The sequence below is a fragment of the Nocardioides sp. Soil796 genome, assembly GCF_001429525.1.
Classification (GTDB): domain Bacteria; phylum Actinomycetota; class Actinomycetes; order Propionibacteriales; family Nocardioidaceae; genus Nocardioides.
Map to the genome: position 1 here is coordinate 509,338 of NZ_LMSQ01000019.1, position 113,600 is coordinate 622,937.

Here is a 113,600-nt window from a genome sequence, read left to right on the forward strand (position 1 = left end):
GGTGGCCCGGCCAGGCGCGGTCGATCGTGGGTTGGCTTCGAGACAGGCGCTGGCGCGCCTTCCTCAACCAACGAAGCGGCAGCGCGGGCACCGCACACCACGAGAGCGCACCGCAGACCACGAGAGCGCAGCACGCCTTCCTCAGCCAACGATGAGCCTGGCGCGATCAGCTTGCGTCGAGGGCCAGCCGAGTCACGAGACGACAGCCGTGGCTTCACGCTGAAGCGAACCGACCGCGACGGCCGCGAACAGCACGAACCCGGCAGCGACGGCAGCCAGCGGTACGGCATCGTCGACGCCGGCCAACGAACTGGCCATGCCGGCCAGCGCGATCGCGATCAGCACCAGGCCCAGCCTCGCGAAGAGCGGAAGCCTGAACGCCTGGGCGAACGGCACGAAGTGCGTGCCGACCACGAGCACCACCCAGGCCGGTACGAGCTCGGCGTGGCCGAGCTGACGCAGCACGGCGGCTCCGGCCGGGATGGCCACCAGCTCGCCCAGCACGCAGGTCCAGTAGATGCGCAGTGCCGCGGGTGTGGGTGTCGGCGGCGCGGCCGGCGTACGCACCACCAGCCAGGCGACCAGCACCACGAAACAGGCCACTCCCACGACGCGCAGCGCCGTCGCGCCCGGCAGCTCTCCCGCGTTGGCGAGCACGAAGACCAGTCCCCCGCCGGCGCCGATGAGGCCGCCGATCTGTCGTCCGTTCATGCCGGCCAGTCAACAGGAGAGCAGCAGGGCGTCAGCCGGCGGTCAACGGCACGCGATCTCGGGAGGCGCTGAGACCGCGGTCGAGGTCCTCCATCAGGTCCTCGACGTCCTCGAGGCCGACCGAGATCCGCACGAGGTTCGCCGAGGGGCGGGCCTCCGGCGCGACCGGGCGGTGGGTCAGGGCAGCGGGGTGCTGCACCAACGAGTCGACCCCGCCGAGGGAGACCGCGTGGGTGAAGAGGCGCGTGCGCGTGGTCAGCGCCTCCGCCGCCGCGAACCCGTCGCGCAGGGTGAGGCCGACCATCGCACCCGGCCCCCACATCTGGGTCTGCAACAGGTCGCGCGAGTCTCCGTCGATCCCCGGGTAGTGGACGGTGTCCACGGCAGGGTGCTCGCCGAGCCACTGGGCGATGCGGGTCGCGCTGGCCTGCTGCGCCCGCATGCGGATCGGCAACGTGGTCAGGCCACGGTGCAGCAGATAGGCGCCGAGGGGATGCAGCAGACCGCCGGTCACGGCCCGCACCCGACGCAGCGCCGAAGCGGTCTCCTGGCCGCACGCGATCACACCGGCGGTGACGTCGCCGTGTCCGCCGAGGTACTTCGTCGCAGAGTGCAGTGACATCGCCGCACCCAGCGTGATCGGGTTCTGCAGGATCGGCGTGGCGAAGGTGTTGTCGACCAGCACCGGCACGACACCGGCCTGTGCCACGACGTGGCGAATGTCCACGAGATCCAGCGTCGGGTTCGCCGGGGTCTCCAGGATCACCAGCGCCGTGTCCGCACGGATCGCGGCCTCGACGCCCTCTTCGGTGCAGAAGTCCACCTCCACGCCGAGCAGCCCGGAGTCGAGCAGGTGGTCCGTGCCGCCGTACAAGGGTCGTACGGCGACCACGTGTCGCCGCTCGCCGAACGCCGTGGCCGACAGGATCGCGGCGGTCATCGCGGCCATGCCCGAGGCGAACGCCACCGACTCCTCCGCGTGCTCGAGCTGGGCCAGGGCCTTCTCGAAGCGACCGACCGTCGGGTTCCACAGCCGGGAGTACACATGGCCGCCCTCGGCCAGCGGGTGGCCGCCGGTGGCCATCGACTCGTAGGCCGCGCCCCCGGACTCGATGTCCGGCAACGGGTAGGTGGAGGAGAGATCGAGAGGCAGGGCGTGCACACCGAGGTCGGTGAGATCGTCACGACCGCAGTGGACAGCGAGGGAGTCAGGGCGCAGGGACATGCCCCCACGATGGTGGATTCAGCAGCCAGCCTCCATTGATTCTGTCGAATCAGCGAACTGAGCGCCTAGATTGGCCAGAAGGCTCAATCCACCCGCATCGGAGGGCAGCAGACTTGCCGAAAGCCCAAGGCGTCGGACTCGACGACACCGACCTCGAGATCCTGCGCGCGCTCTCCATCGATGCCCGCCTGACCAACAAGGCACTGGCGTCCCGGCTCGGGATCGCCGAGTCAACCTGCGCCTACCGGGTGCGCGCGCTGCGCGAGCGCGGCGTGATCCGCGGGACCAGCATCCAGCTCGACCTCGCCGCACTGGGCCGCCCGATCCAGGCGGTGATCAAGGTGCGCCTGGGCAGCCACAACCAGGCCCACGTGACCAAGCTGTACGCCGCACTCACCCGCGCGCCCGGCGTACTCCAGGCCTTTCACGTGGCCGGCGAGGACGACTTCCACCTGCACGTCGCCGTCGAGAGCGCCCAGGCATTGCGCGACCTGGTGCTCGAGCACGTGACCGTGCACCGGGTCGTCCGCCAGACGGAGACCCAGCTGGTCTTCGAGCTGCGCGAGGGCGCCGGCGTGCTGGGCTGATCAGCCCAGGCGCCCCAATCAGCCCAGCACCCCGATCAGCCCAGGCGCTCCAACTCGTCGGTGAGCAGGGCGACCAAGGCCTCGAGCTGCACGTCGGACGAGTCGGCGATCTCCTCGTCGGACCCGTCGAGCGCACGCGCAGCCAGTCCTGCCTTGCTGTCGATCAGCTCGGCGATCTTGGTGTCGAGGGTCTGCGAGGCGATGATCCGCCACGCGGTGACCGGCTCGGCCTGGCCGATGCGGTGGATCCGGTCGATCGCCTGGGTCTGCTCGGCGTCGGTCCACGACAGCTCGGCCAGCACCATGTTGGAGGCGACCTGGAGGTTCAACCCGACACCGGCCGCAGTCAGCGAGCACACCACGATCGCGACGTCGGGATCGTTGATGAACGCGTCGATGTTCTTCTGCCGCTCACGCGGAGTCTGGTCGCCACGGATCGAGGCGTAGCGGATGTCGCGCTTGGCGAAGGTCTCCTGCGCCACGTCCATCACGTCGATGTGCTTGGCGAAGAAGACCACCTTGCCGACGTTGCGGGCAAGCTGGGCGGCGTAGTCGGCGGCGAGACCAGCCTTGGCCTGGCCGATCCGGCGCATCATCGTGAAGACGTTCTCGCCCGAGCTGTTGTCGCTGTTGTCCTCGCGCTCCCACGTCGCGACGCGGCGTACGAGCTCGTGGTCGATGCCCTCGACGGTGACGCCGGACGTGCGGGTCTCGAGCGCGGTCTGGTAGCGCTTGAGCAGGCGCTTGGCCAGCTTGCGCTCGGAGTCGCGGATCGAGCGACCGAGGGCGTCGTCGAGCTCGACGGGCAGGTCGGCGACGCGGCGGGCCGGAATGTCGGAGGCGACGTCGACCTTGCGGCGACGCACGATGCCCTGGTCGATCACCGCCGCGCGGGCCGCGGCATAGAAGCCGGAGTCGACCGGCGAGAGACCGGTCTCCTCGAGGGCGGCCATCAGGCCGGGCCGCGGCTTCTTGTCGTCGATCCAGCCGAGGAACTGCCAGATCGCGCGGAAGTCCTCGATGTCGTTGATCAGCGGCGTGCCGGTCAGCGCCATCATCAGCGGTCGCGGCGTACGGGCCCGGATGCGGTCGGCAATCTCGAGCGCGTGCTGCGAGCGCTGTGACGACTTGTTCTTGATGAAGTGCGCCTCGTCGATGACCATGCCGCGGAAGCCGAAGTCACCGAGCCAGCCGACGTGCCGGTCGAGCACCTCGTAGTTCACGATCACGATGTCGGCGAAACCGTCGATCGTGTCGCCGTCACCGTGGATCACGGTGGTGGGGCGCTTCGGCGTCCAGATCTCGGCCTCGCGGGCCCAGTTGGTCTTCACGACCGACGGCACGACGACCAGCAGCGGATAGGCCTCGGCGGCCTGCGCGGCGAGCAACGCCTGCGCGGTCTTGCCCAGGCCCGGCTCGTCGGCGAGCAGGAAGGTGCGGTGGCCCTCGGCGGCAGCGGCGACGACCTCACCCTGGTGGTGCATGAGCTCCATGCCGCTGGCGGTCTTGAGCGTGCTCGGCTCCGGCAGGTCCATGCAGGACGAGGCGCCGCCGTACTCGAAGGACCGGAAGAGCGGGCCGAGCAGCTCCCACGACGCCAGGCGGTGCGTCTTCGGCGTCACGGGCGCCGGGGTGGAGAAGTCGGGAACGAGGAACGGGTTGGACAGTTGACGCGAGATCACGGACTGCGGCACGACACGGCGCTCTGTGTGCGCGCCGTTGGCCAGGGCCGGTTCCGGGGCCGCCACTTCCTCAGGGGGTACGTCGAGCCCGGCGGCCTCGAGCATCTCGCGCTTGAGGGCACGCGCCGCATCGGAGACCGAGGCCTCTTCGGTGAGCAGCTCGAGCAGTGAGGTGTCACGGGCCGTGGTCTTGGCGAGGATCGTGGCGATGCCGTCGAGGCGCTTGAGCTCGTCGGCTCGCTTGGCCTCGGTGGTCTCGGTGTCGGCCTTGATGCGGGCCCGCTCCTCACGCACCAGAAGCGCGACGACCTGGAACTTGGTGCGGTCAGGGCGCTGGACCGACCCCTTCTGCACCGCGATCTCGACCTCACGCACGGCGCGGGCGAGCACGGGGATGATCCCGTCGTTGTCGAGCGGTCGGTTGCGACGCTGGTTGTTGCGCTGGCCGCCGCGCTGGTTGCTGCGCTGTGCGGTCCGCGTGTCACCGGTCTGGCGGCGCTGGCCTCGTCTTGCCAAGAATTCTCTCCTCTGGAGGGCCCGGGTCAGGGCGTGGAGGCCGGCTGTCGAGCAGCGCTCGGACGGCGAACAGGCCGGGGCCTGACGATCAGGCCGAGACCACCCGAGTCGATCCCGGCGATCTGCAGCCGGGGCAGTCGTTCCTGCGGCGCGTGATTCGGCGGCGCTTGATTCGAACCAGCAGAACCGAGGGGTTGGAAAACCTGACCTCTACGGCGCCCATTCTACGCACCGATCAGCAGGAACGGTGCATCCGGTGTCGGCTGCTCGCTGCGCGGCGTCACCGATCCACCATTGATCAGTCGCTCATTCCATTATTTTCGAATATCTCTTGAATCTTCGCACGACGAATGTCATGCTCTGTGACAGGCATCACCGCCCCGCCCACCCACTTGATCGCCCGAGGAGAACCGCCATGACAGAGCTCAACGCCATCGAGACCGACGTACTGGTCATCGGGGCCGGGCCCGCCGGTCTGGCCATGGCCGGCCTGCTCGCCGAGCTCGGGATCGACACCGTCACCGTCACGAAGTACGGCGGCACCGCGCACTCGCCCCGCGCGCACATCACCAACCAGCGCACGATGGAGGTCTTCCGCGACCTCGGCATCGAGGACGACGTGCGCGAGGTCGCCACCCCCAACGAGCTGATGGGCAACAACGTCTGGTCGACCAGCTTCACCGACCCCGAGATCGCCCGGCTCCTGACCTGGGGCAGCGGCCCCGAACGACGCAGCGACTACGACCTGGCCAGCCCGAGCCAGATGTGCAACATCCCGCAGCACATCCTTGAGCCGGTCATGCTGCGCGGCGCGACCGGGCACGGCGCCGACGTCCGCTTCGACACCGAGCTCGTCGACCTGACCCAGGACGCGGACGGCGTGACCGCGACCGTGAAGGATCGTGGCACCGGCGAGCAGCAGACCATCCGGGCGAAGTACGCCGTGGGCGCCGATGGTGGCCGCTCGACCGTGGCCGAGCTGCTCGACTTCTCCATGGACGGCACGACCGGGCTCGGCGCCGCCGTGAACGTCTGGCTCGAGGCCGACCTGACGGCGTACACCGCGCACCGGCCCGGCACGCTCTACTGGATGTGCCAGCCGGGCAACGACTACTGGGTCGGCTCGGGCACCTGGATCTGCGTGAAGCCGTGGACCGAGTGGGTCATGCTCTACATGTACGACCCCGCCCAGGGCGAGCCGGACCTCTCCGAGGAAGCCGTGATCGCGCGGGCCCGCACCACCATCGGCGACCCGGACGTCGACATCAAGGTGAAGGCGATCAGCCAGTGGCAGATCAACCACGTCGTCGCCGAGACCTACCAGCAGGGTCGGGTCTTCCTCGCCGGTGACGCCGCACACCGACACCCGCCGGCGAACGGGCTGGGCACCAACACCTCGATCCAGGACTCCTTCAACCTCGCCTGGAAGCTGGCCTACGTGCTGCGCGGGCTGGCCGGCCCGGCACTGCTCGACACGTACGACGCGGAGCGCCAGCCGGTCGGCCGTCAGGTTGTCGACCGGGCGATGAAGAGCGTCGGCGACATGCTCCCGATCTCGCAGGCGCTCGGCTTCGCGCCCGGTCAGAGCAGCGACGACGGCTGGAAGGCACTGGACGACCTGTTCCTCCCCGGGCCCGACGGCGAGGTCCGCCGCAAGGCCCTCGACGAGGCGGTCGCCTTGCAGAACTACCAGTTCAACTGCCACGGCGTGGAGCTCGACCAGCACTACGAGTCCTCGGCCGTCGCCGACGACGACACTCCCTGGCCCACTCCGGACCGCGACCCCGAACTCTTCCACCACCCGACCACACACCCCGGCGCGCGACTGCCGCACGCCTGGCTCGAGCACGAGGGGCGCCAGGTCTCCACGCTCGACCTCGTGGGCCACGGCGCCTTCACCCTGCTCACCGGCATCGGCGGAGAGGCGTGGGCGGACGCCGCCGCAAAGGCAGCCACCGAGCTCGGCGTACCCCTCAATGTGCGCACGCTCGGCCACCACAGTGAGTACGACGACGTGCTGGGTCGCTGGGCCGAGCTGCGCGAGGTCGAGGACACCGGCTGCCTCCTGGTCCGCCCCGACCACCACGTCGCCTGGCGCTCCACGCGGCTGACCGACGACCCGCAGGGCGACCTCGTCGCCGTACTCCGTCGGACGCTCGCGTCCGACGCCTGAGCGACCGGCGCCCCGGCGCGAAGGAGTCCGGAGGTTCTCCGAATGCCGTGGGACGGCGCCGCGGCCGGTAGATTCGCGGCGTGTCAGACAAGCGCCCCCGCCGTACCTTCGCCGTCATCAGCCACCCCGACGCCGGCAAGTCCACGCTCACCGAAGCCCTCGCCCTGCATGCGCGGGTGATCACCGAGGCCGGCGCCGTCCACGGCAAGGGCGGTCGCCGCGCCACGGTCTCGGACTGGATGGACATGGAGAAGGCCCGCGGCATCTCGATCACGTCCGCGGCCCTCCAGTTCGTCTACCGCGACCACGTCATCAACCTCGTCGACACCCCCGGCCACAGCGACTTCTCCGAGGACACCTACCGGGTGCTCTCCGCGGTCGACTCGGCAGTGATGCTGGTCGACGCCGGAAAGGGCCTCGAGCCGCAGACCCTCAAGCTGTTCAAGGTGTGCGCGTTGCGCGGCATCCCGGTGATCACGGTCATCAACAAATGGGACCGTCCCGGGCTCTCCGCCCTCGAGCTGATGGACCTCATCGAGCAGCAGATCAAGCTGCGGCCCACGCCCCTGACCTGGCCGGTCGGCGAGGCGGGCGACTTCCGCGGCGTCCTGGACCGGCGTACGGGCGAGTTCGTGAAGTACACCCGTACGGCGGGTGGCGCCACGCGTGCCCCCGAGCGCCGGATGCCGCCGTCCGAGGTCGACGCGACGGACGCCGACGTCTGGACCGACGCCGTGGAGGAGCACGAGCTGCTCGCCGCGGACGACGCCGACCACGACCAGGACCGCTTCCTGGCCGGGGAGACCACACCGGTCATGTTCGCCTCCGCGCTGCAGAACTTCGGGGTGGCCCAGCTGCTCGACCTGCTGCTCGACCTCGCCCCCGCACCGCACGTCACCGCCGGGGTCGACGGCTCGTTGCGACAGGTCGACGACGACTTCAGTGCCTTCGTGTTCAAGGTGCAGTCGGGCATGAACGCCGCCCACCGCGACCGGCTCGCCTACGCGCGCATCGTGTCCGGCGCCTTCGACCGCGGCATGGTCGTGACGCATGCGACCACGGGCAAGCCGTTCGCGACGAAATACGCCCAGGCGGTCTTCGGGCGCGAGGTGTCGTCCATCGAGCACGCCTACCCGGGCGACATCGTCGGGTTCGTCAACGCCCAGTCGCTGCGCGTCGGCGACACGGTGTACGTCGGCGACCCGATCGAGTACCCGCCGGTGCCGACGTTCGCCCCCGAGCACTTCATGACCGCGACCGCCAAGGACATCGGCCGCTACAAGCAGTTCCGCCGGGGCATCGAGCAGCTGGACCAGGAAGGCGTCGTCCAGGTGCTGCGCTCGGACCTGCGCGGCGACCAGAGCCCGGTGCTCGCCGCGGTCGGCCCCATGCAGTTCGAGGTCGTGCAGGAACGCATGACCAACGAGTTCAACTCACCGATCCGGTTGTCGCGACTCGACTACCAGGTGGCTCGGCGCACCGACGCCGAGGGCGCGAAGGCCCTGGCCGGGGCACGGGGCTGCGAGGTGCTCCAGCGTTCCGACGGCACCTACCTGGCGATCTTCACCGACCAGTGGCGGGCCACCGCGACCGCCCGCGACAAGCCCGACGTCATGCTCGAGGCCTTGCCCGCCGGCGGAAGCTGACGCTCGGGCGCCGGGCCCGCAGCGAGTCGAGGGCCGGCCCGTACTGCTCGCGGGCTCGCTCGGCGCGGACCTGTTCGTGCACGAGCAGGCGCAGGAGGGCCAGTTCGGCGTCTCCGGCCAGCGTGGTCTCCGAGGCGAACTCCCGGAGGAGCTGCTGGCACCGCGCGCTGTCCTGGTGCTCACCCAGCGTCTTCTGCAGCCGCTTGGCCGCCGCCGCCAGATGGTCAGCCGGTGACCCGAAGACAGGTACGACGACCTCGGCCGCGTGGCGCAGCCGCTTGGTGGCCTTGCGCACCTCGTGCAGCAGCAGGTCGCGATCGGCGTCGGTGCGTGCACGACCCGCGGCCTTGGCGCGACGGGCGAGCCGCTTCCAGTCGCGGCGAACCCCCACTCCTAGGACGTCGTGGGCCGCGGCCTGCGCCTCCGGGGCCCACGGTGGCTCCTCGACCAAGGCGTCCAGGGCATCGAAGAGGTGGAGGCACGGCGGTGAGTCGAGCGCCTGTCTGACGTGTGCAATGCCTTCGTCGTGGCGCAGATCCAGGCGTGCCGCCAACTCCTGGGGTCCCAGCCCGGCCAACCGGTCACGCAACACCTCGGCGTCGCGCGCTTCGCCCAGCACTCCCGCAAGCCACTTCAGCTCGTCGCGCAGTGCCCGGGATGAGTCAGCCGTGAGCATCGGTCGGAACGTCGCGAGGGCACTGCGCAGACGCCTGGTGGTCACCCGCATCCTGTGCACGGCGTCCGGCTCGTCGGCCCGCACCGGGCCCCGGAGCTCACGAAGTTGCTGGACCTGTGTGCGGAGGTGGGGGTGCAGCACCTCGGCGGCCGAGAAGTGCCTCATGTCCGGAGGCTACTCGCGCCAGGTGTCCGGGAAGCCGTTCGATCCATGCACTGTCATCATGGGTGGATGGAGCTGGACACGATTCGCGCATTCCTGGCCGTGGCTGACGGCAGCACCGTGACCGAGACCGCCGAGCAGCTCCATCGCACGCAACCCGCGGTGTCCCGGGCGCTGGCCCGGCTCGAGCGCGAGGTGGGCACCCCGCTGCTGCAACGCGTCGGGCGCGGCCTGACGCTGACGCCGGCCGGCCGTGAGCTGGCCGGGCACGCCCGGGACACCCTCGACGCCTACGAGCGGGGCATGCGATCGGTGCAGGACATCACCGCACCGGACGGCGGCTTCGTCCCCCTCGCCTTCCTGCACACCCTGGGGACCTGGCTCGTCCCCGAGCTGATCCGTGGCTTCCGCGCCGAACGCCCGAACGTGCGGTTCGACCTGCGCCAGCACGGGGACGCGGGCCTGATCGACGACCTGCTCAACGGTGTCGTCGACCTCGCCATCACCGGTGATCGACCGCAGCTGAAGCAGCTCGAGAGCCGCCAGCTGTTCCAGGAGCCCCTGCGCCTCGTGGTGCCACCCGACCACCGACTCGCCTCTCGACGTACGGCGCGGCTCGGCGACGTCGCGCACGAGGAGTTCATCGTGCTGAAACGGGGATTCAGCCTGCGCTCGGTCACCGAGGACCTGTGCGCGCAGGTCGGGTTCACGCCACAGATCGGCTTCGAGGGCGAGGAGGTCGAGACCCTCCGGGGGCTGGTCTCGGCGGGCCTCGGAGTCGCCCTGCTGCCCGAGTCGCGCAGCGGCGCCGCGCCCATCGCGCCCTCCCTGCGCATCACCGACGTGCGCGCCTCACGAGAGATCGGTCTTGCCTGGGTCCGCGACCGCCACCTGCCGCCGGCGTCCGCGCAGTTCCGGGACCACGCGCTCCGCACCAGCTCGAAGATCCATGTGTCTGACGCATGAATTGATGTCCAACTAGGCATTAGACGCATTCCAGAACTGCCTTGAGGATGGTGGTGCACATCTCCATCGACCTGAGGACACGGGATGACAGACATCGACCCCGCCGAGACACAGGAATGGCGCGACGCACTCGCCGCCGTCCTGGAGTTCGAGGGCGAGGCGCGCAGCGAGTTCCTCCTGGACCAGGTCCTGGAGGAGGCGCAGCGCCTCGGCTCACGGGTGCCGTTCGTGGCCACGACGCCGTACGTCAACACCGTCGCGGCGAGTGACGAGCCGACCCACCCGGGCGACCGCGAGATCGAGCACAGCATCCGGTCCGTGATCCGCTGGAACGCGCTCGCGATGGTGCTCCGCGCCAACAAGGAGTCGACCGAGCTCGGCGGCCACCTCTCCAGCTTCCAGTCCGCCGCAACCCTCTACGACGTGGGCTTCCAGCACTTCTGGCACGCCGCGTCCGACGACCACGGCGGCGACCTGGTCTACGTCCAGGGCCACCTCTCCCCCGGCATCTACGCCCGTGCGTTCCTGGAGGGCCGGCTCACGGAGGCCCAGCTCGACAACTTCCGCCAGGAGACCGGCGGCGCCGGGCTCTCGTCGTACCCCCACCCGTGGCTGATGCCCGACTTCTGGCAGTTCCCCACCGTCTCCATGGGGCTGGGCCCGCTGATGGCGATCTACCAGGCACGCTTCCTGAAGTACCTGCACGCCCGCGGCCTGGCCGACACCGCCGACCGCAAGGTCTGGGCCTTCCTCGGGGACGGCGAGACCGACGAGCCCGAGTCGCTCGGCGCGATCTCCATGGCCGCCCGGGAGAAGCTCGACAACCTGGTCTTCGTGGTCAACTGCAACCTGCAGCGGCTCGACGGCCCGGTCCGCGGCAACGGCAAGATCATCCAGGAGCTCGAAGGCGTCTTCCGCGGCGCCGGGTGGAACGTCGTCAAGGTCATCTGGGGCTCGGGCTGGGACCAGCTCCTCGCCAAGGACACCACCGGTGCCCTCAAGCGACGGATGATGGAGTGCGTCGACGGCGAGTACCAGACGTTCAAGTCCAAGGACGGCGCCTACGTCCGCGAGCACTTCTTCGGTGCCGACCCCGAGCTCGCCCGGATGGTCGCGGACTGGACCGACGACGAGATCTGGCGCCTGACCCGCGGCGGGCACGACCCGCAGAAGGTGTACGCCGCCTACGCCGCCGCCAACGCCCACACCGGCTCTCCGACCGTGGTGCTGGCCAAGACGGTGAAGGGCTACGGCCTCGGCTCCGCCGGTGAGGGTCAGAACATCACGCACCAGGCGAAGAAGGTCGCCGAGCCCGCACTGCGCGCCTTCCGCGACCGCTTCTCGATCCCCGTCCCGGACGAGCAGCTCCCCGACCTCCCCTACGTCTCCTTCGAGGAAGGCTCCGTCGAGCACAAGTACCTGCACGCGCGCCGGCAGGAGCTCGGCGGCTATCTCCCCGAGCGGCGCCGCACCTCGACACCTCTGGAGGTCCCGGGTGTCGAGGCGTTCGCCGCCCAGACCGCCGGTTCGAAGGGCCGCGCGATCTCGACCACCATGGCCTTCGTCCAGGTGCTCACCAAGCTGCTGCGCGACAAGAACGTCGGCAACCGGGTCGTCCCGATCGTCCCCGACGAGGCACGCACCTTCGGCATGGAAGGCCTGTTCCGCCAGGTCGGGATCTTCTCGCAGGCCGGCCAGCTCTACACACCCGAGGACGCCGAGCAGCTGATGTTCTACAAGGAGGACATCAGCGGCCAGATCCTCCAGGAGGGCATCAACGAGGCCGGCGCCATGTCGTCGTGGATCGCCGCAGCGACGTCGTACTCCAGCAACGACACCCCGATGATCCCGTTCTACATCTACTACTCGATGTTCGGGTTCCAGCGCATCGGCGACCTCGCGTGGGCGGCCGGCGACATGCGCGCCCGCGGCTTCCTGCTCGGCGGGACCGCCGGGCGCACGACGCTCAACGGCGAGGGCCTGCAGCACGAGGACGGCCACAGCCACCTTCAGGCCGCGATGATCCCGAACTGCGTGGCCTACGACCCGACGTACGCGTTCGAGCTGGCGGTCATCGTCGCCGACGGGCTGCGGCGGATGTACGCCGAGCAGGAGGACGTCTTCTACTACCTCACGCTGATGAACGAGAACTACGAGCACCCGGCGATGCCCGAGGGTGTCACCGACGGGATCCTCAAGGGCCTCTACCGCCTGCAGCCCGGCAAGGGCCGCGGTGCCGCGAAGGTGAACCTCCTCGGTTCGGGCACCATCCTGCGCGAGGTGCTCGCCGCCGCCGACCTGCTGGCAGTCGACTTCAAGATCAAGGCCGACGTGTGGAGCGCACCCAGCTTCACCGAGCTGCGTCGCGACGGCCTGGCCACCGAGCGGTGGAACACCCTCCACCCGCTCGAGGAGCCGCGCATGTCGTACGTCGAGCAGTGCCTGGGAGACCGCAAGACCCCCGTGGTGGCGGCGACCGACTACATGAAGTCCTTCGCCGACCAGATCGCGCGCTTCGTCCCCGGCAGCTACACCGCACTGGGCACCGACGGGTTCGGCCGGTCCGACTACCGCCGCAACCTGCGCAGCCACTTCGAGGTGGACCGCCACCACATCACCGTCGCCGCACTCAGCAGCCTGGCAGCCGAAGGCATCGTCAGCAGGGACCTCGTCGCCCAGGCGATCGAGAAGTACGGCATCGACCCCAACCGGCCCGACCCGGCCCACGCGTGAGGACAGCAACGATGGAGATCAAGGTTCCCGACATCGGTGACTTCACCGACGTACCCGTCATCGAGCTCCTGGTCAGCCCCGGAGACGTCGTCCAGGCCGAGGACCCGCTCGTCACCCTGGAGACCGACAAGGCCACGATGGAGATCCCTTCCCCGGTCGCCGGCACGATCGTGTCGCTGTCGGTCAAGGTCGACGACCTGGTCAGCCGGGGCAGCGTGATCGCGATCGCCGAGACCGCCGAGGCCGGCCCGGAGACGGTCGAGACCCCCGAGACCCCCGAGGCCCCCGAGGCCGTCGAGACTCCCGAGCCCGTCGAGGTCCCCGAGACACCCACTCCGGCTGCCGTGCCCGCGCCGGTGGAACCCGCGCCGGCCGCGGACTCCGAGACCAGCGGCACCCTCCGTGCCACTCCCCTCGTACGCCGACTCGCCCGTGAGCTCACGGTCGACCTCGCGACTGTCACCGGCAGTGGCCCCGGACGCCGCGTGACGAAGCAGGACCTGCTCACCCACTACGAGCGCTCACTCGCGCCCTCGGCGGCGGGCTCGAGCGGCATCCCCGCCGTTCCGGAGGTCGACTTCTCGAAGTTCGGCCCGATCCGCACCGTGCCGCTCTCGCGGATCAAGAAGCTCTCGGGGCCCCACCTGCACCGCTCCTGGCTCAACGTCCCGCACGTCACCCACTCGGACGAGGCCGACATCACCGACCTCGACGCCTACCGCCGCGAGCTCGACGACACCGCGCGTGCCGAGGGATACCGCGTCACGCTCCTCAGCTTCCTGCTCAAGGCGGTGGCCGCGAGCCTGCGGAAGTTCCCGGAGGTCAACAGCTCGCTGGCCGGCGACGAGCTCGTGCTGAAGGACTACGTCCACATCGGTGTCGCGGTCGACACCCCTGACGGCCTCGTGGTGCCCGTCGTACGCGACGTGGACCGCAAGGGGGCGCTGGAGCTCAGCCGCGAGCTCGGGGACCTGTCCGCCCGGGCCCGGGAGGGCAAGCTCACCGCCGCCGACATGCAGGGCGCGACCTTCACGATCAGCAGCCTCGGTGGCATCGGCGGCACCGCCTTCACGCCCATCGTCAACGCCCCCGAGGTCGCCATCCTCGGCGTCGTGCGCTCGAAGATGGCGCCGGTCTGGGACGGCGAGGCCTTCGTGCCCCGACTGATGCTGCCACTGTGCCTGTCCTACGACCACCGTGTCATCGACGGCGCCCTGGCGGCCCGCTTCACCGCCCACCTCACGCAGCTCACTGCCGACGTGCGCCGCCTCGCGCTGTGAGTGGCTGCGCTCAACGGTCCCGGGCCTCGAGGAACCGGCGCCGACCCTCGGCCAGGTCGACGATCGGCTCCGGGTAGTCCAGCCGCGACCGGACCTCGTCGGGCAGCCTCCACGGCCGATGGACCGCACCGCCCTCGACGTCGGCGAGCTCCGGAACGTAGTGGCGCACGTAGTCGCCGTCCGGGTCGTGGCGGTCGGCCTGGGTCAGCGGGTTGAGCACCCGGTTGGGACGGCTGTCTGTTCCGGTGCCGGCCACCCACTGCCAGTTCAGCTGGTTGTTGGAGACCTCACCGTCCACGAGGTGGTGCAGGAAGTGCCGGGCACCTTCTCGCCAGTCGAGGTAGAGCGTCTTGGTCAGGAAGCTGCCCACGAGCAGTCGGGCCCGGTTGTGCATCCAGCCCTCTTCGCGCAGCTGCCGCATCGCCGCGTCGATGATGGGGAATCCGGTGCGCCCTTCCTGCCAGGCGCGCAGGTCGTCGGCGTCCTGGCGCCATCGGTCGCCGCGGTCGCGGTAGTCCGTGTGAGCGGCGTCGGGGCGGGCCGCCAGGACCTGCAGGTGGAAGTCGCGCCACGCCAGCTGGCGCACGAAAGCCTGCGCTCCCTGCGACCGTCCGGCGTTCGCCACCAGCTCGACCGGCGACACACAGCCGAAGTGCAGGTACGGCGACAGACGCGAGGTGGCATCGCCGGGAAGGTCGTCGTGCCGGTCCTCGTAGTCGGTGACCGACGAGTCCAGCCACGCACTCATCCGCCGACGCCCCGCCGTCTCACCGCCCACGGGCAGGTGACGGGCCAGCGAGTCGCCGGGGGAGAGCGTGTCGGCGGTCGGAATCCGTCCCCGCCGTACTCGTGGCGAGACGAGTCGGGGGCCCTGGCCCAGCACCGGACGAAGGGGCCGATCCGACCAGCGGCGGTGGTACGGCGTGAACACCGCGAAGTGATCGCTCTTGTCGGGGGTGACGACGCCGGGCGGTGACACCGTCAGGGTCTCGTCGTGCACGACCACGTCCACGGCGCTGCCGTCGACCGCGTTCCTCAGGCGCTCCAGGCGACGCTGTGCGTGCCGGCTCCAGTCGCCCGAGAGATGGACGCTGCTCGCACCGACCTCCCGCGCGAGCGCGGCGACTTCGTCGGCGGGGTCTCCGCGCCGTACGACCAGGCCGTCGGAACCACACCCCCGCAGCGACTCGTCCAGGTCGGACAGGGAGTCGGTCAGGAACGCCGCGCGGTTGGGAGCGAGGTACGTCGACCCGGCGATCGCATCGTCGAACACGAACAGCGGAAGCACGTGGTCGGCCTGGTCCGCGGCGGCCTGCAGTGTCGGGTTGTCGTGCACCCTCAGGTCGCGGGTGAAGAGCACGATGGCCGTTCGTGTCGTCATGGTCTCTCCTCATGGGTCTGTCGGGCCGACGACTGCACCAGGGACAACAACCAGGTGAGCGCCCGCTCGCGGGTCGGGTCGAATCGGGATGCGGACCGCCAGGCCGCGGCGTAGGCACCGAGCAGGAGGCTCTCGGCGCGTTCGACGTCCCCGGCCAGGCACCGGGCGAGCAGGTACGCCGGCGTGCACGTGGCGTCGTAGAACTCCGCGAAGGCGGCCCGGTCCGCGGAGCCCGCGCGGACGAGCAGGTCGCAGGTGGGCGTCATGACCGAGGCGCTCCTCCGGCCCGGCGGAACAGCGGCGGAAGGAACCGCACCATCAGGGCCGACCAGGCGACATGGGTCAGCGCGGATGCCTGCAGCCCGCCGGTGGCCCGGCGTTGCAGGCCGAACAGGGCGCCCATCACGCCCGCGGCCAGCACCAGCGCAGGGTTGCGGGTGCTGGCGGTCACGACGGAGTAGACCGCGGTGGACACGATGACCGGGTGGCTGTTGCTGGCCGAGTAGAGCGCACCGCGGAAGAAGACCTCTTCGGCGAGCCCGTTGGCCAGCGTGGTCGCCAGCACCAGCCCCTCCTGCCCTTCTTCGGCGAAGAGCAGCACCCGGGACACCGCACGGTCGAGCAAGGGGATGCGCCGGCTCACCAGGGTGGCGGCGTAGAAAAGGCAGAATGCGCCCGCGCCGGTCGCCACCGGAGTGACCAGCGGACGCCGGAGCCGGGTGTCCTGGCCCTCTATCCAGCCGAGGTGCAGGGGGCCGGAGAGGAGCCCGCCCGCGGTCCAGACCCCGGCCAGGCTGAGCGTCTCGACGTAGAACTCACGCGAGCCGGGCTTCGTCGAGAGTGAGCGTCCGAGCAGGGCACTCCCCACGACGAGGGTGCCGCCGACCACCCGTCTCCGTCGACGGCGCATCGCCGGGGTCTCTTCGTGGGTCTTCGGTACGACGTACGCGAGGTTCCGGGGCAGGCGGCCACGCAGTCGCTGCCATCGACTCATCGAGCGTCCCTCCGCTCGGCCAGGGCCCGCCGCACCGCCTGGTCGTACCCCAGCAGGTCACGCGGCACGAGCTCACGGATGCGGTGGTCCTGCACCACGACCTCGTTGGTCATCGAGTCGATCAGGTTGCGCCCGGCGGTGGTGTCCACATCGGTGACCAGCGTCAACCACAACGCGGAGAGTGCGGGGCTGAGCAGCGGGACGGGCAGGATCACCAGCGGCCGACCACGGATCGTCGCCACCCGACGCATCATGTCGGCGTAGCGGAGCACCTCCGGGCCCCCGATCTCGTAGGTCTCCCCGGCTGTCTCGGGGAGCTCCAGCACACCGACGAGATACCCGACCACGTCATCGACGGCAATCGGTTGGGTGCGCGTGGACACCCAACGTGGGGTGACCATCAGCGGCAGGTGGTCGACCAGCTGCCTGGTCATCTCCCACGAGAGGCCGCCGTGTCCGACCACGATGCCGGCCCGCAGGACCGTGACGGGAACCCCCGACTCACCGAGCAGGGACTCGACCTGGCGGCGACTGCGGAGATGCGCCGACAGGTCGTCGCCGTCGCTCCCCAGGCCGCCGAGGTAGACGATGCGACCGACACCGGCATCGGCACACGCCTTGCCGAACGCCCGCGCGGCCTCCGCGTCGAGTCGTTCGAAGTCGTCGGAGCCGAGGGAGTGCACCAGGTAGTAGGCGGCTGAGCAGCCGGCCAGGGCGTCGTGGAGGGAGGGCGCGTCGTGCACGTCGCCGGCGACCGGCTCACCCGCACCGTCGTACGCGTCCGGGCGGCGCGTCATCGCCCGGACCTCCACTCCCGTGGCGACCAGCGCGTCGACGAGCCGGCGTCCGACGAAGCCGGTCGCCCCGGCGACGAGGACCGGCTCAGTCATCGGGTCCCCTGTTGAGGACGTGGCGCGGCGGCTGGGGTCGCTGGTGCCCGAGCTCACCGCCGATGCGGCCGCCGTAGGGCCGGCCGTGGTCGGCGTACTCCTCGCGGGTGAAGACCAGCGTCCAGGCGCCGACCTGCAGGCGAGAGCCGGTCCGCAGGCGCTGGCGCTGCACGCGTGCGCCGTTGACCCGTACGTCGTCGGCGTGGGCGACGACGACGAACTCGTCCTCGTCGTCGTGCAGGACCTCGGCATGCAACGCGTGCAGCCCGTCGAGCCGGATGTCGCACTCGTCGCTGCCGCCGATGCTCGTGAGGGGCCCCCGGAGCCGGTGGTTCCGGCGCCTGCCCAAGGGGGCCCGGTCGTCGTTGCTGACCAGCACCAGACGGGGCTGCCCGCCCTTGGCCGGGTCGTGCGTGATCGTGACGCGCCGACGCGGCGGCCTCATGAACGTGGGGGCGATGGGCAGCAGGGTCCGGGGCGGCACGAGATCGCGGACGGGGAGCACGCCCTCTCCGTCGCCGGCAGCGAGCCGCGCCCGCCCGGGTGCGACCAGGCCCCGAACACTCCCGATGCGGATGTGCCGGGAACCGGTGAGGCGACGGTGCCACCACGGGACCCGCACCGCACCGAGGCTCAGCAGGATCCTGCTGCCCCGGGTCACGTCGATGACCAGGCCGCGCTTCGCCAGTCCGGCGGCGAGCGAGGCGAGCCCGACGGCGTCCGCCCGGGTGGCGAACGCCTCGGGATGATCGACCTCGAGACGGAGCCTGCTGCCCTCTCCGTGCAGTCGACCGTGCACCGTGCGCCCACCGGGCCGTTCGATCGTGAAGCCGAGGTCTGCCGCGATCTTCAGCCGGGTGGGCATGTCACGCCGATCGGAGGGACGCGTTGTCGTCGGTGGTCACCCGAAGCGTGCCGTTGAGCCGCCAGGTCGCCCGCGGGGCGTTGCTGCCGGTGTCGCGCGGGATCTCGACCAGCATGTCCTGGAACTCGTAGTTGATCGCGGCCTCGCGACCGGTGAGGAACGACCACATCCTCATGCCGAGGTCGGTCCAGTCGACCTCCTGGTCAGTGTTCTCGTCAGACCGTTGGGGGCGTTCGCTGGAGCTCATGATTACCTTCCCCATTCCTACACAGGTTCCTAAACACGTTGTTTAGGTTTATGCTCCAATGGTGCGCACAGGGAATGAGGAATTGCAAGACCTGCCGACCGGCTCCCTCACCATCGGGGAGCTGGCCCGACAGACGGGCCTCAGCCCCGCAACCCTGCGCATGTGGGAGGTCCGACACGGCTTCCCCACCGCCCGGAGACTGGCCAGCGGGCACCGGCGCTACGACCCCGGAACGGTCGAACGCGTGCGGGCGGTGCTGAACCGCCAGTCGGCCGGGGTCCGGCTCGAGGCCGCGATCGCCGACGTCGGAGAGCTGCCGAGAACCCCGTCGGTGCACGCCACCCTGCGGGCCTCACATCCGCAGCTGACGACGCAGGTCCTGCGCAAGTCCACCCTGGTGGCGCTCTCCCACGCGATCGAGGACGAGCAGCTCGCCCGCGCCGACCATCCCGTGCTCTTCGGCTCCTTCCAGCGCGAGGCGCACCTGCGCAGCTCCCTGGCACGGTGGGAGGACCTGGCCCGGACGGCCCGGGCGACGTTCGCCTTCGCGGCGGGTCCGATCAGCGACCTCGACGGGGGTCGGATCGCCCACGTCCCCCTCACCGAAGACGCGCCGATGTGTCGCGAGTGGGCGCTGATCTGTGACGGCACCGCCCTGCCGGTGGCACTCTCCGCCTGGGAGCTCCCCGGCCAGGATGAGGTCGACGAGGGGAGCCGCAGGTTCGAGGCGATGTGGACGCTCGACCCCGTCGCAGTGCGCACCGCGGCACGCACCTGCGCCCGCCTCGCCGCAGACGCGGGAGTTCAGCCGGCCACGACGCTGGTCGACGAGCTGGCCGCTCCACCCCGCACCGACCACGGGGACCTGTCGGCCGCCAGCCGACTCTTCTCACGCATCGTGGCCTACATCGAGCAGGCCGCCCACCACTGAGGCTCCGGTCAGGCGAGACCGCGCCGCTGGCGCTCGGGGAAGTACCACCGCATCACCTGGCGCAGGTTGTCAGAGTCTGGCCGGGCCCAGTTGCGCATCAGCTCCGAGCCGAACGAGATCGCCGTCACCGGGTGCGCGCCGGCCGAGATCATCCGGTCGAACGCACGCTCGTGCGAGACGCGACTGACACCGCCCACCGCATCGGCGACCGGGTACACGTCGTAGCCCTCGGCCAGCATGTCGAGGGTCGGGAAGGTCAGGCACACCTCCGTCCAGAGCCCTGCGATCACCACCTTGCGGCGACCGGTGACCTCGATCGCCGCACGGAAGTCGGGATCCTCCCAGGCGTTCACACCGGTCCGGTCGAGCTCACTCACCCCCGGCAGCTCGTCGAGGATCACCTGACTGGTGCCCTGGTTCACGCCGAGGTCGACGCCGACGGTCGAGAGCACGACCGGGACGTCGTACAGCCGGGCCAGGCGAGCAAGTGCGACCACGTTGAGGTCGATCTCGTCCTTGGTCGTGGAGGTGATCGTGGAGTACTGCTCGGGCTGGTAGTCGATCAACACCACCACACAGTTCTGCGGCGTGAGCAGGTGGTCGGCACCAGGGTCCCGGATCGGTTCGGCTTCGGTCTTCGTCATGCGCCCCAAAGTAACACGCTCGCATATTCCCTTATTTTCGAATATTTCTTGTTTGTGCGCACATCGAGTGCTACAACTGTGACCACGTTCACAGCCCAGCCCCCCTCCACCTCACGAAGGACAGACCATGCCCGAGACCACCAGCACGCCGATGACCCGCGACGACCGCAAGGCCGTGGCGGTGAGCTACTTCAAGCTCATGGACGCCGGGGAGTCGTTCCTCCACCTGTTCGACGAGAGCGCCTACGTCTACTTCCCCAAGCACGCAGCGGCCCGCGGGATCAAGGAGGTCGAGCAGCTCTTCGCCGACCTGTGGCCGATGTTCGCAGCCATCGTGCACGACAACGCCTACTTCAACTACGTCATCGAGAACGACATGGTCGTCGCCGAGGGCATGACGCACGGCGAGCTGGCCGACGGCAGCACCTGGCGCGGGGGTGTGGGCCTCGGGGGTCGCTTCTGCAACGTCTTCGAGATCCGCGACGGCAAGATCCAGCGACTGCACATCCACCTCGATCCCGACTACGTCGACGCCGACACCGCCCGCTACCCGTGGCTCGCCGCAGCCCAGGCCTGAGGGAGGCGTCGTGACGACCACGCAGACACCGAACCCGATCCCGCGCGAGTCCGCCCGCCCCACCGACCGCCTGGACTTCGACACGGTCACCGACGTGGTGGTCGTGGGTGGCGGGGGCGCGGGCCTGCCCACCGCCCTGTTCACCCGATGGGGCGGCGCCGAGGTGATCGTCCTCGAGAAGGCCGAGCAGGTCGGCGGCACCGCGCTCAAGGCGGCCTACTGGTACTGGGTGCCCGACAACGAGCCGATGCGCGCCGCTGGGCTGCACGACGACGAGACCGACTATCTGCGGTTCGTCGCCCGGCTCTCCTACCCCGCACGCTACGACGCCGGCAGCCCGACCTTCGGCCTGACCGACCTGGAGCTCCGCGGCCTGCGCGCCATCCACGAGAGCGCCTCTCCGGCGGCCGAACTGCTCAACGAACGCGGCGCCCTGCCCTACCGGCACGTGCCCGACGTCCCCGACTACCACTCCGAGCTGCCCGAGGACGTCGCCAACCGGGGACGCGTCCTGATCCACCGTGATGCCGCCGAGACCATGCACGACGGCGGCCGGGTCACCACGCGGAGCCTGGCCGAGGCCGCGGAGCGCGACGGTGTCGACATCCGCCTCCGTCATCGCGTCCAGCGTGCCGTCGTGCACGAGGGTCGCGTGGTCGGCGTCGAGGCCACGACCGCTGACGGCACGCCGGTCCGCATCGGCGCCCGCAAGGCGGTCGTCTTCACGAGCGGCGGCTTCACCCACGACGACGAGCTGCGTCGCAACCACCTGGCCCATCCGGTCTTCCCGGGGTGCGCCGCTCCGACGAACGAGGGCGACTTCCTCCGCATCGCCATGCCTCTGGGAGCACAGCCGCGCAACATGAATGCGGCGTGGATGTGCCCGCTGCCCCTGGAGAAGACCGTGGCCCGGCGTCCCGACCTCTCCGGGACGTTCACCATGGTCGGCGACTCGATGGTCATCGTGAACAAGGAGGGACGGCGCTTCGTCAACGAGAAGCTGCAGTACCACGAGATCGCTCAGAGCTTCTTCCGCTGGGACGGCGAGGCCGCGGAGTACCCGAACCTCGTCTCGGTGTGCGTGTGGGACCAGCGCACCGCCGAGACCGCCGGCAACGATCGGTTCGGAAGTGTCATCCCCGCGCCGGGATCGGAGGACACCGCCCACGTGATCGTGGGCGAGACGCTGGCGGACCTGGCCGAGCAGATCCGGCTCCGCTTCGAGAAGTACGCCGCCCACACCGGTGGCGCCCGCGTGGCCGACGACTTCCTGCCCACCCTGCGCAACACCCTCGAGACGTTCAACGCCGCTGCACACGCGGGCGAGGACGCCGAGTTCCACCGTGGCGAGCGCCCCATCCAGCACGTCTTCAACGGCGCGGTGCCCGACGACGACCACGGCGCGAACCCCACCATGTTCCCGATCAGCGACACCGGGCCCTACTACGCGACCCTGCTGACCGGCGGCACGCTCGACACCAAGGGCGGCCCTCAGGTGGACGAGGACGCGCGGGTCCTCGACGACTCCGGGGAGCCGATCCCCGGCCTGTACGGCGTCGGCAACTGCGTCGCGTCGTTCTCGGGCGGCTCCTACTGGGCCGGGGGCGCGACGCTCGGCCCGATCATCGCGTTCAGCTACCGTGCCGCCGCGTCGATCACCGGCTCGGTCGCCGACTCGGTCACTGGCGAGGCTGCGGCCAGTCGGTGATGTCGTCGTACTCCGGGTGGCGCTTGATCCACCCGGCGACGTACGGGCAGTGGGGGATGATCCGCTTGCCACGGGTCCGTACGTCGGCCAGGGCCGCAGAGACCAGCCGCGAGGCCAGGCCCTGGCCGCTGAACGCGTCGTCGATCTCGGTGTGCACGAAGTCGACATGCCCTTCGTCGGGCAGGCGGTACTGGGCGAACCCCGCGCGCACCTCCCCGACGTGGATCTCGTAGCGGTGCTTCTCGGGTGCGTCGTGGACGGTGATGTCCTGGTCGGTCGTCTCGGTCATCTCGGCCTCTCGTAGTCGGAGCTCAATCCTTGCCTCCATCCTCGTGGCTGTCACGCACCGAGGTCGAGGCGGCCGCCGAACCATCCAGGGCTAGGCCGAGAAGGCTGCGCGTCCCTGCACGGCCGACGTACCCAGATTGCTCTTGGGCAGGGGCGCACCGCTCTCGACGGCGGCGAGCCAGGCGTCGGTGGTGGCGACCGCGGCGAAATTGGAGTGCAGCAGGGTCAGCAGGGTCTCGTGGAGCCGCCGGGCCTCGACCTTGCCCTGCTCGTTGGCCAGGTGGATCGCACCCGTGGCGTCGGACAGCAGCTCCACCGAGAGACCCAGCTCCTCGGCCGCCACCGCGGTGGCGACGTCGCAGTTGTTGGTCATGAAGCCCACGACGGTGATGCTGTCCACGCCCTGCTCGGCCAGCCAGGATGCGACGTCGGTGCCGGCGAAGACGCTGGCGCAGCTCTTCGTCACCCGCTTCCACGACGCGGTGGCGCGCTTCTCGATCTCCGGGTGCAGCTGCCAGCTCGGGGAGCCCACGGCGAAGACGGGAGCACCCTCGGGGAGCTGGTGCTGGACCGCGACCACGGGCAGGCCCTGCTGCTCCGCGGCATCGATCGCGCGCACGATGTTGGCCAGCGACTCCTCACGCGGCGGGTACTGGATCTGCAGGATCCCCTCGAAGTACTCCTGCTGGACGTCGACGAGGATCAGCGCTCTGCGTGGTGCGGTCATCTCAACCTTCTCCTGGTTCCTCGGGTGCGTGAGCAGACGGCTCTGCTCGTGCACCCATCGTGTGTCTCGATGGTGCGCTACCGTGAGTGGCACAACTGACACACTTCGATGAGATTGGGCCAACCATGCGGATCGCCGTTCACGCCTTCGAAGGCATCACCATGTTTCACCTCGCCGCACCACTGCTCGTGTTCGGCGAGGTCACCCGCGCCGGCCTCGCCGACGACTGGACCACGACCGTGTGGACCGAGGACGGGACGGCGATCCGCACCGCCGAGGGGATCCTGATCGACGACGTCGCCGGGCCCTCCGCGATCGATGCCGACCTCCTCGTCTTCCCGTCGTGGCCGACCGACCTTCCCCCTGCCGACGAGCACCTCACCGACCGCATCCGAGCGGCGCATCGACACGGTGCCCGCGTCGCCGGCCTGTGCCTGGGCGCCTTCCCCGTGGCCGAGAGTGGCATCCTCGACGGCCGAGGTGCCTCGACCCACTGGAGCGCCGCCGCCAAGCTGGCCCGGCGGTTCCCCGCGATCGAGGTCAACGCCTCAGCGCTCTACCTCGACCACGGCGACGTCCTCACCTCCGCCGGCACCGCGTCGGCCATCGACGCCTGCCTGCACATCGTGCGCACCCACCTCGGCTCCACTGCCGCCGCCACCGTCGCCCGACACCTCGTCGTCGCACCCCACCGCGAGGGCGGTCAGGCCCAGTACGTCGAGCGACCGATCCCCGAGCCCGGAGGGGTGGGCCACCTGAGCCCCACCCTCGACTGGGCCCTGGCCCACCTCGACCAGGACCTCACCGTCGACACCCTGGCTGCCCACGCCCGGATGAGCCGGCGCAACTTCACCCGTCGCTTCAGCGAAGTCACCGGCACCACCCCCGCCACCTGGGTCCTGGCCCGACGCCTCGACGAGTCCCGACGACTCCTCGAGAGCACCACGTGGCCCATCGACCGCATCGCCCGCACCAGCGGGTTCCGCAGCGTCGTGACCTTCCGCCAGAACTTCACCGCGGCGTACTCCACCACACCGACGTCCTACCGTCAGCGGTTCGCGGATCCGCTCGGCCCGACGAAGGAGGTGCTGACGTAGGTCGCCACCGGGCTGCTTTCGGTGGCACGTGGTCGGCCACGGGAAAGACGAAAACCGCTCCTCCCGGCATCTCTGCAGGCGAGGAGCGGTTCTCAATCTGTGGAGCTGAGGGGATTCGAACCCCTGACCTTCTCATTGCGAACGAGACGCGCTACCAACTGCGCCACAGCCCCATCGCGTCGACGTACTCACGCGAGGAAAAAAGATATCACCAGCGTCCGGACGGTTCCGAATTGGGGATCAGGAGTTGACGGCCACCTTGCCGTCGCCCTGGTCGCGGTCGTCCCGCTCGGCCTTGTCCGCGGCGTCGGCCTCGCGGGCGATCGCAGCGTCCTCGTCGGTGCGACCCGAGGTCCAGGCCCCGGGCTCGCTCAGATTGATGGTGCGGACCGTGCGGCGTACGGCGGCGGGCTTGTTGACGTACGTCGGCAGGGTGACGGGCACCGGGTCCCAGAGCTCGGGGTCGATCGCGTTGATCGTGGCGGTCTCGGCCGAGGGTGCGACCTCGTCGAAGCCCTGGTCGTTGCGGTCCACGTCGTAGTCGGCCGGAAGGTCGTCGGCGTCGTCCTCGAGTGCCGCGTCCTCGACGGGCGCGTGCCCGAGGAGTACGGCGTCGGCAGCGATCTCGGACCGCACCATCAGGCGGCACAGCACGAGCCAGACCACCATCAGGCCGGCCGGTGCGGACTGCCACACCCAGCCGACCACACCGGCGGTGGCGACCGCGGCAACCGCGACGTTGAGGAAGAGCAGGATGCTGAACACGCGGCGACGGCGCGCGGTGGCCACCCGGGTGGCCTCGCGACGGGCGCGGATCTGGGCGGGCGTGGCACCCGGAGTCGACGCCGCCGCACCCTTGACCGTCACCTCGGTGGCGTTGTCGGAGCGGCCGGGCTGGACGACCAGGCGTGCGCTGGAGCCGGTGACCGGCTCGCGGCGGGCCAGCACCCGCATCGTGTTCGAGAATCGCTCGACCGAGCGACTTCGCGACACCTCGTCGTGGTGTCGCAGGGCCTTGGGCAGCAGGTAGGCCGCCCAGGCAACGGCGAGGGCGACGAAGATGATTCCGGACAGTTCCACGCCTCAGAGGTTATGAGCCTTAGCGAACTGTGAGGCGGATGTCCATAGGTGTGTCGCAAAACAACTGGTGTGACGTGTGTGATTGGCCGGCGGGGAGACGCTCAGGACTCGAGCCGGCGGACCAGGCCACCGGGGCACTCCTCGGCGGTGATCGCGAACTGCCGGTGGTCGCGCCAGGCCCCGTCGATGTGCAGGAACCGCGGCGCATAGCCGACCTGCTGGATGCCGAGCTTCTCCACGACCCGCAGGGAGTTGGTGTTCTCCGGACGGATCGAGATCTCGATGCGGTGCAGCCCGGCCACCAGGAAGCAGTAGTCGATCGCCATCGCCACGGCCAGCGGGATCGCGCCGCGTCCGGCGAACCGCTGGTCGATCCAGTAGCCGATCGAAGCGAACTGCCCCGAGCCCCGGACGATGTTGCTGACGGTCACCTGGCCGGCGAACTCGCCGTCGACCTCGACGACGAACGGCATCGCCTCGTCGTCGCGGGCCAGCCTGGTGAGCCGCTTGACCATTCCCCGGAACGTGGCCGGTCGGGCCCGGGCGCCCGGCGGGACCGTCGCATCCCACGGCTTGAGCCACACGGCGTTGCGGTTGCGCGCATCGCGCCAGTCACGAGCATCGGACTGTTCGATCGGCCGCAGCGTCACCTCGCCGTGTTCCAAGGTGACGGGCCAATGGCTCATGTGTGGTCGCTTCCGATGATCTGCTCGACGGCGTGCCGCAGCAGGGGTTCGAGCACGGCCAGACCATCCTTCACGCCGCCACGCGATCCGGGAAGGTTCACCACCAGGCAATTTCCCGAGACCCCGGCCAGGCCCCTTGAGAGGGCCGCGGTCGGCACGCCCTTGCCGACACCGTGCGCACGGATCGCCTCGGCGATGCCCGGCACCTCGCGGTCGAGGAGCGGGCGGGTCGCCTCGGGCGTGCGGTCGGTGGGCGTCAGTCCGGTGCCGCCGGTGGTCAGGACCACTCGCGCCCCGGCCTCCACTGCCGATCTGATGGCCTCGGCGACCGGATCACCGTCGGGTACGACGGACGGCTCGGAAACCGAGAATCCCCAACCCTGCAAGGCAGAAACGATCAGCGGGCCGGTCTCGTCGGCGTACACCCCGGCGGCGGCGCGGTTGGAGGCAACCACCACGGCGGCCCGCAGTGGCGGCGCCGGCGGAATGGTCAACGGGTCCACTCCCCCGACTTGCCACCGGACTTGGCCTCGATGCGCACGTCGGTGATCACCGCGCCCTTGTCGACGGCCTTGACCATGTCGATCACGGTCAGGGCAGCCACCGAGACCGCGGTCAGTGCCTCCATCTCGACGCCGGTGCGGTCGGTGGTGCGCACGGTGGCCCTGATGTCGACCGACGCGTCGCCGACGACCAGGTCGACCGTCACGCCCGAGATCGCCAGCGGGTGGCACAACGGGATCAGCGACGGGGTCTGCTTGGCGCCCATGATGCCGGCCAGCCGGGCCACGCCGAGCGCGTCGCCCTTCGGCACGCCGTCGCCGCGCAACAGCGCCACGACGGCCGTCGAGACGAGCACCCGGCCCGAGGCGGTCGCCTCGCGCGCGGTGACCGCCTTCCCGGACACGTCGACCATGCGGGCCGCGCCGCTCTCGTCGACGTGGGTGAGCCGGTCGCCCATCAGAAGGCCTCGTCGAGCAAGAGCACCTCGACCGAGTCGCCGGGCTTGAGCGAGGTGACGTCGGCCGGCACGTTGATCAGGGCGTTGGACGCGGCCAGGTCGCCGAGCAGGTGCGAGCCGTGGCCGCCGACCGGCGTCACGACTCGGGCGTCGTAGTCGGCGCGCACGAACTGCTCGCGTCCCTCCGGCGAGGAGAGGCCATGGGTCAGCCGGGCGGTGCGCGTGGGCCGTTCGTACGGCGTACGCCCCTGCAGCTTGCGCAGTGCCGGCAGCACGAACACCTGGAACGAGATGTACGCCGACACCGGGTTGCCCGGCAACGTGAAGATCGGCACCTCGTCATCTCCGACGAGGCCGAAGCCCTGGGGCTTGCCGGGCTGCATCGCGACCTTGCCGAACCACATCGAACCCGTGTCGCGCAGGGCCTCCTTGACCACGTCGTAGTCGCCCTCGCTGACCCCACCGCTGGTGATCACCATGTCGGCGCGCACGAGCTGGTCCTGCAAGGCCTCGGTGAACCCGGCCGCGTCGTCGGGGACCGCACCGACGCGGAACGGGATGCCGCCGGCCTCGCGGACGGCCGCGGCCAGCATGAACGAGTTGGAGTCGTAGATCGAGTCGGGCGCCAGCGTCGCACCGGGGTCGCGCAGCTCGGTGCCGGTCGACATCACCACCACGCGGGGGCGTGGGCGGGCCTGCACCTCGGCACGACCGGCGGCGGCGAGCAGGCCGATGTGGCGCGGACCGAGCACGGTGCCCTCGGAGACCAGCACCTCGCCGGTCTCGACGTCCTCGCCGGCCCGCCGGATGTGCTCGCCCTCGCGCGGCGCCCGGGTGATCTGCACCTGGGCGACGCCCCGGTCGGTCCACTCGTAGGGCACCACGGCGTCGGCACCGTGCGGCACCGGCGCACCGGTCATGATCTTCACTGCCGTGCCGGGCGACAGGGCGACCAGCCGGGCCTGGCCGGCACCGATCTCGCCCACCACCGGCAGGTGGATGTGGTGGTCCTCGGCGGCGTCGGCGACGTCGTGGAACGCCACCGCGTAGCCGTCCATCGCGGAGTTGTCGAAGGGCGGCAGCTGCATCGGCGACGTGACGTCCTCGGCGATCGGCAGTCCGCCGGCGTCGAGCAGGGTCTGGCCGTAGACGCCCAGGGGCTCGATCGTGTCGAGGATGCGGGCAACGTGCTCACGCACGGGGATCGGCTGAGTCGAGAGGGGCTCAGCCATCGAGCACCGTCCCCGAGGCCACGCGCTGGGCACCCTTCTCCGCCGGCAGCTCCACCTCACCGGTCACCTTCACGTTGGACTCGAAGGTCCAGTCGCCGTCGATCTTCAACGACCCGGCGCCTCGCAGCGACGGCGCGCCCTGGGGGAACCGCTTGTCGAACTCGCCGACCAGTCGGTAGAACGACGGGTCGAGGGTGATCAGCGGGATGCGCTCACCGGCCTGCTCGAGCACGAAGTCGGAGCCGAGGTCGTAGACGTCGGAGCGCAGCACCAGCAGGTCGTCGGTGGTCTTCACCGGCACGAAGCGCTCGCGGCCCACCTCGATGGTGCGGGCCCCCTCGAACACCTCGATCGCGGCGCCCATCGCGGTCTCGACCTGGATCACCTCCGGCGACGTCTTGTCACCGGGGTCGACGTGCTTGATGTTGCGGATCAACGGCAGCCCCAGCACGCCGTGGCGCTCGGCCAGGGTCCGCTTCATCGCGGCCAGGTCGAACCACAGGTTGTTCGTGCTGGCGTAACGGTGCCGGTCGAGGTCGGCCAGCGCCGGTCGGTCGGACTCCAGGGTCTGCGCGGTCTCGCGGAGGATGATGCGTCCGTCTGCCTTGCGCCGGGCGAAGTGGCCACCCTTGCGGTCGGCGGCGGTGCGACGTACGGCCTCGATGGCGAAGGGGGCGCCGGACTCGGCGAACCAGCCGGCCACCCGCGCGTCGGGCACCGCGCCGAGGTTGTCGGAGTTGGAGACGAAGACCCGCTCGTAGCCGGCCTCGATCAGCTGGTCGAGCAGCCCGCTGCCGACCAGCGCGGTGTAGATGTCGCCGTGGCCGGGTGGGCACCACTCGAGGTCGGGGTTCTTCGGCCAGACCACCGGGGAGAGGTCCTTGGTCAGGAGCTTGGGCTCCTTGTTCTGCAGGAACTCCAGCGGCAGCCCCGGCACCGGGAGGTCCTCGTAGCGACCCAGCGCCGCCATGGTGTCCTCGGAGGTGCGGAAGCTGTTCATGAAGATCAGCGGCAGCGGCGCGCCGTACTCCTTGCGCAGCGAGAGGATCTGCCGACTGATGATGTCGAGGAACGACAGTCCGCGCCGCACGCACAGCAGCGACTTCGCACGGTCCATGCCCATCGAGGTGCCGAGGCCGCCGTTCAGCTTGATCACCGCCGTCGTGGCGATCGCCGCGGAGGCCGCGTCGTCGGCGACGCTCACGTCGGCCAGCGACTCCATCTCCAGCGGCTCGATGGCGTCTTCAGGGATCATCCCCGTCTCACCCACCTCGAGCAGGCGGAAGTAGTGCGCGAAGACCTCACGAGCACCGGGCTCGATGTCTGCGTCGGCCATCTTGTCGAGTGCACGTCTCAGTGCGGAACTGCCCATGCCTTCGATCGTAGGCCGACCAGCGCCCGGGACAACAACCACGCCCTAACCTATGGGACATGACCGTCGCCAAGACCGCCCTGCGGGACCAGGTGGTCACCGCCCGCAACCGGCTCTCCCTGGCCGACGTGTCGGCCGGTGGAGTCGCCCTCGCGGAGCATCTCCTGGCCGCTCCGGAGGTACGCCGGGCGGCCAGTGTCGCGGCGTACGTCTCGATCGGCACCGAGCCGGGAACCGGACTGCTGCTCGACGGACTCGTCTCCGCCGGGAAGCGCGTGATCCTGCCGGTGCTGGCCCCCGACGACGACCTCGACTGGGCGGCGTACGACGGCTCGCTGGAACAGGCCCGACGCGGGCTGCTCGAGCCGACCGGACCAAGACTGGGCCTGGATGCGATTGCCACGCCGGAGGTCGTGCTGGTGCCCGGACTGGCCGTGGGCCGCGACGGGATGCGCATGGGCCGGGGCGGCGGGTCCTACGACCGGGCACTGGCGCGGGTGCCGGTCGGTACGTTCGTCTGCGTGCTGCTCTACGACGACGAGCTGCGTGACCAGGTGCCCGTCGAGCCGCACGACCGACCCGTGACCGCGGCCGCCACACCCTCGGGCATCCGACGGTTCTGACGCGTCACGGCGGGGTGAGGGTGAGCGTGTGTTCCTCGGCCTCGTCGACGGCGTCCGGGCTGAACGCCCACGGCAGCGTGCGCCCCTCGACGTACAGCTCGGTCTGGTCGGTGTAGTTGGGGTGGAAGGCGTGGCCGGAGTTGCCGGTCAGGTTGATCCAGCGCGAGTCGTCGAAGTCGGCCAGCGAGACCACCATGCGCATCGACGGCGCGGAGGTGACCTCGTAGCCCTCCGCCGCGTCCCAGGACGTCGCGTTGACCAGCGAGCTGCCGCCGCCGACGCGGTAGTCGCGGTTGAACAGTGTCTCGACCGGGTCGATGCCGGAGGTGCCGAGGGTCTGGTTGCGCAGCTCGAGGCGGTGCAGCCGACCCCACTCCCAGTCGTGCGGGTCGCGCGCCATCAGCCGGATGATCTCGTCGCTGGCCTGCAGCAACGCCTGCCGCAGGATCTCGTCGCGGTCCTCGACGGCCCGGGTGCCGCGGTCGTCCCACCACGGGTTCGCCGGGTCCTCGAGCAGGTTCGAGACCACCGAGAACCAACGACTGTCGCCGTCGGGGTACAGGGACTCGCGCATCTCGTCGTGGAACGTCGCCTCGAGCAGGTTGCGCCACACCACGTTGAAGTAGGCCGCGCCGGCGGACGTCGCACCCTGCTCGTGGTTCCACCGGGCGAGCACCTTCTGCCCGTCGCGTCGGTAGCCGCCGGGCAACCTGATGTCGAGCAGGTAGGGCACCAACACGTCGGCCAGCGCACTGCGGTCGTCGAGCTGGAGAGCGGTCATGTCATCGATCGAGAGCTCGCCCTCGGCCTCGATCACGTCGCGGATCCGCTGCGACCGGTAGCCGCGGTCCCAGTCGTCGGTGAGGTACATCGGGTAGGAGTCGTCGACGACGGCCTGGTTCGCGGTCACCACGAACCCGTCTTTCGGGTCGTAGAGCGTGGGCAGCGCGTCGAACGGGATCGTCAGGCTGCTCCAGTCGTTCTCCCGCAGCCACCCGGCCACCGGCACGGAGCCGTCGTTGCCGGACTTGCGGATCGGGATGCGCCCCGGCGCCTGGTAGCCGATGTGCCCCTCGCGGTCGGCGTAGACGAGGTTCTGCGCCGGTACGGCGAAGTCGGCTGCGGCGGCGCGGAACTCGTTCCAGTCCGAGGCCCGGTTCAGCTCGAGGATCGCGTCAGCCGTGGGCGCGGGATCGAGTGCGGTCCAGCGCAGCGCCACCGCGTAGCCGTTGCCACGGTCCTGGCCCTTCGGCGCCTCGGCGTTCGCCCCGACGGTGCTGAGCTCCTTCGACACGTCGGAGAGCAGTGGCCCGTGGTCGGTCTCCCGCACGGTCAGCTCGAAGTCCTCGCCGTCGTGCACCTTGATCGTCTCGGTGTGCGTCTTCAGCGGTCGGTAGCGGCCGTCGTACAACCAGGTGTTGCCGTCCAGCTTCTCGAGGTAGAGGTCGGTGACGTCGGGGCCCAGGTTCGTGAAGCCCCAGGCGATGTCGGCGTTGTGGCCGATCACCACGCCGGGCACGCCGGAGAAGCTGAAGCCGGACACCTCGAACGGGCAGTCCTCGGAAACGGTGCGGCAGTGCAGCCCGACCTGGTACCAGATTCCGGGGATGCTCGTGCCCAGGTGCGGGTCGTTGGCCAGCAACGGCTTGCCGGTGCTCGAGTGCTCGCCGTCGACCACCCAGCTGTTGCTGCCGATCCCCTCACCCTTCCCGAGCAGCGCGGGCACGGCGTCCATGCCGCGTTGCGCACTCGCCACCGCGCGCACCTGTGCGGCGGTGTACGCCGGGCGGGCCGGGTTGCGGCTGCCCGGACGCGTGGCCTCCGGCTCGTAGCGCCCGCCGACGAGGGCGCCCTGCCCGACGATCGGCGCGTGCTTCTCGAAGTCGTACGGCGGGTAGAGCTCGTCGACCTGTTCGGGGGTGTGGTTGACCGAGAGGAGCACGCGCGAGATCTCGTCGTCCATGTTGCCGCGCAGGTCCCAGGCCATCGCCTTGAGCCAGGCCAGCGAGTCGACCGGGCTCCACTCCTCGAGGTGGTAGTCGAGCCCACCGGCGCGCAGGAGCGTGTATTCGAGGGAGATCTCCGACAGCGAGTGGTCCTCGAGGTAGGCGTTCACCCCGTCGGCGTACGCCTCGAGCGCGGCCCGGGTGTCGGGCTGCAACATTGCCAGCTCACGTTCGGCAACCCGGCGCCAGCCCATCGTGCGGATCGCCTTGTCCGTCTCGAGGGTGGTCTCGCCGAACATCTCCGAGAGGCGGCCGGCCGTGATGTGGCGGCGTACGTCCATCTCGTAGAAGCGGTCCTGGGCGTGCACGTAGCCCTGTGCCCGCATCAGGTCGGCCGTGGTGTCGGCGTAGATCTGCGGGATGCCGTGCTCGTCGCGGACGACCGTGACGTCACCCTCGAGGCCGGGCAGGGCGATCTCGCCGTCCATCTGGGGGAACGACTTGCGCACCAGCACGACGCCGGTGACCAGGCTGGCGACCAGTGCCAGCACGAGGCCAGCTGCGACGTACGACGCCCAGCGCGCGGCCCACGGCCACTGTCGGAAGGTCGTCCAGCCCTGCCTGAGGTTCACGCTCGGCCCACTCCCACCACGGCCCATTCCCACAGTGGCATTGTCCCCGCGGGGGTGCTCAGGAGCTGGAGGACGCGCTGGAGGTGGTACTGCTGGACGAGCTGCTCGAACTGCTGGAGCTGCCCGAGTCCTTGGCGGACGAGCTGCCGGAGTCGCTGCTGCTGCTCGAGCTGCCCGACTCCTTGCTGCCAGAGTCCTTGCCGCCCGACTCCTTGCCGCCCGAGGACGGCAGCGACGAGCTCGACCCGCTTCGCGAGTCGGTGCGGTAGAAGCCGGAGCCCTTGAAGACCACGCCCACTGCGTTGAACACCTTGCGCAGGCGGCCTTCGCAGACCGGGCAGACGGTGAGCGCGTCGTCGCTGAACTTCTGGACCTGCTCGAAGGCGTGGTCGCACTCGGTGCAGGCGTACTGATAGGTGGGCACGGGCTGGAAATCCTCCGGGAGAGCAGTGTGATCGGCTGGCACGCGGGCTGGCACTCGGCCGGGCCGACTGCCAATGGTACGACACCTGTGGAGAACCGATCCACGCTCGTCCGCGGCGACCTAGCCTCGCTGCCATGGCCAGCACACGCTCAGCTCCGTCCAGCCCCGACCTCCGCCGCCGCCTCGGCGACCTGCGCCACGGCATGCGCCGGGCCGTCCTGGCCCGACGCCGCCTGCTCTGTGCCGTCTGTGTGGCCGGGGCGGTGTTCGCCGGTGTCCGCACGATGGCGCCGAGTCCCCCACCCACGGTCACGGTCACCGTCGCTGCGCGCGACCTGCCGGCCGGTGCCACCCTGTCCGCGGCCGACCTCACCACCGTCGACCTCCCTGCCGACTCCGCGCCCGACCGGGTCGCCAGCGCGTCGTACGCCGTGGGGCGCACGACCGCCGGTCCGGTGCGTCGCGGGGAGCCGGTCACCGACGTGCGCCTGGTCGGCGCCGGCCTGCTCGACGGCTACCCCGGCATGGTCGCCGTGCCGGTGCGGGTGCCCGACGACGGGGCGGTCGCGCTGCTGCGTGTCGGTGACCGCATCGACCTGCTGGCCACCGACCAACGCACGGGTGACACCGAGCGCGTCGGTGACGACGTGGCGGTGATCGCGCTGCCCGAGGAGGGTGTGCGGAGTGCCCGGATCGGCACATCCGGTCGCCTGGTGGTCGTCGCCACGTCGACCAGCATGTCCGAAATTGTCGCTTCTGCTGCGGCGACGCGTTATCTCTCCGCCACGATTTCACGCTAGCGTGTTGCGCTGTCTAGTCCCCATATTGGGATTCCGGCGCCCTCGGGAGTCCGGATCAAGAAGGAGAAATATCAATGGATGGGTTCAAGAACTTCCTACTCCGCGGGAACCTCGTCGAGATCGCCACCGGTCTGATCATGGCCCTGGCGTTCGCTGACGTCGTCAGCACGTTCACCAACTGGCTGACCAGCCTCCTCCCGGAGAGCGCCGAGGACGTCTTCAGCAACGAGCTGAACTCGTTCGGCGCCTTCCTCAACGCCGTCATCGCCTTCATCATCATGGGTGCCGTCGTCTACTTCTTCGTCGTGGTGCCCTACACGAAGGCCAAGGAGCGCTTCTTCCCGGGCGAGGCCGCAGGCCCCTCCGAGGTCGACCTGCTCACGCAGATCCGCGACCAGCTCGCCACCAAGGCCTGAGTTCCCTTCACGCCTGAGCCAACGAGGCCCGACCCCTGGGAGGGGGTCGGGCCTCGTTGCCATTTCACGTCCCTCGAGATCGAACGCGGTCAGCCGTGGTGGGGAGGCACCTGGCTGCGGTACCAGTCGTCGGGCTTGCCGGACGAGTCCGCCCCGCGCTCGTCGCCGGTGGTCTCGGGCAGCACGTCACCGAAGATCGCGGCCAGGCGCTTGCGGCGCTGCCAGGCGGTCTCCGGTTCGGGAGTCTCCTCCTCGGGTGGGTCCTGGGTCGCCATGATCAGGCGCAGAGGCCGTTGGCCTCGGCGGCCTCGGCCGCGTCGGTCTCCGCCTCGGTGGGCTCGGTCGCCTCGTCGGAGGGATCCGCGGACGGCGACTCGCTGGAGTCGGGGTCGGGCGTCGCGGTGGAGCCCGGGCGCCGCGCGGCGGTGATCACGTCGGAGCTGAGCCGCTTGCTCAGCGGCTCGTCGAACTTCATCTTCTTCCAGAGCAGGTTCGCGTCCTCGGCCCAGACCAGGCGGTTCGGGTCGGGCTCGTAGAAGTCCCACGGCACGGTGATGAACTTGATGTTGTCGGTGCCGATGTTCTGGAACTGCTCGGCCAGGTTCTTGATCTTCACGACCGAACCGAGCCGCTGGTCGAGGGTGAGCGACTTGGTGGCCGCGTCGAGGAAGCTGAACAGGCGGTCAGGCCGGCCGAGGACGCCCTTGGAGCTGACCTTGTTCACCATCGCCGCGATGAAGGCCTGCTGGCGCTTCATCCGGCCGATGTCGCCGTTGTTGGAGATGTTGTGGCGGACGCGCACGTAGTTGAGCGCCTCCTGGCCCTCCAGCTCGCGGGTTCCGGCCTTGAGGTGGATGTTGCCGACGTCGTCGTCGACGTCCTCGGGAATGCAGACCTCGACGCCGTCGATGGCATCGACCATGTCCTTGAAGCCGTTGAAGTCGACGACGACGAAGTGGTCGATGCGCACTCCGGAGAGCTGCTCGAACTGGCGGATCGCACACGCCGGGCCGCCGTACGCGAACGCGGCGTTCCACATGTCGAAGCCCCCGGGGATCTCCTCCATGTCGTCGTCGTAGCAGGTCGGTCGCTCGACCATGGCGTCGCGCGGGAGGCTCACGCCGTACGCGAACTTCCGGTCGGCGGAGAGGTGCAGCACCATCGTGGTGTCCGAGCGCTGGCCACCACCGGTGAGGCCGTCGATGTTGTTGCCCGAGCCTTCACGGGAGTCGGACCCCATGACCATGATGTTCAAAGGCTTGCCGGACTTCTGCAGGTCAGCCTGGTCGGGTCGATCGTCGCCGAGCTGCTTGTCGACGTTGAGCACGTTGAGGTTCTCGTTGAGGTGCCGGTAGGTGTAGACCGCGAAGAGCCCGAACCCGAGGGTGAGGACGAGGATCCCGTATCCGAGCACGCTCAGCAGGCGATGCTTGTGCTCGGATTCGCCGCGGTGGCGGCCGGTCGGGTCGTCGTTGCTCACTCGAACTTCTCACTCGATGAATGGGGTGTCGTGCGCGGGCTGCGCCCGTTGAACGGTAATGCAGCCTCCCAAATTGTGCGGTTCAACCCTGAATCCGCCAAAACAACGACAATGGGGGCATGGCAGGATGTCTGCCGCCCGCCCCAGTAGCTCAGTGGATAGAGCAGCCGCCTCCTAAGCGAAAGGTCGCAAGTTCGACTCTTGCCTGGGGCACGTACGACGAGGGCCCGGCACCGGAATCGACTCCGGTGCCGGGCCCTCGTGCATCGCCTCAGGCCGGTACGGCGTCCCGGGCCACGGCAGCCTCTTCGTCGGGCGTGACCGCGGTCGACGTACGACCTCCGGCGACGCCCCGCACGCAGAGCGTGACCACCGCGCCGACGACACTGACCGCGGCGAACAGCTGGAACGCGGTGCTGCCGCCGACTCCGGCGCCGACCAGGATGCCGCCGATCACCGGGCCCACGATCCCGCCGAGGCGGCCGAACCCGGCACACCAGGCGACGCCCGCGGCACGGGCCGAGGTGGGGTAGTAGTTGGACACGAGTCCGTAGATCAGCACCTGGGTGCCGATGGACCCGACGCCGGCGACCGCAACGGCGGCCAGCAGCACGGTGAACGGCAGGTCGAACGGCATCAGGAGCAGCGCCACGGCGGCCAGCAGGAAGGTGGTCGCGACCACGCGCCGGGCGCCCTTGCGGTCGGCCACCCACGAGGCGATCAGCCCACCGACGATGGCGCCGAGGTTGAGCAGCAGCAGGAAGGCGAGCGCGTAGTCCTTGCCGTAGCCCTTGCCCTCCATGATCTGCGGGAGCCACGTGTTGAGGCCGTAGGTCAGCAGCAGGCCCGAGAAGCTCATCAGGCCGAGCAGGATGGTCGGCACCAGGTAGGGACGCGAGGCGAGCGCCGCGTAGCCGACCTTGTCGGCCTTGGTCGCCTGAGTGGCGGGAACGGTGCCGGCAGCCGGCAGGGCGACGCCGGTACGACGCGACACCGCGGCCGCCCGCTCGGTCTCACCGCGAGAGAGCAGCCAGAGCGGCGACTCCGGCAGCTTGGCCCAGGCCAACGGCAGCAGGAGGAGCACCGGCAGGGCACCGATCCAGAACAGGCCGCGCCAGCCGGCCACGTCGTCGAGCACGATGGCGGCCAGGGCGGCACAGACGCCGCCGGCCGGGATGCCGCTGTAGACGATCGCGTTGTAGCGGTTGCGCCGGTCGGCCGGAGCGAACTCCGCGACCAGGGCACCCACCGTGGCCACGAGCGCCCCGACTCCGATGCCGGTCAGGAAGCGACCGGCGCCGAAGGTGAAGATGCTGGTGGTCGTCGCGGTCAGCGCCATGCCGACCGAGAACCAGGCGATGTTCACGAGCATGATCCGGCGGCGGCCGACCAGGTCGCCGATGGCGCCCGCGGTCAGCGCACCCACGAGCACGCCGATCAGCGCCCAACTACCGAGCGTGCCGGCCTGCTCGGGGGTGAGCGCACCGATCTGGCTCTTGTCGGCCAGCAGGGTGGGGACCACGGTGCCGTAGACGACCAGGTCGTAACCGTCGAAGAGCAGGGCCGCGAACGAGAGCCCGACCACCCAGTGGAGGGTACGGCTGCGGCGGGCTTCCGCAGAGGCTGAGGTGCTGGTCATGAGGGGACTCCGATTCAGGTCTTTTTCGGACATTCCCGTCACCCTGACAGCCCGTGGCGTGCGTCACACCGGGGCAATGCCTAGGGTTGACCACGGGCGCCTTTCAGCGCCCGCAGGTCTCAATCACCCCTGTTCGGGTCCTGGTCCCCACCCAGTGATCCGAGCCGTCACTTGATCGTGGTCTTGATCTCTCCCTCGGACTTCAGGTCGTGCTGGAGCTCGCCCTCGGCGTCGACCGGCGTGATGGTCACGTCGAAGGTGATGGGCGAGTTCTTCTGGTAGGCGAAGTTCTCGCCGAACGAGTAGGTCTCGCCGGTGCCGAACGTGTAGATGCCGCGCTCGTTGTAGCCGTCGGGGCCCAGGTCGTCCTGGTTGACACCCTGCGACTCGAAGACCGAGTCGTCGGTGTCGCTGTCCATCCCCTGCATCCACTTCCAGTCGTCGTAGCGCGCGCTGATCGAGACGCGGCTCGAGCCGAGGTCGATCGGGTCACCGTTGTTGGTGATCACGTAGTTGACGAAGATCAGGTCGTCACCCTTCTTCAGGATGGGCTTGTTCGTGTCGGGGTCGACGAAGTTGCCGTCGTCGGTCGCCTTCTCGTGGCCCACCTGGTAGACCGCGACGGTCACGTCGCCGACCTCGGCAGTGGTCAGCAGGTCGCCCGGCTTGGTGACCGGCAGCGCCCACGAGGGCAGGGAACCGGTCGAGCCGGCTTCCTCGGTGGTCGCCTCGGAGGGCTCCTCGGACGGCGTCTCCGAGGGAGAGACGCTGGTCTCGTCGGTGGGCTCGTCGCTGCTCGGCTGCGCGGGTGAGTCGCTGGTCGAGGACTTGTCGTCGTCCTTGTCGTCGGACCCACAGGCGCTCAGTCCCAGCAGGGGGACGAGCACGGCGGCGACGACGGTGGTTCCGGCACGGAGGCGGCGGTTGCGCATGGGGGTAGTTCCTTCTCTGCGGGCCCTGGGTCAGGGTCTGGTGCCGACACCCTCCCCCACCGTCCCCGGGCGCAAACCGAGCCTCAACCAGTGATGGTCTCGAACCCCATTCCTGCGCTGCGCAGGCGGTCGAGCAGGCGGTCGCCCATGGCCACCGCCGGGGTCACCTGGCCCGCGGTCTCGGGGTTCTCGTCGAAGGCCAGGCACAGCGCCGACTCGGCGAGCATCTTCGAGGTCTCGGTGTAGCCGGGGTCGCCCCCGGAGACCCGCGTGTGCACGACCTCGCCGCCGGCCTCGCCGACGAAGTCGACGGTGAACCACGACTTGCGGCGTCGTCCTTCGGAGGGACCCTCCCCCTGCTTGACCTTGCCCTTCAGGAAGTTGCGCACCGGCCCGACCTGCGCGGCCGCCGCCAGCGCGGTGACCCCGACGGCCCCGCCCGCGGCGTAGCGCAGCGTCTTCGTGCCGGCGTAGTGCGAGTAGATGAACTTCGGGCCGTACGACGCCAGGGCCGCACCGCTGCGCTGCACCACCTGCGGGTCGATCGTCGGCAGCGGGAGGAGCCAGTAGCCGAGGAGCCTGTCGCGGTGCGGCTTGCCGGCCACGGCACGGCTCGACCGGCCTTCAGAGCGCCGTTCCTTGCGCCGACGCTCGGCGAAGGCGGCCTTCATCTGCCGGGCCCGCTCCATCGCACCGAGCGCGGAGTGGAAGGTGCCGCCGGAGAACGTCGCATTGCTGCGTACGACGCCCCGCACGTTCGCCGGCACGTCCGGCGGCAGGTGCCGCATCGTGTAGAAGACGCCGAGGTCGTGCGGGATCGAGTCGAAGCCGCAGCAGTGCACCAGGCGCGCACCCGAGGCGACCGCAGTGTCGTGGTGGGCCAGCCACATCCGGTCGACGAACTCGGGCTCGCCGGTGAGGTCCACGTAGTCGGTGCCCTTCTCTGCACACGCGGCGACCAGCGGCTCGCCGTACGCCAGGTAGGGGCCGACGGTGCTGATCACGACGCGGGCCCGGGCCGCCACCTCGCCCAGGGCGGCCGCATCGGCGGCGTCGGCGACGAGCAGCTCCATGACCTCGAGCCGCGGGTCGATCGCGACGAGGCGATCACGCACCGCCTCGAGCTTCGCCTTGCTGCGGCCGGCCAGGGCCCAGCGCAGGCGGGCCGGAGCGTGCCGCGCCAGATACTCGGCGGTGAGGCCTCCGGTGAACCCGGTGGCACCGAACAGGACGATGTCGAACTCGCGATCAGCCATGTCCACATCGTGCCCTAGAGCCGCAGCCTGGTTTCGAGTCGGTCGCAGAACGACCTCCTCAACCAGCGTGGGTCCGGCGTACCTTTGTGGGCATGTGCCGCAACATCCGACCCCTCAACAACTTCGAGCCGCCCGCCACTCCGGACGAGGTGACCGCCGCCGCGCTGCAGTACGTCCGCAAGGTCAGCGGGACCACCAAGCCGGCCCAGGCGAACCAGGCCGCCTTCGACGAGGCCGTGCACGAGATCGCCCACATCACCGCGCACCTGCTGGAGAAGCTGGTCACCAACGTCCCGCCGAAGAACCGCGAGGTGGAGGCCGAGAAGCGCAAGGCCCGTGCCGAGCTGAGATACGCCCGTTGACAGAGGCACCCGCGACGGAGGCGCTCGCGACGGAGGCCCTCGCCTTCCTCGCCGCGCGACCGCTCGTCGTCCTCACCGGGGCCGGGGTCTCCACGGACTCCGGCGTGCCCGACTACCGCGGCCCCGACTCCGTGGCGCGGACGCCGATGACCTACGGCGAGTTCGTCTCCGGCCCGCCGGCCCGACAGCGCTACTGGGCGCGCAGCCACGTCGGCTGGGGCCGCATGCACCACGCGCTGCCCAACGCCGGCCATCGCGCACTGGCCCTGCTCGAGGCCCGCGGCCGTGTCGACCTGCTGGTCACCCAGAACGTCGACGGCCTCCACGAGGCCGCCGGCAGCAACCCGATCGCCCTGCACGGCCGCATCTCCGACGTGATCTGCCTGTCCTGCCGCACGGTCAGCAGCCGGTCGGCGCTCCACGAACGGCTCGACCTGCTCAATCCCGGGTACGCCGACGCGCACGCCGACGTCGCGTCACGACCCGACGGGGACGTCGACCTCGACGACACGGCCGGCTTCGTCGTACCCGACTGCGAGGCGTGCGGCGGGGTGCTCAAGCCCGACGTGGTCTTCTTCGGCGAGAACGTGCCGGCCGCGCGGGTGCAGCGCTGCTACGACGCGGTCGAGGCCCTGGCAGAGCGCGACGGGGCGCTACTGGTGGCCGGCTCGTCCCTGACCGTGATGTCGGGCCTGCGGTTCGTCAAGCGGTCCGCGAAGCTCGGTGTGCCCGTGGTGATCGTGAACCGCGGGACGACCCGCGGCGACGACCTTGCGACGTACACGCTGCACGCCGGGACCAGTGAGTTCCTCGGTGCGCTCAGCGCTCGAAGCAGATCGGAGCTCAGAGACGCTTGACGAAGATGTGGTCGGCCGCCTCGGGGATGATCTCGGCGGTCTCGCCGCCCGAGCCGATCAGCACGCCGTCTTCGGTGGCGATCACCACGACGGTCTTGTCGGGCACGGCACCGACCCGGCGCAGCGCGCCCATCAGGTCTTCGTCCTTCTGCATCTCCTCGGAGATGCGGCGGATGTGCACCCGCGACTCGTCCGATCCGGCGACCGCTGAGAGCGACTCGACGCCCTCCATGAAGTCTTCGCCGACGCCGCTCTGGCCCAGCTCGTCGAGGCCCGGGATCGGGTTGCCGTACGGCGACTCGGTCGGGTGGCCCAACAGCTCGATCAGGCGGCGCTCGACGGTCTCGCTCATCACGTGCTCCCACCGGCAGGCCTCGGCGTGCACGAACTCCCAGTCGAGGCCGATCACGTCAGTGAGCAGCCGCTCGGCCAGGCGGTGCTTGCGCATCACGCGGGTGGCCAGGCGCAGGCCGTCGTCGGTGAGCTCGAGGTGGCGGTCGCCCTCGACGGTCAGCAGGCCGTCACGCTCCATGCGGGCCACGGTCTGGCTCACGGTGGGGCCGCTCTGGTGCAGGCGCTCGGCAATCCGCGCCCGCAACGGCACGATTCCCTCCTCCACGAGCTCGTAGATCGTGCGGAGGTACATCTCGGTGGTGTCGATCAGGTCGCTCACGTGCCCCATTGTTGCCTACCGGTGGGTGTTGCGTGAGCCCGGCACTACTGACTTGGCCCGGATCAGGCTACGTTCGACGTCGAGCAGCCACGACTGACGCACGAACACGCTTGGAGCGATCGACAAGATGTTGCACTTCCCCGCCACGGAGCTGACCATTCCCTCCCGGTTCTGCGGCCCGCCGAAGTCCGGGAACGGCGGTTGGAGCGCAGGCGCCCTCGCGGCGCTGGTCCAGCACGACTGCCCGGACAACCGGGCCGACCGGTGGCCGGTGATCGAGGTGACGCTGCGCCAGCCCCCTCCGCTCGACGCCGCGATGACCGTGGCCGGTGACGACGACGGCACGCTGGTGGCCTCCTTCGGTGGCCTGCCCGTGCTCTCCGCGCGGGTGCTCCCCGACGACACCCTCACCCCGGTCGAGCAGGTCTCCCCCGACGAGGCGCGCGCGGCCGAGGCGTCGTACGCCGGACTGCGCCAGCACCCGTTCCCGACCTGCTTCGCCTGCGGCACCGACCGCGCGGAGGGCGACGGCCTGCGCGTCTTCCCCGGCCCGGTCGGCGAGATCGACGGCCAGAGCCGGGTGGCCTCGACGTGGACCCCGCACCCCAGTGTTCAGGAGGACTACCACGAGTACGTCGACGAGCACGGCCGCGCCTCGCTCGGAGCCACCTGGGCCGCCCTGGACTGCATCGGTGCCTGGGCCGGAGACTTCGAGGATCGGGCCCTGGTGCTGGGCCGGATGACTGCCGCCGTCGACGCGCTGCCCGCGATCGGCGAGGAGCACGTCGTGGTCGGCCAGGCCCGGGGCACCGAGGGCCGCAAGACGTTCACCGCCAGCACGCTCTACGACGCCGACCGCCGCGTGGTGGCCCGCGCCGAGCACACCTGGATCGCGATCGACCCGGCCGACTTCTCGTGACCGACGAGGCCTGGTGGCGCCACGCCGTCTGCTACCAGGTCTACGTGCGCAGCTTCGCCGACAGCGACGGTGACGGCATCGGCGACCTGCCCGGCATCACCTCGCGGCTGCCCTACCTCGCCGAGCTGGGCGTCGACGCCGTGTGGATCACGCCGTTCTACACCTCGCCGCAGCACGACCACGGGTACGACGTGGCCGACTACCGCGACGTCGACCCGCTCTTCGGGAAGCTGGCCGACCTCGACACGCTGCTCGAGCAGGCGCATGCCCACGGCATCCGGGTGATCGTCGACCTGGTGCCGAACCACACCTCCGAGGACCACGAGTGGTTCCGTGCGGCGCTGGCCGCCGGGCCGGGGAGTCCCGAGCGCGGCCGCTACCTGTTCCGCGACGGGCCGGACACTGTGCCGGCCGACGCTGTGCCGCCGAACACTGTGCCGCCGAACAACTGGGAGTCCGTCTTCGGCGGGTCGGCCTGGGCGCGGGTGCCGGACGGCCAGTGGTACCTCCACCTCTTCGACGCGACCCAGCCCGACCTCGACTGGCGCAACCCCGAGGTCCCCGCGATGTTCGAGGACGTGCTGCGCTTCTGGCTCGACCGCGGCGTCGACGGGTTCCGCATCGACGTGGCGCACGGCCTGTTCAAGGAGCCCGGGCTGCCCGACCAGCGGCTGACCGATGCCGAGCGCGAGGCCAACCTGGCCGCCGACCTGCTCGGGCCGCAGCACCCCGAGCACGAGCCGATGTGGGACCAGCCCGAGGTGCACGACGTCTACCGCGCGTGGCGGCGCATCCTCGACTCCTACCCCGACGACCGGATGGCCGTGGGCGAGGCGTGGACCCGGGACGCGGCCTCGTTGGCGCGCTACGTGCGGCCCGACGAGCTGCACCAGTCGTTCAACTTCCACTGGCTCTCGGCGGACTGGTCGGCACCGCAGTTCGCTGCCGTCATCACCGAGACCCTGGCCGCCGTCGCCCTCGTCGGCGGCTCGCCCACCTGGGTGCTGAGCAACCACGACGTGATCCGGCACGTCACCCGGTACGGCGGCGGCACCGTCGGCCTGGCCAGGGCGCGAGCCGCCACGATGACGATGCTGGCACTGCCCGGGTCGTCGTACATCTACCAGGGCGAGGAGCTCGGTCTCGAAGAGGTCGACGTCGACCGGGCGCACTGGCAGGACCCGCAGGCCCTGACCACCGGCAAGCCCGGTCGGGACGGGTGCCGGGTGCCGCTGCCGTGGTCGGGCGACGCCCCGCCGTTCGGCTTCGGACCCGGCTGCGACCAGCCGTGGATCCCGCAACCGGCCGGGTGGTCGTCGCTGACCGCCGAGGCCCAGGCCGAGGACGCGGAGTCGACGCTGGCGTTCTACCGGCGGGCCCTGAGCGCGCGGCGTACGTTCGCGACGACGGCCGGCGACCAGGTCGAGTTGCTCGACCTCGGCGCAAAGGTGCTCACGTTCCGTCGCGGTCCGGTCACCGCCGTCCTCAACTGCGGTACGACGACCGTCGCGATGCCCGACGGAACGGTGCTGCTGGCCAGTGGTCCCGTCGACGACGGGTTGCCGCCGGACACCGCCGCCTGGCTCGTGTGAAGAGGTTTTGCCGGACCCTCGAAAACCCCTTGTGAGGGCGGCCCCACAGTCGTACCTTTGCAGGACACGTGAAAGGAGGTGGTCCAGAAGATGCATTCTTACCGGACTTGTGAGGTGGCTGCCCGCTAGCAGCTTCCCTGCCGACAGGATTCACTGCGCAGCGTTGCAAGCGGCCAGCGAATTCAAGGCAGTCACCCGACCCGCAGGCGCTTCCGGACTTTTTGGTCCGCCGGAAGACGACGAGAAGGTCCCCTCGGGGAAACCGTTCGTCAACGCCTGCGGGTCGTTCCCATTTCCGGGCATTGCTGTGTGCCCGACCCTCGCCGCGGTGAACAACTGCGGCAGTTCACGTTTTGATTTTGCCGTCTCGCGCTCCGCAGCTCAGGCGCTCTGCCTGAACTGCCGCAGTTCTTCACACATGGCCACGAGGTCCGCGAGGATTTCGCGCACGACGTCTTGGCGAAACATCACGTCGGACCAGGTGAACCGGGCCACCACCCAACCGTCGCGAACCAGCCGGGTGTAGCGATTGACGTCGGCCTCGAAGGCCCATTTGCCACCGTGGTAGCTCCACGACTCGGCCTCCACCACCAAGCGGAGTTCTTCGCTGCCGAGATCAACCTGGATGTACGGCAGGCAGGTGAGCTGCGGCGCCAGGCGCAGGCCCATCTCGATCGTGATCGCGCGGAGCACCGACTCGAACGGGTTGGCGGCGCGCGCGTCGGCGAAGCGCGCCACCTTCAGCGCGGCCGGACGACCGCTGCGTGGCGCTGCCTCGGCCGCGGCGATCAGCTGGTCGTGGCTGATCCGGCCCGAACGCAGGGCAGAGTCGGCCACGGCCAGGGCGGCGTCGAACGGCAGGACCCGCGCGCAGTCGATCACCGTGCGCAACGGACTGGTGACACCGTTGCGCACCTCGCCGGGTGTGAGGTCGGCGTAGTGGACAGCGAGGTTGTGTCGGCGCGGGAGCGTGAGGTTGCGCCCTCGTGGCACGGTGACCATCGGCTTCTCGGGCGGCAGCTTCACCGGCCATCCCCAGTGCAGCGCAGCACTCAGGTGCGACACGACCCCGTTGACCCGAGCGGCACCGGCTGCAGCGGCCGGCACGGTGGGCAACGCGAAGCGTCCGCGGGTGAGCCTGACGATTGCCCCGGCCTCGACCGCTGCTGTGATCTGCCGATCGGTGAGCGCCCCGCGCAGCTGAGCAGAGCTGGCCAGACCGCCCCATTCGGTGAGCAGCTCGGCTGCCTTCGAGTCCGGTGCCGTCATGGGCCAAGCCTCGGATGCGTGGTCCAGCGGCGCAAACGGTTCTCCACAGGGCCGCCGCACGCTCGGCGTACGGCGGCCGCGCTGCGCTCGCCGCCCGCCGGACGCCAGGTCGGCGTCGACAACTGCGGCAGTCCGCGCGCTGCAGCCCCGGTCCACGCCTGACCCGCCGTGGCGACCGCACCAACTGCCGCAGTTGTTCACGGCAGCCCGTCTGCCACCCACCCGGATGCCTGCCTCAGGCGACTGGCGCCGCGAACTGCGACTGGTAGAGCGTGGCGTAGGCGCCGTCGGCCTCGAGCAGCTCGTGGTGCGTGCCCTGCTCGACGATCGCGCCGTCCTCCATCACCAGGATCAGGTCGGCGTCGCGGATCGTGGAGAGCCGGTGGGCGATCACGAACGACGTACGGTCACTGCGCAGGGCCGCCATCGCCTGCTGGAGCAACAGCTCGGTGCGGGTGTCGACCGAGCTGGTGGCCTCGTCGAGGATCAGCAGCGCCGGGTCGGAGACGAACGCGCGAGCGATGGTGATCAGCTGGCGCTCACCGGCACTGATGTTGCCGCCGTCCTCGTCGATGACCGTGTCGTAGCCGTCGGGCAGCGAGTGCACGAAGCGGTCGACGAACGTGGCCCGGGCTGCCTCGAGGATCTCCTCCTCGGTCGCGTCGGGGCGGCCGTAGGCGATGTTGTCGCGGATCGTGCCCTCGAAGAGCCACGCGTCCTGCAGCACCATGCCGATCTGGTCGCGCAGCTCGGCGCGCGGCATCGCGGAGACGTCGACGCCGTCGAGCGTGATGCGCCCGCCGGTCACCTCGTAGAACCGCATCACCAGGTTGACCAGGGTGGTCTTCCCGGCGCCGGTCGGGCCGACGATCGCGACCGTCTGACCGGGCTGGGCGACCAGAGAGAGGTCCTCGATGAGCGGCTTGTCCTCGTCGTAGCGGAACGAGACACGGTCGAAGACGACCTCGCCGTGACGCTCGCCGGGGGCCGCCGGAGCGACCTGGCCGTCGGGGCGCTGCTCGTCTGCGTCGAGCAGCTCGAAGACCCGCTCGGCCGACGCGACACCCGACTGGAGAAGGTTCATCATCGACGCGACCGCGGTCAGCGGCTGGGTGAACTGGCGGGTGTACTGGATGAACGCCTGCACCTCACCCAGGCTCAGCGATCCGCTGGCCACCCGGAGACCACCGACGACCGCGATCACCACGTAGTTGAGGTTCCCGATGAACATCATCAGCGGCATGATCAGCCCGCTGACGAACTGGGCCTTGAACGAGGCCTCGTAGAGCCGCTCGTTCTCCTCCTCGAAGCGCTGCTCGACCTCCTTCTGGCGGCCGAAGACCTTGACCAGGGCGTGGCCGGAGAAGGTCTCCTCGATGTGCGCGTTCAGCGTGCCGGTCAGCCGCCACTGGGCGATGAACTGGCTCTGCGAGCGCTTCATGATGAGCGAGGTGGCGTACATCGAGATCGGCACCGAGACCAGCGCGATCAGCGCCAGCAGTGGTGAGATCCAGAACATCATCGAGATCACCGCGACGACCGTGAGCAACGAGGTGAGCAGCTGGCTCAGGGTCTGCTGCAGGGTCTGGCTGATGTTGTCGATGTCGTTGGTGACCCGGCTGAGCAGCTCGCCGCGGGGCTGGCGGTCGAAGTACTCCAACGGGAGCGCGTTGACCTTGTCCTCCACGTCGGAACGCATGTCCATGACCGTGCCCTGTACGACGTCGTTGAGCAGGAAGCCCTGGATGAACGACAGGATCGATGCGCCGGCGTACAGCCCGAGCACGATGAGCAGCACCGCACCGACGGCGCCGAAGTCGACCCCCTGGCCGGGCACGAAGTCCATCGACGCCATCATGTCGGCGAGCCTGTTGTCGCCGCGGTCGCGCGCCGCCTGCACGACCTGCTCCTGGGTCAGGCCGGCGTCGAACTGGTTGCCGAAGAGCCCGTCGAAGATGAGGTCGGTCGCGTGGCCGAGGATGCGCGGGCCCAGCGCGGTCAGCACGACACTGCCGATCGCCAGCACCACCAGGGCGATCGCCTTGACGCGGTACGGCGCGATGCGGCCGATCAGGCGCTTGGCGGAGGGCACGAAGGTCATCGCCTTCTGGCCGACCATGCCGCCGCCCATCGGGCCGCGCCCGGGGCCGGGGCCGGCCGTGATGCGCTCGGTCTCCTTGAGGGTGCCGCCCTTGTCGGTCTTCTCCGTCGTGCTCATGCTGCCTCCTCCGCCGTCAGCTGCGACTCGACGATCTCCTGGTACGTCGGGCAGTCGGCGAGCAACTCGTCATGGGTGCCGCGGCCGACGACGATGCCGTCCTCGAGCACGAGGATCAGGTCGGCGTCGCGGATCGTGGAGACCCGCTGGGCGACCAGGACCACCGTCGCGTTGCGGGTGACCGGCCTCAGTGCGGCGCGGAGCCGGGCGTCGGTGGCCAGGTCGAGGGCCGAGAAGGAGTCGTCGAAGAGGTAGATCTCCGGCTCCCGGATCAGCGCCCGGGCGATGGCCAGGCGTTGTCGCTGGCCGCCCGAGACGTTGGTGCCGCCCTGCGTGATCGGCGACTCGAGCCCCTCGGACATGGCTTCGACGAAGTCACGGCCCTGGGCGATCTCGAGCGCACGCCACAGCTCGTCGTCGGTGGCGTCGGGCTTGCCGTGGCGCAGGTTGCTGGCCACCGTGCCGGAGAACAGGAACGCCTGCTGCGGGACGAGCCCGATGCGGTGCCACAGCGACTCCGGGTCGAGGTCGCGCACGTCGACGCCGTCGACCTGCACGCTGCCGGTGGTGGCGTCGAAGAGCCGCGGCACCAGGTCGACCAGAGTCGACTTGCCGGAGCCGGTCGAGCCGATGACCGCGACGGTCTCGCCGGGCCGGGCCTCGAAGCTGACGTCCTGCAGGACCGGCTGCTCGGCGCCGGGATAGGTGAACCCGACTCCGTCGAGGACCAGGTGGCCGGACTGCTGCACCGAGGTGACCGGCCGCGCGGGCGGCACGACGCTGGTGTCGGTGTCGAGCACCTCCGTGATCCGGTCGGCGCAGACCGCCGCGCGCGGGATCATCATCAGCATGAAGGTGCCCATCATCACCGACATCAGGATCTGCATCAGGTAGGACAGGAACGCGGTCAGCGCACCGACCTCCATCTGACCGCTGTCGACGCGGTGTCCGCCGAACCAGAGCACCGCGACGCTCGAGACGTTCACGATCAGCATCACCAGCGGGAACATCGTGGCCATCCACCGGCCGGCCTTGACCGAGACGTCCGTCAGGTCGTCGTTGGCCTTCTGGAAGCGGCGGGTCTCATGGGGCTCACGGACGAACGCGCGCACCACGCGGATGCCGGTGATCTGCTCGCGCAGCACCCGGTTGACGCCGTCGATGCGCTCCTGGACCAGCCGGAAGTTGGGCACCATGCGCGAGACCACCACGCCGACGGCCAGGAAGAGCGCGGGTACGACGATCGCGAGCAGCCACGACAGACCGAGGTCCTCGCGCATCGCCATCAGCACGCCACCGACCATCATGATCGGCACGGCGACGGCCATGGTGCACGTCATCAGGGCCAGCATCTGCACCTGCTGCACGTCGTTGGTGTTGCGGGTGATCAGCGAGGGCGCACCGAACTGCCCGACCTCGCGGCCGGAGAAGGTGCCGACGCGGTGGAAGACGGCTGCGCGCAGGTCGCGGCCGAACGCCATCGCCGTACGCGCGGAGAACCAGACGGCGACCACGGAGCAGACGATCTGCACGAGCGAGACGCCGAGCATGATGCCGCCCACGCGCACGATGTAGCCGGTGTCTCCTTCGGCCACGCCCTGGTCGATGATGTCGGCGTTGAGGCTCGGCAGGAACAGCATCGCCACGGTCGAGATGAACTGGAGCGTGACCACGACCGCGATCCAACCCTTGTACGGCGCGAGATAGGTGCGCATGAGACGGAGCAACATCAGGCTTCCTCCCCGGGGAGCATGACTCCGCCGACGATGATGTCGGCGATCTGGTCGGACGTGAGATCGGCGTCGAGCTCCATGCCGGGATGGCGGGACCCGAAGACCAGGGAACGGAGGACGACCGCGGCGGTCGCGGGTGGCACACGCATCTTGTCGGCGTACGGCGCGAAGAGCGTGGCCAGCATCTCGAGCAGGTCGCGGTTGGCGCGGACCAGGAACTCGGGTGGACGCGGCGGGTCATCGGGATCGGGGCGCGGGCCGTGCTTCATCAAGTAGGAGCGGACCGCGAACATCACCGTCAACGACCGCCGCATCTGGACGGCCAGGGACTCCGCGGCCCGGCGGACGCGCTCGTGGAGGTCGTCGGTGTCGGCCAGCATCGCGTCGAACTCCTCGCGCCCGTGGGAGGGGTTGATCGTCTCTTCGGCGACCGCCCACATCAGCTCGGTCTTGTCGGCGAAGACCCGGAAGATGGTGCCCTCGGCGACCCCGGCCGCCTCGGCGATCAGCCGGGTGCTCAGGTCTCCGCCGTGCTCGATGACCAGCGGCACGACGGCGTCGAGGATCGCCTGGCGTCGGTCCGCGGGCGACAGGGGTTTGGCGCGAGGAGTCACGCCGGAAAGAGTAAATGAGTGAGCACTCACTCACAAGTGTTTTTACGTCGACCCGTCGTGAGTCCGACAGAACTCACGACGGGTCGATCAGGGGGCTAGGCGCTCACGGCGCCAGTGGTCCCCCGAACGGCGGTAGCGCCACCGGTCGTGCATGCGGTTCTCGCGTCCCTGCCAGAACTCGATCGACTCCGGCGCGACGACGTACCCGCCCCAGTGCTCGGGCACCTCGATCTCCCCCGGCATGCGCGCGGCCGCGTCGTCGTACCGCTCATGGAGGCCGGCCTCGGTGACCACCTGCGACTGCGGCGAGGCCCACGCGCCGAGCTGGGCTCCGCGCGGCCGGGTCGCGAAGTACGCCGCCACCTCGTCGCGTGGCAACAGCACCGCCGCGCCCTCGACACGGACCTGCCTCTGGAGCGCGTGCCATGGGAACAGGAGCGCGCACCGCGGGTTCGCTGCGAGGTCAGATCCCTTGTGGGACTGGAGATTGGTGAAGAAGCAGAAGCCTCGGGGGTCGAGCCCCTTCAAGAGGACGGTGCGCGCCGAGGGCTGCCCGTCGGCGGAGACGGTGGCCACCACCATCGCGTTCGGCTCGGGCAGGGTGCCTGCGTCGCCGTACCAGGAACGGAAGAGCTTGAGCGGGTCTTCGGGCAGGGCGCTCTCGACGATGCCGATGCGGGAGTACTCCTGGCGCTGCGTCGCCCACGGTGCTGATTCCACACCGCGAGCCTACGGGCGCACCGGCGGCCGCGGACCACAGGTCGAGACCCCGTTCTGTCGCTGCTTCGAGGCTGGGGGCAGAATGCAAAGGTCCGACACTGCAGCACGGCAAAGGAGCCACCCGTTATGACCGAGGTTCACCACGGCCTTGAGGGCGTCATCGCATTCGAGTCCGAGATCGCCGAACCCGACAAGGAAGGCTCCGCGCTCCGTTACCGCGGTGTCGACATCGAGGACATCGTCGGACGGGTCCCGTTCGAGAACGTCTGGGGCCTGCTGATCGACGGTTCCTACACCCCCGGCCTGCCGGCCGCCGAGCCCTACAACCTGCCGATCCACACCGGCGACGTGCGCGTCGACGTCCAGGCGGCCGTGGCGATGCTGGCGCCGGCCTTCGGCTTCGGCCAGACCTACGACATCTCCGACGAGCAGGCCCGCGAGGACCTCGCCCGCGTCGCGGTCATGGTGCTGTCGTACGCCGCCCAGTCGGCCCGCGGCCTGAACCAGCCCGTCGTGCCCCAGAAGCTCGTCGACGAGGGCAGGACCCTCGCCGAGAAGTTCCTGATCCGCTGGAAGGGCGAGGCCGACCCCAAGCACGTCAAGGCGATCGACGCCTACTGGAGCTCGGCTGCCGAGCACGGCATGAACGCCTCCACCTTCACCGCCCGCGTGATCACCTCCACCGGCGCCGACGTGGCCGCCGCGTTCTCGGGCGCGATCGGCGCGATGAGCGGCCCGCTGCACGGCGGCGCCCCCTCCCGCGTGCTCGGCATGATCGCGGACGTCGAGGAGTCGGGCGACGCCACGGCGTACGTCAAGGGACTGCTCGACCGCGGCGAGCGACTGATGGGCTTCGGCCACCGCGTCTACCGCGCCGAGGACCCCCGCGCCCGCGTGCTGCGCCGCACGGCGAAGGAGCTCGACGCACCCCGCTACGCCGTCGCCGAGGCACTGGAGAAGGCCGCTCTGGCCGAGCTCCGCGAGCGTCGTCCCGACCGCGTGCTCGAGACGAACGTCGAGTTCTGGGCCGCCATCGTCCTCGACTTCGCCGAGGTCCCGGCGCCGATGTTCACCTCGATGTTCACCTGCGCCCGCACCGGCGGCTGGTCGGCGCACATCCTCGAGCAGAAGCGCACCGGGCGCCTGATCCGCCCGTCCGCGATCTACACCGGCCCCGACCCGCGCCCGGCCGACTCGGTCGAGGGCTGGAACACCGACTGGGCCAAGTAACACCCGCCGACAGTCGCTCAGAGGGACTCGACCGCGTCCTTGGCCTCCTTGAGGCCGAGGCCGGTCTCCTCGCGATGCACCTTGATCGCCTGGATCTTCTTGCCCTCGATCGCCAACTGCCGGACGCGAGCCGAGATCGGTGTCCCCGTGGCATGCGGTGTGGAGACGGTGGACACCGTCGGGCCCATGACCTGGCTGATCTCGTGCTCCGAGATGCCCTGGTGGCGGGCGAGCAGCTCGACCAGCGCCTCGAGCCGGCCGATGCGGGCGCGCAGCGCCTCGACGTCCCGGGCGGATGCCGCGTTGAAGATTCCCATGACCTGCAGGCTAACCGCCGTCACGGGTCGTGGTGTGCCGTCCGACAGGCAAGTGGCCTCGATCGTGATCGTCGGCACGCTCAGCAGGGCGTGCGAGCACCCTGGTTGCCTGTCCTACGGGCCGCTCGCCCGTGGACAGCCGCGCGGGTCGCGCGTCGGTCAGCGGGTGCTGACCAGCAGGTAGCGCTCGTCGGTGATCTCCTTGCCCCACAGCACCGGGTCGGTCAGCGGGGTGATCTTGGCGCGCAGCCGGTGCACCCGCACGGCCTGCGAGGCCTCGTCGGCGGTCAGGCCCGCGCCGGTGGACCAGGACCCCTCGACCAGCACGAGGATGCCGCCCGGGCGGAGCAGGTCGCACCACCGCGCGACCGTCTCGACCGGGTCCTTCATCGCCCACAGCACGTGCCGGCTGAGCACGACGTCGTACGCCCGTCGCGCCAACGTCGGCGCACTCGCGTCGTCGACCGTGAACCTGGCGCTGACGCCGCGCTCACGGCCCTTGGCCTGCGCGCGGGCCACCATCGACGACGAGAAGTCGATGCCGTCGACCTGGTGGCCGCTCTCGGCGAGGAGCACCGACAGCGTGCCGGTGCCGCAACCGAGGTCGGCGATCTTCGACGGTTCGTCCGGCAGTACGCCGAGCAACAGCCGGCGCCACGCCTCCCGAGTGGCCGGGTCCCGAAGCCCGTGATCGGCCTCGTCGTCGAAGGTGTCTGCTTCCGCATCCCAGAGTGCTGGGGTCTGTCCCGAGATCATGCGACGAATCTAACGGCTGGGTGGGGACTCCGGTGGTTCGAGGCCCGACTGGATCGCGAAGACGACGAGCTGGGCCCGGTCGCGCGCGTGCAGCTTCACCATCGCGCGGGACACGTGCGTGCGCACGGTGTCGGGGCTGACCACCAGCTCTTCGGCGATCTCCTGGTTGGACCTGCCGGTGGCCACCCATGCCACCATCTCGCGTTCCCGCTCGGTGAGCTGGCCCAGCTGCGGGTGCGGCGTACGGCGGGTCTGCGCGCCGGTGCCGAAGTGCTCGATCACCCGTCGCGTGACCGAGGGTGCGAGCAGGGAGCCGCCCTGCGCCACGACGCGGATCGCGTCGAGGAGGGCGGTCGGCTCGGCGTCCTTGAGCAGGAATCCGGAGGCGCCCAGGCGCAATGCCTCGAAGACGTACTCGTCGAGCTCGAACGTGGTCAGCATGACCATGCGCACGTCGGCCAGGTCGGCGTCCTGGCCGACGGAACGCAGCAGCTCGAGGCCGTCCATCACCGGCATCCGGATGTCGCAGAGCACCACGTCGGGCCGTTCGCGGCGGATCATCATCAGCGCGCCGCGACCGTCCTCGGCCTCGCCGACCAGCTCGAGGTCGTCCTCGCCGGCGACCAGGGTGCGCAGGCCGACCCGCACCAGTGCCTGGTCGTCGACCAGCGCGACGCGGATCATGCGCCCACCGGCAGCACGGCATGCACCCGGAAGCCCTGGTCGGTCGGGCCCGCCTCGAAGGTCCCGCCCAGGGCGGTCACCCGCTCGCGCATGCCCCGAAGACCCATGCCCTCATCGTGCACCACTCCCCCACGCCCGTCGTCGGAGATCGAGACCTCCAGCGCGTCGCCGGACCGCTCGAGGGCGACGCTCACGGTCGACGCGTCGGCGTGGCGCAGCACGTTGGTCAACGACTCCTGCACGAGGGCGTAGGCCGCGGCGTCGACGTCGTCGGGCAGGTCGCCCGCGGTGTCGTTGACCCGCACGGCCGGGCCGGCCGCCTGCACCCGCTCGACCAGCGTCGACAGCTCCGCGAGCCCTCGACGCGGTGCGCGGGGCGCGGCGTCGCCGGTCAGCTGCGAGAGCTCGCTGCGCAGGGCGTCGAGCGACTCGCGGCTGGTGTCGCGGATCGCCTCGAGGGCCTCGCGTACGGCGGCCGGGTCCTTCTCGAGCACGTGCAACGCGACGCCGGCCTGCATCGCGATCACGGCCAGTCCGTGACCGACGCCGTCGTGCAGGTCCTGGGCCATCCGGAGCTGCTCCTCGGTGGCCGCGCGCTGCCTGTCGATGACCCGGGCCTCGTCGCGGGTGCGCACCGCGGTGGCGATCGACGCGGCGGCGGAGACCAGGGCCCCCACTCCGATCGACTGCCACATGCCGACGTCGAACTCGTCCCACCGGAGTCCACGGACCAGGAGCCCCGCCCACACCAGCACACCCGAGCCGAGCACCAGCGGCCACCACGCGCGGAAGCGGCGCCGCGTCGCGACCAGGAAGGCCGCCGCCACGACGGTGAAGAAGATCGGCCCGTTGTTGCCACCCACCGCGAAGTACACGCCGACCAGGAGCCCGTTGGCGACCACGGCCGACGGCCAGCGGTCGATCAGGAACAGCACGGCGGCCGAGAGCACGGCGAGCACGACGGCGGCAATGCCCCCCGCCAGCTCCGAGCCGGGGTGGAAGTCGCCACGCTCACCGAGGTTCACCGCGCCGGAGCCGCCGGCGACGATCACCAGGACAGGGACGAGCCACCACCGGCGCCAGAGCACGGACAACGTCGAGTTCATGCCCACGACGCTAGGGCAGTCGGGCGCGTTCGTCGTACGACCCGACGCGGTGGCGGCGTACGCAATCGCGCGTAGGCCGCCCTGCCGTCACTCTGCGAGCTCGGCACGGATGCGAGCCACCTCGCTGACCAGCCGGTCGTCCGACCCCTCGCACAGCGCAGCGGCCCGGTCCACCTCGACCAGTGCGCCGGCGCGATCGCCGCGACGGTCCAGGTGCCGTGCCAGGTCGAGCCGCACGGTGACCTCGACGCGGGTCAGCCCGTTGGTGGATGCGTAGTCGACGGCCTCACGGCAGTAGGCAAGCCCGCCCGCCGGGTCCTCGCCGGACACCGCGCGCGCAAAGCCACGCAGGCACACGGCGACCGTCAGCACGTGTCCGGACATGTGGGCACCACGTAGGGCCGTGCGAAAGATCTCCTGCGCCTCGCGGAAGTCTCCCCGGGCATGCGCGATGTCGCCGAGGGTGGCCTGGGCATCCGCTTCGATCTCGTGGAACCCGTGGTCCGACGCAACCTCCGAGGCCTCCACTGCCAACGCGGTGGCGGCGTCGAGGTCGCCGGCCTCGTAGCGCAGGTCGGCCAGACTGTTCAGCCCCGTCGACAACTCCGCCCACAGCCCATCGGCGCGCGCTATCGACACCGACTCCGCGACCAGCTCACCCGGCCGGACCGTCTCGCCCTGTGCCTTCAGGATCGAGGCCAGGTTCGTGGCCTGAAGCGCAGTGCGCCTGCGCTCGCCGGCGGCCTCGAAGGCCGACCTCGAGCTCTCGGCAAGCCGGGCGGCCTCTCCCAGGTCACCACGCACGTAGGCCAACGCACCCAGGTTGCCCTCGAGCGCGGCTCGTCCGACGGGGTCGTGCGTGCGGTGCTCGTGGATGGCCAAGGAGCGCAGGAAGTGTTCCCTGGCGGAGCCCGGATCACCGCTGCGGGCCCGGTTGACCCCCAGGGACGACTCGGCCAGCGCCTCACTGCGTGGATCGCCGTGATCGCGCGCGATGTCTCGAGCGCGCCGATGCAACCGGTCGCCCTCCTCGATGTGCCCGTGGCTGCTGAGCAGATCGGAGAACGACTGGGCCAGCTCGACCACGCGATGGGCGTCGCTGGGTCCGACGTCATCGACGGCGGCCAGCACGTTCGGCAGCTCCCGCGCCATCCACGCCAGTGCCTCGGATCTCCCGGCGAACTCCGGGACCACAGGGTGCGGCTCACGGATCCGGGCCTTGCTGAACGTCTCGGCCGGCCGCAGCAGGTCGTCGGCCAAGGCAGCCCGGCGCGAGTAGTGGCCGAGCAACCTCGACCGCGCAGCCCGTCGGGCGTCGTCGGACTCGAGAAGGCGCGCTCCCTCACCGGCGTACGCGCGCAACAGGTCGTGTTGGAAGTAGCGCCTGGCCGGCGACTCGGTGATGAGGTGGGCGCGGAGCAGGACCGCAAGACTGCGGCGTACGTCGTTCGCGTCGCGATCGCTCAACGCGGCCAGGGCGTGGAGCCCCGCGTCCTTTCCCGGCAACATGCCGAAGTGGCGGAAGAGTCGCGCTGCCTCGGCGGGAAGCGACTCGTAGGACCACGAGAAGACCGCGCGTACGTCGGTCGCCGGGCCGTCGCCGGCATCGAGCAGATCCAGGCGGTCGTGTTCTCCTGAGAGTTCGGCGACAAGGGCGGCAACCTTGCGGTCGGGATGTGCGCGGACCTGCTCGGCGGCAATCCGCAGCGCCAGCGGAAGGCGCGCACACAGACGCACGAGCTCGGCGGCGGGCGCGGACTCTTCGCGCACTCGGTCGTCGGTCAGCTCAACGAGGAGATCCAGGGAGTCCTGGTCGTTGAGTGGCGGCAGGTCCACGGTCTGCGCACCCTCGCGAACGGCGAGACCGGTCAGGCTCTCACGACTCGTCACCAGCACACAGCAGCCCTGCGTCGCGGGCAGCAACGGGCGCACCTGATCAGCCGACCGCGCGTTGTCGAGCACGATCAGCAGGCGGCGACCGTCGACCATGCTCCGGAACAGGGCGGCTCGCTCGTCCTCGTCCTCGGAGAGGCCGGCCGTGTCGAAACCAAGGCCGCGCAGGAACACGCCCAGCACGTCGGCCGGCGCGGCAGGGTTGTCGGCGCTGAATCCGCGCAGGTCGTAGAACAGCTGGCCGTCGGGGTAGTCGGCGCGATGCTGGCGCGCCCACTGCACGGCGAAGGCGGTCTTGCCGACACCTGCGGTTCCGGTGATCACCCAAACACCAGCCTCATCGGTCTCACCCCACTGCTTGTCGAGCCGGGCGAGGTCCTGGTCACGCCCGAAGAGACGGGAGGCGCCAGCGGGCAGCTGCGCCGGCGTCGGCCGTGGCTTGGCCGGTGGCTCGGCCTCGTCGCCGGCGAGGATCCGGGCCTGCAGGTCGCGGAGGGCGGCACCCGGTTCGAGGCCGAGCTCCTCACCCAGGCTCGCGTGCGCAGCGGCGTACGCCCCGAGCGCGTCGGCCGGGCGCCCGGCAAGGTGCAGCGCCCGCATGAGCAAGAGCTGGAGGCCTTCGTCCAAGGGGTGTTCCCGAGCCGCCAGCTCCAGCTCGGGCAGCACCGCGCCGTGGTTTCCGAGGGCCAGGTCGGCCTCGGCCAGGGACTCCAGCACCATCAGGCGGCGAGCGCTCCAGCGCTGCAGCTCAGGTGCCAACGCCAGCTCCTCGACATCGGCCATCGGCGCCCCCCGCCACAGGTCGAGCGCCTCACGGGCATGTCTCGACACCGCCGCCGGATCTCCCTCGAGGGCCAGCACCCGGGCAGCCAGGTCGTCGAACCCCGCCACGTCGTACTCGTCACGCTCGACGCGCAGCCGGTATCCGAAGGTTTCGCGCGAGAGTCGCACGGGATCGTCGAGCATCGCCCGCAGCCGGTGGGTCAGCACCTGCAGCCGGGCTGGGGTGCGGGCAGCGACATCGCCAGGCCAGAGCGCCTCGATCAGGAGGTCGTCGCGCACGGTCTGGTTCGCTCGGAGGAGCAACCAACCCAGCATGATCCGCTGCAGCCTTCCGGCAGGCGTCACGTCCTGGCCGTCGTCGAGAACTCGCAGAGGTCCGAGTGCCTCGAAGCGCATCTGCATCACTCCCGAGTTCGAATCGAGACTCAGCCTAGACCCGTGGGCCGCGGGTGCTGTACGCGTTTTTGCGTAGCGGGGCGCCTCTTCCGGGCTGACGCCGAACGGCGGGATCCACGGAAACCTCGAGGGCATGAACGAAAACGTGGTGGAGACACACGGGTTGACCAAGAAGTACGGCGACCGCCTGGCCGTCGACAGGGTCGACATGACCGTGAAGACAGGCGAGGTCTACGGCTTCCTCGGGCCCAACGGCGCGGGCAAGACGACGACCTTGCGCATGATGCTCGGCCTGATCCGGCCCACGGCCGGCTCGGCGAGTGTCCTGGGGCAGCCCGCCGGGCGTCCCGACGTGACCGCACGCATCGGCGCGCTGATCGAGGGGCCGGGCTTCTACCCCTACCTCTCCGGCCTCGACAACCTCCGGGTGATGGCCCGCTACCGCGGCCTTCCGGAGTCGGCGGCCGCCGCGGCCCTGGCCCGGGTCGACCTGGCCGACCGGGGTAGCGACAAGTTCAAGTCCTACTCCCTCGGCATGAAGCAGCGTCTCGGCGTTGCCTCGGCACTGATGGGCGACCCCGAGCTGATCATGCTCGACGAGCCGACCAACGGGCTCGACCCGGCGGGCATGGCCGACATGCGGTCGTTGATCGTCGAGCTGGCCCGCGGTGGGCAGACCGTGCTGCTCTCCAGCCACCTGCTGGACGAGGTGCAGGAGATCTGCGACCGGGTCGGCGTGATCAACAAGGGCCGGCTGCTGCGGGAGTCGACCGTGGCCGACCTGCGCGGCGGTGCCTCGCTCGTCGTACGCGGGTTCCCCGTCGACGCCACGCTCGCGGTGGCGATGGAGGTCGCCGGCGAGGACGCCGTCCACCTCGACGGGGAGGACGTGCTGCTCGATGTCGCACCCGATCGGGCCCCTGGTCTCACCCGGGCACTCGTGTCGAGCGGGGTCGACGTACACCGGATCGGGTCCACCGAACGGACCCTCGAGTCGGTCTTCTTCGAGATGACGGCCGACTCGCAACCCGACGAGAACGACATGGAGGCAGTGTCATGAACGCCCTGATCGCAAGCACCCGCGCAGAGGTCCTGCGCCTGCGGAAGTGGCCGGCGGTGTGGGTCACCATCGGCGCCTGGATGGCGCTGAGCCTGATGTTCGGCTACCTGTTCAACTACCTGTCCTACACGAGCGGGGACAGCAGCTTCAGCAACGAAGGGACGACGAAGGCGGCACTGCTCGCGGAGATGATGCCGGCCAACGTGCCCGACGTCTTCGTGCAGGGAATGCCGATGTTCGGCGGGGCGCTGATGATGGTGCTCGGCGCGATCGTGGCCGGCAACGGCTACGGCTGGGGCACGTGGAAGACGGTCTTCACCCAGGGCCCGTCACGCACCTCGGTGATCGCCGGGTCGCTGGTCTCGGTGACCGTCGCCGTGCTCGGCGTGATGGTCGCGTCCCTGCTCCTCGACCTCGGCTGCTCGCTGGTGATCGCCGGCACCGAGGGACAGTCCGTCGTGTGGCCCTCTCCCGGCGCCATGGCGGAGTCCTTCGGGGCCGGGTTCCTGGTCCTCGAGATGTGGGCGCTGGCGGGCTTCGTGCTCGGCACCGTGGCTCGCGGACCGGCGCTGTCGGTCGGCCTTGGCCTGGTCTGGGCGCTGGTCATCGAGAACCTGCTGCGCGGCGTCGGGCAGCTGCTCTCGCCGGTCGACGCGTTCACCCAGGTGCTGCCCGGCACCGCGGCGGGCTCCCTGATCGGTTCGATCGTGGGCGTCGAGCGCGGAGGCGACGGCACGCCGGGTGTGCTGGACGTGCTCTCCGGGACGCAGGCGACATGGACCGTGCTGGCCTACGTGGTGGTGCTCCCGATGCTCGCCCTGTGGCTGGTACGGCGACGCGACGTCGTCTGAGGATCCGCTCCCCGGCGAATCGTCAGACCTGCTTGGCGAAACACCGTGAGATCGGCGAGTCCCGGTAGTAGCCGAAACCGTCGATGGGCGTGTAGCCCGAGGTCTCGTACAACGCGATGGCCTCGGGCTGACGCTCACCGGTCTCCAGGATCAGCACCTCGGCCCCGGCCTGCGCCGCCGTGGTCTCCAGATGGGCCAGCATCACCCGCGCCAGGCCGCGATGGCGAGCCCGCGGCACGACGTACATCCGCTTGATCTCGGCGGTGGTGCGCGACCCGAGCGCGAGTACGTCGTCCCGCCTGCGCCACGCACCCGAGGCCACCGGCTCGTCGTCCACGTAGCCCACGAAGAAGCTGCCGCCCGGCGGTTCGAACATGGCGGGGTCGAGTGGGGTGTCGTCGCGGCCGCCGTACCTCTCGACGTACTCGAGCTGCACGTCCTCGATCAGCCGCAGGGCGTCGCTGTGGCCGAAGCCGACCCGTGCGATGCGCAGGTCAGCGGATGCCGTCACCGTGTGGACTCCATTCGTCAGTGGCTTGAGCCGGATGACACAATAGGGCTTCGCTGACAGCGTGGTCAGGTAACTCACCCCTGAACGAAGATGAGGTTGTCCGATCGTGACCGACATCCAGATCCCCGCTGACCTGCTCCCCGCCGACGGACGCTTCGGCGCCGGGCCCTCCAAGATCCAGACCTCGCACCTCGACGCGCTCGCCGCCACCGGCGACAAGCTGCTCGGCACGTCGCACCGCCAGGCCCCGGTCAAGAACACCGTCGGCCGGGTGCGCGAGGGTCTCGCCGCACTGTTCGACATGCCCGAGGGCCACGAGGTCGTGCTCGGCAACGGTGGCGCCACCGCCTTCTGGGACATCGCCACCTTCGGCCTGATCCGCGAGAAGAGCCAGCACCTCACCTTCGGTGAGTTCTCCTCCAAGTTCGCCAAGGCCGCCAAGCAGGCGCCGTGGCTGGCCGACCCGTCGGTGATCGAGGCCCCCACCGGTTCGCGTCCCGACGCGGTCGCCCAGGACGGCGTCGACGTCTATGCCTGGGCCCACAACGAGACCTCGACCGCGGTGATGGCTCCCGTCGTCCGCCCCGCGGGTGCCGCCGACGACGCGCTGGTGCTGGTCGACGCGACCTCCGGCGCCGGCGGCCTGCCGGTCGACCTCAACGAGGTCGACGCCTACTACTTCGCGCCGCAGAAGTGCTTCGCCTCCGACGGCGGCCTGTGGATCTCGATCATGTCGCCGGCCGCTCTCGAGCGGGCCGCGTCCATCGCGGCCAGCGGTCGCCACATCCCGGCGTTCTTCGACCTGCCCACCGCGATCGACAACTCCGCGAAGAACCAGACCTACAACACGCCGTCGGTCGCCACGTTGTTCCTGATGGCCGAGCAGCTGGACTGGATGAACGCCAACGGCGGTCTCAAGGGCATGGTCGAGCGCACCACCGCCTCGTCCGACGCGCTCTACGGCTGGGCCGAGAAGACGGCCTACACCACGCCGTACGTCGAGAACCCCGACCACCGCTCACTGGTGATCGGCACCATCGACTTCGACGACGCGATCGACGCCGCGGCGATCGCTGCGACCCTGCGGGCCAACGGCATCGTCGACACCGAGCCCTACCGCAAGCTGGGCCGCAACCAGCTCCGCATCGCGATGTACCCCGCGGTCGACCCGTCGGACGTCGAGAAGCTCACCGCCTGCATCGACCACGTCGTCGGCCAGCTCTGACCTCTCGATAGTCCCTGACGTTTCGGTCCTCGCATCTCGATAGTCCCTGACGTTTCGGTCCCTCCAAGGGCCGAAACGTCAGGGACTATCCCGGTTGTGGGGCCGAAACGTCAGGGACTATCTCGGTTTGAGGGAGCGGAGGAGTACGACGACCGCGGCGAGACCGAAGAGTCCGCCGACGGCCCAGGGCCAGACGTCGCGTTGGGAGTCCTCGTCGGAGTTGGCTGACGTCGTGTCGCCGTCCGACGCGCTGGCGTCCGGGGACGCGGTGCCCGACGCGCCGGCGTCCGGGGACGCGGCGCCCGAGGGGCTGGAGCCGGCGTCCATGGCCTCACGGATCGGCCGCGGCACGTCGACCCGCAGCACTTTGGCGTGGACGCCCTCCGAGCTCAGGTAGATGCGGTCGTCGGGGCCGACCGCGAGCCCTTCGCCCTGCTGTTGCGAGGGCAGCTCGAAGTCGCCGATCTCGCTCATCGTCGCGGTGTCGTAGACGTAGGCCTTGCCGTAGTTGCGCAGCACGAAGTGCAAGCCGTCGGGGAAGAACGCCCCGTCGGTGATCAGTCCCGAGGTCTCCCCCACGGGCTTGAAGACATTGCGGCCGGGCCCGAGAGTGGCCGGGGCCTCGAGGACCTGGCCGCCGAGGACTCCCTTGGTCACGGCGTAGAGCCGCCCGGTGACGGGGTGCACCATGAGCGTCTCGGCGTCCTCGGGACCGCCCTGCCAGGAGACTTCGTGGCGATCCGTCGAGGAGCCGTCGAACGGCACCCGCACGACGGCAAGGTCGTGCCGGCTGGCCCGGTTGTCGCCGATGTCGGCCACCCAGACCGCCTGCTCGCCGTCCGCGGCCGGGGCGATCGCCTCGACGTCCTTCGCGATGCCGGGGTAGTCACGTTGGGACGTGGTGGAGCAGTCGTCCGGATCGATGAAGAAGACCCTGGCCGTGTCGCCCGAGTCGTTCATCGTGATCATCGTGTCGGGGCGCACGACCAGCCCGCTGGACTCGTTGATCGCCGGGTCCTTGAACGAGCAGACCACGTCGGGCCTGGGCCCGGTGTCCGCGGCGGCGACACCCATGGCGAAGGGCGCGACGATGACCGCCGCCGCGAACCATCCCCGCATCAGACCTCCACCAGGTCGGCCAGCTTCGGGCGCACTCCCCAGGTCTCGGTCAGGTCGTCGTACTCCTTGCGCACGCTGCCGCCCTTGACCCGGCCGCCGGCACGCACCGCCCGCAGCAGCGTGTTGCGCGGTGTGTGCTGGCTCTCGACGAACTCGACGACGTCGACCTTGTAGCCGAGCACCCGCAGGATCGAGGCGCGCAACGCGTCGGTGAGGGTGTCGGCGAACCGCTCACGGAGGATGCCGTGCCGGGTCAGCATGGAGTACGGCGCGGGCGTGGGGTTGCGCCGCAGCTGGGCGGAGATGTCGTGGTGGCAGCACGGCGCGGCCAGCACCAGCGCGGCCTCCCAGTCGAGAGCCCTCGCCAGGGCCTCGTCGGTCGCGGTGTCACACGCATGCAGGGCGAGTACGACGTCGGGCCGTCGCTCCAGTGACGCACCCGCGATGGAGCCGACCACGAAGTCGGTCTCGTCAGAGATGCCCAGGCCCTCCGCGACGCCGCTGTTGTGGGTGGCCGACTGCTGCTTCACGTCGACGCCGGTGAGGTGCACCGGCAGCCCGCGGACGTGGCTGAGGTAGCGGTGTGCGGCGAAGGTCAGGTAGGCGTTGCCGCAGCCGAGGTCGACGATGCGCAACGGCTCGTCGGCGGTCGCCTTGCGCAGGGCGCCCTTGGCCACTGCGTCGGTGATCGAGGCGTCGAGCAGTCGCAGGAACTCCTCCACCTGTCGGTACTTGGCCTGACGGGTCGGCTTGATCCGGCCCTGGGCGTCGGAGATGCCGAGGGCCACCAGGACCGGGTCGTCCTCGGGGAGAAGCCGCTGCTTGGGCTTGTCGTGACCGCGCTCGGCCTCGACCTCGGCCTCACGTGCACTGGTGTGCACCATCGCCTCGAGCTTCTTGGTCACCCGGATCTGGTGCTGCTCGGTGGTGGTCTCGACGTGCCAGTTCGCGAACGGCTGGTCCAACAGGTCGTCGACCGCATCCCTCGCGGCGTCACCGGCGTGGTTGGAGGTGTGCGCCTGCGTGTCGTCGTACGCCGTGACCTGCAGGTGGCGGCCGGCCTTGAGGTCGACGTAGCGCAGCTCGACGCGCTTGAACTTCGTCTCCTGGCCGCGCTGGCGACCAGAGGCGACGGCCCGCACCAGGACGGTGTCGTCGAGCATCAGCCCGCGCATCCGCGCCAGGGCCCGCAGCAGGGGTTCGGCGGCCATCACTTCACCAGCGCGGCGACGACGACGACGAGCAGCAGCCCCACCAGCGCCACAGGGATGACAAGACGGCGGTAGCGGGGATTCATGCCCAGATCCTACGTCCGCGCCCCCGCGAGCAGCTCGGCCAGGTGCAGGGCGCGCACGCCGGCCAGGTCGTCGAGCTGCACCCGGCACGACATGCCGTCGGCCAGGACCACCGCCTCCGGACCCGCAGCGCGTACGGCGGGCAGCAGCGTGTGCTCGGCCACGGCCACCGACACCTCGTAGTGACCGCGTTCCACGCCGAAGTTGCCGGCCAGGCCACAACAGCCGCCCAACCTCGTGACGGTGGCGCCCGCCCGGCGCAACAGGGCCTCGTCGGCCTCCCATCCGAGCACGGACGCGTGGTGGCAGTGCGGTTGGGCGACGACCTCGACGCCGGTCAGGTCGGGCGGCGTCCAGTCGATCGAGGTGAGGAACTCGGCCAGGGTCCGCACGCCACCTGCCACCGCGGTCGTGCGCTCACCGGGCACCAGCTCGGTCGCGTCGCTGCGCAAGGAGGCCAGGCAGGACGGCTCGAGCCCGATCACCGGAACCCCTGACGCGACGTAGGGGTGCAGCGTCGAGACGGCGCGCGCCACGATCGTGCGGGCCGCGTCGAGCTGGCCGGTGGTGATCCAGGTCAGGCCGCAGCAGGCGGTCTCGTCGATGACCCGTACCCGCAGGCCGGCGGCGCTCAGCACACGCATCGCGGCCAGCCCGGATTCGGGTGAGAAGTGGTCGGTGAACGAGTCGGCCCAGAGCCACACGTCGGGGGCAGCGGCCTCCTTCGCCCGGGTCAGGCGACGCAGCGACGACCGGGCGAAGGTCGGGAGGCCGCGCCGTTGGTCCATGCCGGCGACGGCGCGGGCCAGGTTGGCCAGCGGCTTGACCCGCAGCGACGCGTTGAGCGCCGGCGCGGCCCGCGACGCGAGTCGCGCCCACCGTGGAAGGCGACCCAGCGTGTAGTGGCTGCGCGGCCGGCGCTTCCCCTTGAACTGCTGGTGGAGGACCTCCGACTTGTAGGTCGCCATGTCGACACCAGTCGGGCAGTCGCGGGCACATCCCTTGCAGGACAGGCAGAGGTCCAGCGCCTCGGAGACCGCCGGGTCCGCCAGCCCGTCCACCAGCGACCCGTCGAGCGCCTCCTGCAGCACCCGGGCGCGGCCCCTGGTCGAGTCCTTCTCGTCCCTCGTCGCCGTGTACGACGGGCACATCACGCCGCCCGGTCCGGTGTTGTCGGCCAGGCACTTGCCGACGCCGGTGCACCGGTGCACCGCGTTGCCCAGGGACCCGCCGTCGTGCGCCAGCGCGAGCAGCGGACGCACCGGGGCGACCGGGCGACCCGGCCGGAGATCGGCGTCGACAGGTGCCGGGTCGACCAGCACTCCGGGGTTGAGCAGGTTGTCGGGATCGCAGATTCGCTTCGCCGCGATGAAGAGTGCGATCGAGTGCTCGTCGTACATCATCGGCAGCAGCTCGGAGCGGGCCCGCCCGTCGCCGTGCTCACCGCTGAGCGAGCCACCGTAACGGCGCAGCGCCGTCGCGCAGTCGGTGAGGAACGACCGGAAGCGCGCTCCCCCGTCGTCGAACTCGAAGTCGATCCGCACGTGCACGCAGCCGTCGCCGAAGTGGCCGTAGGGCACGCCGTCGAGCCCGTGCGCGCGCAGCAGCTCCTCGAAGTCGCGCAACCAGGCGCCCAGGTGCTCGGGCGGCACGGCGGCGTCCTCCCATCCCGAGTACGCCGGCCGGCCGAGGCTGCGCGCAGCCAGGCCGGCGCCGTCCTCGCGGATCCGCCACAGGGCGGCCTGTTCCGGCGGCGCGGTGACGACGCGGTGGTCGAGGGCGTCGGCGGCGCGAATCACCAACCCGGCAAGGGATTCGGCCTCACCTGACGACGCGGCACTGACCTCGACGAACAACCAGCCGGCTCCCCGCGGCAGGTCGGGGACCGGACGTCCCGACGCCCTCACCACGTCGACGATGCGCGCGTCGAGGCCCTCGCAGGCGACCAGCGACCGGCCACCGGCGGCGAGGATCGCCGGCACGACGTCGGCGGCCTCGACCATCGAGGGATAGCCCAGTGCCACCAGGACCGTGCTCGCCGGCTCGGGCACCAGCTCGACGGTGGCCGAGGCGATCAGCGCGAGGGTGCCCTCCGAGCCGACCAGGAAGCGATCGAGTCGGCGCCCCTTCTCGGGCAGCAGGTGCTCGAGCGAGTAGCCACTGACCTGGCGTCCGAACCTGCCGAACTCCGTGCGCACGTGGGCCATCGACGCGTCCACCAACGCGAAGAGGTCTGCTCCGACGGCACTGGCACGCACGGTGTTGGAGGGCGCAGTCGTGACTGCCTCGCCGGTGCCGAAGACCACGTCGAGGCCGGCCACGTTGTCCGACGTACGCCCGAAGCCCAGTGCCCGGGAGCCGCAGGCGTTGTTGCCGAGCATGCCGCCGATCGTGCAGCGGGTGTGGGTCGACGGGTCGGGGCCGTAGCGCAGCCCGAGAGGCGCCAACCGGCGCTGCAGCTGGGCGTGCACGACGCCCGGCTGCACGTGGGCCGTACGGGCCTCCGCATCGACGGTGATGATCCGGTTGAGGTGGCGCGACGTGTCGACGACGATGCCCGGCCCCACGGCGTTGCCGGCGATCGACGTACCGGCCCCACGCATGGTCACCGAAGTGCCGGCCTCGCGCGCGACCTCGAGGACGGCGGCCAGCTCGTCAGGGTGGCGGGGTCGTACGACGGCCTGCGGGACCACCCGGTAGAGCGAGGCGTCGGAGGAGTAGAGAGCGCGGTCCAGGGTCGAGTCGGACACGTCGGTCACGCCCCGCCGGCGGAGACCGGCCAGCACGTCGTTCATCCGGTCTCCCTCAAGGCCGCGGCGGCCGGTAGCGCCTGGTGTACATCAGGATGATGTGGCCGCCGACGGCGACGAGGAACACGACAAGGGCAATGACCCCCACGGTGCCCAGGGACGGCTGCGGGTCGTCGGCGACCTTGACCGTGATCAGCAGCATCACGGTCATCAACGTCATCACACAGCCACCGATCCAGGCCAGGTCGTTGCGGAGCATCCGGCGCAACGTGTCGGTGTTCTGCGGCTGCAACCAGAAGGACTTGTGCGGCACGTTGATGTGCTTCAGGGAGGCGCGGGGGAAGTGGTGCAGGCACAGCCCGAGTAGACCGGTGAGGACCAGACCGATCACGGCCATCGACAGCACGGCGATCCCGCGGCCCTGGAAGGCGTCTGCGTTGCCGTTCACGTCGAAGTGCACGGGAACCTCGTCGGGATACCTCACGGCGGCGAGTGCCACCGAGGCGAAGTAGGCCAGCACGCTCAGTCTGAAGAACCAGATCACCAGTGCTCCATGGAGTTCCGGAAGACGCCGGCGAGGTCGTCCCCGGTGACCTCACGGGGAGCCGTGGCCAGGAGTCGCTGCTGCTTGAGGGCGCCCGCGACGAGATCGTCGACGTCGCCGTCGGCGTACCCGACCTCCGCGAGGCCGCTGGGCAGGCCGATGTCGCGCATCAGCGCGGTGAGCACGTCGGGCAGCAGGGCCGGCGAGTCCGCGGCGGACGACGCCGGGTCGAGCAGTCGCGCGGCGTGCAGGTGGCGCTCGGGTGCGGCGTCGAAGGTGAACCGGAACGCCTCGGGAGCAGTGAGCGAGACCGCCATGCCGTGCGGCACCATCGCCTCGTCCTGCGGGTAGCCCGCCGGGCGGTAGTCGCGCACCCGGCCGGCGATCGGATAGGCGTTGGCGTGCGGGATGTGCACCCCGGCGTTGCCGAAGCCCATGCCGGCGAACGTCGCAGCCAGGGCCATCTGCTCACGCGCGGGGGCGTCGGAGCCGTCGCGCACGGCGGCCCGGAACGCGCCGGCCAACAGGGACAGCGCCTTCTCCGACCACATGTCCGCGATCGGGTTCGCCCCGCAGTAGGGCACCCGCTCGCTGGCCTGCTTGGCCGGGAAGTCGGCGAACCAGCGCGCGGTGTAGCTCTCGAGCGCGTGGCAGAGGATGTCCATGCCCGCCGCGGCGGTCACCATCGCGGGCTGGGTCATGGTCAGGTCGGGGTCGACGACGGCCAGGGTGGGCCGCAGCCGCGGGTGGCTGATGCCGGTCTTCACCTTCAGCGACAGCACGTCGAGCACGCAGATCGTGGTGCTCTCGCTGCCGGTGCCGGTGGTGGTGGGTACGGCGACCAGCGGCTTCAGGGCATGTTCAGGGGCGAGGGCGCGACCGACCGGCGCGTTGATGTAGTCCATCAGCTCGCCCTCGTTGGTGCCCAGGAGGTTGACCGCCTTGGCGGTGTCGATGGCCGACCCGCCGCCGACCGCGACGTACGCGTCGAACGGACCCTCGGACCGGCCGAACTCGACGGCACCGGCCAGGCTCTCGTCGGTCGGCTCGACGTGGGCGTCCTCGAAGACGACCACCTCGATGCCCGTGGCCGCGATCTGTTCGGCGATGCGGGCCGGGTGACCGGTGGCGGCCACGCCGGGATCGGTGACCAGCAGGACCCGGCGCGCGTCGTACGTCGCGAGGTCGTGGCCGATCTCCGCGGACGCCCCGCGGCCGAACTTGAGCCCTGGTGCGCCGTAGGTGAAGACCGTCTCCGTCATGCAGCCAACCTAACGGTCGAGCGACAAGGCGTGGCGCACGACGTCGAGCACCGGGACGGCACCGGACTCGACGTCGGCGACCGGCACCCAGGCCACCCGGTCGGTGGTGCCGTCGACCTCGACCACCCGGGGTTCTGCGTCGGCGGCGACGGTCGCGTCGAAGATGAGGTGGATGCCGTGGAAGTCCTCGTGGCGGCCGCTCGGAGCGGTCCCGCCGAACTGGACGTCGTGCACGTCGAGGACCGTGCCGGGCGTGCAGTCGACGCCGCACTCCTCCCGCACCTCGCGGACCAGGGCGTCGGCCGGGCGCTCTCCGTGGTCGATGCCGCCTCCGGGGAGGGTCCAGTGGCCGGTGTGGAAGGCCCTCTCCGAGAGGCGGGTCAGCAACACGGTGTCGGCGCGCCGGATCACGGCGTACGCCGCGACCCGCTGCAGCTGGAACGGCCGGTGCTCGGCGAGCGCCTCGTGCACGAGGGAGGTCACCGAGACAACCCCGCGGCGTACGTCGGCCAGCGGCACCCAGGCCGCCTCGACGGTCGACCCGTTGACCTCGACGACGTGCGGCTCGGGTGCGTCGGTGGGCACCCAGCCCTCGAAGACGATGCGCAGCGCGTGGTAGTCGGCCGGGCGTTCGCCGTGGGTGGCCTTCGGGTTGTGCAGCGAGTAGACCCGGGCCTCCTCCGAGACGACTGCGTCGAGCCCGGCCTCCTCGTGGATCTCGCGGACGACCGCCTCGCGGGGGTCCTCACCGTGATCGAGCCCACCACCGGGGAGCGTCCACAGCGGCGCCTTCGAGATGCGCGGGGCGAGGCGGGAGAGGAGGATGCGGTCGTCCCTGAGGATCACGGCGTACGCCGCGACACGCTGACGTTTCGGAAGTCGACCCATGTGGCCCGACTGTAGTCGTGTGACACCTCGACTTGCGCGAGCGGCTCGTTTCGCTACGGTGAATCGAATGGCCCGCGACCCCTGGCTCGACAACGTCAAGTTCACCCTGGTCACCCTCGTGGTGATCGGGCACTCGCTGGGCCTCCTCGGAGCCACGGCTCTCGACCTGCAGGTCTACGACTTCATCTACTACTGGCACATCCCCGCGTTCGTGCTGCTGAGCGGCCATCTCTCGAAGGGCTTCGAATGGGACCGACGGCACTTCTCGTCGTTGTTCACCACGATCGCGCTGCCCTACCTGATGTTCGAACCGGCACTGCTCTACTTCCGCCGCGAGATCGACCAGCCCGAGGACGGGCCGATGTGGCTCGAGCCGCACTGGGCGATGTGGTACCTCTGCGTGCTCTTCTTCTGGCGTCTCGCCACGCCGTTGCTCAAGAGGCACTGGGTCGCCTGCCCCCTCGCGGTCGGTGTGTCGCTGCTGGGCGGGCTGTCCGACGAGCTGATCTTCTGCCTGCCCCGCATCCTGGGCCTGCTGCCGTTCTTCGTGCTCGGCCTGCACCTCAGGCGTGAGCACCTCAAGCTGCTCACCGCGTGGTGGGTCAAGCCCTTCGCCCTCGCCGCCCTGGTCTGGATCTTCCGGTTCAGCGCGCACACCGACGAGTGGGCGAGGTCGGCGTTCCTCTACTACGACCAGGGCTACGAGGCGCTCGGCTTCAGCGACGGCGACGCGATGGTGATCCGCGCCAAGGTGATGGCGATCGGTCTCCTCGGCCTGGCCAGCGTCCTGGCCCTGATCCCCCGCCGGGCCTCCGTGATCAGCACGATGGGCTCCTCAACCCTGGTGGTCTACCTCTTCCACGGCTTCGTCGTCCGGTACGCCGACTACCGCGGCTGGGTCGAGCCCTACCTCGACAACCAGTGGCTGTCACTGACGTCGGTGATCGGCTCGGCCATCGCGCTCTCGCTGTTCCTCGCCGCGCCACCAGTGGCCCGTGTGCTCACGTGGATCGTCGATCCGGTGGGTTCAGTGCGTCGTCTACGGTATGTCGGTGGCTCGCGATCCCTGGCTCGACAACGTGAAGATGACACTGGTGACAGTCGTCGTGATCGGCCACGCGTTGGTGCTGGTTCTCCATGAGGAGCGCACCCCACAGCTCTACGACTTCATCTACTTCTGGCACATCCCGGCGTTCGTCCTGGTCACCGGCTACCTCTCCAGGAGCTTCGCCTGGACCCGGCCCAAGCTGTGGGCGCTCTTCTGCACGATCGTGGTGCCCTATCTGATCTTCGAGTGGGCGATGCTCACCTTCCGGCACCACTACGGCGACCACGACACCACCGAGACCACGATGTGGCTCGATCCGCACTGGCCGATGTGGTACCTCTCGGCCACGTTCCTGTGGCGGATGGCCACCCCGATCCTGGTCAAGCACTGGTCGGCCATCCCGTTGAGCGTGGTGGCCAGCCTGGCGATCGGCACCCAGGACGCCGAGTGGACGACGTACCTCGACCTGCAGCGCACGATCGGGTTCCTCCCGTTCTTCGTGCTCGGCCTGCACCTCCGCTCGAAGGACCTGCAGCGCGTGCGGGGGCGGTTCACGCCGATCCTGGGCCTGGCCGTGGTCGTGGGCCTCTACCAGCTGGCCGGGCACTCGTCCGAGTGGCTGGTCTCGCACGGCACCTGGCCCTCGCGCTGGCTGTGGTACTCCCACCCCTACGACAGCTTCGGGATCAGCACCGGCGACGCGATGTGGATCCGCTTCCGCATCCTCGTGCTGGGCGTGATCGGCACCTTCGCGGTGATGTCGCTGGTGCCGCGCGGGCGCAGCTGGTTCACTGACATGGGCGCAGCCACCCTCGTGGTCTACCTCTTCCACGGCTTCTTCGTACGCCGGCTCGAGTACGCCGACTACACCGAGTGGGCAGACGACCACGGCTCCTGGACGATCTGGTTCACCATCGGCGTCGCCGTGCTGATCGCCCTGGTGCTGGCCGCCCCGCCGGTGGCCCGCCGGCTCACCTGGTTCGTCGATCCCATCGGCTCGATCCAGCGCGCCCGTTCCCGCTGACCCGTCGCCAGTTCCGATCGACCTGTCGCCAGTTTCGAGAACAAACGACGGGTCGATCAGAACTCACGACAGGTCGATCGGGCCCCAGGTGGGGCGCACGGCGCTGCGCGGCACCTCGTCGAGCCGGGCCGCCTCGGCCCGGTCGGGGGCATGACCGCCCAGGTGCGCGGGGTACCAGGGCGCGTACTCCCCCGGCCGCGGCCGGTGGTGCGGCAGCCGTTGCAGCTCCTCGAGCAACGACGTGAGCGTGGCACCCAGCCCGCGGGTCCACTCGGTGAGGTCCTCCCCCGGCGCCACGGTCAGGGGCTCGCCGAACGAGACGTCGACCCGCCGTCCCCGCGTCCAGTCGGGAGGCGGCTCGCGGCCGTCGACGGGGCGGCCCACCGAGTAGATCCGCTGCGACCCCCACAGCGCCACCGGGACCACCGCGGCACCGGTCTCCCGGGCGAGTGACGCGACGCCGCGCATGAGGGGTCGCACCGTGTAGGAGTAGGAGATGCCGGCCTCGGGAAACGCGCACACCGCCTCACCGGCGCGCAGCAGTGTCCGCGCCCGCAGGTACGCACCGGCCGGCGCCGTGCGGTCCACCGGGACGTGCTGCATCTTCTCCATGAACCACCCCGCCCACGGCACGTTCCACACGTCGTGACGGCACATGAACCGGACGTAGGGCCGTCGCTCCACGGCCCCCTTCTGCACGAACACGAAGTCCGGGTAGGACACGTGCGTGCAGGCCAGCAGCACCGGACCCGACGTCGGCAGGTGAGCGGCACCCCGTGACTCCACGTGTGCGTCGAGTGCCCGGAGCGCGCCACGCCCCAGCAGGTTGACCGCTGCGTGGATGCGGTCGCTCATGGCGCGAAGCCTGCCACACGTGAGGTTTCCCGGTGGTCGACCTGCGCCATGATGTCGTCATGACCGCACCCATCGCCTCGTTGCGCATATTCGCCGGCGCCCTCGTCATGTCCCCGCTGTGGATCGGGATTGCGCTGTGGTTCGTCCTCACCGACGAGCCGTTCAGCGTCCACGCGACCTGGCCCCTGGTCGTTGTCGTGGCGGCCGGCGTCGCCTCCGCCGGCGCGATCCTCACCCTCGGCTACCGGGCACCCGCGATCAGCGCCAGCACACCATCCGCCGAGGCCGCTGCGACCGGTCTCGACGCGTTCCGCACCGGAACCACGATGCGTTTCGCGCTCGCCGAGGCACCTATCCTGGTCGCCCTGGTGCTGGCGTTCGTGGTGGTCGAGGGCGGGTTCCTGATCTACCTCGTCGGCGCCGCCATCGGGCTGGCCCTGATGGCCACCCACGTCTGGCCCGGCGACGGCGTCATCGCCCGCACCCAGCGCTCGCTCGAGCGCGACGGCGGCCGGGTCCCGCTCCGCGAGGCGTTGTACGGCGATCCGGCGCAGGGCACCACGACGTACCAGCCCTGAGCACAGGACAGGGAGAAATGCCACGAGGGCCCCAGCCGGATCGGCTGGGGCCCTCGATGCTGACTACGTCGGATCAGTTCTGGTAGGAACCGAAGTCGAAGTCGTCCAGTGCGACGGCCTGGCCGCCGGTGCCACCGAACTCGTAGTCGTAGTTGTCGTAACCGGAGACCGAGTACGCCGCGGCGCGGGCCTCCTCGGTGGGCTCCACCCGGATGTTGCGGTACCGCTCGAGGCCGGTACCCGCCGGGATCAGCTTTCCGATGATCACGTTCTCCTTGAGACCACGCAGCGAGTCGCTGCGGCCGTTGATCGCGGCGTCGGTGAGCACTCGGGTGGTCTCCTGGAAGGAGGCCGCCGAGAGCCACGACTCCGTGGCCAGCGAGGCCTTGGTGATGCCCATCAGCTCGGGACGACCCGAAGCCGGCTTGCCACCCTCGGAGAGAACGCGGCGGTTCTCCTCCTCGAAGCGGACCCGGTCGACCAGGTCGGACGGCAGCAGGTTGGTCTCACCGGACTCGAGCACCGTGACCCGGCGCAGCATCTGCCGCACGATGATCTCGATGTGCTTGTCGTGGATCGACACACCCTGGCTGCGGTACACGTTCTGCACCTCGTCGACCAGGTGCTGCTGGGCACGGCGGACACCGAGGATGCGCAGGACCTCCTTGGGGTCCTCCGTTCCCTGGGTGAACTTGTCGCCGACCTCGACGTGGTCGCCGTCGCTGACCAGCAGGCGCGAACGGCGGCTGACGGGGTACTCGATGACCTCGGAACCGTCGTCGGGCGTGACCACGATCTTGCGGGCCTTGTCACCGTCTTCGATGACCACACGACCGGCGACCTCGGAGATCGGGGCCAGACCCTTGGGGGTCCGGGCCTCGAAGAGCTCCACGACGCGGGGCAGACCCTGCGTGATGTCGTCGGCCGACGCCACACCACCGGTGTGGAAGGTACGCATGGTCAGCTGCGTGCCGGGCTCACCGATGGACTGGGCGGCGATGATGCCGACCGCCTCACCGATGTCGACCAGCTTGCCGGTGGCCAGCGAGCGGCCGTAGCACTTGGCGCAGGTGCCGGTGCGGGCGTCACAGGTCAGCACGGAGCGGACCTTGACCTCCACGATGCCGGCCGCGACCAGCTCCGCGATCTTGACGTCGCCGAGGTCTTCACCGGCGGCGGCGAGAACCTCGCCGGACTCCGGGTGGGTGACCTCGCCGGCCGAGGTGCGGGCGTACGCCGCGGTCTCCGCGTTCTCGTGCTTGATGACCGTGCCGTCGGACAGCTTCTCGCCGATCACCTTGGGCAGGCCGCGCTCGGTGCCGCAGTCGTCCTCACGGATGATGACGTCCTGCGAGACGTCCACCAGACGACGGGTCAGGTAGCCCGAGTCGGCGGTGCGGAGCGCGGTGTCGGCCAGACCCTTGCGGGCACCGTGGGTGGAGATGAAGTACTCCAGGACCGAGAGGCCCTCACGGAAGTTGGCCTTGATCGGCCGCGGGATGATGTCACCCTTCGGGTTGGCCACCAGGCCACGCATGGCGGCGACCTGACGGATCTGCATCATGTTTCCCGAGGCACCCGAGTCGACCATCATGTAGATCGGGTTGGACCGGTCGAAGTTCTTCTCCATCGCCTTGGCGACTTCGTTCGAGGCCTGGGTCCAGATCTCGATGAGCTCCTGGCGACGCTCGTCGTCGGTGACCAGACCACGCTCGAACTGCGTCTGCACCTTGGCGGCCTGCGTCTCGTAGCCCTCCAGGATGGAGGCCTTGTCGGCAGGCGTGGTGACGTCGTCGATGGAGACGGTCACACCGGAGCGGGTCGCCCAGTGGAAACCGGTGTCCTTGAGGGCGTCGAGCGACGCGGCCACCTCGACCTTGGTGTAGCGCTCGGCCAGGTCGTTGACGATCACGCCGAGCTGCTTCTTGCCCACCTCGTAGTTCACGAAGGCGTAGTCGGCCGGCAGCGCGTCGTTGAAGATCGAGCGACCCAGCGTGGTCTCGACGGACACGCCGTCGAGCCGCAGCGTGATCTTGCTCTGCAGCGTGATCTCGAGGCGGTCGAAGGCCATGATCGCCTCGGCCTGCGAGGAGAAGGCACGACCCTCGCCCGGCTGGCCGTCACGGTCGGTCGTCAGGAAGAACAGGCCGATGATCATGTCCTGGGTGGGCATGGTCACCGGACGGCCGTCCGACGGCTTGAGGATGTTGTTGGTCGAGAGCATCAGGATCCGCGCCTCGGCCTGGGCCTCGGCGGACAGCGGCAGGTGCACCGCCATCTGGTCACCGTCGAAGTCGGCGTTGAAGGCCGAGCAGACGAGCGGGTGGATCTGGATGGCCTTGCCCTCGATCAGCTGGGGCTCGAAGGCCTGGATGCCGAGGCGGTGCAGTGTGGGTGCACGGTTGAGCAGCACCGGGTGCTCGGTGATGACCTCTTCGAGGACGTCCCACACGACCGGGCGCGAACGCTCGACCATGCGCTTGGCGGACTTGATGTTCTGCGCGTGCGACAGGTCGACGAGGCGCTTCATCACGAACGGCTTGAAGAGCTCCAGCGCCATCTGCTTGGGCAGACCGCACTGGTGCAGCTTCAGCTGCGGACCCGACACGATGACCGAACGGCCCGAGTAGTCCACGCGCTTGCCGAGGAGGTTCTGACGGAAGCGACCCTGCTTGCCCTTGAGCATGTCGGAGAGCGACTTGAGCGGGCGGTTGCCCGGACCGGTCACCGGACGACCACGACGGCCGTTGTCGAACAGCGAGTCGACGGCCTCCTGGAGCATCCGCTTCTCGTTGTTGACGATGATCTCCGGGGCACCGAGGTCGAGCAGGCGCTTGAGCCGGTTGTTCCGGTTGATCACCCGGCGGTAGAGGTCGTTCAGGTCGGAGGTGGCGAAACGGCCACCGTCGAGCTGGACCATCGGGCGCAGGTCCGGCGGGATGACCGGAACGGCGTCGAGGACCATGCCGATCGGCTGGTTGCCGGTCTTGCGGAACGCGTCGACGACCTTGAGGCGCTTGAGGGCGCGGACCTTGCGCTGGCCCTTGCCGGTGGCAATGGTCTCGCGAAGGTTCTCGACCTCCTGGGCGATGTCGAAGTCCTGGAGGCGCTTCTGGATCGCCGTGGCGCCCATGTGGCCCTCGAAGTACTTGCCGAACCAGGTCTTCATCTCGCGGTAGAGCAGCTCGTCGCCCATGAGGTCCTGGACCTTCAGGGTCTTGAACGTGTTCCAGACCTCGTCGAGGCGGTCGATCTCGCGCTGCGCACGGTCGCGCAGCTGCTTCATCTCACGCTCGGCACCGTCGCGGACCTTGCGGCGCGCGTCGGCCTTGGCACCCTCGGCCTCGAGGGTGGCGAGGTCTTCCTCGAGCTTCTTGGAGCGGTCGTTGATCGAGGTGTCGCGACGACCCTCGAGGCGCTTGCGCTCCAGGTCGACCTTGCCCTCGAGCGAGGACAGGTCGTTGTGACGCGCGTCCTCGTCGACGGCGGTGATCATGTAGGCCGCGAAGTAGATGACCTTCTCGAGGTCCTTCGGGGCCAGGTCGAGCAGGTAGCCCAGGCGCGACGGAACGCCCTTGAAGTACCAGATGTGGGTGACCGGAGCGGCGAGCTCGATGTGGCCCATGCGCTCACGACGCACCTTGGAACGGGTGACCTCGACGCCACACCGCTCGCAGATGATGCCCTTGAAGCGGACCCGCTTGTACTTGCCGCAGTAGCACTCCCAGTCCCGGGTCGGGCCGAAGATCTTCTCGCAGAAGAGTCCGTCGCGCTCGGGCTTGAGGGTGCGGTAGTTGATGGTTTCCGGCTTCTTGACCTCNCACTTTGGCTGCTTTCCTCGTTCTTCCGAAGTTCTTGAATGAAGGATGGGGACCGAGTGGGGGCCGTACGCCGACCAGCGGCGTACGGCCTCGTCACTCAGACTTCTTCGACGGAGCTGGGCTCGCGACGGGACAGGTCGATGCCGAGCTCTTCGGCGGCACGGAAGACGTCTTCCTCCGCGTCGCGCAACTCGATCGACGAGCCGTCCTGGGACAGCACCTCGACGTTGAGGCAGAGCGACTGCATCTCCTTGACGAGAACCTTGAACGACTCGGGAATGCCGGAGTCGGGGATGTTCTCGCCCTTCACGATGGCCTCGTAGACCTTGACGCGACCGGGCACGTCGTCGGACTTGATCGTCAGCAGCTCCTGCAGGGCGTAGGCGGCGCCGTACGCCTCCATTGCCCAGACCTCCATCTCACCGAAGCGCTGGCCACCGAACTGGGCCTTACCGCCCAGCGGCTGCTGCGTGATCATCGAGTAGGGGCCGGTGCTGCGCGCGTGGATCTTGTCGTCCACGAGGTGGTGCAGCTTGAGGATGTACATGTAGCCGACCGAGACCGGGTCCGGGAACGGCTCGCCGGAGCGACCGTCGAACAGGTCCGCCTTGCCGTTCTCGCCGATCATCCGCACACCGTCACGGGTGGGCAGGGTGGAGCCGAGCAGGCCGGTGATCTCGTCCTCGCGCGCACCGTCGAAGACCGGGGTCGCGACCTTGGTGTTCGGCTCGCCCTTCTCGGCGTGGATGTTGATCAGGCGCTGCTTCCAGTCGGAGTCAGCCGGGTCCTCGTGCAGGTTGAGGTCCCAACCCTGCTTGGCAAGCCAACCGAGGTGCAGCTCGAGGATCTGGCCGATGTTCATCCGTCGCGGGACACCCAGCGGGTTGAGCACGACGTCGACCGGGGTGCCGTCCTCCATGAACGGCATGTCCTCGATCGGCAGGATCTTCGCGATGACGCCCTTGTTGCCGTGACGGCCGGCGAGCTTGTCACCCACGGAGATCTTGCGCTTCTGGGCGACGTACACCCGAACCAGCTGGTTGACGCCGGGCGGGAGCTCGTCGCCGTCCTCGCGGTCGAAGACGCGCACGCCGATGACGGTTCCGGACTCACCGTGCGGGACCTTCATCGAGGTGTCGCGCACCTCGCGCGCCTTCTCACCGAAGATGGCGCGCAGCAGGCGCTCCTCCGGCGTCAGCTCGGTCTCGCCCTTGGGCGTGACCTTGCCGACGAGGATGTCACCGTTGGTGACCTCGGCGCCGATGCGGATGATGCCGCGCTCGTCGAGGTCGGCCAGCATCTCGTCGGAGACGTTCGGGATGTCCCGGGTGATCTCCTCCGGACCCAGCTTGGTGTCGCGGGCGTCGACCTCGTGCTCCTCGATGTGGATCGAGGTGAGGACGTCTTCCTGGACCAGGCGCTGGCTCAGGATGATGGCGTCCTCGTAGTTGTGCCCCTGCCACGGCATGAACGCCACGAGGAGGTTCGTGCCGAGCGCCATCTCGGCGTCGTCGGTGCACGGACCGTCGGCGATCGGCGAACCGGCGCGGCCGGTCAGCGGGTCGCGACCCTCGACCCGGTCACCCTCGGCAACCAGCGGGCGCTGGTTGATGCAGGTGCCCTGGTTGGAGCGGCGGAACTTCGCGAGGCGGTACGACGAGTAGGTGCCGTCGTCGTTCATGACCTCGATCAGGTCGGCCGAGACGTCCTTGACCACACCACCCTTGTCGGCGGTGACGACGTCGCCGGCGTCGACGGCGGCACGGAGCTCCATGCCGGTTCCGACGATCGGCGAGTCGCTCCTGATCAGCGGCACGGCCTGGCGCTGCATGTTGGCGCCCATGAGCGCGCGGTTGGCGTCGTCGTGCTCGAGGAACGGGATCAGGGCCGTCGCGACCGACACCATCTGGCGCGGCGAGACGTCCATGTAGTCCACCTCGGCGGCGAGGATCTCGGAGACCTCACCGTGGCGCTGGCGGACCAGCACGCGCTCCTCGACGAACTTGTTCTTGCCGTCGAGCGGGGCGTTGGCCTGCGCGATGACGTACTTGTCCTCGTCGTCGGCGGTCAGGTAGTCGACCTTGTCGGTGACGACACCGTTCTCGACCTTGCGGTACGGCGTCTCGACGAACCCGAACGGGTTGATCCGGCCGTAGGAGGCCAGCGACCCGATCAGGCCGATGTTCGGGCCTTCCGGGGTCTCGATCGGGCACATGCGGCCGTAGTGCGAGGTGTGGACGTCGCGGACCTCCATGCCGGCACGGTCACGGGAGAGACCACCCGGGCCGAGCGCGGACAGACGGCGCTTGTGGGTCAGACCGGCGATCGGGTTGGTCTGGTCCATGAACTGCGAGAGCTGCGAGGTGCCGAAGAACTCCTTCAGCGCAGCCACCACGGGACGGATGTTGATCAGGGACTGCGGCGTGATGGCCTCGACGTCCTGGGTCGTCATCCGCTCGCGGACCACACGCTCCATGCGGGCCAGGCCCGTGCGGAGCTGGTTCTGGATCAGCTCGCCGACCGTGCGCATGCGACGGTTGCCGAAGTGGTCGATGTCGTCGGCGCGGACTTCCATGTCCTTGCCGTCGGCGTCGAGGAGGACCTCGCCGTCGCGGTTGGTCAGCTTGTCGTCGCCGTTGTGCAGGCGGACGATGTAGCGGATCGTGGCGACGATGTCGGAGATCGTCAGCGTCTGCTGGTCGAACGCCTCGGTCTGCGCCAGCTTCTTGTTGATCTTGTAGCGACCGACCTTGGCCAGGTCGTAGCGCTTGGGGTTGAAGTAGTAGTTGCGCAGCAGCGTCAGCGCAGCCTCACGCGTGGGCGGTTCGCCCGGGCGCAGCTTGCGGTAGATGTCGAGCAGCGCGTCGTCGGGACCCTGCGTGTTGTCCTTCTCCTCGGTCAGCACGATGGATTCGTACTGGCGGAGCTCGGCCATCACGGCGTCGTAGTCGTACTCCTCGCCGGTGTCCTCGGCGACGGCCACCAGGGCCTTGAGCAGGACGGTGACGTTCTGCTTGCGCTTGCGGTCGAGGCGTACGCCGACGAGGTCGCGCTTGTCGACCTCGAACTCGAGCCAGGCACCACGCGACGGGATCACCTTCGAGGTGAAGATGTCCTTGTCGGACGTCTTGTCGGCGGCGCGCTCGAAGTAGACGCCGGGCGAACGGACCAGCTGCGAGACGACCACGCGCTCGGTGCCGTTGATGACGAAGGTGCCCTTGTCGGTCATCAGCGGGAACTCGCCCATGAAGACCGTCTGGCCCTTGATCTCACCGGTGTCGTTGTTGGTGAACTCGGCGGAGACGTAGAGGGGTGCGGAGTAGGTGAAGTCCTTCTCCTTGCACTCGTCGACGGTGTACTTCGGGTCGACGAACTCGGGGTTCTCGAACGACAGCGACATCGTCTCGGAGAAGTCCTCGATCGGCGAGATCTCCTCGAAGATCTCGGTCAGACCGGACTTCTTGGAGACGTCCTCGCCGGCGGCGATGCGGGCCTGGACGACCTGCTGCCACTTCTCGTTGCCGACCAGCCAGTCGAAGCTGTCGGTCTGGAGAGCCAGCAGTTGCGGGACCTCGAGGGGTTCGCTGATCTTTGCGAAGGAAATGCGACGGTGGTTGTTGCTTGCTGCGTTGCTGCGCGCGGCCAAGAGTGTGTCCTTCTACAGGTTCGCTCTGGTGGAGTGGCGCCGACCCACCACAAACCAGGCCACCGGGCAGGCAGGAAGCATTTGAGGGCAGGCGCAAAGAAGAAGCCTAGCCGAAATGGGCGCGCGACACAACACCGTGGTCTGTAGAACTTCGGACCCGCAGACACCTGCTCCGCAAGATCATGAACCGGCAACCGGCTCAGGTCAAGCACCACGCGTGTTTCAGGGGGTCGGCGTGGTGCTTCCGGGCGTCTTCGAGTCCGATTCGTCGGTGACCTTCTGCGGCTCCCAGAGGTCGAGGTCGGCGACCAGCCACTCGCCGTTCTTCTCCACCATCTGCACGGTCAGCGGCAGCGGCGGCAGCTCGGTCGAGACGTTGCGGTTGGTCGTCCTGCTCGACAGAACGACCACGATCTCGACCCGCTCACCGTTGCCGGAGGCCCGGACCACACCCGAGCCGAGCGACTCCGAGACCGCTGTGGCCTTGGTCTTCTCGAGGTTCGGCAGGATCGCGTCGTTCCAGAGCGTGTCGTACTCGTCGCGGAAGTCGCCGGTCAAAAGCCGCATCGCCGCGTCGTGGTCACGGTCGGGGTAGCGGTAGTCGTAGGTGAGCACCTTCGGCACGGCCGCCTCGGCCGCGGTGCGGGCGGCGGCCACGTTGCTCTCGACGTCGGGGTCGTCGTTGCCTCGCTGCAGCACGGCGGCTCCCGCGGCGGCAGCCAGGGTGGCGACCAGCAGCACCACCAGCAGCCAGTTGGGCACGTTCACGTCGAGGCGCGAGCGGGCGGGGCCGGTGGGTCCTGTCTCCGTCCCGGCAGCGGTCTCGTCCGCGCCTGCCGCTGCGACCTCGTCGTCGGCTTCGGCCTCGTCCTCCTCGGCGGCGGGCTCGTCGTCGGCTGCGACCTCGTCGGGCTCGCTCGGCTCTTCAGGTTCCTCGGGTGCCAGCGTCTCGTCGTACGCCGCGCGCTGCTCGTCGTCGAGCAGCACCCCGGCGGCCTCGTTGTAGACCTTGAAGCGGCGGTCGGTCGGCTCGAGGGAGCCGATCGACTCCTTCCAGGCGGCGCGGATCTCGTCGGTGGTGGCGTCACGCCCGACGCCGAGTACGTCGTACCAGCTGGCGCTCACTGCGTCGCCCCCTGACCCGAGTCCTGGCCGGGAGCCTGCTCGGACCCGAACTCGTCGAAGTCGTCGACCAGCCAGGTGCCGTCGACGTTCTTCAGGCTGATCGACCACGCATAGGGCACCGCGTCGGGCTGCTTGCCTCCGCCGAGGCGGATGGTGAGCTCGCCGCCGACGATGACCTTGGCCGTGTCGTCGCTGAGCGACTCGACGGCCGTGCGATCGACAGTGGCCTTGCTGGCGGACTGGCCCTGGGCCACCGCCGGCTCGACGGCCGTGGTCGCCTTGTCGAAGTCGGTCTTGAAGCGCGTGGTGATCAACGGCGTGACCCGGTCGCGGTAGGCGGTCAGCTTCTTGTTCGCGTCGAGGTCACCGGCATCGAAGTTGAACGCCGCGAGCATGTACTCGCGGGCCTTCAGCATCACCTTGTCCCGGTCGTCCTGGGCGGACGGCTGGTCACTCTCGCGGTCGCGGAGTCCCACCGCCAGCCAGACCAGGGAAGCCACCAGCGCCAGCGCGAGCAGGCCGGCAACGACCAACCGCAGACGGGGGGACCTCGGCTTCACTCCGCGTTCTGGAGCGCGCTGAGCATCAACCACGTCCACGACTCCTTTCCCTTGCCACGAGGGGCAAGGCTACCGTCGGCGGTCAACGTGGCCGGCTTGTCCAGCCATTCGACGTTGCCGGTCTCCGAGTCGTAGGTCCCCACGACGGGTGCGTCGTAGCTCGCCGGCGCCCGGTGCAGGTTCTGGGCGCCACGGGCGTTGGACTTGTCGGCCGACTCGCGGCACCCGAGGGAGGTGTTGAGCGGGCGGTTCTTCTCACGGTCGAACGGGCTGTGCTTGTCGGCACCCTCGTAGCCGTTGTGGCAGATCTGGTGCGGGGTGAGGATCAGGCCGAAGTGGGCGTCGTAGCGGCCGGTCTCGGGGTCCTTGTCGACGACCGTGAAGCCGCTCTCGACGATGTAGGGGTAGATCGACAGGACGTGTTCGACCCCGTCGAGGTTCGCGACCACCACTTCACCGGTGGTGCGCAGGTTGTTGAGCAGCGAAGCGATGTCGACCTGGTTCTCCTCGATGAAGGTGCGCAGCTCGTTGGCGGTGCCCGAGCCGGTGTCGATGACGGTGCGCAGGTCCTTGTCGGAGCCGGCCAGCGTGGTGCTGAACAGCTGCAGGTTCTTCGAGAAGTTGCGGATCGCCGACGCCTTCGACAACTGGCCCGTCAACACCGTGTTGGCATCCTTGATGAGCGCCGTGGTGAGGTCGAAGTTCTCGTTGGCGGTCTCGATGAAGGAGTTCGAGGTGTCGATGATCTGGCCGAGGTCCTCGCCGGTGCCGTCGAAGGCCGTGCCCAGCTCACTGACCACGGTGCGGAGATCGTCCTGGTCGACGCTGTTCACGGTGGCCGAGAGGTCGCCGAGCAGCTGGGCGGTCGGGATCGGCAGCCGGGTGTCGTTGCGGTCGATCTCGGAGTCATCCTTGAGGTAGGGACCCTCGTCGACCTTGGGCTGGAGCTCGACGTACTGCTCGCCGACGGCCGAGCGGTTGCCCACCAGCGCCAGCGTGTCGGAGGGGATCTTGTCCCACTTGTTCTCGATGTCGAGGTGCACGTCGACCCCGTCGTCGGTGAGCACCATCTTCTCGACCCGGCCGATCGTGACACCCCGGTAGGAGACCTCGGCGCCGGCGAAGATGCCACCGGAGTCGTCGAAGTGCGCGACCACGGTGTAGCTGCGGTCGAAGAGGACCCGGTCGAGCCGTGCGTAGCGGGCCCCCACGAAGGAGACGCCCAGCAGCGTGATGATCACGAAGATCACGAGCTGCACCTTGGTCCGGCGAGTGATCATTCGGACACCCCCGGGAGCAGGACGCGCACGAGCGTCGGGTTGTAGACCTGCATGAGCTGGTCGAGGTTGGCGGTGCCGCGCAGTGACGGCGTGCCCGGCGCGGCGCGACCCAGGCCGAGGTTGTCGAGGCCGAGGCCGTCACCGACGGTGCCCAGGCCGAGGTCGGGAAGCCCGTTGAGGAGCTTGCAGACCGGGAGGTTCTGGTTGGCGGGCTTCTTGCACAGCCGCTGCAGCTTGAGCAGGTTCTCCGGCGTGCGCAGCACCTTCACGCAGGCCTTGCTGCTCAGGCTGCCGCTGGTCAGGCAGCTGAGCAGGTCGTTGACCACCACGGTCGGGTCGATCTCGGAGGGCACGAGCGTCGGAACGGGCAGCGCCATGGACCCGTCGAGTCGGATGTCGAGCTTGAGGGACAGGTTGACGTAGTCACCCATGTGCAGGTTCTTCGCCACCTGCGGGTCACGGCCCACGGACTCGTCGACGAACGGATAGGTCAACAGCACGCTGAACGAGTTGGCCAGGTCGTCACCGGTCTTGGCGAGCTCGGTGAGCACCGGGTTCAGCTGCGTGAGGGCGTCGATCGTGGAGGCCTTGGACGCCTTGATCACCCGGGTTCCGACGTTGCCGAGCCTGGCGAGTGACTTGAGCATCTTGACCAGGTCTGAGCGCTGCTTGTCGATCGACACGAGGGCAGCCGGCAGCTCGTCGAGCGCCGTGGTGATCGACGCCTTCTGGTTGTTGGCCGTGATCGAGAGGCGGTTCAGGGACTCGATGGCCTTGACCACGTCGGCCTTGTTGTCGTCGAGCTGCTTCATGAACGTGCTCAACGAGGTCAACACCGACCGGGCACTGTCCTCGCGGCCGGACAGCGCCTTGTTCAGCTCGGTGGAGATGGTCTTCAGCTGCGCCACGCCGCCGCCGTTGAGCACGAGGCTCAACGCGCCGAGGACCTCTTCGACCTCGGGGTTCCGGTTGGTGCTGGACTCGGAGATCTTGTCGCCGTCGCCGAGCTCCTCGGCCGCCGGGTCTGCGGGGGCCGCGAGCGAGACGAACTTCTCGCCCAGGAGGCTGGTCTGCCGGATCTCGGCCTCGGCGTTGGCCGGCAGGTTGACGTCCTTGCGCAACAGCATGGTGACCACTGCACGGTTGTCGTCCAGGGAGATGTCGGTGACCTTGCCGACGGTCACGTCGGCGACCTTCACAGTCGACTGGGGCACCAGGTCGAGGGCGTCGGGGAACGTGACGGTGACCTCGATCGGGTCGTCCCCGACGTCGGCGCCACCGGGCAGCGGCAGCTTCTGCACCGAGAAGCCGCAACTGGTCAGGGCGGCCATCGCCAGCACGCACAGGAGCGCGATCATGCGTCGCATCATCGGGCCACCTCCAGGAGTGCGGCGAAGGTCGGGTCGTCGACCGCTGCGGCGCCGTACGTGCCGGCACGCTTGGGGAGCAGTGCGTCGATCAGCTTGCAGAGCGTTCCGCTGGAGTCGCTCTGGCCGACGATCGAGCACAGGAAGAGGCCCGGGTTGTTCTGCACCTCGTGGGCGGCGTTCTCCAGGTTGGCCGACGTGTCGAGGGTTCCCGCGCCGGGGTTGTAGGTCAGTCCGAGGTTGTTCAGCGCCACCGGTGCCGTCTTGAGGATCTCGTCGAGCTCCCCCCGGCGCTTGACCAGCGTCGTCGACACCTTGTTGAGGCCCTTGATGTTGCGGCTGAGCAGGGTCTTGTTGTCCTTGACGAAGGTCTGCACCTTGCCCAGGGCGGTCGCCAGGTTGGCCAGCGAGGTGGACAGCTCGTCACGCTCGCCCGCCAGCAGGTCGGAGACCGAGGACATCGACGCGTTGAAGCGGCGTACGACCTTGTCGTTCTTGGCCAGCGTGTTGACGAACTTCTCGAGCTCCTCGGCGCTGCCGAACAGCTCGTCCTTGTTGTTGTCGAGCGTGCCGGTGAGCTTGCCGAGGTCCTTGATCGTCTTGTTGACCTGGGCTCCCTGGCCCTTGAAGTTGGCCGCCGTGGTGCTCAGCAGCTCGGTCAGCGCGCCGTCACTGTTCGCGCCGTCGGGACCCAACGCCACGGTCAGGTCGTCGATGCTCTTGTAGATCTCGTCGAGCTCGAGCGGGGTCGAGGTCGACTCCACGTCGAGGACCGCGCCGTCCTTCAGCTTCGGGCCCTCCTTGTAGACCGGCGTCAGCTGCACGAAGCGGTCGCCGACCACGCTGGGCGAGACGATCACCGCCTTCGCGTCGGCGGGGATGTCGACCTCGGGGTCGTAGGAGATCTCCACCTTGACCGTCGTGCCGTTGGGAGTCACCGAGTCGACCTGACCGACCGGGATGCCCAGCACGCGTACGTCGGAGCCCTCGTAGACCGACACGGTGCGGGGGAACTCGGCGGTCAGGTGCTTGCGGTCGTCTTCGTTGAACATCACGAATGCAGCCGCCGCGAGCAGGACGAAGATGATTCCGGGAACGATGAAGCGCTTCATCTCAGTTGCCTCCCGGGAGCGGCGGCAGGTTCGTGATCGTCGTGTCGAACCACGGTCCGTTGCCGAGGGTGCTGGCGAAGTAGCGGTAGAAGGGAGCCATCGTCCGCAGGCTCTCGTCGAGGTTGTCCTGGTTCTTCAGGAGCACCTTCACCACGGTGTCGAGGTTGGTCAGGGCCGGCTTCAGGTCGGCCTTGGACTGGTCGACCAACGCGGTCAGCTCCTGAGACATCGACGACGTGGCCACGAGCAGGTTGTGGATCGCGTCGCGGCGCGACACCAGCGCCGTGAACAGCACCCGGGCGTCCTTCATCAGCTGGATGATGTCGTCGTCGCGGGAGCCGAGGACGCCGGAGACCTTGCGCAGGTTCTTCAGCAGGGTGTTGATCTGCTGGTCGCGCGCGGCGAGGTTCTCCGAGAGCGCCGAGACCCCGGTGAGGGCGGACTTGAACTCGTCGGGGGTGTTGCGGGTGAGCTCGGCGAGCGTGCCCAGTGAGGCCTTCAGCTGGTCGACGTCGATGGCGTCGGACCGATCGGCAAGGCCCTCGAACGCGTCGATCACGTCGTACGGCGAGTGCGTGCGGTCGATCGGGATCGTGTCGCCCTCGTCCATCTGGCCCGGGCCGGCCGGTTCGATCTCGAGGTACATCGCACCCAGCAACGTCTTGACCTTGATGGAAGCCTGGGACTCGGGTCCGAAGTCGACGTCGCCCTTGATGCGGAAGGAGACCTTGACGTGGTCGCCGTCGAGCTCGAGCTTGTCGACCTTGCCGACGCGGACGCCGGCCACCCGGACCTCGTCGTTGGCCTTGAGCCCCCCGGCTTCGGAGAAGGAGGCGTAGTAGGTGTCGCCACCGCCGATGATCGGCAGCTGGTCGGCCCGGAAGGCGAGCAGGATCATCGCGGCGATCACGGCCATGCTGACCGCCCCGATGATGACCGGGTTCTTCTCGCGGAACGGAGTGCTCATGGCAGCGAACACCTCGCGTTCTCGTTGCCCTTGCCCGGGAAGGAGACCGGGATCTCCTTCAGCGTGCCGATCTTGACCGTTCCGGTGAAGTTGCAGAGGTAGAAGTTGAACCAGGAGCCGTAGGTCGCCGTACGCCCGATCTTGGTGAGCTTGATCGGCAGCACCTGGAGGGCGCGGTCGAGCTCGGCGCGGTTCTTGGCCAGGTTGCCGGCGACGGTGCGCAGCTGCTTCACGTCGCTGACCAGCGGTCCGCGGACACCCTTGACCAGGTCGGCGGTCTCGACCGCCAGCGACGAGATGGAGTCGAGGGAGCCCAGGATCGCGTCCTTGTCCTTGGCCAGCCCGCCCACCAGGTTGCGCAGGTTGATGATCAGGCTGGACAGCTGCTCGTCGCGGTCACCGACGGTGACCAGCACCTCGTTGAGGTTGTCGATGAGGTCACCGATCACCTGGTCGCGGTCGGCCAGGGTCTGGGTCACCGATGCGGTGTGTCCCAGCAGCCCCTCGAGCGTGCCGCCCTCGCCCTGGAAGACCTGGATGATCTCGTAGGAGAGCTGGTTGATGTCCTGCGGGGAGAGCGCCTCGAAGAGCGGCTTGAAGCCGTTGAAGAGGACGGTGAGGTCGAGCGCCGGCTTGGTGCGCGAGACAGGGATGGTGTCGCCCTCGTCCATCTTGGTGCCGCCGTCACCCTGCTGGGCCAGGGAGATGTAGCGCTGCCCGACCAGGTTGCGGTAGCGGATCGTGGCGAACGTCGTGCTGGTGACGTCGGCCTCGTCGGCGACGCTGAAGGTGAGCACGGCGCGGGTGCGGTCCTTGATCTCGATGCCCTTCACGGTGCCCACCTTGACCCCCGCCACGCGGACGTCGTCGCCCTTGACCACGCCGGCGACGTTGGTGAACTCTGCTTTGTACTCGCGACTGGACTGGAAGGTGATGTTGCCGATCAGCACGGCCAGCATGCCGGTGGCGATCGCGGTGACGACCATGAAGACCACGAGCTTCCAGGTGGCCGATGCGGTGCGCTTGTCGAGGATGCTCATCGCAGCGACACCTCCGTCCCGCGGACCATCGGGCCCAGGAGGAGCACGCCCAGGTCGGACGGCTCGGAGCCGTTCATGCCGGCCAGCATGCCGCGGATCAGGTCGGCCTCGGTGGCGCCACCAGGCGTGGCCGCCAGGGTCAGGCCGCCGGGAGCGACCCTGCGGGTGCCCTTGCCGGTGTCCTGCTCGACGCCGTCGTTGAAGTTGGGAAGGCTCTTCACCGGGTTCTTCTGGCTGTAGGGCGAGTCGGGCAGGGTGCCGCAGTAGGCACCGTTCTTGGCGCCGTTGACCGGGGTGTCCTGGGGGCCGTACTCGCGCGGGCTGTTCGGCAGCACCTCGAGGTTGACGTGCAGCACGAAGCCGCGGAAGGCCTCGGCCTGCGTCTTCCCTGCCTTGATGATGCCGGCGGTCATGCACGGGAACTCGGGTGCGTACTTGGCGATCACGCGCAGCTGCTGGGCGCTCAGCTCACCGACCCGGATGAGGTTCTCCTCGTTGGCGTCGAGGAACGCACCGGTCACCTCGGAGAAGCGCGAGACGTCGGAGAACAGCTTCTTGAGCTTGTCCTCGCGGGAGAGCAGCGTGTTGCCGGTCTTGACCGTGTTGCGCAACGTCGTCGCGATCTCGGGCAGCACGTCGGCGTACAGGTCGGAGGTGCGCGCGGTCAGTCGCAGGTCCTCGATGAGCGCCGGCAGTTGCGGGTTGATCCGCTTGAGGTAGCTGTCGAGGATCTCGAGGTTCTCGCCGATGCGGTCGCCACGACCCTCGAGGGCAGTGGCCAGCGCGGTCAGGGTCTTGTTGAGGTCGGCCGGCTCGACGGCACGCAGCAGCGGGTAGAGGTCGTTGAGGGTCTGCTCGACCTGCGCGGCGACCTTGGTCTGGGTGATCGTGGCACCGGCGCGGATGTGTTGCGCGTCCGGAGATCCTGGGACCTGGAGTGCGACGTACTTCTCGCCGAAGAGGGTCTTCGGCTCGATGCGCGCGGTCACGTTGGCCGGGATGGTGTCGACCTGGTCGGGGTAGAGGCCCAGGGTGAGGACGGCCCCGTCGGAGGTCGCCTTCATGTCGAGCACCTCGCCGACCTGGACGCCGCGGATCTTGACGTCGGCACGTGCCGGAAGCTGCAGGCCGACGTTGCTCGACTCGAGCGAGACCCGGTCGTAGTCGGTGAACTGCTTGGAGAAGATCGCCATCGTCAGCCACAGCCCACTGGCGATCAGGGCCAGGAAGAGCAGGCCGACGATCTTGGTGTGTCCCAGGATCCTGTTCATCCTGCCAACCTCACCGTCGTCGTGGTGCCCCAGATGGCCATCGAGAGGAACAGGTCGATCACGTTGATCGCCACGATGGAGGTGCGCACCGCGCGGCCCACGGAGACGCCCACGCCCGCGGGGCCGCCGCTCGCGTTGTAGCCGTGGTAGCAGTGGATCAGGATGACGACGATGGCGAAGACCATCACCTTGCCGAAGGACCAGAGCACGTCGCCCGGCGGGAGGAACTGGTTGAAGTAGTGGTCGTAGGTGCCCGGGCTCTGCCCGAAGAACGTGGTCAGCGTGAGCCGGGTGGCGAAGTACGACGACAGCAGCCCGACGACGTAGAGCGGGATGACCGCGATCAGGCCGCCGATGATGCGCGTCGTGACCAGGAACGGCAGGGACGGGATCGCCATGACCTCGAGGGCGTCGATCTCCTCCGAGATGCGCATGGCGCCGAGCTGTGCGGTGAAGCCGCAGCCGACGGTGGCGGCGAGGGCGATACCGGCGACCAGCGGCGCGATCTCACGGGTGTTGAAGTAGGCCGAGAGGAAACCGGAGAACGCGGCGGTGCCGATCTGGTTCAGGGCGGCATAGCCCTGGAGCCCGACCTCGGTGCCGGTGAAGAAGCACATCGCGAGGATGACGCCGACGGTGCCGCCGATGACCGCCAGGGCTCCCGATCCGAGGGTGACCTCGGCCAGGATCCGCAGGATCTCCTTCTTGTAGCGGCGCACCGTGCGCGGAGTCCAGGCCAGGGCGCGCAGGTAGAACCCCAGCTGCTGGCCCATTTCGTCGAGCATCTGCAGGGGGCGGCGGTAGGCGGCCTTCAGGTCTGCCATCGCGTCAGCCTGTCTTTGGTGGGACGAGTTGCATGTAGATCGCACTCATCACGAAGTTGACGACGAAGAGAAGCATGAACGTGATGACCACGGACTCGTTGACCGCGTCACCGACCCCCTTGGGGCCTCCCCCGGCGTTCATGCCCTTGTAGCAGGCCACGATCGCGGCGATCAGGCCGAAGACGAGTGCCTTGGCCATGCCCTGCCACAGGTCGGGCAGTTGTGCGAGCGCGGTGAAGCTCGCTAAATAGGCCCCCGGTGTGCCGTCCTGGAGGACCACGTTGAAGACGTAGCCCCCGATCACGCCGACCACCGAGACCAGGCCGTTGAGGAACACCGCGACCAGCATGCAGGCCAGCACGCGGGGCACCACGAGGCGCTGGATCGGGTCGATCCCGAGCACCATCATGGCGTCGAGCTCCTCGCGGATCTTGCGGGCGCCCAGGTCGGCCGCGATGGCCGACCCGCCGGCCCCGGCGATCAACAACGACGTCGCGATCGGCCCCGCCTCGCGTACGACGGCGAGGACCGCGGCCGAACCGGTGAACGACTGGGCGCCGAACTGCTTGATCAGGCCACCGACCTGGAGGGCGATGACCGCACCGAACGGGATCGCCACCAGGGCGGTCGGCACGATCGTCACTGATGCGATGAACCAGGCCTGCTGGAGGAACTCCCGCAGCTGGAAGGGTCGCCGGAACAACCCGCGCCCGACGTCGAGACCGAAGGCGAAGAGCTTGCCTGCGGTGCCGATCGGGGCGAGTGCCCGGGATGAGGTCAGTGACGACATGTGTGCGCGTGTCCGGTCAGGAGCCCGGGGCCAGGCCGGCGTTGGCGGACTCGAAGGATCCGGGCGGCGGGATGATGCCGTTCTCGCGGCACCATTCGCCGCCGGGGCGCTGGCTGCGGCGCGGGATGCCGTTGGACGGCTCGAGCTGGAGCGGGATCGGGGGCAGCGGCGGCATCTCGATGCCCTCCTCCGCGGCCAGCTCGTCGGCGTCCTTCTCCTCGGACATGCCGATCGGGCCGACGGTCTGGGCGTTCAGGAACTGGCGGACCACCGGCTCCTCGGAGCTGAGCAGCATCTCGCGCGGGCCGAACATGGCCAGGTGCTTGTGGTAGAGCAGGCCGATGTTGTCGGGCACGGTGCGGGTGCTGTTGATGTCGTGGGTCACGATCAGGAACGTCGCGTCGATCTGCGCGTTCAGGTCGATGAAGAGCTGGTTGATGAACGAGGTGCGCACCGGGTCGAGGCCGGAGTCGGGCTCGTCGATGAGCAGGATCTCGGGGTCGAGCACCAGGGCCCGGGCCAGGCCGGCACGCTTGCGCATACCACCGGAGATCTCACCGGGGAGCTTGTCCTCGGCGCCGATCAGGCCGACGAGGTCCATCTTCTCCATGACGATGTTGCGGATCTCGGTCTCGTTCTTCTTCGTGTGTTCGCGCAACGGGAACGCCACGTTGTCGAAGAGGTTCATCGAGCCGAACATGGCGCCGTCCTGGAAGAGGACACCGAACAGCTTGCGGATCTCGTAGAGGTCCTTCTCGGAGCAGCTGGCGATGTCGGTGCCCTCGATGAGCACCGAGCCCTTGTCGGGCTTGAGGAGACCGATCAGGGTCTTCAGGAACACCGACTTGCCGGTTCCCGACGGACCGAGCATCACGGAGATCTCACCGGCAGGAATGGTCAGGGTGACGTCACCCCAGATCAGCTGCTTGCCGAATGACTTCGTGAGCTCTTCGACTCTGATGTCTACGCCCATGGCGTCTCTTCTCCCTCGTGCATAGCTGGACTGGCTCCGCGCTCGGCCCGACCGAACGCGAACTCCCATGCCCGCGCCGACTTCTCAGTAACAACGCGAGCGCTCCGAGTAAGTTACGGGGTTTCCCCGGTCGCGTCACTAGCTGCGCGAACCTTTCGCGCGTCGTCCGAGGGGTGAGTCGAAGACTGTGTCGAAATGACGAACGGGCGGGCACCCCCAAAAGGGGATACCCGCCCGTGCTGCGCCGAGGCGCAACGATTCATCGCACGCGTGAGCGTGCTGGAATCACTTGACCGTGACGGTGGCGCCGGCGCCTTCGAGGGCTTCCTTCGCCTTGTCCGCGGCAGCCTTGTCGACCTTCTCGAGGATGGCCTTGGGAGCCGACTCGACGAGGTCCTTGGCCTCCTTCAGACCGAGGGAGGTCAGCGCGCGGACCTCCTTGATGACGTTGATCTTCTTGTCACCAGCGGCCTCGAGGACCACGTCGAACTCGTCCTGCGCGGCGGCCTCGTCGCCACCAGCGGCGCCACCGGCGGCCGGGGCAGCGGCAACGGCGACCGGAGCAGCGGCGGTCACGCCGAAGGTCTCCTCGAACTGCTTCACGAACTCGGAGAGCTCGATGAGGGTCATTTCCTTGAACGCGTCGAGCAGCTCGTCAGTGCTGAGCTTCGCCATGATGGCGTTTCCTTTCGGTACTGGCCCGCCCGCGGATCATTGCGGAGGGCCGGGTTTCAGGTGGTGTACGTCGGCCTTGAATCAGGCGTCAGTGGACTCGGCGGCCTCTTCGGCAACCGGGGCTGCCTCGGTGGCCTCGTCGGAAGCAGGAGCTTCCTCGGCAACCGGGGCTTCCTCCGCAGTGCTTTCGGCCGGGGCGGGAGCACCGGCACCACCTGCGAGGATCGAGGGGTCCTGCTGCGCCTTGGCCTCGAGGGCGCCGGCGAGCCGGGCAGCCTGCGAGATGGGAGCGTTGAGCAGGTAGACGGCCTGGGAGAGCGAAGCGAGCATTGCGCCCGCCAGCTTGCCCATGAGGACCTCGCGCGACTCGAGATCGGCCAGCTTGGCGATCTCCTTCGCGTCGAGGAAGCCGCCGTCGAGCACGCCACCCTTGATGATCAGGGCGGGGTTCGCCTTGGCAAAGTCACGCAGACCCTTGGCCGCCTCGACGACGTCACCGCTGATGAAGGCGATGGCGGTCGGGCCGGCGAGGAGGTCGTCGAAGCCTTCGATGCCCACCTCGTTGGCGGCGATCTTGGCCAGCGTGTTCTTGACCACGGCGTAGTTGGCGTTCTCGCCGAGGGTGCGCCGCAATTCCTGCAGCTGCGCCACGGTGAGACCGCGGTAATCGGTCAGCACAGCACCAGCGGCGTTGTTGAACGAGTCAACGACCTCCGCAACGGCTGCTGCCTTGTCTGGCCGCGCCATGGGTCTCCTTCCGAACTACGTCGAAGAGACCACCGCACACTCCCGGGAAATGTCGAACGCCCCGGCGCAGGGCCAGGGCGTGTGTCGATCCGGAGATCGTGCTCTGTACCTGCGCTGGCCGTCCGCTTCGCGGAACCTTCGGTCACTCACCCGATCTCCCGGGCAACCGACCACCGGCGGTCTCTGGTTACGAACGTGAAGTCTAGGCCCGCGGGCGACAGCCACCAAATCGACTGACGCCGACGCGTCCGGGGCGGCCCTACTGCCGGGCGCCGGGTGGCGCCTGGGTGGTCACCTGACCCGCGGGCGGGGCGGCGATCTCGAGCTGCTGCCCGTAGTTGGAGTAGACCAGCGTCGTGGTCGCGGTCTTGCCCTCGACGGTGTAGGACGTCACGGCCTGGACCGGGCGGTTCTCCTTGTCGAGCCACATCTCCATCTGCACCGGCTGGGTGCCGTTCTCCACCCCCTCGTCGTCGAGGGCGGCGGCCTCGATGCCGACCTTGTAGTGCACGGCCGGCCCGGCGTCGGTGTTCTCCACCCCGACCACCTCGAAGGACTCGGGCTCACTCAGGCTGCCGAGGAACCGGTCGGGGTCCGCGAAGAGCAGCAGGTCCTCGAGCTCGGGACTGGCCGGCGCCTGCCACCACGGCTTGACCGAGCCGCGGATCCCCTTGACGTAGAACGTGCCGTCGACGTACACGCCGATCAGGCGGCCCTGCGCGCCCGGGAGGCTGATCCGGATCGCAGGTTCGGACGACGCGCCCGCGATGTCCTGGATCGACGGGGCCGCGGCCTGGCCGTCGACCTCCTGGACCGAGACCACCCGCCAGCTGTCAGCGGCCTTCTGGGCGGCGATCACCGTCGTGAAGAACTCCTCCGCGGGGACGGTGACGAAGCCTCCCGCGAGCTCCTGCGGCTCGTCGGCCACCGAGCTGGACCCGGAGTCCTCGGCCTTCTCCTTGTCGGCCTCGTCGCGGTTGTGACCGCTCACGATCAGCAGCAGCATCACCCCGACGACCAGGATGGCGGCGAGCGCCGCCTGGGCGGACAGGGAGCGGGAGAGCTGGCGAGACATGGCGCAAAGGCTACGTCTCCCCCTCCACGTCGGTGACGGGAGGGAGAGACGTAGCCCCAAGTCGCGGCCGGCCGAGGCCCGGCGAACGAATCAGCTCGTGGCGACTTCCGACGCGGCGGGCTCCTGGATGTCGACGGCCGTGCCGTAGTCGGAGTACAGGATCTCCGTCGAGGTCTTCTGGCCCTGGATGGTGATCTCCTGCGTCATCTTGACCGGCCGGTTCTCGGCGTCCACCCACATGTCGTAGGTGAGCTCCGGCGGCATGAGGTCCTTGATCTCCGCGGGGAGGCCGAGCTTCTCGACGTACGACGCCGAGTCGATCGTCACCACGTAGTGGTTGGCGGCGACACCGTCGACGTCCTCCTCACCGACCAGCTCGAACTTCTTCGGGTCCTCCATGATCGAGAGGGACTTCTTCGGGTCCGAGAACTCGAGGAGCTGGCCGAACGGGTTGTTCGGGTCCGAGGAGTCGATCTTCTGCCACTTGCCGGCGGTCGCGCCCGGCAGGCCGTCGCCCTTGAGGTACATGACGCCGTCGATGAGCACGGCCTCGAAAGCCTGGGCCGCGCCCGGCTCCGTGGTCACGTGCGACGCGGTCTTGCCGTCCTTGTAGGAGGCTTCCATGTTCATCGTGATGGTCTGGCCGGCCGCCGTCGTGGTGGTCGTTCCCTTGAACGTCTCGGCCGCGATCTGCGCGTCGATCACGGTCTCGTAGAACTCACCGGCCTCGAGCTCGGTCAGCTCGCCGCCGGTGGACTCGGTCTCTTCGTCGGAGTCGGTGGAGGCGTCGTCGCTGGGGTCGGCAGCCTGGCTGCTGGACTGCTTGGAGTCCTTGTCGTCCTTGTCACCGTCGTCGGAGCAGCCGGCGAGCAGGAGGGTGGAGGCCAGGACCGCGGCGATCGCGGTGCGGGGCAACTTGATGGACATGGATGAGTCTCCTCGTCGTGGTGGGTTCGCCCGCGCAACCTACCCAGCCCCGCAGCCACGAAACACATCGCCTTCCGCCGGTTCAGATGACGGCGGCCAAATGACGTCGGCCGGCCACCCCGCAGTGGGGTGGCCGGCCGGTGTCGTGCACGACGAACGCAGATCAGGCCTGTACGTCGTCCTCGCCCGCAACGTTGCGGGTGCGGTTGGGGTCGACCTGGACGCCGGGGCCCATGGTCGTCGACAGCGTGACCTTCTTGATGTAGCGGCCCTTGGAGCTGGCCGGCTTGAGACGCAGCACCTCTTCGAGGGCGGCGGCGTAGTTCTCGGCCAGCTGGGCCTCGCCGAAGGAGGCCTTGCCGATGATGAAGTGGAGGTTCGCGTGGCGGTCCACGCGGAACTCGATCTTGCCGCCCTTGATGTCGGTGACGGCCTTGGCCACGTCGGGGGTGACGGTGCCGGTCTTCGGGTTCGGCATGAGGCCACGGGGGCCGAGCACGCGGCCGAGGCGACCGACCTTGCCCATCATGTCGGGGGTGGCGACGACGGCGTCGAAGTCGGTCCAGCCGCCGTTGACCTTCTCGATGAGCTCGTCGCCACCGACGATGTCGGCGCCGGCCTCACGGGCGGCCTCGGCCTTCTCCGCGTTCGCGAACACGAGGACGCGGGCGGTCTTGCCGGTGCCGTGGGGCAGGTTGACGGTGCCGCGCACCATCTGGTCGGCCTTGCGGGGGTCGACGCCGAGACGCATGACGACGTCCACGGTCTCGTCGAACTTCTTCTTGCTGCCGTTCTTGGCGATCTTGATCGCGGCCAGCGGGGCGTAGAGCTCGTCCTGGTCGAACGTCTCGGCCGCCGCGCGGTAGGTCTTGCTGCGCTGCATGGTGTTCTCGTTTCTTCGAAAGAGTGTGTGGTGCACGGGCCAGCGCGGCCCTGCCACGTGGTGCTCGGGTCAGACTGTCTGGGCGCTGAGGCTCAGGCGGTCTCGACGCCCATCGAACGGGCGGTGCCTTCGACGATCTTCATCGCTGCGTCGATGTCGTTGGCGTTGAGGTCGGGGAGCTTGGTCGTCGCGATCTCGCGGACCTGGTCCTTGGTCAGCTTGCCGACCTTCTCCTTGTGCGGGACGCCCGAGCCCTTCTTCAGGCCGGCGGCCTTCTTGATCAGCTCGGCGGCCGGAGGAGTCTTCGTGATGAACGTGAAGGAACGGTCCTCGTAGATGGTGATCTCGACGGGGATGACGTTGCCACGCATCGACTCGGTCTGCGCGTTGTAGGCCTTGCAGAAGTCCATGATGTTCACACCGTGGGGACCGAGAGCGGTACCCACCGGCGGAGCCGGAGTCGCTGCGCCAGCCTGCAGCTGCACCTTGACGAGTGCAGCAATCTTCTTCTTGGGAGGCATGTCTTTCTCTTTCTTCGTGTGGTCATGACGGGGATGGATCCCCTGCCACTGGTTACCTGTTGCCTGGACAACCGGACCATTGTGCTCCGGATGCCGGGTGCTTGTGAAATCGTGCTGCTCTTTGGGCCGTCGAGAAGCCGGCTCGTCCTCGGTGGTCGAGCGGCCGGCTCATCCCTCGGTGGTCGAGTAGGTCGCTCTGCGACCGTATCGAGACCAGACCGAAACCTTGGTTCCTGCCCTGCGCCTCTCACCGGGTCTCGACCCGCAGTGCCGACTTCGTTCCTCAGCCGGCCGCTCGCTCGACCTCAGCGCGGTTCTGACCGGCTCCGCCGGTCAGACGCGCTGAATCTGGGAGAAGGAGAGCTCGACGGGGGTCTCGCGGCCGAAGATCTCGACGAGCGCCTTGACCCGCTGGGACTCGGCGTTGATCTCGGTGATCGTCGCGTGCAGCGTGGCGAACGGGCCGTCGACCACCATCACGGAGTCGCTGACGTCGAAGTCGGCGACCTCGACGGGCTTGCGGGAAGCAGCGGTGCTGCCGGCCTTCGGGGTGCCCCCACCGGACTCGGCCGCGGCGGCCTCGGCCTCGGCGGCAGCGACGACGGCCGGGGCCAGCATGCTCTCGACCTCGGCCATGCTCAGCGGGACCGGCTGGTGGCTGTGGCCGACGAAGCCGGTGACGGACGGCGTGTGGCGCACGGTCGACCAGGACTCGTCGGTGAGGTCCATGCGGACCAGGACGTAGCCGGGGAGCACGGTGCGCTTGACCAGCTTGCGCTGGCCGTTCTTGATCTCGGCAACCTCCTCGATGGGGACCACGATCTCGTGGATGTAGTCCTCCATGTTGAGGGAGATGATGCGGTTCTCGAGGTTCGCCTTCACCCTGTTCTCCATGCCGGAGTAGGTGTGGACGACGTACCAGTCGCCGGGCTTGGCCCAGAGCGCGCGGCGGAACTCCTCGAGGGGGTCCTCGTCGACTGCGTCCTCTTCGGTGGCGTCCTCTTCGACTGCGTCCTCGTCGGCCTGGCCCTCGAAGGCGGCTTCGGCATCTGCCTCGGCGTCGACCTCGGACTCGGCCTCGACGGCGTCCTCGGCGAGAACCTCGGCCTCGGCCTCGGTGTCGGCGGTTGCCTCGACCTCGAGGTCGCCCTCGCCGTCGTCGATGACCTCGACCTGCTCAACGGTCTCGTCGACCGCTGCTTCGTCGTACTGCTCCGACACGTGATGCTCCGTCATTTCGTAGTGCGTGGTGCGTGCCCGGCGGGGCCGCCCGACAGGTCAGGGCGGGCCGGGGGCGGCGCTATTCCTTGGTGTTGGTCGCGAGGATCTCGAAGATCAACTTGCCGAATCCGAGATCCAGCAGCGACACCAGCGTCATCAGCGCGATCACGAAGACCATGACCACGATGAAGTACGTGACCAGCTGCTCCTGGGTCGGCCAGACGACCTTGCGCAGCTCGGCGATGGCTTGGCGCACGAACGTGACTGGTCCGGTGCGCTCGTTCTCGTCGCCCGAGCCGCGAACTGCGTCGCTGTCCGCCACGTCCTCCACCTTCCGATTGCTGTCTGTTCGATTGTTCGGTGCTGCTTGATGTTGCAGGGCACGAGGGACTTGAACCCCCAACCTTCGGTTTTGGAGACCGATGCTCTGCCAGTTGAGCTAGTGCCCTCCGGTGGGCCCAGGCCTCGCCCGCCGACTTCGCGGCATGGCTGAGCATGGGTGGGATCACCAAAATGGGAGTCTACGGGGAACACCAAGGTGGCGTCCAAACCGGGTGCGCATCAACCCCATCCCCTCCCGCGTGAAAACATGGGGCCATGACCGAGGCGAACCAGACCGTCCAGCCCCTCGCGGAGCGCTCCCCCGAGCAGATCGCAACGTTCCTCGACGAACAGCGCGCGACGTACGAAGCGCTCAAGGCCGGCGGCCTGAAGCTCGACCTCACGCGCGGCAAGCCGGCCCCGGCGCAGCTCGACCTGTCCGACGGACTGCTCTCGCTGCCCCACGGCGTGAAGGACGCCGACGGCGTCGACACCCGCAACTACGGCGGACTGGCCGGCATCTCCGAACTGCGCGCGATGTTCGCCGAACTGCTGTGGGTGGAGCCCGAGCAGGTCGTCGCCGGCGGCAACTCCAGCCTCGTCATGATGCGCGAGGTCCTCACCGACCTGTGGCTCAAGGGCGGTGTCGACAGTGAGCGGCCGTGGGGTGCGGAGGAGAAGGTCACCTTCATCTGTCCCGTGCCCGGCTACGACCGCCACTTCACCCTGCTCGACTGGTTCGGCATCGACACGGTCACCGTGCCGATGAACGAGGACGGCCCCGACGCCGAGGCGGTGGCCGCACTGGTCGCCGACGACCCCAGCATCAAGGGCATCTGGATCGTGCCGACGTACGCCAACCCGAGCGGCTCGATCGCCAGCCAGGAAGTGGCGGCCCGACTCGCCTCCATGCCGACCGCGGCTCCCGACTTCAAGATCTTCTGGGACAACGCCTACGCGTTCCACCACCTGACCGAGGACGAGGCCAAGAGCGCGGACATCCTCACCCTGGCCAGCGCGGCCGGCAACCCGCACCGCCCGATCATGTTCGCCTCGACCTCGAAGATCACCTTCGCCGGCGCCGGCGTCGCGTTCCTGGCCGGGTCGGTCGAGACCGTGAAGTGGTACACCACGCACCTCGGCAAGGGCGCCATCGGGCCCGACAAGCTCAACCAGCTGCGCCACGCACAGTTCTTCGGCTCGCCGCAGGGCGTGCGCGACCACATGGCCAAGCACCGCGAGATCATCGCCCCGAAGTTCGCGGAGGTGGAGCGGGTGCTCTCCGAGCGCCTCGGCGGCCTGGGTGTGGCCACCTGGACCAAGCCCGCCGGCGGCTACTTCGTCAACCTCGACGTCATGGACGGCACCGCGTCCCGGGTGATCGCCCTGGCCAAGGAGGCCGGCATCGCGCTGACCCCCGCCGGCTCCTCGTTCCCGCACGGCGACGACCCGCGCGACCGCAACATCCGGCTGGCGCCGACCTTCCCGGAGCTGGCCGACGTCGCCGCGGCGATGGACGGCGTGGCCACCTGCGCCTTGCTGGCCGCCGCGGAGAAGCTCGCCGACTGAGCCTCCTTGTAGCCTGCCCGCATGCGTGATCCGAGGCGCGACCTGACCAGCCTGCCCAAGGCGCACCTCCACCTGCACTTCACCGGATCGATGCGGCACGCCACGCTGCTCGAGCTCGCCGAGCGGGACGGCGTCGCGCTCCCCGACTCGCTGGTCGAGGAGTGGCCGCCGCAGCTGTCCGCGGCCGACGAGAAGGGCTGGTTCCGCTTCCAGCGGCTCTACGACGTGGCGCGGTCGGTGCTGCGCACGCCCGACGACGTACGACGGCTGGTGCGCGAGGCGGCCGAGGACGACGTCCGCGACGGCGGACGCTGGCTCGAGATCCAGGTCGATCCCAGCGGGTACGCCGCGAAGTTCGGCGGCGTCACCGCGTTCACCGACCTGGTCCTCGACTGCGTCCGCGACGCCTCGGCACGCACGGGCCTGGGCATCGCCGTGGTGATCGCGGCCAACCGCACCCGGCACCCGCTCGATGCGCGCACCCTCGCCCGGCTCGCGGCGCAGTACGTCGACCGGGGCGTGGTCGGCTTCGGGCTCTCCAACGACGAACGGCGGGGCACCACCGCAGACTTCGCGCCGGCCTTCGCCATCGCCGAGCGGGCCGGGCTCCTGCTGGCCCCGCACGGCGGCGAGCTGCGCGGGCCCGACAACATCAGGCTCTGCCTCGACCACCTGCACGCGAACCGGCTCGGCCACGGGGTGCGGGTCGGTGAGGACCCGGCGTTGCTCGATCGCGTGGTGCAGCAGGGCATCGCCCTCGAGATGTGCCCGGTCTCCAACGTGGCGCTGGGCGTCTACTCCGACCTCACGTCGGTGCCGCTCCCCCAGCTGATGGACGCCGGGGCCACCATCGCGCTGGGCGCTGACGACCCGCTGCTGTTCGGCTCCCAGCTCGAGGGCCAGTACGCCACGATGCGCGCCGCCCACGACCTCACCGACGCCCGGCTGGCCGAGCTGGCGCGCATGTCGTTCCGGGCCTCACGGGCGCCGTCCGACCTCGTCGCCACCGCGATGGCCGACATCGACGCCTGGCTGGAGAAACCGGACCAAGGAGTGCAGTGACCGGACCACAGGACAGGTAAGTGGGACTTGCCCGGCCCAGGCGTGCGCTCAGCCGATCACCAGCGACACTGCTCACCTGTCCTACGGTCCGCTGACGCCGACTAGAGCGAACAGCCGACCATCACGGGTTCGTTGACCAGGCGGATGCCGAAGCGGGCCTCGACACCGTCGCGGACCTCCCGGGCCAGCGCCAGCAGGTCGTCGGTGGTCGCGCGACCGCGGTTGGTCAGGGCCAGGGTGTGCTTCGTGGAGAGGCTGACCCGCTCGTTGCCGTGGCCCTTGGTGAACCCGGCGCGCTCGATCAGCCAGGCGGCGCTCGACTTCACGGTGCCGTCGGGCTGCGGGAACAGCGGCGCCCCCTCGGGGAGCGATTGCGCCTGCTCGGGGGTGAGGAACGGGTTCGTGAAGAACGACCCGGCGCTCCACGTGTCGTGGTCGGCGGCGTCGAGCACCATGCCCTTGCCGGCGCGCAGGCCCAGCACCGTCCGGCGTACGTCGGCCAAGGGTGCCCGCTCACCCTGCTCGACACCGAGGGTGCGGGCCAGCTCGGCGTACTTCACCGGGGCACCGAGGTCGCCGCAGGGGAACTGGAAGGTCACCTCGAGCACGACATGGCGGCCCGGGTCGGCCTTGAAGCGGCTGTGCCGGTAGCCGAAGCCGCAGTCTGCGTTCGTGAAGGTGCGTACGCCGCGCAGGGTGCGGTCCCAGACGCGGACGGAGACGATGGTCTCGGAGACCTCCTGGCCGTAGGCGCCGACGTTCTGGATCGGGGTGGCGCCCACGGAGCCCGGGATGCCGGAGAGTGCTTCGACGCCCACCCAGCCGCTGGTCACGGCGCGGGCAACGAGGTCGTCCCACACCTCGCCGGCGGCGACCGTGACGGTGACGCCGTCAGAGGTCGGCTCGGTCGTGATGCCACGGGTCGCGATGCGGACCGCGGTGCCGGGGAAGCCGTCGTCCGAGACGACCAGGTTGCTGCCGCCGGCGACCAGCAGCAACGGTTCGCCGCGTCCATCGGCGTCACTGACCGCGGCCACCAGCTCGTCCTCGGTGGTCGCCTCGACCAGCGTGGCCGCGGGGCCGCCCAGGTGCAGGGTGGTCAGGTCGGCCAGGCGGTCAGGCACGAATGACTGCCTTGGGCGCCCCGAGCACCTTGTCGTCGCCGCAGGTGACCTCGAGCGCGAGAGAGATGAGCCCGTCGGCCTCGCCGGTCACCCGGCCGGCGACGCGGACCACCACGCCCTCGTCGTCATCGGGGACCACGACCGGCTTGGTGAACTTGCAGCCGAACTCGACGACCCTGCCGGGGCCGCCGGCCCACTCCTCGACCGCACGGGCGGCCAGGGCCATCGTGAACATGCCGTGGGCGATCACGCCGGGCAGCCCGACCGACGTGGCCACCCGCTCGCTCCAGTGGATCGGGTTGAAGTCTCCGCTGGCTCCGGCATAGCGCACCAGGTCGGCACGGGTCACCCGGAACTCGCGGTCGGCGAACTCGCTCATGCGTCCTCCCCACGGTGGATCAACGTCGCCTTGGTCGTGCAGACCAGGGCGCCGTCGGCGTCGGTGATGCGGCTCGAGGTGCCGATGATGTCGTTGCCGCCGATCTGGCGCAGCGTGTCGACGGTCAGGCTCGCAGTGAGCACGTCACCGGCCTGCACGGCGCGCTCGTAGGCGAACCGCTGCTCGCCGTGCACGATGCGGAAGAGGTCGACCTGCACGTCGGCGAGGAATCCGTTCATCGCGTGGAAGGCCACGATGATCGGGAACGTGGGCGGTGCGATGCGTTCGTCGTACGGCGCCCCGGTCGCCTCGGCGAACTCACGCAGCTTGACGGCGGTGACGGCGTACGGCTCCGTCGGCGGGAACTCGCGCCCCACCAGGGTCTGGTCGATCGGCATGGGTTCAACCTATCCATTCGATTCCACGCGCCGCGTGTGGGCCGTGAAATGGCGTCGAGGACGACACCCATGACGGGTGTCGTCCTCGACGGACGTGTGTGGAGACTTGTTCAGCGGGTCTCGCGGTGCGCAGTGTGGGTGCGGCAGCGCGGGCAGAACTTCTTCATCTCCATGCGGTCGGGGTCGTTCCGACGGTTCTTCTTGGTGATGTAGTTGCGCTCCTTGCAGTCCACGCAGGCAAGCGTGATCTTGGGGCGAACGTCAGAGCTCTTGCTGGCCACGGGAAGTCCTTCGCTGGATAGGTACTGCAGGGTGTTGCTGGTGTTGCCGGTCGTTCTGTCGAGTAGCGGGAGCGGGACTCGAACCCGCGACACCACGATTATGAGTCGTGTGCTCTAACCACCTGAGCTACCCCGCCACGGGGACGGGGTGTCCCGCCGGCGCAAACCGGCGGGACCCCACACCCAGAGCCCCTTTACGGAATCGAACCGTAGACCTTCTCCTTACCATGGAGACGCTCTGCCGACTGAGCTAAAGGGGCGCAGCGACAGTGAAGAATACACAGACCGAACGGCGAAGAGGAAATCGGGTGGGAGAGGCCTGGATCACACCGTGATCCGGGCGAACGGACGGGCCTCCTCGAGCTCGTAGGCGAGCTCCAGCAAGGTGGCCTCGCGACCCCATTCCGCGCCGAACATCATGCCCTGCGGAAGGCCCGCTGACGTGGTCGCCAGGGGCAGCGAGATCGCCGGTTCTCCGGTGGCGTTCTGCAGTGGCGTGAAGGCCACCCAGTCGAGCAGCTTCTCCATGATCTCGTCGAACTCCTGTGTCGGGTCGAGGTGCCCGACTTTGGGCGTCTCGTGGGCCAGGGTCGGGGTCAGCACCACGTCGTAGTCGCGGAAGAACCGGGCCGAGATGCGCTTCGACGCGGCGATGCGCGCGGTCGCGAGGGGCAGCCTGTGGAGGTTGCGCGTGCAGTGTCGGGCAAGTCCGAGGGTGAGGTTGTCGAGCTTCGACGGGTCCCAGGTGCGGCCGTACGTCGCCCGGCCGGTGCGCAGCACGAACATGCTCAGCAGCGACCAGTAGAGCAGGAAGTCGTCGGGGAACGAGTCCGGCACGGGTGGTGTGATCTGCTCGACCTGGTGGCCCAGCTCCTCGAGGAGGGCGGCCGTCTTCAGGGTCAGCTCGGCCACCTCGGGGGTCGCGGAGCGTCCGACCGAGTCGGTGGCGACCGCGATCCGCAGCCGCTTGCGGCCGGGGTGGGTGATGTCGCCGATCGGGGCGAGCTTGAGGTTGCGGTAGACCTTCTCGGCCTCGCGGTAGAACGCCGCCGAGTCGCGGACCGAACGGGTGACGACGCCGTCGGCGACGATGCGCACCGGCATGTCGCGCATCATCTTGTCCTGGGCGATCCGGTTGCGGGTCGGCTTCATGCCGACCAGGCCGTTCACCGATGCCGGGATGCGGATCGAGCCGCCGCCGTCGTTGGCGTGCGCGATCGGCAGTGCTCCGGCAGCCACGAACGCGGCGGCACCGGCCGAGGAGGCCCCGGCGGTGCGGCCGGTGTCCCAGGGGCTGCGTACGGCGCCCAGGCGCGGGTGCTCGGCGACCGCGCTGAAACCCCACTCGGACAGCTGCGACTTGCCGAGCGGGATCACGCCGGTGGCGCGGAACATGCGGGCGAAGTCGCCGTCGGACTTCTTCTCGCGTCCGGCGTACGCGTCCGCGCCCTGGTGGGTCGGCATACCCGCGACGTCGCAGTTGTCCTTGACCAGGGTCGGTACCCCGCAGAAGAAGCCGCCGTGCGGGTCCTTCGCCTCCAGGCGGGCGGTGTCGAAGGCGGTGTAGGCGAGGCCGTTGACCGCCGGGTTGACCTTCTCGATCCGGGCGATGGCGGCGTCGACCACCTCCGGGACGCTCACCCGGCCGGACTGGATCTCCTCCACCAGTCCGACGGCGTCGAGGTCGCCGAGGGCGTCATCGCTGAACGAGTGCACACGTGTCATGAGCCACAAGTTACCGCCCGGTTGCGGGTCATCCCAGGAGGTGGATCACCAACGGGACGAGAAGACTGGTGGCCAGGGCGGTCAGGCCCATCGAGAGCCCGGCGAAGGCTCCCTCGGTCGGGTCCTCGTGCAGGGCACGCGAGGTGCCGATGCCATGGGAGGCCGCGCCCAACGCCAGCCCACGGGCGCGGCGGTCACGGATGTGGAGCAGGGTCAGCACGGTGGGCCCGAGGACGGCACCGAGCATGCCGACCACGATGGTGAACACCGCGACCATCGACGGGTTGCCTGCGACGTGATCGGCGACCGCGATCGCGATCGGGGTGGTCGCCGACTTGGGAGCCATCGTGCGCTCGAGCACGTCGCCGCCGCCGAGCACGCGGACCATGAGGACGCCAGTGCTGATGGAGACGAACGCGCCGACCGGGATGGCGACCAGCATCGGCACCGCGAGCTCCTTGAGGTGGTGCGCCTCGCGGTGCAGCGGTACGGCGAGCGCCACCGTGGCCGGGCCCAGGAAGAACGCGATGACCGATCCACCGACCAGGTACTCGTCGTACTCGATGTCGAGGAGCCACATGGCCACACCGACGATCGCGATGGCCACCAGCACGGGCTGGGCGAGCGGGTGGTTCCGGGACAGGCGCTTCACCTCGAGCCCGCCGCGGTAGGCGGCCAGGGTGAGGACGACGCCCGTCAGCGGCGAGGAGCGCAGGTAGTCCATCGCCTCGCTCATGCCGCACTCCTGCGACGGGTGAGCAGTGCGACGAGGACGCCGACCGCGACCAGGCCGGCCAGCCACGAGACCAGCAGCGCGCCGGTGATCGGCAGCGCGTCCTCACGCACCGCGCCGAGGTAGGCCACGATGCCGACGCCCGGCGGGATGAACAGCAGTTGCAGGTGCCTCAGCACGCGGTCAGAGACACGCAGCAGGCCGGCGCCCGTGTCGGGGCGTCGCCACTGCAGCAGCCCGAAGAGGATCACCATGCCGATGACCGGACCGGGCACCGGCAGGTCGAGTGAGCGCACCATCACCTCGCCGACCAGCTGGCAGCCGAGCAACCACATCATTCCGTTGAGCACGGCGGTCACCCTACGCGCGAGATCCGGGTCACACGGGGGTCGCTACGGGGGCGGCTGCAGGGGCCTCTCGAGTGCGACGACCTCGGGCGGAAGGCCCCATTCGGCGCCACCCAGTCGCGACACGGGCTGCAGTCGGGACATCGATGGTGAGCCGTCGACCATGGCCTCGTCGCGGACCGTGACGGCGACGACCCGGCCGAGCACCAGGGTGCACGTGCCGACCTCGATCGTGGTGTGCAGGACGCACTCGATCGAGGCCGGTGCGTCGCTGACCCGGGGCGGCGCGACCAGCTCGCTGGGCTCCATCGCGATGCCCAGCGCGGCGGCCTCGTCGACACCGGCCTCGTAGGGAGCGCTGGTCTGGTTGACCGCGTCCATCTGCGGCAGACCGGCCAGGTTCACCACGAATTCACCGGTCGCCAGCACGTTGCGCAGCGTGTCCTTGACGCCGACCGAGGTGAACTGCACGACCGGTGGCCGGTTGCTGGAGACGGTGAAGAAGGAGTGCGGGGCCAGGTTGACGACGCCGTCACCGGAGAGCGTGGACACCCATGCGATCGGGCGGGGTACGACGAGCGCTGTCAGCAGTCGGTAGGGGTTGACGTCGGGGTCGTCGACGGCGAAGACGCGGCGTGGGTTCACGGGAGCCAGCATTGCTCAGACCGCGACGGCCGAAAGACGCGGGTCGCGCCTCCCGAGCAGCTGTGCCGCCGCGTCCACGTCGCCGTCGGCGAGCAGTCGGCGTACCTCGGTGGAGGAGCAGGTGCGTTCGCCGACCCGGACGAGGTCGAGCGCATCGACCCGGAAGCCGTGCCAGGCACCGGCGGCGCGCAGGTAGTCGACGTCGCCGGCGCCGGCCCGGCCGCACTTGAAGTTGCTGCCGACCACGAGTGAGCGCACCCCGAGCCGGGCCACGAGCCCGTCGGCGACGAAGCTCTCTGCCGGTGTGGCGGCCGTGGCCTTGGTGAACGGGAGCACGACGACGCCGTCGACACCGTGCGCCAAGGCCAGGTCGACCCGGTCGTCGACGTCGAGCAGCGCCCGCGGCGCTCGCTCCGGGCAGGTGACCAGCATGGGATGCGGGTCGAAGGTGACGAGGAGCGTCGGCAGTCGCAGCCGGGCGCCGTGCCCGACCGCGCGCCGGGCAAGTGCCTGGTGGCCGCGGTGGAACCCGTCGAAGACGCCCATCGTGACGACCGAGCCGTGCGGGTCGATCTCGTCCCGGGAGGGCCAGTCGTGCCATACGTGACCGCTCATCGTGCTCACCTTCATCGAAGTCTGGATACCCGCGGGGCCGGGCGGGGTGGAGCGCGGCCCCGCGGGTGTCTGTGGTCGGCTCAGCCGCGCTCGAGGACGAAGTCGTAGCTCTCGCGGTTGACGCCGTTGTCGTCGGCCTGCGGGTCCAGGACCAGCTCGGGCTTGGTGGCCTCGGCCACGTCCGAGTCGAGCCACTCGCCACCGGCGAAGTAGAGCTGCGTCGTGATCGTGCGGTGCCCCTCGGCCCGCACCTGGACGTGCAGGTGGGCGGGACGCCACGGGTGCCAGCCCGCGACCTCGATCATCTTGCCGGTGGGCCCGTCCGTCGGGATCTGGTACGGCGCCGGCTGGATGGTGCTGATCTCGAACCGGCCCTCGTCATCGGTGACGAAGACGCCCCGCAGGTTGCCGTCGGGGACGTGCGGCGCGAAGCCGGCGTAGTAGCCGTCGGAGTCGGCGTGCCACAGGTCGACCTCGGCGCCGGCCAGCGGCGTCCCGTCGAGGTCACGGACCTGGCCGGTGAGGACGAGAGGCGTGCCCTTCTCGTCGTCGCGGCGCGGCAGCTCCGCCTTGGCGGGCAGCCTCACCTGGTCGGGCAGGTAGTAGGGGCCGAGGATGGATCCCTTGGTGCCCTGCTGGGACTTCGCGACCTGCTCCTCCACAGCGTGCTCGACGAACACGTCCATGAACAGCGGCCACTCGCCTCCGTCGCCGACCTCCATCAGCCAGGCCTTGGCGGCCTGGAACTCCGGGTAGCTGACGTCGTACTCGGCGATGGCGTCGTGGACGCCCTTGAGCACGGCGGTGACGATCGCGGCGACCCGCTCGGGCGGGGTGTCGGCGACGTCGTGGGCAGCGGCCGAGGCCTTGAAGTTCTCGCTGGCGTTGGCGCCGGACCCGGCAGCCGTGGGTGAGTCCTGGAGAGTGCTCATCTGTCGTTCCTCATTTCCGGTTCAGGATGCGGTTGACGTCGGTGGGGTTGACCAGGTCCGGAACCGTCCAGCCGTCGAGGTCGTACTCCGCCATCATCGACTCGGCGAAGCCCTTCATCGCGTCGGTCTCCCCCTGGGCCTCGGCGGCGAAGAGGATCTCGGCCTTCACGTTCTCGTGGTTGCCGGAGTAGTTGCGCTCGTAGAGCTCGTGGCGGCCACCGAACTCGGTGCCGACGGCGTCCCACAGCGCCTTCATCACCTTGACCCGGTCGACCGCGTCGTAGCCGTTGGAGCCGCGGACGTACTTGTCGAGGTAGGGCCGGACCTCCGGGGTCTTGAAGTCGATCGAGCTGGAGTTCAGGTAGATCAGACCGGACGCGACGTCCTGCATGATGATCTCCTTCACCCGCGGGTAGGCCTCGATCATCAGCTGGCGGTAGACCAGCCCGTAGTCGAGCTTCGGGAGCACCGTGCCGTTGGGGCCCTCGTCGGGGTTCAGCGCCATCGCGTCGGCCAGGGCCCGGAACGCGTTGCGGTAGCCGATCACCTCACCGACCCGGGTCTGGACGCCGCGGAAGTCCTTGGCACCGGTCGCCTCGAGGGCCTTGAGCAGCAGGCCGGCGATGAAGTCGAGCTTCACGGAGAGGCGGATGCAGCCGTGGAACGTGAACCGCGGGATGAAGCCGGACTGCGGGAAGAAGCCGTTGATCTTCTCCACGTCGCCGTAGACGAAGATGTTCTCCCACGGCACCAGCACCTTGTCGAAGACGAAGATGGTGTCGTTCTCGTCCATGCGGCTCGAGAGCGGGTAGTCGAACGGGCTGCCCATCACGTCGGCGGCCATCGTGTACGACGGACGGCAGATCAGCTTCACGCCCGGCGCGTCCATCGGGACGGTGCAGACGATCGCGTACTCCTTCTTCTTGATCGGGAGGCCGTAGTGCGCGATGAAGTTGTAGTTGGTGATCGCCGAACCCGTGGCCACCACCTTGGCGCCGGAAACGATGACGCCCGCGTCGGTCTCCTTCTCGACCCGCATGAAGACCTCGCCGGCCTCGTCGGGCGGCAGGTCGCGGTCGACCGGCGGGTTGATGATCGCGTGGTTCCAGTAGGTGAGCCGCTCCTGGCTCTCCTTGTACCAACGCTTCGCGTTGTCCTCGAAGGGTGCGTAGAACTCGGTGTTTCCGCCGAGCGTCCCGAGGAAGCTCGCCTTGTAGTCGGGGCTGCGGCCCATCCAGCCCCAGGTCTGCCGGGCCCACGCCTCGATCGCGTTCTTGTCCTTGACCAGGTCGGCCGAGCTGTGCGGCGCCCGGAAGAACGGGTGCGTGAAGCCGCCGTTGCCGGTGTCGGTCGGCACGGTGAGTACGCCGGCACCCGTGACCGCGTCCTCGTGGAGCGCGTCGTAGAGCCGCGCGGTCATCCGGACCGGGTTGCGGAACGCCGGGTGCTCGGTGACGTCCTTGACGCGTTCTCCGTAGATCCAGATCTCGCGGTCGTCGCGGATCGACTCGATGTACTCGTCACCGGTCATCGGGCGGACGTCGTTGAGCCCTTCGGTGACGGTGCTGAGCTGGCGGTCCTGGGTGGCGGTCATGGTGTTTCCCTTCAGTGGTTGTGCGCTGTGCGGGGTGCGGTTGGGGGTGCGGTTGGGGGTGCGCTGTGTCGGGTGCAGTGGAGCGGTCAGACCCGCGTCGCCTCGGGCAACGGGGTGAAGCAGGCCGTGGAGTCGAACCAGCCGTGGGCGGGGTTGTCGATCGAGCCGTCCCAGTGGACGCCGGTCTCGAGCGGGCTGAGGTGGCGGAACGTGCCCGCGTGGAACAGCAGCGGGTCGCGGCCGGGGATCTCCACCGACTCGACCTCGCCGATGACGATCAGGTGGTCGCCGCCGTCGTACGTGCGCCAGGCCCGGCACGAGATCGTCGTGGCGGTGCCCTCCAGCACGGGTGCGGTCGGGCCCTCGACCCAGGCCGGCGCGTCGGCGGCCGGGCGGCCGGCGAAGTGCCAGGCCACGTCGAGCTGGTCGGCGGCGAGGACGTTGATCGCGAACGGCTTGTCCGAGAGGTACTCGCAGGCCTTCGAGTTGCGCCCGAGCGTGACCTGGGCCAGCGGCGGGTCGAGCGAGACCGCGGTGAAGGCGTTGACAGTGGCCCCGTGCGGTTCGCCGTCCCCGTTGGTGCACGTGACGACCGTGACGCCGGTCGCGAACTGTCCGAAGGCATCCCTGAGCTGACGGGGATCCATCTCGTTCACCTCCAGTGGTGTACGCTGTGCGTACGACTTGCACGCTTTGCGTTCACTAGACAGTGGCTCACGTCACAGTGCTACGTCAACGGGTGGAACCACCCGTTGCGATACCCATTTGGGCAGGATTGGGAGGCTGCACCTATGAATCAGCCGGACGAGGCGGGAACCGACCGCGATTTCATCCAGAGCATCGAGCGCGGCTTCACGGTCCTGCTCGCCTTCGACGAGGACGCACCGACCCCCTCGGCGACCGAGATCGCCGACCGGACCGGTCTGTCACGCCCGGCCGTACGCCGGATCCTGCTGACCCTGCAACGCCTCGGCTACGTACGCGGCTTGGGGAGCCGGTGGACGTTGACCCCGCGCGTCCTGATGATCGGGGCGCACTTCGCCGCGACGCACGACATCGTGAAGGTCGCCCAGCCGCACCTGCAGCGGTTGACCGAGCTGACCCACGAGTCCTCCTCGTTGAGCCAGCTCGACGGCACCTCGGCGGTGTGCGTCGGACGGGTGCACGTGCACCGGATCATGGGCCTGAACGTCGAGATCGGCACCCGCCTGCCCCTGCACGCCACCTCGATGGGCCGCGTACTGCTGGCCTGGGCCGACCCGTCCGTCGTCGGCGAGGCGGTCGAGGGCCAGCGCCTGGAGGCACTGACGCCGCACACGGTCACCGACCCCGTCGAGTTCCGCGACGTGCTTCACGACGTGCGCACGAAGGGCTACGCGGTGGTCGACAGCGAGCTCGAGATCGGGTTCCTGTCGGCGGCGGTGCCACTGCGCGCACCCACGGGCGAGGTCGTGGCCGCCCTGGCCTACTCCACCTCGCGGGTGCGACACACGGCGGCCGAGGTGGAGTCGGAAGCGGTTCCGCACCTCATCGAGATCGCCGCGGCGATCGAGTCCGACTACGCCGCCGCGGGCGACGTACGGAACCGGCTCACCTCCGGCCGGCGGGACGGGTTCTTCTAGGTGGACTTCGGGTCGTCGGCCAGGGAGATGCGCAGCTGCTCCAGCACCCGGTCGACGGCCGGCGTACGACGCTCGGGGTGCCAGCCGATCGCCAGCTCCACCGTGGCGTTGTCGGTCAGCGGCCGGAACGTGACGCCCGACAGCTGCAGCGCACTCACCGACTCCGGCACCAGCGCCACACCGAGACCTGCCGCCACGAAGACGACCAGGGTCGAGGTCTCGGCGACCTGCACGGCCTTGCGCGGGCTGAACCCGGCGCGCTGGCAGGCGGCCAGCACGGTGTCGTGCAGCACCGAGCGGTGCTCGGACGGATAGGTGACGAACGGTTCGTCGCGCAGGTCGCGCACCCGGACCGACTCGGCCTCGGCCAGCGGGTGGGTCGACGGCAGCGCGACGACCAACGGCTCGCGGCGTACGACGAACACCTCGATGTCCTCATGGGGCACGGGTGTGCGCATCAGCGCGATGTCGATCGTGCCGTCGCGCAGCGCGAGCACCTGGTCGGGCGTGAGCATCTCGCCCTTGACGTCGACCTCGATGTCGGGAAGGGCAGCGCGCAGGTCTCGCGCCAGCTGTGGCAGGAGCGAGTAGGTGGCCGAGCCGATGAAGCCGATCGAGACCCGGCCGACCTCACCGGCGTCCACACGCGCAGCCTCGACGCCGGCCTGGTCGACCGCGGCCAGGACGGCCCGCGTGCGTTCGAGGTAGCGGGCACCGGCCGGGGTCAACGCGACCTGGCGGGTGGTGCGGGTGAACAGTGCGACGCCGAGCTCGGCCTCGAGCTGGCGGATCTGTTGCGACAACGGCGGTTGGGCCATGTGCAGGCGTTCCGCGGCCCGGCCGAAGTGGAGCTCCTCGGCGACCGCGACGAAGTAGCGGAGATGACGCAGTTCCATATCCCCATCATATGAGTAGTTGCGGAATGGATATCCCCAACCTATGGAACTCGGGGCGTTGCCTTCCTAGATTGGGTACATGCCTGCATCAGCAACCGACATCGTCATCTGTGAACCCGTGCGCACGCCGGTCGGCGGATTCGGCGGAGCCTTCGCCGACGTCGACGTCAACGACCTCGCCGCCACCGTCCTGACCGAGCTCACTCGCCGCACCGGACTCGGCGAGGGCGACGTCGACGACGTCGTGCTCGGCCAGTGCTACCCGAACGGCGAGGCCCCGGCGCTCGGCCGGGTGGCCGCCCTCGACGCCGGACTCGGCACCGGCGTCCCGGGCCTGCAGATCGACCGGCGCTGCGGCTCCGGGCTGCAGGCCGTGCTGTACGCCGCGATGCAGGTCTCGACCGGTGCCGCGAACATCGTGGTGGCCGGCGGCGCTGAGTCGATGTCGCGCGCCGAGCACTACGCGCTCGGCCTGCGCCAGGGCGTCAAGGGCGACGGCGTCGAGCTGATGTCGCGCCTGGCCCGAGGGCGCGTCACCGCCGGCGGCAAGCTCCACCCCGTGCCCGGCGGCATGATCGAGACCGCCGAGAACGTACGCCGCGAGTACGGCATCACCCGTGAGGCCCAGGACGCACTGGCCGTCCGGTCGCAGCACAACTGGCGCGACGCCAACGAAGCCGGTCGGTTCAAGGACGAGATCGTCCCCGTCACGATCCCCGGCAAGCGGGGCAAGCCCGACACTGTCGTCGACGTCGACGACCACCCGCGCCCCGGCACGACCCTCGAGGCGCTGGCCGGCCTGCGCCCGATCATGGGCCGCACCGACGACGCGGCGACCGTCACTGCCGGCAACGCCAGCGGCCAGAACGACGGCGCCGCGATGTGCGTGGTGACCACCCGCGAGGAGGCCGACCGCCGCGGACTCGACGCGTTCGTCACGCTCCGCTCCTGGGCCGTTGCCGGAGTCGGCCCCGAGGTGATGGGCATGGGCCCCGTGCCCGCGACGGCCACCGCGCTGTCCCGCGCCGGCCTCACCCTGGCCGACCTCGACCTGATCGAGATCAACGAGGCCTTCGCCGCGCAGGTGCTCGGATGCCTGACAGAGATGGGAATCGACGCCGACGACCCGCGGCTCAACGTCAACGGCTCCGGCATCTCGCTAGGCCACCCGGTGGGCGCCACGGGGGCGCGCATCCTGGCCACACTCTCGCGCGA

107 protein-coding genes and 5 tRNA genes (1 of these 112 running past the window's edge) are annotated in these 113,600 nt (G+C 69.4%); 29 read left to right on the forward strand and 83 right to left on the reverse strand.

All coding sequences use genetic code 11. From position 1 onward, the window contains the following. Window positions 1-192: 192 nt before the first annotated feature. Both ASH02_RS19590 and ASH02_RS19595 read right to left on the reverse strand, forming a co-directional pair. Entirely contained in the window at window positions 193-711 is a 519-nt protein-coding gene (locus ASH02_RS19590; RefSeq protein ID WP_056682192.1) for a hypothetical protein, read from the reverse strand. Between the two features lie 31 nt (window positions 712-742). Continuing rightward, the gene (locus tag ASH02_RS19595; protein WP_056682195.1) at window positions 743-1,936 is read right to left on the reverse strand and encodes a trans-sulfuration enzyme family protein; all 1,194 of its coding nucleotides are present in this window, start codon (window positions 1,934-1,936) and stop codon (window positions 743-745) included. 113 nt (window positions 1,937-2,049) lie between these two features. Here ASH02_RS19595 and ASH02_RS19600 point away from each other — a divergent pair, with 113 nt between their 5' ends. Beyond that, on the forward strand, window positions 2,050-2,523 hold the full coding sequence (locus ASH02_RS19600) for an Lrp/AsnC family transcriptional regulator (RefSeq protein ID WP_056682199.1): 474 nt from the start codon (window positions 2,050-2,052) through the stop codon (window positions 2,521-2,523). 35 nt (window positions 2,524-2,558) lie between these two features. Here ASH02_RS19600 and ASH02_RS19605 read toward each other — a convergent pair whose 3' ends face one another. Continuing rightward, window positions 2,559-4,721 carry a DEAD/DEAH box helicase gene (locus ASH02_RS19605; protein WP_056682202.1) on the reverse strand — a complete coding sequence of 721 codons (2,163 nt, stop codon included), beginning with the start codon at window positions 4,719-4,721 and terminating at the stop codon, window positions 2,559-2,561. Window positions 4,722-5,136: 415 nt separating this feature from the next. Here ASH02_RS19605 and ASH02_RS19610 point away from each other — a divergent pair, with 415 nt between their 5' ends. After that, complete coding sequence (locus ASH02_RS19610; RefSeq protein ID WP_056682206.1) at window positions 5,137-6,894, forward strand: FAD-dependent monooxygenase; 1,758 nt, start codon at window positions 5,137-5,139, stop codon at window positions 6,892-6,894. Between the two features lie 80 nt (window positions 6,895-6,974). Next, window positions 6,975-8,540, forward strand: coding sequence for a peptide chain release factor 3 (locus tag ASH02_RS19615; RefSeq protein ID WP_082563828.1), 1,566 nt, complete (start codon window positions 6,975-6,977; stop codon window positions 8,538-8,540). On the opposite strand, the gene ASH02_RS19620 is transcribed toward ASH02_RS19615, so the two are convergent. Beyond that, complete coding sequence (locus tag ASH02_RS19620) at window positions 8,506-9,381, reverse strand: CHAD domain-containing protein (RefSeq protein WP_056682212.1); 876 nt, start codon at window positions 9,379-9,381, stop codon at window positions 8,506-8,508. The two genes, ASH02_RS19615 and ASH02_RS19620, sit on opposite strands and share 35 nt — an antisense overlap. A 66-nt stretch (window positions 9,382-9,447) precedes the next feature. Between ASH02_RS19620 and ASH02_RS19625 the strand changes: the two genes are divergently transcribed. From ASH02_RS19625 to ASH02_RS19635, 3 genes are all read left to right on the forward strand, one after another. After that, window positions 9,448-10,344, forward strand: a complete 897-nt coding sequence (locus ASH02_RS19625) for a LysR substrate-binding domain-containing protein (protein WP_056682215.1) — start codon at window positions 9,448-9,450, stop codon at window positions 10,342-10,344. A gap of 84 nt (window positions 10,345-10,428) precedes the next feature. Further along, a complete protein-coding gene (aceE, locus tag ASH02_RS19630; protein ID WP_056682218.1) occupies window positions 10,429-13,077 on the forward strand; it encodes a pyruvate dehydrogenase (acetyl-transferring), homodimeric type in 2,649 nt (882 codons plus the stop codon). A gap of 11 nt (window positions 13,078-13,088) precedes the next feature. Next, on the forward strand, window positions 13,089-14,357 hold the full coding sequence (locus ASH02_RS19635) for a 2-oxo acid dehydrogenase subunit E2 (RefSeq protein WP_056682221.1): 1,269 nt from the start codon (window positions 13,089-13,091) through the stop codon (window positions 14,355-14,357). Between the two features lie 10 nt (window positions 14,358-14,367). On the opposite strand, the gene ASH02_RS19640 is transcribed toward ASH02_RS19635, so the two are convergent. From ASH02_RS19640 to ASH02_RS19665, 6 genes are read right to left on the reverse strand one after another with little or no spacing between them, the layout of a single operon-like run. Next, complete coding sequence (locus tag ASH02_RS19640; protein WP_056682224.1) at window positions 14,368-15,738, reverse strand: cryptochrome/photolyase family protein; 1,371 nt, start codon at window positions 15,736-15,738, stop codon at window positions 14,368-14,370. Next, window positions 15,735-16,004 carry a sigma factor gene (locus tag ASH02_RS19645; protein WP_056682227.1) on the reverse strand — a complete coding sequence of 90 codons (270 nt, stop codon included), beginning with the start codon at window positions 16,002-16,004 and terminating at the stop codon, window positions 15,735-15,737. The genes ASH02_RS19640 and ASH02_RS19645 overlap by 4 nt, the downstream gene beginning before the upstream one ends. Then, window positions 16,001-16,732 (reverse strand): CPBP family intramembrane glutamic endopeptidase, encoded by a 732-nt coding sequence (locus ASH02_RS19650; protein WP_082563829.1) that lies wholly within the window; start codon window positions 16,730-16,732, stop codon window positions 16,001-16,003. Before ASH02_RS19650 ends, ASH02_RS19645 begins: the two co-directional genes overlap by 4 nt. Continuing rightward, the gene (locus ASH02_RS19655) at window positions 16,729-17,622 is read right to left on the reverse strand and encodes an NAD(P)H-binding protein (RefSeq protein ID WP_056682231.1); all 894 of its coding nucleotides are present in this window, start codon (window positions 17,620-17,622) and stop codon (window positions 16,729-16,731) included. The genes ASH02_RS19650 and ASH02_RS19655 overlap by 4 nt, the downstream gene beginning before the upstream one ends. Further along, window positions 17,615-18,487: an FHA domain-containing protein gene (locus tag ASH02_RS19660; protein WP_056682233.1), complete on the reverse strand. Its 873-nt coding sequence runs from the start codon at window positions 18,485-18,487 to the stop codon at window positions 17,615-17,617. Before ASH02_RS19660 ends, ASH02_RS19655 begins: the two co-directional genes overlap by 8 nt. Before the next feature lies 1 nt (window position 18,488). Then, entirely contained in the window at window positions 18,489-18,734 is a 246-nt protein-coding gene (locus ASH02_RS19665) for a hypothetical protein (protein WP_056682237.1), read from the reverse strand. 61 nt (window positions 18,735-18,795) lie between these two features. On the opposite strand from ASH02_RS19665, the gene ASH02_RS19670 reads away from it, so the two are divergent. Further along, complete coding sequence (locus tag ASH02_RS19670) at window positions 18,796-19,665, forward strand: DICT sensory domain-containing protein (protein ID WP_162250968.1); 870 nt, start codon at window positions 18,796-18,798, stop codon at window positions 19,663-19,665. 8 nt (window positions 19,666-19,673) lie between these two features. Here ASH02_RS19670 and ASH02_RS19675 read toward each other — a convergent pair whose 3' ends face one another. Then, window positions 19,674-20,309, reverse strand: coding sequence for an isochorismatase family protein (locus ASH02_RS19675; protein ID WP_056682242.1), 636 nt, complete (start codon window positions 20,307-20,309; stop codon window positions 19,674-19,676). A gap of 127 nt (window positions 20,310-20,436) precedes the next feature. On the opposite strand from ASH02_RS19675, the gene ASH02_RS19680 reads away from it, so the two are divergent. Together ASH02_RS19680 and ASH02_RS19685 are read left to right on the forward strand one after the other, a co-directional pair. Then, the gene (locus ASH02_RS19680) at window positions 20,437-20,886 is read left to right on the forward strand and encodes a nuclear transport factor 2 family protein (RefSeq protein ID WP_235530165.1); all 450 of its coding nucleotides are present in this window, start codon (window positions 20,437-20,439) and stop codon (window positions 20,884-20,886) included. A 10-nt stretch (window positions 20,887-20,896) separates the two neighbouring features. Beyond that, entirely contained in the window at window positions 20,897-22,594 is a 1,698-nt protein-coding gene (locus ASH02_RS19685; RefSeq protein WP_082563831.1) for an FAD-dependent oxidoreductase, read from the forward strand. Here the strand turns inward: ASH02_RS19685 and ASH02_RS19690 are convergent. After that, window positions 22,566-22,883 (reverse strand): GNAT family N-acetyltransferase, encoded by a 318-nt coding sequence (locus ASH02_RS19690; RefSeq protein WP_056682251.1) that lies wholly within the window; start codon window positions 22,881-22,883, stop codon window positions 22,566-22,568. The genes ASH02_RS19685 and ASH02_RS19690 overlap by 29 nt on opposite strands. Window positions 22,884-22,973: 90 nt before the next feature. Next, window positions 22,974-23,609 carry an isochorismatase family protein gene (locus ASH02_RS19695; RefSeq protein WP_056684956.1) on the reverse strand — a complete coding sequence of 212 codons (636 nt, stop codon included), beginning with the start codon at window positions 23,607-23,609 and terminating at the stop codon, window positions 22,974-22,976. Between the two features lie 125 nt (window positions 23,610-23,734). On the opposite strand from ASH02_RS19695, the gene ASH02_RS19700 reads away from it, so the two are divergent. Next, entirely contained in the window at window positions 23,735-24,706 is a 972-nt protein-coding gene (locus ASH02_RS19700) for a GlxA family transcriptional regulator (RefSeq protein WP_056682265.1), read from the forward strand. Window positions 24,707-24,806: 100 nt separating this feature from the next. Here the strand turns inward: ASH02_RS19700 and ASH02_RS19705 are convergent. From ASH02_RS19705 to ASH02_RS19735, 7 genes are all read right to left on the reverse strand, one after another. Then, window positions 24,807-24,879 (reverse strand) — tRNA-Ala (locus ASH02_RS19705). Between the two features lie 67 nt (window positions 24,880-24,946). Beyond that, on the reverse strand, window positions 24,947-25,786 hold the full coding sequence (gene sepX / locus ASH02_RS19710) for a divisome protein SepX/GlpR (RefSeq protein ID WP_056682268.1): 840 nt from the start codon (window positions 25,784-25,786) through the stop codon (window positions 24,947-24,949). Window positions 25,787-25,887: 101 nt separating this feature from the next. Next, entirely contained in the window at window positions 25,888-26,472 is a 585-nt protein-coding gene (locus ASH02_RS19715) for a GNAT family N-acetyltransferase (protein WP_056682271.1), read from the reverse strand. Further along, complete coding sequence (locus ASH02_RS19720; RefSeq protein WP_235530164.1) at window positions 26,469-26,966, reverse strand: MogA/MoaB family molybdenum cofactor biosynthesis protein; 498 nt, start codon at window positions 26,964-26,966, stop codon at window positions 26,469-26,471. Before ASH02_RS19720 ends, ASH02_RS19715 begins: the two co-directional genes overlap by 4 nt. Then, window positions 26,963-27,433, reverse strand: coding sequence for a cyclic pyranopterin monophosphate synthase MoaC (gene moaC, locus ASH02_RS19725; RefSeq protein ID WP_056682275.1), 471 nt, complete (start codon window positions 27,431-27,433; stop codon window positions 26,963-26,965). The genes ASH02_RS19720 and moaC overlap by 4 nt, the downstream gene beginning before the upstream one ends. Continuing rightward, window positions 27,433-28,665, reverse strand: coding sequence for a molybdotransferase-like divisome protein Glp (glp, locus tag ASH02_RS19730; RefSeq protein WP_056682277.1), 1,233 nt, complete (start codon window positions 28,663-28,665; stop codon window positions 27,433-27,435). The genes moaC and glp overlap by 1 nt, the downstream gene beginning before the upstream one ends. After that, the gene (locus tag ASH02_RS19735; RefSeq protein WP_056682281.1) at window positions 28,658-30,037 is read right to left on the reverse strand and encodes a UTP--glucose-1-phosphate uridylyltransferase; all 1,380 of its coding nucleotides are present in this window, start codon (window positions 30,035-30,037) and stop codon (window positions 28,658-28,660) included. Before ASH02_RS19735 ends, glp begins: the two co-directional genes overlap by 8 nt. Before the next feature lie 59 nt (window positions 30,038-30,096). On the opposite strand from ASH02_RS19735, the gene ASH02_RS19740 reads away from it, so the two are divergent. After that, entirely contained in the window at window positions 30,097-30,660 is a 564-nt protein-coding gene (locus ASH02_RS19740) for a 5-formyltetrahydrofolate cyclo-ligase (protein WP_056682282.1), read from the forward strand. Window positions 30,661-30,664: 4 nt separating this feature from the next. Here ASH02_RS19740 and ASH02_RS19745 read toward each other — a convergent pair whose 3' ends face one another. Both ASH02_RS19745 and ASH02_RS19750 read right to left on the reverse strand, forming a co-directional pair. Beyond that, window positions 30,665-33,238, reverse strand: coding sequence for a penicillin acylase family protein (locus tag ASH02_RS19745; protein WP_057295337.1), 2,574 nt, complete (start codon window positions 33,236-33,238; stop codon window positions 30,665-30,667). A gap of 58 nt (window positions 33,239-33,296) precedes the next feature. Continuing rightward, window positions 33,297-33,662 carry an FmdB family zinc ribbon protein gene (locus tag ASH02_RS19750; RefSeq protein ID WP_056682285.1) on the reverse strand — a complete coding sequence of 122 codons (366 nt, stop codon included), beginning with the start codon at window positions 33,660-33,662 and terminating at the stop codon, window positions 33,297-33,299. A 134-nt stretch (window positions 33,663-33,796) separates the two neighbouring features. Between ASH02_RS19750 and ASH02_RS19755 the strand changes: the two genes are divergently transcribed. Together ASH02_RS19755 and ASH02_RS19760 are read left to right on the forward strand one after the other, a co-directional pair. Further along, the gene (locus ASH02_RS19755) at window positions 33,797-34,462 is read left to right on the forward strand and encodes an SAF domain-containing protein (RefSeq protein ID WP_057295338.1); all 666 of its coding nucleotides are present in this window, start codon (window positions 33,797-33,799) and stop codon (window positions 34,460-34,462) included. A gap of 74 nt (window positions 34,463-34,536) precedes the next feature. Next, a complete protein-coding gene (locus tag ASH02_RS19760) occupies window positions 34,537-34,878 on the forward strand; it encodes a large conductance mechanosensitive channel protein MscL (RefSeq protein ID WP_057295339.1) in 342 nt (113 codons plus the stop codon). A gap of 89 nt (window positions 34,879-34,967) precedes the next feature. Here ASH02_RS19760 and ASH02_RS19765 read toward each other — a convergent pair whose 3' ends face one another. Together ASH02_RS19765 and ASH02_RS19770 are read right to left on the reverse strand one after the other, a co-directional pair. After that, complete coding sequence (locus tag ASH02_RS19765) at window positions 34,968-35,153, reverse strand: hypothetical protein (RefSeq protein WP_057295340.1); 186 nt, start codon at window positions 35,151-35,153, stop codon at window positions 34,968-34,970. Between the two features lie 2 nt (window positions 35,154-35,155). Further along, on the reverse strand, window positions 35,156-36,358 hold the full coding sequence (locus tag ASH02_RS19770; protein ID WP_057295341.1) for an LCP family protein: 1,203 nt from the start codon (window positions 36,356-36,358) through the stop codon (window positions 35,156-35,158). A gap of 140 nt (window positions 36,359-36,498) precedes the next feature. On the opposite strand from ASH02_RS19770, the gene ASH02_RS19775 reads away from it, so the two are divergent. Continuing rightward, window positions 36,499-36,571, forward strand: a tRNA-Arg gene (locus tag ASH02_RS19775). Window positions 36,572-36,629: 58 nt separating this feature from the next. On the opposite strand, the gene ASH02_RS19780 is transcribed toward ASH02_RS19775, so the two are convergent. The 3 genes from ASH02_RS19780 to ASH02_RS19790 form a co-directional block, all read right to left on the reverse strand. After that, on the reverse strand, window positions 36,630-37,997 hold the full coding sequence (locus ASH02_RS19780; protein WP_057295342.1) for an MFS transporter: 1,368 nt from the start codon (window positions 37,995-37,997) through the stop codon (window positions 36,630-36,632). A gap of 167 nt (window positions 37,998-38,164) precedes the next feature. Beyond that, complete coding sequence (locus ASH02_RS19785; protein ID WP_057295343.1) at window positions 38,165-38,929, reverse strand: hypothetical protein; 765 nt, start codon at window positions 38,927-38,929, stop codon at window positions 38,165-38,167. Between the two features lie 83 nt (window positions 38,930-39,012). Further along, window positions 39,013-40,185 carry a saccharopine dehydrogenase family protein gene (locus tag ASH02_RS19790; protein WP_056682305.1) on the reverse strand — a complete coding sequence of 391 codons (1,173 nt, stop codon included), beginning with the start codon at window positions 40,183-40,185 and terminating at the stop codon, window positions 39,013-39,015. A gap of 92 nt (window positions 40,186-40,277) precedes the next feature. Between ASH02_RS19790 and ASH02_RS19795 the strand changes: the two genes are divergently transcribed. Next, entirely contained in the window at window positions 40,278-40,547 is a 270-nt protein-coding gene (locus ASH02_RS19795; RefSeq protein ID WP_056682311.1) for a DUF2277 domain-containing protein, read from the forward strand. Further along, on the forward strand, window positions 40,544-41,404 hold the full coding sequence (locus ASH02_RS19800) for a Sir2 family NAD-dependent protein deacetylase (protein WP_056682313.1): 861 nt from the start codon (window positions 40,544-40,546) through the stop codon (window positions 41,402-41,404). The genes ASH02_RS19795 and ASH02_RS19800 overlap by 4 nt, the downstream gene beginning before the upstream one ends. Here the strand turns inward: ASH02_RS19800 and ASH02_RS19805 are convergent. Further along, complete coding sequence (locus ASH02_RS19805) at window positions 41,391-42,077, reverse strand: metal-dependent transcriptional regulator (protein WP_056684961.1); 687 nt, start codon at window positions 42,075-42,077, stop codon at window positions 41,391-41,393. The two genes, ASH02_RS19800 and ASH02_RS19805, sit on opposite strands and share 14 nt — an antisense overlap. A gap of 127 nt (window positions 42,078-42,204) precedes the next feature. Here ASH02_RS19805 and ASH02_RS19810 point away from each other — a divergent pair, with 127 nt between their 5' ends. Together ASH02_RS19810 and ASH02_RS19815 are read left to right on the forward strand one after the other, a co-directional pair. Next, a complete protein-coding gene (locus ASH02_RS19810; protein WP_056682317.1) occupies window positions 42,205-42,996 on the forward strand; it encodes a hypothetical protein in 792 nt (263 codons plus the stop codon). Further along, window positions 42,993-44,588: a glycoside hydrolase family 13 protein gene (locus ASH02_RS19815; RefSeq protein ID WP_057295344.1), complete on the forward strand. Its 1,596-nt coding sequence runs from the start codon at window positions 42,993-42,995 to the stop codon at window positions 44,586-44,588. Before ASH02_RS19810 ends, ASH02_RS19815 begins: the two co-directional genes overlap by 4 nt. A 381-nt stretch (window positions 44,589-44,969) precedes the next feature. Here ASH02_RS19815 and ASH02_RS19820 read toward each other — a convergent pair whose 3' ends face one another. The 5 genes from ASH02_RS19820 to pdxH form a co-directional block, all read right to left on the reverse strand. Next, window positions 44,970-45,857: a DUF559 domain-containing protein gene (locus tag ASH02_RS19820; RefSeq protein WP_057295345.1), complete on the reverse strand. Its 888-nt coding sequence runs from the start codon at window positions 45,855-45,857 to the stop codon at window positions 44,970-44,972. Between the two features lie 235 nt (window positions 45,858-46,092). Then, entirely contained in the window at window positions 46,093-48,075 is a 1,983-nt protein-coding gene (locus ASH02_RS19825; protein WP_057295346.1) for an ABC transporter ATP-binding protein, read from the reverse strand. Further along, window positions 48,072-49,805, reverse strand: a complete 1,734-nt coding sequence (locus ASH02_RS19830; RefSeq protein ID WP_057295347.1) for an ABC transporter ATP-binding protein — start codon at window positions 49,803-49,805, stop codon at window positions 48,072-48,074. Before ASH02_RS19830 ends, ASH02_RS19825 begins: the two co-directional genes overlap by 4 nt. Then, on the reverse strand, window positions 49,805-50,422 hold the full coding sequence (locus ASH02_RS19835; RefSeq protein ID WP_056891879.1) for a TetR/AcrR family transcriptional regulator: 618 nt from the start codon (window positions 50,420-50,422) through the stop codon (window positions 49,805-49,807). The genes ASH02_RS19830 and ASH02_RS19835 overlap by 1 nt, the downstream gene beginning before the upstream one ends. An 87-nt stretch (window positions 50,423-50,509) precedes the next feature. Then, the gene (pdxH, locus tag ASH02_RS19840) at window positions 50,510-51,142 is read right to left on the reverse strand and encodes a pyridoxamine 5'-phosphate oxidase (RefSeq protein WP_057295348.1); all 633 of its coding nucleotides are present in this window, start codon (window positions 51,140-51,142) and stop codon (window positions 50,510-50,512) included. A gap of 126 nt (window positions 51,143-51,268) precedes the next feature. Between pdxH and ASH02_RS19845 the strand changes: the two genes are divergently transcribed. Next, window positions 51,269-52,372 (forward strand): citrate synthase 2, encoded by a 1,104-nt coding sequence (locus ASH02_RS19845; RefSeq protein ID WP_056682336.1) that lies wholly within the window; start codon window positions 51,269-51,271, stop codon window positions 52,370-52,372. A gap of 17 nt (window positions 52,373-52,389) precedes the next feature. On the opposite strand, the gene ASH02_RS19850 is transcribed toward ASH02_RS19845, so the two are convergent. From ASH02_RS19850 to ASH02_RS19870, 5 genes are all read right to left on the reverse strand, one after another. Further along, the gene (locus ASH02_RS19850; RefSeq protein ID WP_082563960.1) at window positions 52,390-52,689 is read right to left on the reverse strand and encodes a ribosomal protein L7/L12; all 300 of its coding nucleotides are present in this window, start codon (window positions 52,687-52,689) and stop codon (window positions 52,390-52,392) included. 159 nt (window positions 52,690-52,848) lie between these two features. Next, complete coding sequence (locus ASH02_RS19855; protein WP_156409814.1) at window positions 52,849-53,445, reverse strand: class I SAM-dependent methyltransferase; 597 nt, start codon at window positions 53,443-53,445, stop codon at window positions 52,849-52,851. 9 nt (window positions 53,446-53,454) lie between these two features. After that, window positions 53,455-54,129, reverse strand: coding sequence for a response regulator (locus ASH02_RS19860; RefSeq protein WP_056682344.1), 675 nt, complete (start codon window positions 54,127-54,129; stop codon window positions 53,455-53,457). Next, window positions 54,126-55,235 (reverse strand): sensor histidine kinase, encoded by a 1,110-nt coding sequence (locus ASH02_RS19865; RefSeq protein ID WP_057295350.1) that lies wholly within the window; start codon window positions 55,233-55,235, stop codon window positions 54,126-54,128. The genes ASH02_RS19860 and ASH02_RS19865 overlap by 4 nt, the downstream gene beginning before the upstream one ends. Before the next feature lie 87 nt (window positions 55,236-55,322). Then, window positions 55,323-58,307, reverse strand: coding sequence for an AfsR/SARP family transcriptional regulator (locus tag ASH02_RS19870; protein ID WP_162262607.1), 2,985 nt, complete (start codon window positions 58,305-58,307; stop codon window positions 55,323-55,325). Window positions 58,308-58,440: 133 nt separating this feature from the next. On the opposite strand from ASH02_RS19870, the gene ASH02_RS19875 reads away from it, so the two are divergent. Next, a complete protein-coding gene (locus ASH02_RS19875) occupies window positions 58,441-59,367 on the forward strand; it encodes an ABC transporter ATP-binding protein (RefSeq protein WP_057295352.1) in 927 nt (308 codons plus the stop codon). After that, window positions 59,364-60,218 carry an ABC transporter permease subunit gene (locus tag ASH02_RS19880; RefSeq protein WP_057295353.1) on the forward strand — a complete coding sequence of 285 codons (855 nt, stop codon included), beginning with the start codon at window positions 59,364-59,366 and terminating at the stop codon, window positions 60,216-60,218. The genes ASH02_RS19875 and ASH02_RS19880 overlap by 4 nt, the downstream gene beginning before the upstream one ends. A gap of 22 nt (window positions 60,219-60,240) precedes the next feature. Here ASH02_RS19880 and ASH02_RS19885 read toward each other — a convergent pair whose 3' ends face one another. After that, a complete protein-coding gene (locus tag ASH02_RS19885; RefSeq protein ID WP_235539088.1) occupies window positions 60,241-60,729 on the reverse strand; it encodes a GNAT family N-acetyltransferase in 489 nt (162 codons plus the stop codon). 106 nt (window positions 60,730-60,835) lie between these two features. On the opposite strand from ASH02_RS19885, the gene serC reads away from it, so the two are divergent. Continuing rightward, window positions 60,836-61,954 carry a phosphoserine transaminase gene (gene serC / locus ASH02_RS19890; RefSeq protein WP_057295354.1) on the forward strand — a complete coding sequence of 373 codons (1,119 nt, stop codon included), beginning with the start codon at window positions 60,836-60,838 and terminating at the stop codon, window positions 61,952-61,954. A 117-nt stretch (window positions 61,955-62,071) separates the two neighbouring features. On the opposite strand, the gene ASH02_RS19895 is transcribed toward serC, so the two are convergent. The 6 genes from ASH02_RS19895 to ASH02_RS19920 form a co-directional block, all read right to left on the reverse strand. After that, complete coding sequence (locus ASH02_RS19895) at window positions 62,072-63,073, reverse strand: hypothetical protein (protein ID WP_056891872.1); 1,002 nt, start codon at window positions 63,071-63,073, stop codon at window positions 62,072-62,074. Then, complete coding sequence (locus ASH02_RS19900; RefSeq protein ID WP_056891871.1) at window positions 63,073-64,284, reverse strand: class I SAM-dependent methyltransferase; 1,212 nt, start codon at window positions 64,282-64,284, stop codon at window positions 63,073-63,075. Before ASH02_RS19900 ends, ASH02_RS19895 begins: the two co-directional genes overlap by 1 nt. 95 nt (window positions 64,285-64,379) lie before the next feature. Next, window positions 64,380-67,163 carry an FAD-binding and (Fe-S)-binding domain-containing protein gene (locus ASH02_RS19905; protein ID WP_057295355.1) on the reverse strand — a complete coding sequence of 928 codons (2,784 nt, stop codon included), beginning with the start codon at window positions 67,161-67,163 and terminating at the stop codon, window positions 64,380-64,382. Between the two features lie 10 nt (window positions 67,164-67,173). After that, window positions 67,174-67,662, reverse strand: a complete 489-nt coding sequence (locus ASH02_RS19910; RefSeq protein WP_057295356.1) for a DUF1648 domain-containing protein — start codon at window positions 67,660-67,662, stop codon at window positions 67,174-67,176. Next, window positions 67,659-68,924, reverse strand: a complete 1,266-nt coding sequence (locus ASH02_RS19915; RefSeq protein ID WP_056891868.1) for a hydroxyacid-oxoacid transhydrogenase — start codon at window positions 68,922-68,924, stop codon at window positions 67,659-67,661. The genes ASH02_RS19910 and ASH02_RS19915 overlap by 4 nt, the downstream gene beginning before the upstream one ends. Window positions 68,925-68,933: 9 nt before the next feature. Beyond that, entirely contained in the window at window positions 68,934-69,812 is an 879-nt protein-coding gene (locus ASH02_RS19920) for an NUDIX domain-containing protein (protein ID WP_057295357.1), read from the reverse strand. A gap of 67 nt (window positions 69,813-69,879) precedes the next feature. On the opposite strand from ASH02_RS19920, the gene ASH02_RS26215 reads away from it, so the two are divergent. Both ASH02_RS26215 and ASH02_RS19930 read left to right on the forward strand, forming a co-directional pair. Beyond that, entirely contained in the window at window positions 69,880-70,953 is a 1,074-nt protein-coding gene (locus ASH02_RS26215) for an acyltransferase family protein (protein ID WP_057295358.1), read from the forward strand. Then, complete coding sequence (locus ASH02_RS19930; protein WP_162262608.1) at window positions 70,907-71,884, forward strand: acyltransferase family protein; 978 nt, start codon at window positions 70,907-70,909, stop codon at window positions 71,882-71,884. Before ASH02_RS26215 ends, ASH02_RS19930 begins: the two co-directional genes overlap by 47 nt. Window positions 71,885-71,947: 63 nt before the next feature. Here the strand turns inward: ASH02_RS19930 and ASH02_RS19935 are convergent, their stop codons facing one another. Further along, window positions 71,948-72,739, reverse strand: coding sequence for a lysophospholipid acyltransferase family protein (locus ASH02_RS19935; protein ID WP_057295360.1), 792 nt, complete (start codon window positions 72,737-72,739; stop codon window positions 71,948-71,950). A gap of 59 nt (window positions 72,740-72,798) precedes the next feature. Between ASH02_RS19935 and ASH02_RS19940 the strand changes: the two genes are divergently transcribed. Further along, complete coding sequence (locus tag ASH02_RS19940; RefSeq protein ID WP_156393650.1) at window positions 72,799-73,317, forward strand: hypothetical protein; 519 nt, start codon at window positions 72,799-72,801, stop codon at window positions 73,315-73,317. 73 nt (window positions 73,318-73,390) lie between these two features. Here ASH02_RS19940 and ASH02_RS19945 read toward each other — a convergent pair. From ASH02_RS19945 to ASH02_RS20050, 22 genes are all read right to left on the reverse strand, one after another. After that, window positions 73,391-77,137 (reverse strand): DNA-directed RNA polymerase subunit beta' (locus ASH02_RS19945; RefSeq protein WP_156409826.1); only part of this gene is annotated, 3,747 nt, incomplete at its 5' end. A 98-nt stretch (window positions 77,138-77,235) separates the two neighbouring features. Further along, entirely contained in the window at window positions 77,236-80,784 is a 3,549-nt protein-coding gene (rpoB, locus tag ASH02_RS19950) for a DNA-directed RNA polymerase subunit beta (protein ID WP_056682402.1), read from the reverse strand. Between the two features lie 222 nt (window positions 80,785-81,006). Beyond that, complete coding sequence (locus tag ASH02_RS19955) at window positions 81,007-81,909, reverse strand: J domain-containing protein (RefSeq protein ID WP_057295362.1); 903 nt, start codon at window positions 81,907-81,909, stop codon at window positions 81,007-81,009. Further along, complete coding sequence (locus tag ASH02_RS19960; RefSeq protein ID WP_057295363.1) at window positions 81,906-82,469, reverse strand: hypothetical protein; 564 nt, start codon at window positions 82,467-82,469, stop codon at window positions 81,906-81,908. The genes ASH02_RS19955 and ASH02_RS19960 overlap by 4 nt, the downstream gene beginning before the upstream one ends. Then, a complete protein-coding gene (locus ASH02_RS19965) occupies window positions 82,466-83,749 on the reverse strand; it encodes an MCE family protein (protein WP_056682408.1) in 1,284 nt (427 codons plus the stop codon). The genes ASH02_RS19960 and ASH02_RS19965 overlap by 4 nt, the downstream gene beginning before the upstream one ends. Further along, window positions 83,746-85,119 carry an MCE family protein gene (locus ASH02_RS19970; RefSeq protein WP_056682411.1) on the reverse strand — a complete coding sequence of 458 codons (1,374 nt, stop codon included), beginning with the start codon at window positions 85,117-85,119 and terminating at the stop codon, window positions 83,746-83,748. Before ASH02_RS19970 ends, ASH02_RS19965 begins: the two co-directional genes overlap by 4 nt. Beyond that, complete coding sequence (locus ASH02_RS19975) at window positions 85,116-86,228, reverse strand: MCE family protein (RefSeq protein ID WP_057295364.1); 1,113 nt, start codon at window positions 86,226-86,228, stop codon at window positions 85,116-85,118. Before ASH02_RS19975 ends, ASH02_RS19970 begins: the two co-directional genes overlap by 4 nt. A 1-nt stretch (window position 86,229) precedes the next feature. Beyond that, window positions 86,230-87,195 (reverse strand): MCE family protein, encoded by a 966-nt coding sequence (locus tag ASH02_RS19980; RefSeq protein WP_057295412.1) that lies wholly within the window; start codon window positions 87,193-87,195, stop codon window positions 86,230-86,232. Next, window positions 87,192-88,235, reverse strand: a complete 1,044-nt coding sequence (locus ASH02_RS19985; protein ID WP_056682416.1) for an MCE family protein — start codon at window positions 88,233-88,235, stop codon at window positions 87,192-87,194. Before ASH02_RS19985 ends, ASH02_RS19980 begins: the two co-directional genes overlap by 4 nt. Beyond that, entirely contained in the window at window positions 88,232-89,506 is a 1,275-nt protein-coding gene (locus ASH02_RS19990) for an MCE family protein (RefSeq protein ID WP_057295365.1), read from the reverse strand. Before ASH02_RS19990 ends, ASH02_RS19985 begins: the two co-directional genes overlap by 4 nt. Further along, complete coding sequence (locus tag ASH02_RS19995) at window positions 89,503-90,330, reverse strand: MlaE family ABC transporter permease (RefSeq protein ID WP_056682421.1); 828 nt, start codon at window positions 90,328-90,330, stop codon at window positions 89,503-89,505. Before ASH02_RS19995 ends, ASH02_RS19990 begins: the two co-directional genes overlap by 4 nt. A gap of 4 nt (window positions 90,331-90,334) precedes the next feature. After that, window positions 90,335-91,120, reverse strand: coding sequence for an MlaE family ABC transporter permease (locus ASH02_RS20000; protein ID WP_056682424.1), 786 nt, complete (start codon window positions 91,118-91,120; stop codon window positions 90,335-90,337). 16 nt (window positions 91,121-91,136) lie between these two features. Beyond that, on the reverse strand, window positions 91,137-92,093 hold the full coding sequence (locus tag ASH02_RS20005; protein WP_056682427.1) for an ABC transporter ATP-binding protein: 957 nt from the start codon (window positions 92,091-92,093) through the stop codon (window positions 91,137-91,139). Between the two features lie 285 nt (window positions 92,094-92,378). Then, window positions 92,379-92,768, reverse strand: coding sequence for a 50S ribosomal protein L7/L12 (rplL, locus tag ASH02_RS20010; protein ID WP_056682430.1), 390 nt, complete (start codon window positions 92,766-92,768; stop codon window positions 92,379-92,381). Window positions 92,769-92,849: 81 nt separating this feature from the next. Next, a complete protein-coding gene (gene rplJ, locus ASH02_RS20015; protein WP_056682433.1) occupies window positions 92,850-93,515 on the reverse strand; it encodes a 50S ribosomal protein L10 in 666 nt (221 codons plus the stop codon). A gap of 259 nt (window positions 93,516-93,774) precedes the next feature. Continuing rightward, a complete protein-coding gene (locus ASH02_RS20020; protein ID WP_057295366.1) occupies window positions 93,775-94,590 on the reverse strand; it encodes a hypothetical protein in 816 nt (271 codons plus the stop codon). Between the two features lie 90 nt (window positions 94,591-94,680). Next, window positions 94,681-95,517 carry a hypothetical protein gene (locus ASH02_RS20025; protein ID WP_057295367.1) on the reverse strand — a complete coding sequence of 279 codons (837 nt, stop codon included), beginning with the start codon at window positions 95,515-95,517 and terminating at the stop codon, window positions 94,681-94,683. 163 nt (window positions 95,518-95,680) lie between these two features. Further along, complete coding sequence (gene rplA / locus ASH02_RS20030) at window positions 95,681-96,400, reverse strand: 50S ribosomal protein L1 (protein ID WP_057295368.1); 720 nt, start codon at window positions 96,398-96,400, stop codon at window positions 95,681-95,683. Window positions 96,401-96,492: 92 nt separating this feature from the next. Next, window positions 96,493-96,921 carry a 50S ribosomal protein L11 gene (gene rplK, locus ASH02_RS20035; RefSeq protein WP_056682444.1) on the reverse strand — a complete coding sequence of 143 codons (429 nt, stop codon included), beginning with the start codon at window positions 96,919-96,921 and terminating at the stop codon, window positions 96,493-96,495. 333 nt (window positions 96,922-97,254) lie between these two features. After that, a complete protein-coding gene (gene nusG / locus ASH02_RS20040; RefSeq protein ID WP_056682447.1) occupies window positions 97,255-98,157 on the reverse strand; it encodes a transcription termination/antitermination protein NusG in 903 nt (300 codons plus the stop codon). Between the two features lie 64 nt (window positions 98,158-98,221). After that, window positions 98,222-98,464, reverse strand: coding sequence for a preprotein translocase subunit SecE (gene secE, locus ASH02_RS20045; protein ID WP_056684977.1), 243 nt, complete (start codon window positions 98,462-98,464; stop codon window positions 98,222-98,224). A gap of 54 nt (window positions 98,465-98,518) precedes the next feature. Then, a tRNA-Trp gene (locus tag ASH02_RS20050) sits at window positions 98,519-98,591 on the reverse strand. A 148-nt stretch (window positions 98,592-98,739) separates the two neighbouring features. Here ASH02_RS20050 and ASH02_RS20055 point away from each other — a divergent pair. Both ASH02_RS20055 and ASH02_RS20060 read left to right on the forward strand, forming a co-directional pair. Next, window positions 98,740-100,032: an aminotransferase gene (locus tag ASH02_RS20055; protein ID WP_056891859.1), complete on the forward strand. Its 1,293-nt coding sequence runs from the start codon at window positions 98,740-98,742 to the stop codon at window positions 100,030-100,032. 21 nt (window positions 100,033-100,053) lie between these two features. Beyond that, window positions 100,054-101,094, forward strand: coding sequence for an adenosine deaminase (locus tag ASH02_RS20060; protein ID WP_056682453.1), 1,041 nt, complete (start codon window positions 100,054-100,056; stop codon window positions 101,092-101,094). Between the two features lie 101 nt (window positions 101,095-101,195). Here ASH02_RS20060 and ASH02_RS20065 read toward each other — a convergent pair whose 3' ends face one another. From ASH02_RS20065 to ASH02_RS20130, 14 genes are all read right to left on the reverse strand, one after another. Further along, on the reverse strand, window positions 101,196-102,218 hold the full coding sequence (locus ASH02_RS20065) for a UDP-N-acetylmuramate dehydrogenase (RefSeq protein ID WP_056682457.1): 1,023 nt from the start codon (window positions 102,216-102,218) through the stop codon (window positions 101,196-101,198). After that, window positions 102,211-102,597 carry a MaoC/PaaZ C-terminal domain-containing protein gene (locus ASH02_RS20070; protein ID WP_056682460.1) on the reverse strand — a complete coding sequence of 129 codons (387 nt, stop codon included), beginning with the start codon at window positions 102,595-102,597 and terminating at the stop codon, window positions 102,211-102,213. The genes ASH02_RS20065 and ASH02_RS20070 overlap by 8 nt, the downstream gene beginning before the upstream one ends. Beyond that, on the reverse strand, window positions 102,594-102,995 hold the full coding sequence (locus ASH02_RS20075) for an FAS1-like dehydratase domain-containing protein (protein ID WP_056682463.1): 402 nt from the start codon (window positions 102,993-102,995) through the stop codon (window positions 102,594-102,596). The genes ASH02_RS20070 and ASH02_RS20075 overlap by 4 nt, the downstream gene beginning before the upstream one ends. A 110-nt stretch (window positions 102,996-103,105) precedes the next feature. After that, window positions 103,106-103,276, reverse strand: a complete 171-nt coding sequence (gene rpmG / locus ASH02_RS20080) for a 50S ribosomal protein L33 (protein ID WP_056682466.1) — start codon at window positions 103,274-103,276, stop codon at window positions 103,106-103,108. Between the two features lie 63 nt (window positions 103,277-103,339). Continuing rightward, window positions 103,340-103,413, reverse strand: a tRNA-Met gene (locus tag ASH02_RS20085). 50 nt (window positions 103,414-103,463) lie between these two features. Continuing rightward, a tRNA-Thr gene (locus ASH02_RS20090) sits at window positions 103,464-103,536 on the reverse strand. A gap of 64 nt (window positions 103,537-103,600) precedes the next feature. Beyond that, window positions 103,601-105,001: an amidase gene (locus ASH02_RS20095; protein ID WP_056682469.1), complete on the reverse strand. Its 1,401-nt coding sequence runs from the start codon at window positions 104,999-105,001 to the stop codon at window positions 103,601-103,603. A gap of 28 nt (window positions 105,002-105,029) precedes the next feature. Continuing rightward, entirely contained in the window at window positions 105,030-105,737 is a 708-nt protein-coding gene (locus tag ASH02_RS20100) for an LrgB family protein (RefSeq protein ID WP_200950127.1), read from the reverse strand. Beyond that, on the reverse strand, window positions 105,734-106,084 hold the full coding sequence (locus ASH02_RS20105; RefSeq protein ID WP_056684983.1) for a CidA/LrgA family protein: 351 nt from the start codon (window positions 106,082-106,084) through the stop codon (window positions 105,734-105,736). Before ASH02_RS20105 ends, ASH02_RS20100 begins: the two co-directional genes overlap by 4 nt. 42 nt (window positions 106,085-106,126) lie before the next feature. Next, window positions 106,127-106,726, reverse strand: coding sequence for a flavin reductase family protein (locus ASH02_RS20110; protein ID WP_235530162.1), 600 nt, complete (start codon window positions 106,724-106,726; stop codon window positions 106,127-106,129). Between the two features lie 15 nt (window positions 106,727-106,741). Then, a complete protein-coding gene (locus ASH02_RS20115) occupies window positions 106,742-107,341 on the reverse strand; it encodes a hypothetical protein (RefSeq protein ID WP_057295369.1) in 600 nt (199 codons plus the stop codon). Window positions 107,342-107,421: 80 nt separating this feature from the next. Beyond that, window positions 107,422-108,273 carry a catechol 1,2-dioxygenase gene (gene catA, locus ASH02_RS20120; protein ID WP_056682479.1) on the reverse strand — a complete coding sequence of 284 codons (852 nt, stop codon included), beginning with the start codon at window positions 108,271-108,273 and terminating at the stop codon, window positions 107,422-107,424. Window positions 108,274-108,283: 10 nt separating this feature from the next. Beyond that, window positions 108,284-109,867 (reverse strand): 4-hydroxyphenylacetate 3-hydroxylase family protein, encoded by a 1,584-nt coding sequence (locus ASH02_RS20125; RefSeq protein WP_056682482.1) that lies wholly within the window; start codon window positions 109,865-109,867, stop codon window positions 108,284-108,286. Window positions 109,868-109,953: 86 nt separating this feature from the next. Beyond that, window positions 109,954-110,514, reverse strand: coding sequence for a flavin reductase family protein (locus tag ASH02_RS20130; protein ID WP_056682485.1), 561 nt, complete (start codon window positions 110,512-110,514; stop codon window positions 109,954-109,956). A gap of 144 nt (window positions 110,515-110,658) precedes the next feature. Here ASH02_RS20130 and ASH02_RS20135 point away from each other — a divergent pair, with 144 nt between their 5' ends. Further along, window positions 110,659-111,489, forward strand: coding sequence for an IclR family transcriptional regulator domain-containing protein (locus ASH02_RS20135; RefSeq protein WP_056682488.1), 831 nt, complete (start codon window positions 110,659-110,661; stop codon window positions 111,487-111,489). Here ASH02_RS20135 and ASH02_RS20140 read toward each other — a convergent pair. Next, window positions 111,486-112,385, reverse strand: a complete 900-nt coding sequence (locus ASH02_RS20140; protein ID WP_056682491.1) for a LysR substrate-binding domain-containing protein — start codon at window positions 112,383-112,385, stop codon at window positions 111,486-111,488. The genes ASH02_RS20135 and ASH02_RS20140 overlap by 4 nt on opposite strands. A 79-nt stretch (window positions 112,386-112,464) precedes the next feature. On the opposite strand from ASH02_RS20140, the gene ASH02_RS20145 reads away from it, so the two are divergent. Then, window positions 112,465-113,600 carry the 5' portion of an acetyl-CoA C-acetyltransferase gene (locus ASH02_RS20145; protein WP_056682493.1) on the forward strand. 91 nt of this gene lie beyond the right edge of the window, so only the first 1,136 of its 1,227 coding nucleotides appear in the window; the start codon lies at window positions 112,465-112,467; the stop codon falls past the right edge of the window.

Coding starts and splice junctions, on each gene's coding strand:
- ASH02_RS19590 (WP_056682192.1), bottom strand. CDS start 711: ATGAACGGACGACAGATCGGCGGCCTCATCGGCGCCGGCGGGGGACTG.
- ASH02_RS19595 (WP_056682195.1), bottom strand. CDS start 1,936: ATGTCCCTGCGCCCTGACTCCCTCGCTGTCCACTGCGGTCGTGACGAT.
- ASH02_RS19610 (WP_056682206.1), top strand. CDS start 5,137: ATGACAGAGCTCAACGCCATCGAGACCGACGTACTGGTCATCGGGGCC.
- ASH02_RS19620 (WP_056682212.1), bottom strand. CDS start 9,381: ATGAGGCACTTCTCGGCCGCCGAGGTGCTGCACCCCCACCTCCGCACA.
- ASH02_RS19625 (WP_056682215.1), top strand. CDS start 9,448: ATGGAGCTGGACACGATTCGCGCATTCCTGGCCGTGGCTGACGGCAGC.
- aceE (WP_056682218.1), top strand. CDS start 10,429: ATGACAGACATCGACCCCGCCGAGACACAGGAATGGCGCGACGCACTC.
- ASH02_RS19635 (WP_056682221.1), top strand. CDS start 13,089: ATGGAGATCAAGGTTCCCGACATCGGTGACTTCACCGACGTACCCGTC.
- ASH02_RS19640 (WP_056682224.1), bottom strand. CDS start 15,738: ATGACGACACGAACGGCCATCGTGCTCTTCACCCGCGACCTGAGGGTG.
- ASH02_RS19645 (WP_056682227.1), bottom strand. CDS start 16,004: ATGACGCCCACCTGCGACCTGCTCGTCCGCGCGGGCTCCGCGGACCGG.
- ASH02_RS19650 (WP_082563829.1), bottom strand. CDS start 16,732: ATGAGTCGATGGCAGCGACTGCGTGGCCGCCTGCCCCGGAACCTCGCG.
- ASH02_RS19655 (WP_056682231.1), bottom strand. CDS start 17,622: ATGACTGAGCCGGTCCTCGTCGCCGGGGCGACCGGCTTCGTCGGACGC.
- ASH02_RS19660 (WP_056682233.1), bottom strand. CDS start 18,487: ATGCCCACCCGGCTGAAGATCGCGGCAGACCTCGGCTTCACGATCGAA.
- ASH02_RS19665 (WP_056682237.1), bottom strand. CDS start 18,734: ATGAGCTCCAGCGAACGCCCCCAACGGTCTGACGAGAACACTGACCAG.
- ASH02_RS19675 (WP_056682242.1), bottom strand. CDS start 20,309: ATGACGAAGACCGAAGCCGAACCGATCCGGGACCCTGGTGCCGACCAC.
- ASH02_RS19680 (WP_235530165.1), top strand. CDS start 20,437: ATGCCCGAGACCACCAGCACGCCGATGACCCGCGACGACCGCAAGGCC.
- ASH02_RS19690 (WP_056682251.1), bottom strand. CDS start 22,883: ATGACCGAGACGACCGACCAGGACATCACCGTCCACGACGCACCCGAG.
- ASH02_RS19695 (WP_056684956.1), bottom strand. CDS start 23,609: ATGACCGCACCACGCAGAGCGCTGATCCTCGTCGACGTCCAGCAGGAG.
- ASH02_RS19700 (WP_056682265.1), top strand. CDS start 23,735: ATGCGGATCGCCGTTCACGCCTTCGAAGGCATCACCATGTTTCACCTC.
- ASH02_RS19715 (WP_056682271.1), bottom strand. CDS start 26,472: ATGAGCCATTGGCCCGTCACCTTGGAACACGGCGAGGTGACGCTGCGG.
- moaC (WP_056682275.1), bottom strand. CDS start 27,433: ATGGGCGACCGGCTCACCCACGTCGACGAGAGCGGCGCGGCCCGCATG.
- glp (WP_056682277.1), bottom strand. CDS start 28,665: ATGGCTGAGCCCCTCTCGACTCAGCCGATCCCCGTGCGTGAGCACGTT.
- ASH02_RS19735 (WP_056682281.1), bottom strand. CDS start 30,037: ATGGGCAGTTCCGCACTGAGACGTGCACTCGACAAGATGGCCGACGCA.
- ASH02_RS19740 (WP_056682282.1), top strand. CDS start 30,097: ATGACCGTCGCCAAGACCGCCCTGCGGGACCAGGTGGTCACCGCCCGC.
- ASH02_RS19755 (WP_057295338.1), top strand. CDS start 33,797: ATGGCCAGCACACGCTCAGCTCCGTCCAGCCCCGACCTCCGCCGCCGC.
- ASH02_RS19760 (WP_057295339.1), top strand. CDS start 34,537: ATGGATGGGTTCAAGAACTTCCTACTCCGCGGGAACCTCGTCGAGATC.
- ASH02_RS19765 (WP_057295340.1), bottom strand. CDS start 35,153: ATGGCGACCCAGGACCCACCCGAGGAGGAGACTCCCGAACCGGAGACC.
- ASH02_RS19780 (WP_057295342.1), bottom strand. CDS start 37,997: ATGACCAGCACCTCAGCCTCTGCGGAAGCCCGCCGCAGCCGTACCCTC.
- ASH02_RS19785 (WP_057295343.1), bottom strand. CDS start 38,929: ATGCGCAACCGCCGCCTCCGTGCCGGAACCACCGTCGTCGCCGCCGTG.
- ASH02_RS19790 (WP_056682305.1), bottom strand. CDS start 40,185: ATGGCTGATCGCGAGTTCGACATCGTCCTGTTCGGTGCCACCGGGTTC.
- ASH02_RS19795 (WP_056682311.1), top strand. CDS start 40,278: ATGTGCCGCAACATCCGACCCCTCAACAACTTCGAGCCGCCCGCCACT.
- ASH02_RS19810 (WP_056682317.1), top strand. CDS start 42,205: ATGTTGCACTTCCCCGCCACGGAGCTGACCATTCCCTCCCGGTTCTGC.
- ASH02_RS19820 (WP_057295345.1), bottom strand. CDS start 45,857: ATGACGGCACCGGACTCGAAGGCAGCCGAGCTGCTCACCGAATGGGGC.
- ASH02_RS19825 (WP_057295346.1), bottom strand. CDS start 48,075: ATGAGCACGACGGAGAAGACCGACAAGGGCGGCACCCTCAAGGAGACC.
- ASH02_RS19830 (WP_057295347.1), bottom strand. CDS start 49,805: ATGTTGCTCCGTCTCATGCGCACCTATCTCGCGCCGTACAAGGGTTGG.
- ASH02_RS19845 (WP_056682336.1), top strand. CDS start 51,269: ATGACCGAGGTTCACCACGGCCTTGAGGGCGTCATCGCATTCGAGTCC.
- ASH02_RS19850 (WP_082563960.1), bottom strand. CDS start 52,689: ATGGGAATCTTCAACGCGGCATCCGCCCGGGACGTCGAGGCGCTGCGC.
- ASH02_RS19855 (WP_156409814.1), bottom strand. CDS start 53,445: ATGATCTCGGGACAGACCCCAGCACTCTGGGATGCGGAAGCAGACACC.
- ASH02_RS19860 (WP_056682344.1), bottom strand. CDS start 54,129: ATGATCCGCGTCGCGCTGGTCGACGACCAGGCACTGGTGCGGGTCGGC.
- ASH02_RS19865 (WP_057295350.1), bottom strand. CDS start 55,235: ATGAACTCGACGTTGTCCGTGCTCTGGCGCCGGTGGTGGCTCGTCCCT.
- ASH02_RS19870 (WP_162262607.1), bottom strand. CDS start 58,307: ATGCGCTTCGAGGCACTCGGACCTCTGCGAGTTCTCGACGACGGCCAG.
- ASH02_RS19875 (WP_057295352.1), top strand. CDS start 58,441: ATGAACGAAAACGTGGTGGAGACACACGGGTTGACCAAGAAGTACGGC.
- ASH02_RS19880 (WP_057295353.1), top strand. CDS start 59,364: ATGAACGCCCTGATCGCAAGCACCCGCGCAGAGGTCCTGCGCCTGCGG.
- ASH02_RS19895 (WP_056891872.1), bottom strand. CDS start 63,073: ATGCGGGGATGGTTCGCGGCGGCGGTCATCGTCGCGCCCTTCGCCATG.
- ASH02_RS19900 (WP_056891871.1), bottom strand. CDS start 64,284: ATGGCCGCCGAACCCCTGCTGCGGGCCCTGGCGCGGATGCGCGGGCTG.
- ASH02_RS19905 (WP_057295355.1), bottom strand. CDS start 67,163: ATGAACGACGTGCTGGCCGGTCTCCGCCGGCGGGGCGTGACCGACGTG.
- ASH02_RS19915 (WP_056891868.1), bottom strand. CDS start 68,924: ATGACGGAGACGGTCTTCACCTACGGCGCACCAGGGCTCAAGTTCGGC.
- ASH02_RS19920 (WP_057295357.1), bottom strand. CDS start 69,812: ATGGGTCGACTTCCGAAACGTCAGCGTGTCGCGGCGTACGCCGTGATC.
- ASH02_RS26215 (WP_057295358.1), top strand. CDS start 69,880: ATGGCCCGCGACCCCTGGCTCGACAACGTCAAGTTCACCCTGGTCACC.
- ASH02_RS19935 (WP_057295360.1), bottom strand. CDS start 72,739: ATGAGCGACCGCATCCACGCAGCGGTCAACCTGCTGGGGCGTGGCGCG.
- ASH02_RS19940 (WP_156393650.1), top strand. CDS start 72,799: ATGACCGCACCCATCGCCTCGTTGCGCATATTCGCCGGCGCCCTCGTC.
- ASH02_RS19965 (WP_056682408.1), bottom strand. CDS start 83,749: ATGATCACTCGCCGGACCAAGGTGCAGCTCGTGATCTTCGTGATCATC.
- ASH02_RS19970 (WP_056682411.1), bottom strand. CDS start 85,119: ATGATGCGACGCATGATCGCGCTCCTGTGCGTGCTGGCGATGGCCGCC.
- ASH02_RS19975 (WP_057295364.1), bottom strand. CDS start 86,228: ATGAAGCGCTTCATCGTTCCCGGAATCATCTTCGTCCTGCTCGCGGCG.
- ASH02_RS19980 (WP_057295412.1), bottom strand. CDS start 87,195: ATGAGCACTCCGTTCCGCGAGAAGAACCCGGTCATCATCGGGGCGGTC.
- ASH02_RS19985 (WP_056682416.1), bottom strand. CDS start 88,235: ATGAGCATCCTCGACAAGCGCACCGCATCGGCCACCTGGAAGCTCGTG.
- ASH02_RS19990 (WP_057295365.1), bottom strand. CDS start 89,506: ATGAACAGGATCCTGGGACACACCAAGATCGTCGGCCTGCTCTTCCTG.
- ASH02_RS19995 (WP_056682421.1), bottom strand. CDS start 90,330: ATGGCAGACCTGAAGGCCGCCTACCGCCGCCCCCTGCAGATGCTCGAC.
- ASH02_RS20000 (WP_056682424.1), bottom strand. CDS start 91,120: ATGTCGTCACTGACCTCATCCCGGGCACTCGCCCCGATCGGCACCGCA.
- ASH02_RS20005 (WP_056682427.1), bottom strand. CDS start 92,093: ATGGGCGTAGACATCAGAGTCGAAGAGCTCACGAAGTCATTCGGCAAG.
- rplL (WP_056682430.1), bottom strand. CDS start 92,768: ATGGCGAAGCTCAGCACTGACGAGCTGCTCGACGCGTTCAAGGAAATG.
- rplJ (WP_056682433.1), bottom strand. CDS start 93,515: ATGGCGCGGCCAGACAAGGCAGCAGCCGTTGCGGAGGTCGTTGACTCG.
- ASH02_RS20020 (WP_057295366.1), bottom strand. CDS start 94,590: ATGTCTCGCCAGCTCTCCCGCTCCCTGTCCGCCCAGGCGGCGCTCGCC.
- ASH02_RS20025 (WP_057295367.1), bottom strand. CDS start 95,517: ATGTCCATCAAGTTGCCCCGCACCGCGATCGCCGCGGTCCTGGCCTCC.
- rplA (WP_057295368.1), bottom strand. CDS start 96,400: ATGCAGCGCAGCAAGACCTACCGCGCGGCGGCCGAGACGTTCGACCAG.
- rplK (WP_056682444.1), bottom strand. CDS start 96,921: ATGCCTCCCAAGAAGAAGATTGCTGCACTCGTCAAGGTGCAGCTGCAG.
- nusG (WP_056682447.1), bottom strand. CDS start 98,157: ATGACGGAGCATCACGTGTCGGAGCAGTACGACGAAGCAGCGGTCGAC.
- ASH02_RS20055 (WP_056891859.1), top strand. CDS start 98,740: ATGACCGAGGCGAACCAGACCGTCCAGCCCCTCGCGGAGCGCTCCCCC.
- ASH02_RS20060 (WP_056682453.1), top strand. CDS start 100,054: ATGCGTGATCCGAGGCGCGACCTGACCAGCCTGCCCAAGGCGCACCTC.
- ASH02_RS20070 (WP_056682460.1), bottom strand. CDS start 102,597: ATGAGCGAGTTCGCCGACCGCGAGTTCCGGGTGACCCGTGCCGACCTG.
- ASH02_RS20075 (WP_056682463.1), bottom strand. CDS start 102,995: ATGCCGATCGACCAGACCCTGGTGGGGCGCGAGTTCCCGCCGACGGAG.
- ASH02_RS20095 (WP_056682469.1), bottom strand. CDS start 105,001: ATGACACGTGTGCACTCGTTCAGCGATGACGCCCTCGGCGACCTCGAC.
- ASH02_RS20100 (WP_200950127.1), bottom strand. CDS start 105,737: ATGAGCGAGGCGATGGACTACCTGCGCTCCTCGCCGCTGACGGGCGTC.
- ASH02_RS20115 (WP_057295369.1), bottom strand. CDS start 107,341: ATGAGCGGTCACGTATGGCACGACTGGCCCTCCCGGGACGAGATCGAC.
- catA (WP_056682479.1), bottom strand. CDS start 108,273: ATGAGCACTCTCCAGGACTCACCCACGGCTGCCGGGTCCGGCGCCAAC.
- ASH02_RS20125 (WP_056682482.1), bottom strand. CDS start 109,867: ATGACCGCCACCCAGGACCGCCAGCTCAGCACCGTCACCGAAGGGCTC.
- ASH02_RS20130 (WP_056682485.1), bottom strand. CDS start 110,514: ATGGATCCCCGTCAGCTCAGGGATGCCTTCGGACAGTTCGCGACCGGC.
- ASH02_RS20135 (WP_056682488.1), top strand. CDS start 110,659: ATGAATCAGCCGGACGAGGCGGGAACCGACCGCGATTTCATCCAGAGC.
- ASH02_RS20140 (WP_056682491.1), bottom strand. CDS start 112,385: ATGGAACTGCGTCATCTCCGCTACTTCGTCGCGGTCGCCGAGGAGCTC.